Genomic DNA, 115343 nt, shown 5'->3' on the forward strand with positions numbered 1-115343 from the left:
AATATGACCTGAACCTGATCCAGACCGGCTAAAAGGTTTACAGGTGCGGCGGTAAAAGCCATCCCAGACTGAGCAGGCTGTCGGTATACGGCACCAGCAGAAAGTGGATTGCCAGATAGCCGATCAGCGACAGTACCACGGTAAACGGCAGTGCCATCCAAACCATCCGTCCGTATGAGAGACGAATCAGTGGTGCCAGGGCCGAGGTCAGCAGGAACAGGAACGCCGCCTGGCCATTCGGTGTGGCGACTGACGGCAGATTGGTACCGGTGTTGATCGCCACCGCCAGCAACTCAAACTGCCGGGCGTCAATCGCGCCACGATCAAAAGCATGACGCGCCTCATTGATATAAACCGATCCGACGAAGACGTTATCTGAAATGGACGAGAGCAGGCCGTTGAAGACGTAGAACCACTTAAGCTGGGCGTCGGGCTCCGTGCTGAGCACAAAGGTGACCAGCGGTGCAAACAGTTGCTGCTCAATGATCACCGCCACGATAGCAAAAAACACCGTCAGCAATGCGGTAAACGGCAGCGCTTCGGTGAACGCCTGACCAATCGCATGCTCATCGGTGATGCCGCACAGCGCCGTCGCCATAATAATCACCGATAGCCCAATCAGACCGACCTCTGCCAGATGAAACGCCAGCGCGACAATTAACCAGATGCCAATCGCCGCCTGAATCCACAGTTTCAGCTTCTCCTGGCGGGTACGCTGTGCAGCGTTCTGCTGTTCACTCTCTTCCAGCAGTTGACGCACGCTGGCGGGCAGGGTGGCACCATAGCCAAACCAGCGGAATTTTTCGACCAGCACGCTGGTGACGATGCCGAAGATCAGTACCGGGACCGTTACCGGCGCCATCCGCAGAAAGAACTGGACGAAGTCCCAGCTGGCGGCATGGGCAATAATCAGGTTTTGCGGTTCTCCCACCATGGTCATCACGCCACCCAGTGCGGTACCGACGCCCGCCTGCATCATCAGGCTGCGCAGAAAGGCCCGGAACTGTTCCAGCGTCTCACGCTGCGCCAGCGGATGATGCTGATATTGCGGATCCGAGGCGATACGGTGATAGATCTCATAAAAGCTGACGGCCACGCTGATCACCACGGCCAGTACCGTCAGTGCGTCAAGGAAGGCGGAAAGAAAGGCGGCGGCCAGACAGAACGTCACGCCGAGCAGCACTTTTGAGCGGATGGACAGCAGCAGGTGGGTAAAGACAAACAGCAGCAGCTGCTTCATAAAGAAGATGCCCGCCACCATAAAGATCAGCAGCAACAGCACTTCCAGATTATTTGCCAGCTCGGTTTTGACCTGATCGGCGCTGGCCATGCCGATAATTATCGCCTCAACCGCCAGCAGGCCGCCTGGCAACAGCGGATGGCATTTAAGCGCCATGCCGAGGGTAAAAATAAATTCCGCTACCAGCAACCAGCCGGCGGCAAACGGGCTGACAAACGCATAAATCAACGGATTCACGATCAGGAAAACCAGCATTAATGCTTTATACCAGTCGGGCGACTGGCCGAGAAAATTCCGTTTTAACGCCTGCCCATATGTCATATCCATCGGAATAAGTATCCTGTTGTTGTGTATGGATTTCTGCCGCAAAGAATAATCCTTAGCGGGGCCTGGCGCAAATTAGCACGGTTCCACCGTGAGTCAGCCCTGAAAATTGGCTCTGCGTCCGGTTTAAATAGTTGCGCAGGCTATATCCGCTATAGGGCGTCTGGTATGATGAGTGCCCATCACAATTAAGAAAGCAACGAGAACACACTGCTATGGTAATTAAGGCTCAGAGCCCAGCGGGATTTGCTGAAGAGTATATTATTGAAAGCATCTGGAACAGCCGCTTTCCGCCAGGGTCGATTCTTCCTGCTGAACGTGAGCTTTCTGAATTGATTGGGGTAACACGTACCACCCTGCGTGAAGTGCTACAGCGCCTGGCGCGTGATGGCTGGCTGACCATTCAGCACGGTAAACCGACCCGGGTCAATGACTTCTGGGAAACCTCCGGACTGAATATTCTGGAAACCCTGGCGCGTCTCGATCACGACAGCGTGCCGGTGTTGATCGATAACCTGCTGTCGGTTCGCACCAATATATCGTCAATTTTTATCAGTCGTGCCCTGCGTCATCATCCGGAAAAAGCGCGTGAAGTGCTGGAAACCGTCGCCAGTGCCGACGACCAGGCGGATGCCTATACCGAACTCGACTACCGGATATTCCGCGGTCTGGCGTTTGCCTCCGGCAACCCCATCTACGGCTTGATCCTGAATGGGCTGAAAGGGCTCTATACCCGGGTAGGACGTCACTACTTCTCCAACCCGGAAGCGCGTCAGGTGGCGCGTGATTTCTACCTCTCGCTGCTGGCGCTGTGCGATAAAGAACCGAGCCAGGATGAGATCGTGGATGCGGTGCGCAACTACGGCCGTCGCAGCGGTGAAATCTGGCACAGCATGCAAAAAAGCATGCCGGATGACCTCGGCAGTAAACGCTAAAAAAAACCGGACATCACGTCCGGTTTTTTATTCTCAGGTTACAGTGGTGAACCGCGTGGGGGATTGCGATCCAGCAGCTCAACGCTGCCATCTTCATTCTGTTGTTCAAGAATCACATCAAATCCCCACAGACGATGGACATGCTTCAGCACTTCGCGCCGGCTTTTATCCAGCGGGGTGCGACTCTGCGGCACATAGCGCAACGTCAGCGATCGATCGCCACGTAAGTCCACGTTATAAACCTGAATGTTAGGCTCCAGATTGCTCAGGTTGTACTGGGCCGACAGCTGCTGGCGAATCGCCCGGTAGCCCGCTTCATCGTGGATAGCCGCAATCTCAAGGTAATTATTGCGGTCATCATCCAGCACGGTAAACAGCCGGAAGTCACGCATCACTTTCGGCGACAGGAACTGGCTGATGAAGCTCTCATCCTTGAATTCACGCATCGCGAAGTGCAGGGTTTCCAGCCAGTCCGAACCGGCGATATCCGGGAACCAGTAGCGATCCTCTTCGGTCGGTGACTGACAGATACGTTTGATGTCCTGGAACATCGCAAACCCTAAGGCGTAAGGGTTGATGCCGTTGTACCACTGGCTATTGTACGGCGGCTGAAACACCACGTTAGTGTGGCTGTGCAGGAACTCCATCATGAAGCGTTCCGACACTTTGCCTTCGTCATACAGATGGTTAAGGATGGTGTAGTGCCAGAAGGTGGCCCAGCCTTCGTTCATCACCTGCGTCTGCTTTTGCGGATAGAAATACTGGCTCACCTTACGCACGATGCGCAGGATTTCACGCTGCCACGGCTCCAGCAACGGCGCGTTCTTTTCCATAAAGTAGAGCAGGTTCTCCTGCGGTTCAGACGGATAACGCGCTGCTTCAACCTGCACCGTCTCTTTTTCACGCCGTGGCAGAGTGCGCCACAGAGTATTTACCTGGCTTTGCAGATACTCTTCGCGGCTCTTCTGTCGCGCTTTCTCCTCCTGCAGCGAGATCTTCTGCGGCCGTTTATAACGGTCAACGCCGTAGTTCATCAGCGCGTGACAGGAGTCGAGCAGTCGTTCGACTTCCTCAACGCCGTAGCGCTCCTCGCAATCACTGATGTAATTTTTGGCAAATAGCAGGTAATCAACTATCGAACCAGCGTCGGTCCAGCTGCGGAACAGGTAGTTATTTTTGAAGAAAGAGTTATGACCGTAACAGGCGTGCGCCATCACCAGCGCCTGCATGGTCATGGTGTTCTCTTCCATCAGATAAGCGATGCAGGGATTGGAGTTGATTACAATCTCGTAGGCCAGACCCTGCTGACCATGCTTGTAGCGCTGTTCGGTTTCAATGAACTTCTTACCGAATGACCAGTGTGAATAATTGATCGGCATACCGACGCTGGAATAAGCGTCCATCATCTGCTCAGAGGTGATCACTTCGATTTGGTGCGGATAGGTATCGAGCCGGTAGAGTTTCGCCACGCGGTCGATCTCGGCTAAGTAGACATCGAGGAGTTCAAATGTCCAGTCTGGTCCGTCATTGAGTCGTTTGCTGTCCTTGATGGGATCGTCAAAGATTGTCGTCATAGCGCACCTCTTTTTTTGCAAACTGGCTGACCCGAAAGGCAACCCGTTCCGGTTATTTAAGGCTTCATCCTGAGAAAGGGAACCCGAAAAAAACTGAGCGAACACAACAATGATAGCCCACTGTCGCTTATCCGAAATGCGAACTCAAATGAATTCTTTGGCAGAAAATCATTCAGAGTGGATTGATGTGGAATTTAATAGCCTTTAACTCGACCATAAATTTAAAATCTGGAATATAATCCTGTTTATAAGCGGTTTGTATGGGGTTGAATGATTCTCCTGCCAAAAGCAGATTTAACTGGCTTCGTTGTCATTTATTTCTGAATTGGCCCGATAAGGCGGATAAATCTCTGTATTTTGCACGGCGATATGATTTTAGTTACCTGTTAAGTAAAAAAGATGTGAAATAGTTGCTGAAATTTCGGGGTGATATCTGCTGAGCGAATCCGCTGAATGTCGCCTGATGAACAGTGAATTATGCTTTTACATGCCGGGTGGGGGACATATGCACGTTGTGATTCTGGGAAGTGGTGTGGTGGGTGTAGCCAGCGCATGGTATCTGGCGCGGGCCGGACATCAGGTGACGGTGATTGATCGTCAGCCTGCCGCGGCGCTGGAGACCAGCGCGGGCAATGCCGGGCAGATTTCGCCAGGCTATGCGGCGCCCTGGGCGGCGCCGGGCGTGCCGTTGAAAGCGGTTAAATGGATGTTTCAGCGGCATGCACCGCTGGCGGTGCGGCTGGATGGCAGCAGCTTCCAGCTGGAATGGATGTGGCAGATGTTACGTAACTGCGATATCAACCACTATCAGCAGAATAAAAGCCGGATGGTACGGATTGCGGAATACAGCCGCGATTGCCTGAAAGCGCTGCGCGCCGAAACCGGTATCGCCTATGAAGGCCGGCAGGGCGGCACCCTGCAACTGTTCCGCACCCAACAGCAGTACGACAGCGCCAGCAAAGATATCGCGGTGCTACGCGAAGCGGGCGTGCCCTACGAATTGCTGGAAGCGCATCAGCTGGCGCGGGTTGAACCGGCGCTGGCGGCCACCCAGCATAAACTGACCGGCGGTTTACGCCTGCCGAATGATGAAACTGGCGACTGCCAGCTGTTTACCCAGCGGCTGGCAAAGATGGCAGAACAGGCCGGCGTGGTGTTCCGCTTCAATACCCCCATCGATCACCTGCTGCGCGACGGTAACCGCATCTACGGCGTGAAGTGCGGCGAGGAGATCATCAAAGCGGATCAGTATGTGGTAGCGCTGGGTTCCTACTCCACCGCGCTGCTGCGCAACGTGGTCGACATCCCGGTCTATCCGCTGAAAGGCTATTCGCTCACCATCCCGATTAAAAATCCGGATGCCGCCCCGGTCTCCACCATTCTCGACGAAACCTACAAAGTCGCGGTAACCCGCTTTGACGATCGTATCCGGGTTGGCGGCATGGCGGAAATCGTTGGTTTTAACACCAGACTGACCGAAGCACGGCGGGAAACGCTGGAGATGGTGGTCAGTGATCTCTATCCTGAAGGCGGTCATCTGGCGCAGGCCAGCTTCTGGACCGGATTGCGTCCCATGACGCCTGACGGTACGCCAATTGTCGGTGCGACCCCGGTGGCTAACCTCTGGCTCAACACCGGTCACGGGACACTGGGCTGGACGATGGCCTGCGGTTCAGGTCAGCTGCTGGCCGATCTGATTTCCGGCAAAAAACCGTCGATCGCCGCGGATGACTTATCGGTGTTTCGCTATTTACCCAGTTTCGTGGCGAGTGCTTCGCCACTGCGTAACGCCAACGCTACTCGTTAAGCTCTCAGGGAGAGGAAGGATGTCACGTCCGATTGTCGCTACCATTAATCAGCAGGCATTGCGGCATAACCTGGCGGTGGTTCGCCAGGCCGCGCCTGCGTCCCGCGTCTGGTCGGTGGTTAAGGCTAACGCTTACGGTCATGGTCTTGCCCGCGTCTGGGAAAGTCTGGCCACCACCGACGGTTTTGCCCTGCTTAATCTGGAAGAGGCGATTCTGCTGCGCGAGCAGGGCTGGAAAAAACCGATCCTGCTGCTGGAGGGATTTTTTCAGCCAGAGGATCTGCAGCTGATCGATCGCTATCGCCTGACCACCAGCGTGCACAGTAACTGGCAGATTAAAGCGCTGGCTAACGCGACGCTGTCGGCACCGGTTGATATCTATCTTAAGGTCAACAGCGGGATGAACCGGCTCGGTTTCCGGCCCGAACAGGTGAATGCAGCGTGGCAGAAACTGCGCGCACTTAACAACGTCGCTGAAATGACGCTGATGGCCCATTTCGCGGATGCGGAGAATCCCGACGGCATTATCGTTCCGCTGCAGCGGATTGAACAAGCGGCCGAGGGGCTGAACTGCCCGCGATCGCTGTCCAACTCTGCCTGTACCCTGTGGCACCCTGAAGCGCATTATGACTGGGTGCGGCCCGGCATTATTTTGTATGGCGCGTCACCGAGCGGCGACTGGCAGGATATTGCCAGCAGCGGTCTGGAACCGGTGATGACGCTGAGCAGTGAGATTATCGGCATTCAGCAGCTGCAGGCGGGTGATGGTGTTGGCTATGGCTACCGTTATCATGCCACCCAGGCGCAGCGGATTGGCGTAGTGGCCTGTGGCTATGCGGATGGCTATCCGCGCCATGCGCCTACCGGAACGCCGGTCAGCGTTGATGGGATCATGACTCAGGTGGTGGGTGCGGTATCAATGGACATGATCACCGTCGATCTGACCCCCTGTCCGCAGGCCGGAATCGGCTCGCGGGTTGAATTGTGGGGCGAACAGGTGAAAATCGATCAGGTGGCAAAAGCGGCCGGAACGGTAGGGTACGAACTGATGTGCGCACTGGCTCCCCGCGTTCCGGTTCAGCTAAGTTAAATTCAGGTCAGCGCGGTCACCCGGCCGCGCATCTTCCTGCTGCAGCGCCAGGCGATCAACGCCAGTATGGCACCCAGCAACATCATCAGGCTCAGTGACAGCTTCTCAGCCATCGGCAGCGCCACGATAATCAGGCTGCCTGCCGCACCGCCCGCCATCTGGATAAATCCCTGTAAGGCGGATGCCACCCCAGCCTGTTGCTGATACGGCTCCAGTGCATAGCTGGTGGCCGGACCGACGGTAAACGCCAGTCCCGCGACTGATACCGCCACCGGGAACATATACAGCGCCCAGTGAGTCTGCATCGATGCCGGGAACAGCATCATTCCTGCCAGCAACAGCAGCGCGCCCAGCAGCATAGTGACAAACCCCATTGCCAGACAGAAAGGCCGTCCCGCTTTGCGGATGGTTTTATTGACGAACACACTGACGAACATGATCCAGAAGCCGTTAGCGCCAAAGGCAAAGGAGAACTGAATCGGCGATAAGCCACCCTCGGTCATCAAAACCTGCGGAGCCAGCGAGACATAGGTCAGCACCATGCCCAGAGCGCCTGCATTGGCAAAGGCAAAGGCGAGGAAGCGTGGCTGACGCAGAATGGCGGCATACTGCGCAATCGGCAGGCCTTTGACCCGCAGAGTATCGGCCGGACGCGTTTCCGGCAGCCAGATAATCACCAGCAGCATGATCAGCGCGCCGTAGCCGCACAGGAACCAGAAGGGCGCGCGCCAGTCAAAGGCGCTGGCCAGCAGGCCACCCAGCAGCGGTGCCAGGGCTGGGACGATGTTTAACGCGCCATTCAGAAAGCCGTAGGCGCGTGCCGCATCATCACCGCTCAGACGGTCACGTACGCCGCTGAAGGCAACCACCGCACTACAACAGACGCCACAGCCCTGCACCAGACGGGCAATCAGGAACAGCGGAAACGAGGTGGCCGTGGCGGCGATGACGCTGCCTGCGATGTAAAGCGCCAGCCCCAGCAGGGCGATCGGCTTGCGACCGTAGTTATCCACCAGCGGACCGGTCACCAGTTGTCCCAGTCCCATCACCAGCAGAAACAGGGGAATGGTGGTCTGCACCAGATTGACCGGGGTATTCAGCCCTTCCGCAATCTGCGGCAGTGTGGGCAAATAGAGATCGATGCCTAAAGGTGCCAGCAGCACCAGGCTCAATAACAGTAGAGTAAATTTTTGCATAACGACCAGAGGGTAAACGTTCTGTTAAAAAACGAGCCGCAGAGGGTAATGATTCAGGGCGAAAAAAGATAGAGGGGAACGTGCGGAAGTTGCGATGCCTGCTGTAAACAGGCATCGCATAACAGGTTTAGTAAGCACCGTCACGGCGCAGTACCACCCCGGCGGTTTTGAACAGAATGGCGATATCGGTCCACAGCGCCCAGTTTTTGACATACCAGGAGTCAAAGTAGACGCGGGTATCATAATCAATGTCATTACGTCCGCTGACCTGCCACAAGCCGGTCATTCCGGGCTTCGCCATCAGATAGTAATCGACATCGCCAGCATAACGTTCCAGCTCCGCTTCAATCACCGGACGCGGCCCGACCAGACTCATCTCACCACGGATCACGTTCCACAGCTGCGGCAGCTCATCCAGACTGGTTTTACGCAGGAAGCCACCGATCTTTGTAATGCGCGGATCGTTCTTCAGTTTAAAGTCCTTATCCCACTCAATGCGCGCCGCTTCGCTGGTGGCCAGCAGATTCTCCAGCACTTCCTTCGAGTTGGTGACCATTGAACGGAACTTAAGGCATTTAAACTTCTTACCATCCTGGCCGACGCGCTCATGGCCGTAAATCGCGTTGCCGCCGTCGCGTTTCACCATGTAGCAGAGCAGGGCGAAAATCGGACCGAGAAACAGCAGCAGCATCGAAGCGACAATCAGGTCAAAGGCGCGCTTCAGGAACCGCGACGAGTATTTGGCCAGGTTGTTGCTGACCCGCAGGATCATCACTTCATGGCTGAAGATAAACGACATGTCGGTACCGTAGAGTGGCACACCGCGCAGGGTCGGGATCACTGAGACAGAGCGACAGTTCATCTTCGACAGGAACTTCAGCCAGCGGTCGCGCATCGGTTGCTGCTCATATTCCATCGCCACAATAAACTGCACGTTGTCGCGGTCGATAGTTTGCCAGTTGATATCTTTCCAGGTGATCACCGGCACGCCATTAACCGTTTGCTGCGCCGGTACGTCATCTACCGAGATAAATGCCTGCACGTTATAGCCGAGGATCTCCTCGCTCTGCAGCGCGGCGTAGGCTTCGGTGGCGTTACGGCCGGAACCAATAATAATGGTCTCTTTCTGCCACTGACCGGCTTTATTAATGGCGCGCTTAACCAACGCGCGCATTAACGGCAGCAGCAGCAGTGCGTACGTCCAGCTGAACACCCACACCATGCGGGAAAAATCCCACTTAGAGAAAGCAATCAGGGCGAGATCGAGCAGGGAGAAAACGAAAAGCGTCTTAACGATTTCTTTCAGCTCGAACCAAAAGGGTTTGCGATAGGTGTAGTGACGCAGGCGTACCCAGAACCAGCCGGTACACATGACGGACATAATAAACTGCGCGACAAAACGGTATTCAATTTGTTGCGGGGGAATAAAAGTATCCAGCTCTCCCCAAATACCCTGAATAGTGGCGGCCGATAAAAACAACGCCAGATTAAGTGCAATCAAATCAGAAAAACTCAGGGCGAACTTTACGATGATATTTTTACGCGTTCCGCTCCACGAGCGGCTCGGGTTATTCATTATCAATGTACTTGCCATAAAACCTGCTCTCTTTCTTAAGTAAAAGATGGCCTGACCAGAATCAAGTACGCGTTCAGGAGTGGGCTACTGAAAAAATTAAAAAATAATTTTCAGTCTGTTGCAGTCAGTACAGCCAAACGAAGCTGCGAAAAGAGTGACTGACAAAGCGTGATGTCACTCACGAAATATTGCAGCGTTGAGAAAGAGTATGCAGGAGTTATTTGACAGAGTTAATACGGAAAAAATCTGAAAACATCAAAATTGATTAAAGTTTTAAAAGGGTAACTGATTGTTCTGGCAGGATAAAATAAGAGAAGGGGCGGTTATAACCAAACTGTTTAAGACTATTTTTAGGAATTACCGCCAGATTGTCCGACTGGCGGTAAGGCAGGTAACTCAGGCTGGCTTCTTTAAAATCCAGCGGTCCTGCTGTTTATCGTAATGCCCGATTTGCAGATTAACCGGTTCGCCGTCGATCCAGGCCGGAACGCTGGTATCACGATCCCAGCCATCCAGTTGCGTAATTAAGCCGGGATTAGTGTCACAGGGGATACTGACGGTGTCGGGGTTCTCACTGTCAAGATCGGCATCCACAATCTCATAACGTCCAATTTTAACCACGTGTCCCATTCATTTCTCCCGTTTATGCTGGCTTGAACTATTAGCTTAGTGCATCAGCAGAAATTAACGTGGCTGAATGATTAGGATTATTCCTTCTCTTCAGCCGGACGCACACCAATCTTCACGATCCGGTTATCTTCTTTCTCGGCGACGGTCCAGGTCAGCTGATTCCATTCCACCTGGTCGCCCACCACCGGCGCGCCACCCAGCATGCTGAGCATCAGTTGTCCCAGCGATTGCTGGTCATTGGTCGCCTCGTCCAGTTCGAGGCCGTAGATTTGCGCCACATCCCGCAGACGGGCTTCTGCATCGAGGATGAAGTCACCAAAGAAGCGCTGATCGAGAGAGACCGGCGGCGACTGACTGAACATCTTGCCGAGCGCCGGCAGATCGCGTTCGCGGCCAATCACGCAGATTACATCGTTCTCTTTCAGGCGCGTCCCGCCGTTGGGGTGCATCAGCACATTGTCGCGGAACAGCGCCGCAATCCGGGTCTCACGCGGCATCTGCAAATCACGCAGCGCGGCACCGACACACCATTTATCGGCGCTGAGCTGATAAACAAACTGCTCCCACGGATTCTCCGGGTGAATATCCAGACCCACCCGGCTGATCGGCGAGGCGGTCGGCGGCACCACCACTTTGGCTTTTTTGGCGGCAAAGCCCAGCGAGGTGCCCTGCAGCATCAGCGACACCAGCACCACGAAGAAGGCAATATTGAAATAGAGCGAGGCGTTTTCCAATCCCGCCATCATCGGGAAGACCGCCAGGATAATCGGCACCGCACCGCGTAAGCCCACCCAGCTGATAAAGAAACGTTCGCGGGTAGTGAAACTGCGGAACGGCAGCAGGCCAATAAACACCGACAACGGACGTGCCACCAGAATCAGCCACAGCGACAGGATCATCGCCGGCACGGCGATATGCCACAGGTCAGACGGGGTAACCAGCAGACCAAGCACGATGAACATCCCGATCTGACTCAGCCAGGCCATGCCGTCGAAGGTCTGCAAAATACCGTGACGGTTACGGATTGGGCTGTTGCCCAGCAGAAAGCCGCACAGGTAGACCGCGAGGATGCCGCTGCCTTCTAATACCGTGGTCAGGGCGAAAACCAGAATGCCGCCACTCAACGCCAGCAGCGGATAGAGCCCGCCAGCCAGGCTGATGCGGTTGATCAACTGTTGCAGCGCCCAGCCGCCGCCCAAACCTAGCACAATACCCAGCCCGAACTGCTGCACCAGATGCACCAGGAACATCCAGTCGAGCCCGGTCTGACCCTGCTCAATCATCTCAATCAGGGTAATGGTCAGAAACACCGCCATCGGGTCGTTACTGCCGGATTCAATCTCAAGAGTGGAGCTGACGCGCTCATTGAGCCCCTTATCGCCCAGCAGCGAGAACACCGCCGCCGCATCGGTTGAACCGATAATCGCGCCAATCAGAAAACCCTGCATCATATCCAGATTAAACAGCCAGGCCGCCACCACGCCGGTTAAGCCGGCGGTAATCATTACGCCGATGGTCGCCAGCGACAGGGCGGGCCCCAACGCCACCTTAAACGAGCTGGCTTTGGTTCGCATGCCACCATCCAGCAGGATGATAGCCAGCGCCAGGTTGGAGATCAGATAAGCGGCGGGATAGTTATCAAAGGCGATACCGCCGATGCCATCAATCCCGGTCAGCATGCCGAGTGCCAGGAAGATAACCAGGATAGGAATGCCGAGGCGCGAGGAGAAAGAGCTGAGCAAAATGCTCGAGGCGACCAGCACGGAACCGATGATAAACAGACTGTAAACTATGGTGTGGTTCAAACCCGGGCTCCTGAGATATGGCGTTGAGTTGCATCAAATCATGACAAATGTCCATGCTATGTCTAAAAGATAATGTTTTATCAAGGAGTTGTCATGGTCAAAATGAAAATTATACGAATTGCTTATTGGCTTATGGAATCAGATTAATGTGAAGAATGAGGGAGTTGGCAGGCAAGGGGGAGAAAAACGACTGTTTTATCAGATTATTCAGCAGATAAAAAACAAGCCGGTGATAAGCCGGCTTGGATGATCAGGCTTCGGTCGCCTGTTTATGAAACAGAGAACGGAACACCGGATAGATATCTTCCGGTTCGCGAATATGCTCTATCGCGAAGTTGTCGAACATCGCCTGCAGATGCTCATACTCGCGCCACAAGGTCTGGTGGGCGCGACGGGTGATTTCGATATAACTGTAGTAACGCACCACGGGCAGGATATTCTTCGCCAGAATTTCGTGACAAAGCGGTGAATCATCGGCCCAGTTATCGCCATCGGACGCCTGCGCAGCGTAGATATTCCACTGCGCCGGGTCATAGCGATCCTTGACCACCTCATCCATCAGCTTCAGCGCGCTGGAAACGATGGTGCCACCGGTCTCCTGCGAGTAGAAGAACTCCTGTTCATCAACCTCTTTAGCCTGAGTGTGGTGACGGATATAGACCACATCGACATTCTTGTAGGTCCGGCTCAGGAACAGATAGAGCAAAATGTAGAAACGCTTGGCCATATCTTTAGTGGCCTGATCCATTGAACCCGAAACATCCATTAAGCAGAACATCACCGCCTGGCTGGAGGGCTCCGGACGCTTCTCAAAGTTTTTGTAGCGCAGGTCAAAGGTGTCGATAAACGGCACCCGCTCGATGCGTGCGCGCAGTTCAGCGATATCCTTGCGCAGACGCTCCTCTTCCAGCAGCTGGGCCGGTTCCGATTTCTCAACGATGCTGAGCGTCTCTTCCAGCTCGTGCAGCATGCGCCGTTTCCCTGCGGTCATCGCCGTACGGCGCGCCAGTGAATTTTGCAACGAGCGCACCACACTGATGTTGGCGGGCACCCCGTTAGAGGTGTAGCCGGCGCGGTGCGTTTTGTATTCATTCAGCTGACGATGCTGGTTACGACGCAGGTTGGGCAGCGCCAGATCTTCAAACAGCAGATCGAGATATTCATCCTTGGAAATCTGAAAGACGAATTCATCCTGTCCTTCGCCATCCTGACTGGCGTTGCCCTGACCACTGCCGCCGCCACCGCCGCCCTGCGGTCGCTCAATGCGATCATTCTGCACAAAATGGTCGTTTCCGGGATGCACGCGATGGCGATTGCCGCCGCGTCCCTGGTGGAAAATCGGCTCATTGATGTCATCAATAGGTATCGAAACAGATTCACCGCTGCTGACGTCGGTAACCGAGCGTTTATTGATGGCCTCGGAGATCGACTGCTTGATTTGCGACTTGTAACGGCGCAAGAAGCGCTGGCGGTTAACCGCGCTCTTGTTTTTACCGTTCAGCCGGCGATCGATGAAATAGGCCATAGTGTTCCCCCAAACTACATTGCAAGCAGGTCGGGCTAGCCCGACCTTTAGACGACCGGTATCGAAATACCGGTTTGCTTACTTTAATCAGGACGATTTACGCACACGCAAATACCATTCACACAGCAGGCGCACCTGTTTGCGGGTATAGCCTTTTTCCATCATGCGATCGACGAAATCATCATGTTTCTTCTGCTCATCGGTAGAGGTCTTGGTATTGAAGGAGATCACCGGCAGCAACTCTTCCGTATTCGAGAACATTTTCTTCTCGATCACGGTGCGTAATTTCTCGTAACTGGTCCAGTTCGGATTGCGACCGTTATTGTGTGCCCGGGCGCGCAGCACAAAGTTGACAATCTCGTTACGGAAATCTTTCGGGTTACTGATACCAGCAGGTTTCTCAATCTTCTCCAGCTCCGCATTCAGCGATTCACGATCGAACAGCTGACCGGTATCGGGATCGCGATACTCCTGATCCTGAATCCAGAAGTCGGCGTAGGTCACGTAGCGATCGAAGATGTTCTGACCATACTCGGAATAGGATTCCAGGTAAGCGGTCTGAATCTCTTTGCCAATGAACTCAGCGTATTTCGGGATCAGATAGCCTTTCAGGTGCTCCAGGTATTTTTCCGCCTGGTCCTGCGGGAACTGCTCACGTTCAATCTGCTGCTCCAGCACGTAAAACAGGTGCACCGGGTTGGCCGCCACTTCGGCATGGTCAAAGTTGAAGACGCGCGACAGGATCTTAAAGGCAAAACGGGTCGACAGACCGTTCATCCCTTCATCCACGCCAGCGTAGTCATGATACTCCTGCCACGATTTGGCTTTAGGATCGGTATCTTTCAGGCTTTCACCGTCATAAACCCGCATTTTGGAGTAGATGCTTGAGTTTTCCGGATCTTTCAGCCGCGACAGAATTGAGAAGCGAGCCAGGGTTTCCAGCGTGCCGGGTGCACAAGGCGAGGTGGCCAGCTCACTGTGATTCAGCAGTTTTTCATAAATTTTGATCTCTTCCGAGACCCGCAGGCAATAAGGCACTTTGACGATGTAAACACGGTCAAGGAACGCCTCATTGTTTTTGTTATTACGGAAGGTGACCCATTCTGATTCGTTAGAGTGCGCCAGAATGATGCCGTTAAACGGCAGGGCCGAAATACCCTCGGTACCGTTATAGTTACCTTCCTGGGTAGCGGTCAGTAAGGGATGCAGTACCTTAATCGGCGCCTTAAACATCTCGACGAATTCCATGATGCCCTGGTTAGCGCGGCACAGTGCGCCGGAGTAGCCGTAGGCATCAGGATCGTTTTGCGCGTGATTTTCCAGTTTACGGATGTCCACTTTACCCACCAGCGCCGAGATATCCTGGTTGTTCTCATCGCCAGGTTCGGTTTTGGCAATCGCCAGTTGTTCAAGAATCGATGGCCAGACCTTAACCACTTTAAAGCGTGAGATATCGCCACCGAAATCGTGCAGACGTTTGGCCGCCCACGGCGACATAATGGTACCGAGGTAGCGACGCGGCACGCCGTACTCTTTTTCAAGGATATGGGCATCTTCCTGCGGGTTGAACAGGCAGAGCGGATGGTCATTGACCGGGCTGCGTTCGCCATCGGCGCTCAGCACGTAGATCGGTACGCGCTGCATCAGCGATTTAAGCCGCTCAGCCAGCGAGGATTTACCGCCGCCGACCGGACCCAGCAGATAGAGGATCTGTTTCTTCTCTTCAAGTCCCTGAGCGGCATGTTTCAGGTAGGAGACGATTTGTTCAATCGCTTCCTCCATGCCGTAAAACTCCTCGAACGCCGGATAGCGTCCCATCACACGGTTGGAGAATATTCTGGAAAGGCGTGGCTCCTGAGCAGTGTCAACCATTACTGGCTCACCAATAGCCATTAACAGTCGCTCTGCAGCGTTGGCGTATGCACTGCGATCCTGCTTACAGATAGCAAGAAATTCCTGCAGTGTGAACTCTTCGTCCTTGGCAGCTTCATAACGCTGACGATAGTGATCGAATATATTCATAGCGATGCCCGTCCTTTCGTTTTTAGCACAGGTAAGGAGCGTAATTAGAGGCTCATGCAGCTCCCGGAAGATATTCTCTATTGAGTACAGCAACCCTTATGCCAACCTGATCGTTTTTATCGGGATACACAACTTTTATGGTTACTCTGCTCGTACAATATGTCTGGTCTTACTTCTAACTGTAGATGGCTTCTAAGAAATTTCCTCCATGGCTGTGGATAGGTGAGGGTGAGATCAACAACATAATCGGTTTGATGTAAGGCCGGTATGCGCCTCTGTTGACTTAACTTAACGTGATTTTAACCTTTAATGCCACTTTCAGCGGCTGGTCGCTTAAAGGAATTCGATATAAGTTAATCCAGTCGCAAAAAAACGTTAGACTTCATGTTTGATTGTTATATTTATGGAATGAATAAATTGTGAACCAATTCAAATTTAAGGCGCTTGTCGCACTTTTACCTTGTTATTTGCTCTCTGGCGGCGTTAACGCCGCACCGCTTTCTGTCGGTGCTTCAGTGATTTATGCCGAGTCCCCTTATCGTGGTGGTCAGGACCGTTATCTGCCGGTTCCGGTGATCAATTACGAAGGTGAAGACTTCTGGTTCCGCAGCCTGCAGGGCGGTTACTACCTGTGGAAAGATCCGCAGAACCAGCTGTCACTGACGGTGCTCGGTTCCCCGCAGGAGTACAAACCCAGCGACAACGATCTGGGCGATATGAAAGGGCTGGATAAACGTCGCATGACCCTGATGGCGGGTGCTACCTACCGTCATACTGCCGACTGGGGTATTGTTCGCACCGCCTTACTGGGTGACGTGCTGAACAACAGCAACGGTATGATCTGGGACTTAACCTACCTTTACCGTTTCGAAATGGGTGATTTCAGCCTGACGCCAGGTATTGGTGCGATGTGGAACAGTGCCAATCAAAACCGTTATTACTACGGTGTTTCCGGCCATGAAAGCGCCCGAACCGGCATCAGCCGCTACAATCCGGATGACAGCTGGTCACCTTATGTCGAGCTGAGCGCCAGCTATCAGATTTCGCCGGAGTGGAACGTTGGCGTCGTCGGTCGCTATACCCGCTTCGACAGCGAAATCAAAGACAGCCCGATGATTGATAAAAGCGGCCAGGCGACACTCTGGACCGGCGTCAGTTACACCTTCTGATAACGCACTAAGCGAGGGCATTTTATGCCCTCTGTTCTTTTATGGGGCCTCATAATGGGGCGGGAGAGCGGAATGCGTAACCTCATCAATTTTGCCGGCCATCACTCTCTGCCGGTGATCGGCCAGGGCAGCTGGTATATGGGCGAAAATCCGGCGCAGCGTGCAACCGAAGTCGCTGCGCTGCAGGCCGGACTGGCATGCGGTCTGCGCCTGATCGACACGGCGGAAATGTACGCTGACGGCGCTGCCGAACAGGTAGTGGGTGAAGCGCTGCAGGGGCGTCGTGACCAGGCACTGGTGGTGTCTAAAGTCTATCCGTGGAATGCCGGTGAGCAGGATGCTATCGGGGCCTGCGAGCGCAGCCTGCGCCGCCTGAGAACCGATTATCTCGATCTTTACCTGCTGCACTGGCGCGGTAACGTTCCGCTGGAAGAGACAATACGGGCGATGGAACGTCTGCAGCAGCAGGGTAAAATCCGCTACTGGGGCGTCTCTAATTTCGATACCGATGATATGGCTGAGCTGTGGGATGAAGCGGGTGGGGCGCAGTGCGCGACCAATCAGGTACTGTACCATCTTGGCTCACGCGGCATTGAATATGATCTGTTGCCAGCTTGCCAGCAGCGAAACCTGCCGATCATGGCTTATTGTCCGCTGGCACAGGCCGGACGACTACGCGATAGCCTGTTCAGCGATCCACAACTGACCCGGCTTGCACAGCAAAAGAGCATCAGCGTGGCGCAGCTACTGCTGGCGTGGGTAATCCGTCAGACTGGGGTTATCGCCATTCCCAAAGCCAGTTCTGTCGCCCATGTGCAGGAAAATGCTGCGGCGCTGGAGGTGGTTCTGACAGAGGACGATCTCAGCCTGATCAACCAGCGTTATCCGGCACCGCAGCACAAGTTGCCGCTCGACGTGGTTTAAGCCTTAACCGCCTCGCCGCTGACTTTTTTCTTCAGGCGGAAGGTGGTGGCCAGACGGGCCGGCTTTTCGCCTGCACTGCGCAGTGGCTTGTTGATACGGGCCGTCTCGACGCAAACCATGGTCTTGTAGCCCTCATTCGGCATATCGGCCATGCTGCAGGAGAGCTCAACCCCTGGATTCCACGTAACAACGTCACTGTGATGGTGATGATAGACTTCAATCTGCCGCTGAGCAGCCGGATCGTTGATCACTGAGCAGTCTTCGGCTGCGGTAAAGATGCGGTCAATCCGGCCCGGATAGCGCTGCTTACCGTCACTGCTGCCGATCTCACCCTGATTTACCTTGTCGATATAGCTGTTTCCCAGCCCTGACACTTCAACGCCGCTGATATCGCTGACGGTGAAATAACTGTGCAGCGCGGCGGTTGCTTCAAAGTCACCGTGCGCTTCCAGTTCGATCTCGCAATGCTGGCCGAGCCGGAAGCGGGCAATTAAGGTGAACTCATGCGGCCACAGCTTCAGCGTCTGAGCATTGCTTTCCAGCACCAGCGTCAGCATCACGCCATCTTCATTTTCATCATGCGCTGACAGCGTCCACGGCTGATTGCGAGCAAAGCCGTGCGCCGGTTCGCCTGCCGGGCCAAACCAGGGCCAGCAGATCGGTACGCCGCCGCGAATCGCTTTACCGGCCGCAAACTGGCTCTTGTCACTGAGCCACAGTACCGGTTGCTCACCGCTGGGCTGCCAGGCAATCAGATGGGCGCCCTGCAGTGTCAGAGCCGCACGTACTTTGGGATGACTGACGATAATCGCCGGCAGTTCTCCGACCTGACGCTGCGAGAGGTAAGGGGAGATCTGCGTCACCACCGGCAGAGAAAACAGTTTATCTTGCATGTTCGATTCCTTCCTGAGCGGATCAAAAAAAGGGCGACCGAAGTCGCCCTTATTCTCAATGATGTCTGGCTGCCTTATTTAGCAGAAACCAGCGCAATCAGGTCGAGAACTTTGTTTGAGTAGCCAGTTTCGTTGTCATACCAGGAAACCAGTTTCACAAAGTTGTCGTTCAGCGCGATACCGGCTTTAGCGTCAAACACTGAAGTCAGGATTTCGCCGTTGAAGTCAGTAGAAACCACGTCATCTTCAACATAGCCCAGCACGTCTTTCATCTCGCCTTCTGCAGCGGCTTTGATAGCAGCACAGATTTCTTTGTAAGAAGCCGCTTTTTCCAGACGTACAGTCAGGTCAACGACGGAGACGTTAGGGGTTGGTACGCGGAAAGCCATACCGGTCAGTTTGCCGTTCAGCTCTGGCAGAACTTTACCCACTGCTTTCGCTGCGCCAGTTGATGAAGGGATGATGTTCTGAGATGCGCCGCGGCCGCCGCGCCAGTCTTTGTGAGACGGGCCATCAACGGTTTTCTGGGTAGCGGTAGTTGCGTGAACAGTGGTCATCAGACCTTCAACGATACCAAACTTGTCGTTGATCACTTTTGCCAGTGGAGCCAGGCAGTTAGTGGTGCACGATGCGTTAGAAACGATATCCTGACCCTGGTATTTGTCGAAGTTTGCACCACGAACAAACATTGGGGTGTCATCTTTCGATGGACCAGTCAGAACAACTTTCTTCGCGCCTGCAGTGATGTGTTTACGTGCAGTTTCATCGGTCAGGAAAATACCGGTTGCTTCAGCAACAACGTCAACGCCGACTTCGTCCCACTTCAGGTTAGCCGGATCTCTCTCAGAGGTAACACGGATTTTCTTGCCGTTAACAACCAGCGCGCCGTCCTGAACTTCTACGGTGCCGTCGAAACGACCGTGAGTAGAGTCATACTTCAGCATGTACGCCATGTAATCGGCGTCCAGCAGGTCGTTGATTGCAACGATTTCGATGTCAGAACGCTGTTGAGCAGCACGGAAAACGATGCGACCGATACGGCCAAAACCGTTGATACCTACTTTGATAGTCATATATTCCACCAGCTATTTGTTAGTGAATAAAAGGTTGCCTGTAAAATTACAAAAACCTTACCAGGCGTCAAGCGGAATCGTGTCAATTGTTGCGACAGGTCAATTCGCCTGAAAGGAATTATTCGATGCGCAATCGCTTGCGGACCGCCAATGATATCGCGCTTCGTTTAATCAATCGCCGAATATATAGGGATGCTCCGGATAAAAGGTGATCGAAGTCACAAATCCGGGTTGCAGACGTCGGACTGAAAGGGTGAGCACGAAAAAAGACCCGCCTTATGTTGATCATTTGTTAGAATAGTAGTCGAAATTTTCAGAATGGCACCTTCCGGAATCTTAAAAATGGCTAAAGACACCGCACCCGAAGCAAAAATTGCGCAGCTGACAGAAATGCAGCGTTATGTGACCCAGCATCGCGGAACGGAGCCGCCTTACAGTGGCGCACTGCTGCACAACAAACAGGAAGGCATTTACCACTGTCTGGTCTGTAACGCGCCGCTGTTTCTGTCTGAGACCAAGTATGATTCAGGTTGTGGCTGGCCGAGCTTTTACCAGCCGGTGAGCGACGACGCGATTCGTTATATTGAAGATGATTCACACGGCATGCAGCGCATTGAGATTCGCTGTGGTCAATGTGACGCACATCTGGGACACGTCTTCCCTGATGGCCCGCAGCCGACCGGAGAACGCTATTGCGTCAACTCCGCCTCACTGAATTTTACTGACGAGCAGGGCGAACAGACCAAAGGATAATGGCGATGAAGCAGCAACTTGAAGCGATGCTCGCCGCAATGACGCCGGAAGTCTATCAGCGACTGGCGACGGCGGTAGAGATTGGGAAATGGCCGGATGGCGTAGCGCTAACGCAGGAACAGCGCGACAACTGCCTGCAGCTGGTGATGCTGTGGCAGGCGCGGCATAACGACAGCCCGCAGCACATGACGATTGGCAAAGACGGTGAGATGGTCACGAAGTCGAAAAAGCAGCTTAAAGAAGAGTTAGGCATCGACTCAGACGTGACCCGCCTCAACCTGCACTGAGTGAGCCACCTTCACCGTCAACGGTTGACCCGCCTTTACCGGCAAAAAAAAGCTGGCTTAGCGCCAGCTTTTTTCATATCAGCACCGCGCCCTGGGCGGTCATTTGCGCGAAAGCGATCTCGCTGTCCTCGGGATTCAGGTTCACGCCGCGACAGCCTTCTTTGACCACCTCAACGTGATAGCCCAGCTCGAGCGCGTCCAGCACGCTGTATTTCACGCAGTAGTCGGTCGCCAGTCCCAGCACCACCAGATGCGTGATCTCGCGTTCGCGTAACCAGCTGTCGAGTTCGGTTTTGCGGCGATGGCCGTTATCGAAGAAGGCGCTGTAGCTGTCAACATCCTGGTCCTGACCCTTATGGAACACCGCATCAAACAGCGAACGCTCGAGGCCAGGATGGAAATCGGCCCCCTGGCTTCCCTGAATGCCGTGATCCGGCCACCAGATCTGCGCCAGACCGTTTAATTCGCCGAGGGTGTACACCGGTTCGCCGGAGACCGAGGCGAAACTGCCATGGTCAGCCGGATGCCAGTCCTGCAGCGCGACCACCGGTTCACCGTTCTGGATGAAGGTGCGCGCATAGCGGTTGGCGACCTCAACAGTCTGGTCGCCTTCATGGACGGCCATTGGGCCGCCCGGACAAAAATCATTCTGGATATCAATAATGATCAGTGCGCGTTTCATTACAAGTCGCTCCGTCTCAATCTTCTGTCAGTTCACCGCGCAAATTTTGCTGCATTTTGCTGCGTATTTCATCGGCGGAGAGGTTCTGGCTGAGTAAGAAGTGCAGCTTAGTCAGCGCTGCCTCAACGGTCAGATCAAAACCGCTGATGACGCCAGCATGTTCCAGCGCGTTGCCGGTGGCGTAGCCGCCCATATTGACCTTGCCCGAAATGCATTGGGTCAGATTGACCACCACGATACCGCGCTCGCTCGCCTGCTGGAGTTCTGCCAGGAACTCCGCATTCTGCGGCGCGTTGCCGACACCGTAAGAGCGCAGGATCAGCGCTTTTACCGGCTGACGCAGGAAGTTGCGTACCACATCGGCCGAGATGCCTGGATAGATGGTCACCACGCCAATCGGCTGGGGCGTAATAGTGTGCACAATCAGTGCACCCTTGCCTTGCGGTGCAGGCGGGGTATTCAGGCGGCGAATATGAATACCGGCTTCCAGCAGCGCGGAGAGGTTAGGCGAAGCGAAAGCATTAAAGCCATCGGCATGCGCTTTGGTGGTCCGGTTGCCGCGGTAGAGCGTATTGTTGAAGAACAGCGACACTTCGCTGATCGGATAATTGGCCGCGACATACAGCGAGTTCAATAAGTTTTGCTGCCCATCTGAACGTAGCTCCGCCAGCGGAATCTGCGACCCGGTGACGATAACCGGTTTAGCCAGATTCTCCAGCATGAAGGAGAGGGCCGACGCGGTAAACGCCATGGTATCGGTGCCATGCAGAATCACAAAACCATCATAGTGATCATAATTCTGCCGGATATCCTCTGCGATTGACTGCCAGTCCTGCGGCGTCATATCGGACGAGTCGATCAGCGGCTGATACTCATGAATGGTGAAATCGGGCATCTCGGGACGGTGGAATTCAGGCATGTTAGCCAGCTGCTGCTGCAGATGGCCGGAAATCGGAATGTATCCCTGTGCCGATCGCTGCATACCAATGGTACCGCCAGTGTAGGCTACGTAGATGTTTTTCTTTTGCATTAGAGAACTCAGACTTGCCGTAAAACGCGCAGTATAAGGGGAAAGGCGGGGAAAAGCAGCCCGACCATCGGCCGGGCTGCGAGGTTTATCGCACAGTTTAACGCACGTCGCCGCAGTTCAGGCAGAAGGCGTAACGGTTTTGCGGATCGTTAAGATGATCAAACAGACCGGGTTGGGCTTTCATCGCGCTCATCACATCCAGCATCGGCGCAGGCAGCCAGGCCTTGAGCGGATTCGGCAGCACCGCGCGTACCGAGGCGTTGACCTGGTTCAGCATCATATCAAGGAAGCTCGGGTCATCCTGATACCAGCTCAGCTGCGGTTTGCTGACTTTTGCCAGCTCACCGGCTTTCTTAACCGCATCGTCAAAGTCACCCAGTGCATCGACCAGCCCATTGGCTTTGGCATCGCTACCGGTCCAGACGTGGCCCTGCGCGATGGCGTCAATCTGCTCCGGCGTCTTGTTGCGTGACTTCGCCACCAGACCCACAAAGTTGTGATAACCATTTTCGATGGTCAGCTGCATCAGCTGCTGAACTTCGGTTGGCAGCGCTTTGGTGGTGGAGATATCAGCCAGCGGCGAGGTGGCCACACCGTCGGTGTGCACACCAATCGCATCCAGACTGTTTTCCAGCGTATTGATCACGCCAAAAATACCGATAGAGCCGGTCAGGGTGCTTGGGTTAGCCACGATGTAGTTGGCTGGGGTCGAAATCCAGTAGCCGCCGGATGCCGCCATGCCGCCCATCGATACCACAATCGGCTTACCGGCAGCATGCGCCGCCGCCAGCTCTTCGCGAATCGCTTCAGAGGCGGTCACGCTGCCGCCTGGGCTGTTAACCCGCAGGATAATGGCTTTGATTTTCGGATCGAGACGCGCATCGCGAATCTGTGCGGCGGTGGTATCGCCACCGACGTTGCCTGGCGTCTCTTCACCGTCCATGATCGCGCCGCTGGCGAGCACCACAGCAATGTTGCCATCCTGCGCCGAGGCCGGTTTAACCGCGTAGTCGTAGATGCTGACGCTGCGATAATCATTACTCTGCTTATCAAGGCCAAAGGTTTTCACCAGCTCCTGATCGGCGGCGGCACGGGAACCCAGCGCATCCACCAGCTTGTTATCCAGCGCGTACTGCGCAGTATCGCCTTTAACCGCATTCAGCCCGGCAATCACCGCCGCTGCACCCGGGAATAGCTGCTCTGGCGTAATCTGACGGTTCGCTGACACGGTATTCAGGTAGTTCTGCCACAGCTGACCCAACCAGCGGCTATCGGCGTCGCGGGCGGCAGGTGACATATCGTCACGCAGGAACGGCTCTACCGCAGATTTATAGGTCCCGACCCGGAACACATGGGAAGTGACTTTCAGTTTTTCCAGCAGGGTTTTGTAATACAGGCCGTTGGTGGCAAACCCGTGCAGATCGACCGTGCCCTGCGGCGACAGGTAGATTTTGCTGGCGTAGCTGGCGAGATAATATTGCGCCTGGCTGTAGCTGTCGCCCAGCGCATAGATCGGCTTGCCGCTGTCGCGGAATTCGCGCAGTGCTTTACCAACGTACTGCAGCGAAGGCTGATCGCCGCCGGCAAAGTCGCGTAAATCCAGCACCATGCCTTTAATGTTATTGTCCGTTTTGGCCTGACGAATCGCATCAACTACGTCAAACAACGAATTTTCCTGCAGCCGATCGCTGCTGGCCCCCAGCAACTGCCGGCCAATTTTGCTCAGCCGATTACTGACCGAAGGCTTATCGACCAGCACACCGCTGAGATCGACCCGCAGCGCACCTTGCTGCATCGGCGCTGAACTGCCGCCCGATCCGCTCACCTGCAGCCAGATCCCGACACCTACCACAATCAACAAAATCAGGAAAATATTCAGAATGAATTCCCTGATAAAATTTAATACCCGCCAGGTCCAGCGAAACAGACCTGCAATAATTCGCCACAATGTGCGCATCAGACTCTCCATATTCATGTAGCCGGAAGTGGCCGCCGCGCGTACCAGGCTTCCCCGACGAGCTCATCCTAAAGAGCAGCGTGCTAAAAGTCAGCAGGAATTCACCGCCGACTGTTACAAAAAATCTGACTGTGCCAGGATTACTGCAACATCAATGCGATCGGGAGAAAAAACATGGATGCACTGGAGTTACTGGTTAACCGTCGTTCGGCATCACGTCTGACCGACCCGGCGCCCGCCGGCGAGGCGCTGGAAAATATACTGCGTGCCGGTATGCGCGCACCGGATCACGGCACGCTGCAACCCTGGCGCTTTATTATTGTGGAAAATGAGGGCCGCGATCGGCTGAGTCAGCTGCTGGAGCAGGCAGCACGTGATAAGCAACTGGATGAGAAGGCGATCAACAAGGCCAGTCAGTCGCCGTTTCGCGCACCAATGATCATTACCGTGGTGGCATATTGTGAACCCCACCCGAAAGTGCCGCGCTGGGAGCAGATTGCTTCCGCCAGCTGCGCAGTGATGGCGATGCAGATGGCGGCAGCAGCGCAGGGCTATAATGGTATCTGGCGCAGCGGCCCGTGGACCGACGATCAGACGGTGCGCCAGGCATTCGGCTGCCGGGAACAGGATGCAATTGTCGGCTTCCTCTATTTAGGCACGCCGCAGCTGAAGTCCAGCACCACCGTGTTGCCGCCCGACACCGCGCCTTTCGTCAGTTACTTCTGACCCTTATCCTGAACCTGCCGGCAGGGCATCCTCTGGCCCTGCTTATTGAACGCTTCCTGTGCGAATGATCGCTATCCCGGTCCGTGACGCTTACGCCAGACGCCTTGCCAGGCTAACATAGCCGCCATATTTGCAGCCAACAGCGAACAACCGGTTATCACTGTTATTCCCTGATGTTAAGGATTACCTGATTCAATGCGTTTGTTTATTGCGGAAAAACCCAGTCTTGGGCGGGCCATTGCCGATGTGCTGCCAAAACCTCATCGACGCGGCGATGGATTTATCGCCTGCGGCAACGATCAGGTGGTGACCTGGTGTGTCGGGCATTTGCTGGAGCAGGCGCAACCCGACAGTTACGACAGCCGTTACGCGCGCTGGTCGTTAGCCGACCTGCCGATCGTTCCGCAAAAGTGGCAGCTTAAGCCGCGCCCGTCAGTCGCCAAACAGCTGAAAGTGGTAGAAGGATTGCTGGCCCAGGCCAGTGAGATCGTGCATGCCGGTGACCCCGATCGCGAAGGACAGTTGCTGGTCGATGAGGTGCTGGACTATCTCAACCTGCCAGCGGAAAAGCGCAGTCGGGTACAGCGCTGCCTGATCAACGATCTCAATCCACAGGCGGTGGATCGCGCGGTGAACCGCCTGCGGGAGAACCGGGAATTTATTCCGCTCTGTGTTTCAGCGCTGGCTCGCGCCCGTGCCGACTGGCTGTACGGCATCAATATGACCCGTGCCTGGACGCTGCTGGGGCGCAGTGCCGGCTACGATGGCGTGCTGTCAGTGGGTCGGGTGCAGACGCCGGTGCTCGGGCTGGTGGTGCGGCGCGATGAAGAGATAGAGAATTTCCTGCCGAAAGATTACTTCGAGGTAAAAGCCCACATCGTCACGCCGGATGAGGTGCGTTTCGTCGCCAGCTGGGTGCCGAGCGAAGCCTGTGAGCCGTGGCAGGATGAGGAGGGGCGTCTGCTGAAGCGGGCGCTGGCTGATCATGTGGTGGCGCGTATCACCGGCCAGCCAGCGGCGGTTACCGCCTACAGCGATAAACGGGAAAACGAAGGTGCACCGTTACCGTTCTCCTTATCCAGCCTGCAGATTGAGGCGGCGAAGCGTTACGGCCTGAGTGCACAAACGGTGCTGGATACCTGCCAGCGGCTGTATGAAACCCATAAGCTGATCACCTATCCACGTTCCGATAGCCGTTATCTGCCGGAAGAGCATTTCGCCGGCCGCCATGCGGTACTCAATGCCATTCAGGCCCATCAGCCGCAGCTGACGCCGCCGGCCGATTTTGACGCCGATCGCCGTAACCGCTGCTGGGATGACAAAAAGGTCGATGCGCACCATGCGATCATTCCGACTGCCCGCGCCGGTTCGGTGAAACTGAGTGAGAACGAGCAAAATATCTATGCGCTGGTGGCGCGCCAGTATCTGATGCAGTTCTGTCCGGATGCGGTGTTCCGCAAATGCGTGATAGAACTGGCGATCGCCGGCGGCAAATTCGTCGCCAAAGCGCGTTTCCTGGCAGAAGCGGGCTGGCGGGCACTGCTCGGTAACAAAGAGCGGGATGAAGAGAATGATGGTATGCCGCTGCCGGTGGTCGCCAAAGGCGATGAGCTGTTGTGTGAGCGCGGTGAGGTGCTGGCGAAGCAGACTCAGCCACCGCGTCCGTTTACGGACGCCACCATCCTTTCGGCGATGACCGGAATTGCCCGCTTCGTTCAGGATAAAGAATTAAAGAAAGTGCTGCGTGCGACCGATGGTTTAGGAACGGAAGCGACCCGCGCCGGCATTATCGAATTGCTGTTTCGTCGTGGCTTCCTGGTGAAAAAGGGCCGCTATATCCACTCAACTGAGGCCGGACGTGCCCTGATCCACTCGTTACCCGATCTGGCTGCACGCCCGGATATGACCGCGCAGTGGGAATCCACCCTGACCCGGATCAGTGAAAAGGCCTGCCGCTATGATGAGTTCATGCAGCCGCTGGTGCAGACCCTGACCGGACTGATTCATCAGGCGCGGCAACAGCCTGCGGTGCATGCCTTTCGGGGCTTACCGTCCACCGGACAAAAACGTCCGGTGCGCAAAACAAAGCGTAAAGTCAAGGAGACGGAATGAGACGTTTTTCATTATTAATGGTGCTGGCCCTGTCGCTGGCTGGCGGTGCCGCAGAGGCCAACAGCCGACATCAGCCGCCGCCGGACAGCGACAATGGTGTCAACACTGACGTGGTAGTCGACCTGCCGCCGGAAGTCTGGACCCAGGGACAACGGCGTCAGCCGGACTGTCTGCGCTGCTGTATTTTTGATAATCGTAACTACAGCGAAGGGGCGGTGGTGAAATCGGAAGGGGTGTTACTGCAATGCGCGCGTGATGAACACTCGCTGGGCACCAATAATCTGATCTGGAAAATAGTCAAATAGTCGTCGCGTGGCAGTCGGCCACGCGACCTTCAGTTAAAGCGCGTCGATCAGAAGCGGAAGGTGGACCAGATTGGCGCGTGATCCGACGGCTTTTCCATGCTGCGGATAGCATAATCAATGCCGCTCTCTACGCAGTGGGCCGCCAGGTTTTTACTCGCCAGAACCAGATCAATGCGTAAACCGCGGTTATCATCGAAACCCTTTGAGCGGTAGTCGAACCACGAAAAACGATCGGCGGTTTCAGGATTATGTTCACGCCAGGTGTCCACCAGTCCCCAGCCCAGCAGCCGATCCATCCACTCACGCTCTTCCGGCAGGAATGAACATTTGCCGGTACGCAGCCAGCGCTTGCGGCTCTCTTCACCAATCCCAATATCCAGATCGGTGCTGCTGATATTCATGTCGCCCATAATCAGCACCGGTTTGTCGGCGGGCAGATCGTCGGTCAGAAAACGTTGCAGATCGCGATAAAATTTCTCTTTGGCCGGAAACTTGGTCGGATGGTCACGGCTTTCACCCTGCGGAAAATAGCCGTTAATCACCGTGATGTCGCCAATCGGGCTGGGGATTTCGGCCATAATCAGGCGGCGTTGTGCATCGTCATCATCACCGGGAAAGCCACGGCGTACTGCTACCGGCTGTACCTTCGTCAGTAGCGCAACGCCGTAATGGCCTTTCTGACCATGATAAAAGACGTTGTAACCGAGCTTCGCCACCTCTTCCAGCGGGAACATGTCGTCATGGACTTTGGTTTCCTGCAGGCCGATGACGTCCGGACTATGTTGTTCGACCAGTGCCTGGAGCTGATGCGGACGGGCACGCAACCCATTGATGTTAAATGAAACAAATTTCATGGAATCGACCATTGTTCAGCGAGTAATAGGCTGGGATGGTAGCGATTTTTACTGAAAAAGTCATGACCGAAGCGTGGAAGATGATACGAGAGGGCAGGGACAGACCAACAGAGCAGGGGGAGATAAGCAGTAACAGCAGGTTAAAACAGGAGAGGGCGGCGGGAGAAGGATTATTCGGCGCGTTGCGCCTCACCCTTCGGGCCGCGCTGAAGCGCGTTGTCTCGCAAGGCTCGACCCGAACCTTAATCGAAGGTTCTCATCCCTCTCCCCGCAGAACAGGAAGTTTAGGTATTAGTTTGGGATTATGTGCGATATGCAAGATGGTGGTGGGAGAAGGATTATTCGGCGCGTTGCGCCTCACCCTTCGGGCCGCGCTGAAGCGCGTTGTCTCGCAAAGCCCGACCCGAACCTTAATCGAAGGTTCTCATCCCTCTCCCCGCAGAACAGGAAGTTTAGGTATTAGTTTGGGATTGTGTGCGATATGCAAGATGGTGGTGGGAGAAGGATTCGAACCTTCGAAGTCTGTGACGGCAGATTTACAGTCTGCTCCCTTTGGCCGCTCGGGAATCCCACCAGGGATTACGGTATGCTGGCAAAAAGACGATTCAGATGGTGGTGGGAGAAGGATTCGAACCTTCGAAGTCTGTGACGGCAGATTTACAGTCTGCTCCCTTTGGCCGCTCGGGAATCCCACCATGGCCTGAATCTTTATGTCTTAAAGCGGGGCGCATCATACCAAATGCGATAAGGGTGTAAAGCGCCCATCGGCAAAACAGCATCTGTTTGCCCACTTTTTGCCCGTAGCGCTGAATCCTCAGGCAATTCAGCCACTGGCGTGATTAAAGAATAATCGTTCGGTTACCGTAAACAAACACGCGCTGGCCCAGCACTTTGTACAGTGCGCGGCTTAACACGTTCTTTTCAACGTCACGACCGGCACGCATCATCTCTTCAGCGGTGTAGCTGTGATCGACATTGATGACGTCCTGCATAATGATTGGACCTTCGTCGAGGTTGTCATTTACGTAGTGCGCAGTTGCGCCGATAATTTTCACGCCGCGTTCATACGCCTGATGATAAGGACGGGCGCCAATAAAGGCTGGCAGGAACGAGTGGTGGATATTGATGATCTGGTTAGGGTAGCGCTGCACGAACGCCGGGGTCAGCACGCGCATATATTTCGCCAGCACCACATAGTCAGGCTGGTAACGATCGATCTCTTCAACCATCCGGCTATCGTGTTCTTCGCGCGTCAGGCCTTCATGGCTGACCAGCACGAAAGGAATATCGAAACGCTCAACCAGCGAACGCAGCGTGTCATGGTTGCCGATCACCGCGGCAATTTCCATATCCAGACCGCCAAAGGCGCTCTTCATCAGCAGATCGCCGAGGCAGTGTGCCTCTTTGGTCACCAGGATAACCACGCGGCGGCGGCCGGCGCTGTGCAGTTCACGGACTGAACCCTGAGGCAGGGCGCTATCGAGATCTGCAAGCAGGGTGTTGTCGTTAAAGATCCCTTCCAGCTCTGTGCGCATAAAAAAACGCCCGGTGCGATGATCAACAAACTCATTGTTTTGCACAATATTCAGCTCGTGCTTGTAGCAAATATTGGTGATTTTGGCGATCAGACCTTTTGCATCGGGACAAATGGTACGTAAAACTTTTCTTTGCATGGTTTGCGCTTGCATCTCAATCAGAGTCCTGTCAAAGCATTAGGGGTAGAACCGTTGCGGTTGCCTTTGGCTTAGCCACAACATTTTTTGTATTTTTTGTCGGAGCCGCAGGGGCACCGATCGTTACGGCCAATCTGGGGCGCCGTTCCGTCGACATAGTACCAGCGTTGATCCTCACGAAGAAAGCGTGAACACTCATGAATGGCCTGAATGGTCATTTTCTCGCGGTATCGCGCAAAAAAGGTGACGAAAGCTTCATTCTCATGGCTTCCATGATTACAACGAGTTACATTCAGGCTTAGCCATTCAGTGCCCTGAAAACTTTCAGATAAAAGCCCTGCCAGCGCGGGCTGACGTTTGGCAGGATGCCAGGTAGAAACCAGATAATCTGCGTTCTGCTGAACATAGGCGCAATAACGTGAACGCATAAGTTGTTCAGCTGTAACAGGAATTTGGGTACCCTTAAGAAAGGGCTCGCAACATACGCTATACTGCTCTCCGCTACAACATGGGCAGATGTCTGACACGTGATCTCCTGAAGGTGATGAGTCGATATAAACCAGCGCGCTATGTTAGCTGACCCTACGTTGTGACGCTATGTATTGACGGCAGGACCAGAAACAGATGAGAAAGGTAAAAATTGGATTGGCTCTGGGTTCTGGAGCGGCCAAAGGATGGGCGCATATCGGCGTAATTAAGGCGCTTGAGCACGCCGGAATTGAAGTCGATGTGGTGGCGGGATGTTCAGTCGGCGCGCTGGTCGGCTCGGCCTATGTTAATAACCGCTTGCCGCTGATGGAAAAGTGGGTCAGCGCGTTTCGTTACTGGGATGTGATTCGCCTGATGGATGTTTCGTGGCAGCGCGGGGGGTTATTGCGCGGCGAGCGGGTATTCAATCACGTCCGGCAGTTAATCCCCAATGACACCATTGAGACCTGCGGTAAACCCTTTGGCGTGGTCGCGACCAACCTCAGTACCGGCCGTGAACTGTGGCTGACCGAGGGCGATTTGCATCAGGCGGTGCGGGCATCCTGCAGTATGCCAGGTTTATTACCGCCCGTGGGCTACAATGGGTATTGGCTGGTGGATGGTGCCGTGGTCAATCCGGTGCCGATTTCATTAACGCGTGCCCTGGGCGCTGACATTGTTATCGCCGTAGACCTGCAGCACGACGCACATCTGATGCAGCAGGACCTGTTTTCCGTGACACCCCAGAACAGTGAAGAAGAAGCCGCCGCGGTGGCATTGAGCTGGAGCGGGAAGCTGCGACAGCGACTGGTGAATTTTAGCCAGCGTCGTGCGTCCCAGACACCGGGAGCGATGGAGATCATGACCACCTCTATCCAGGTGCTGGAAAATCGCCTGAAGCGAAATCGTATGGCAGGCGATCCGCCCGATGTCCTGATTCAGCCCGTTTGTCCGCAAATTTCGACGCTGGACTTTCACCGCGCTGAAGAGGCTATCGAGGCAGGCAAGGCCGCCGTTGAGAAGAAAATGGATGAACTGTTACCACTGGTCCGTGGCAGATAATCAGGTTGTTCATTCACAGATGTTACTTCGGGCAATTCTGAAAGGCGCAACTGCGTTTTATGAACCACTATTGAAATATCTGGTACGCAGGGGGAAAGAATGGAAAAACCACTAATCGGCAAAAAGATAGTCATTGTCGAAGATGAGGCTGTTTTCCGTTCGTTGCTGGACCAATTTTTGTTATCGATGGGTGCTGTGACGTTACAAGCGGAAGATGGTCTGGAAGCAATTGCACAATTACAACAGCATACTGTCGACCTGATAATTTGCGATCTGGAGATGCCGCGCATGAGCGGTATCCAGTTCGTTGAACATATTCGTACCCGTGGCAATGCGGTGCCGATTTTGATCATCTCGGCAACCGAAAACATGTCTGATATCGCCCACGTGCTGCGCCTCGGGGTGCAGGATGTGCTGCTGAAACCGCTGAAGAACTTTGAGCGCTTCCGTGAAGCGGTCTATGAGTGTCTCTATCCCTCAATGTTCACCTCTAAAGTGGAGGAGGATGAACAGCTGTTCCAGGACTGGGATGCGCTGGTGCGCGATCCGAAAGCGGCCGCCAAGTTGCTTAAGCAGCTTCAGCCGCCGGTGCAACAAACCATCGCCAATTGTCGGGTCAACTACCGCCAGCTCACCATGGCCGAGCAGCCTGGCCTGGTTCTGGATATTGCAGCCCTCTCAGATAAAGACCTGGCTTTCTACTGTCTGGACGTCACCCGGGCGGGCGACAATGGAGTACTGGCCGCGTTGCTGCTGCGTGCGCTGTTCAACGGCTTGCTGCAGGAGCAGTTGTCGGGACAGAAACAGCGCTTGCCGGAACTCAATGGCCTGCTCAGACAGGTCAATTTGCTGTTACGGCAGGCCAACCTGAGCGGTCAGTTCCCGTTACTGGTTGGTTATTATCACCGCGGTTTAAAAAATCTCATCCTGGTTTCAGCCGGTTTAAACGCCACGCTTCACGTTCATGCCCATCAGATTCAACTCAGCAACGGCGTGCCTCTGGGCACCATGGGAAGCACCCATCTTAATCAGATCAGTCAGCGTGCCGAAAACTGGCAATGCCACGTCTGGGGCGCAGGCGGACGCATTCGTCTGATGCTATCGGCTGAAGAATAAACAGCAAAAATTAATTTGATCTGGCGCTGGAGACAGGGCCAGAAGTTAGCTTTACACTTGGGTAATAGTCTTAATTTCGACGGTTTCAGTTCTTCCAGGATAAATCCGTTCGATACTAACTGATATACTCATTTCCGAATTTAAACCGACATATCAAGTATTAACTTGAACGGCCTATAAGAGAGGTATCTTAATGTCTGCCTATAAGTCCAAAGTAAAAAAAGCGGTAATCCCGGTAGCGGGTCTGGGTACGCGCATGCTCCCAGCCACTAAAGCGATTCCGAAAGAGATGTTACCGCTGGTTGATAAGCCGTTAATCCAGTATGTCGTTAACGAGTGTATTGCTGCCGGCATCAACGAAATTGTGCTGGTGACTCACTCTTCTAAAAACGCCATCGAAAACCACTTCGATACCAGCTTCGAACTGGAATCTATGCTGGAAAAACGTGTTAAGCGTCAGCTGCTGGATGAAATCCAGTCAATCTGCCCGCCACACGTCACCATCATGCAGGTTCGTCAGGGCATCGCTAAAGGCCTGGGCCACGCGGTTATGTGTGCACATCCATTAGTGGGTGATGAGCCAGTTGCCGTGATCCTGCCAGACGTGATCATCGACGAATACGAATCTAACCCAACCAAAGATAACCTGGCAGAAATGCTGAGCCGTTACGAAGAGTCTGGCCGCAGCCAGATCATGGTTGAGCCGGTTGCTGATGTGACGGCGTACGGTGTTGTAGATTGCCAGGGCGCAGAACTGAACCCAGGCGACAGCGCACCAATGGTTGGTGTGGTTGAGAAGCCAAAAGCGGCAGAAGCGCCATCTAACCTGGCCGTTGTTGGTCGTTATGTTCTTTCTGCTGATATCTGGCCACTGCTGGCGAAAACGCCTCCAGGTGCAGGCGGCGAAGTTCAGTTAACTGACTCTATCGCTATGCTGATGGAAAAAGAGACCGTTGAAGCTTATCACCTGAAAGGTGTGAGCCATGACTGCGGTAACAAACTGGGCTACATGCAGGCTTTCGTTGAGTACGGTGTTCGTCATCCGGTATTGGGCAAAGATTTTTCTGAATGGCTCGATGGCGCAGTTGGCAACAAAAAGTAATTCATAAACACAGGATAACTCGATGAAAGTCACTGTATTTGGTATCGGCTATGTCGGTCTGGTTCAGGCTGCGGTGTTGGCCGAAGTCGGACATGACGTTCTCTGCATTGATGTCGACGAAAAGAAAGTCGAAAATCTGAAAAAAGGCATCATTCCTATTTTCGAACCAGGTTTAACGCCGCTGGTAATGTCTAATTACGAAGCGGGTCGTCTGAAGTTCAGCACCGATGCTGAGCTGGGCGTAAACCATGGTGTTATGCAGTTTATTGCAGTCGGTACCCCCCCGGATGAAGACGGCTCTGCCGATCTGAAATATGTGACCGCTGTAGCGCGCACCATTGCGCAATACATGAACGATCACAAAGTGGTTATCGACAAATCAACCGTTCCGGTTGGCACAGCAGACAAAGTGCGTGCAGTGATGACGGAAGCGCTTAAAGCGCGTGACGCTAACATCACTTTCGATGTGGTCTCTAACCCTGAATTCCTCAAGGAAGGCGCGGCGGTTAACGACTGCATGCGTCCAGAGCGCATCGTTGTCGGCACCGATAACGACGAAGTGGTTGAACTGTTACGCGAGCTCTATGAGCCGTTTAACCGTAACCACGATCGTATGATCATGATGGATATCCGCAGCGCAGAGCTGACCAAGTATGCCGCAAACTGCATGCTGGCGACCAAAATCAGCTTTATGAACGAGATCTCCAATCTGGCTGAGCGTTTAGGCGCGGATATTGAAAAAGTACGCCAGGGTATCGGCTCCGATCCCCGCATTGGCTACCACTTCATCTATCCAGGCTGTGGCTATGGTGGTTCCTGCTTCCCGAAAGATGTGCAGGCGCTGATCCGTACCGCGGAGTCTATTGGCTATAAGCCTCGCCTGTTACAGGCGGTGGAAGATGTCAATGACAGCCAGAAGACCAAGCTGCCGACCTTCATTAAGCGTCATTTCGGCGACGATCTGAGCGGTAAGACCTTTGCCCTTTGGGGTCTGTCATTCAAGCCGAATACCGACGATATGCGTGAAGCCTCCAGCCGCGTGCTGATGGAAACGTTGTGGGAAGCCGGTGCTACTGTCCAGGCGTTTGACCCTGAAGCGATGGATGAAGCGCAGCGCATCTATGGTCACCGCAGCGATCTCAAGCTGATGGGAACCAAAGAGGCGGCACTGCAGGGCGCTGATGGCCTGGTCATTTGTACGGAATGGCAAAACTTCCGTGCACCTGACTTTGACGTCATCAAAAATGCACTGAAAGAACCCGTGATTTTTGATGGTCGTAACCTGTATGATCCAGAGCGTACCAGCAAACGCGGATTCGTTTATTATGCAATCGGCCGCGGAGCGTCTATTCAAATTGCATAATTAACGAGGGATTTATGAACTTTCTGGTCACCGGCGCCGCAGGCTTTATTGGTTTTCATGTTAGCCAACGTCTGCTGGCCGCCGGTCACCAGGTTGTCGGTATCGACAACCTGAATGATTATTATGACGTAAATCTTAAGCATGCCCGTCTGAACCTGATTAAACCCGATCCGGCTTTTACCTTTATTGAGATGGATCTGGCTGACCGTGACGCAATCGCGTCACTGTTTAAGCAACAGCAGTTCCAGCGCGTGATTCATTTAGGCGCCCAGGCGGGTGTTCGCTATTCAATAGATAATCCCCACGCCTACGCCGACGCTAATCTGATTGGTCACCTCAACATTCTTGAGGGCTGCCGTCATCATAAAATCGAACATCTGCTTTATGCATCTTCCAGTTCGGTTTATGGCCTGAATCGTAAAATGCCTTTCTCCACCGAAGATAGCGTTGACCATCCGGTTTCGTTATATGCGGCGACCAAGAAAGCTAACGAGTTAATGTCACATACTTACTCGCATCTTTACCAGCTGCCGACCACCGGACTGCGGTTCTTTACCGTTTATGGTCCATGGGGCCGGCCGGATATGGCATTATTCAAATTCACCCGTGCGATGATTGCAGGTGAAGCGATTGATGTTTATAACCAGGGCCAGATGAAACGCGACTTCACCTATATTGATGACATTGCGGAAGCGATTGTTCGTTTGCAGGATGTTATTCCGCAGGCGGATGAAAACTGGACGGTAGAAGCGGGATCGCCAGCCACCAGTTCTGCGCCTTATCGGGTTTATAATATTGGTAACAGTCAGCCGGTCACGCTGATCAACTATATCGAAGCCATCGAGAAAGCACTGGGTATTACGGCGGTTAAGAATCTGATGCCAATGCAACCGGGTGACGTGCTGGAAACCAGCGCCGACACCGAAGCCCTGTTTAAGGCGATCGGTTTTAAACCGCAAACCAGTGTGGAAGAGGGCGTTAAGCGCTTTGTTGACTGGTATCGGGACTTCTATCAGGTCTGATTAATAAAATAAAAAAGGAAGCGCAGGCTTCCTTTTTTTTGTTATCTCTAAGGGCAATCAGTAGTCAGTAGCGAAGCCCGACCCGTTATCAGAGTAGAAAGTCGTCTAACTGCTTACCTTGCTCTTCCAGTGCTTTTTTAATCACTGCCGGTGTGCGACCCTGACCAGTCCAGGTTCTGGTTTCGCCTTTTTCATCGACATACTTATATTTTGCCGGACGAACTGAACGGTTACCTTTCCCGGCGACTTTGGTGTCTGACAGGGAGCTCAGCAATTCATTCGGATCGATGCCGTCCGCCAGCAGCATTTCACGATACTGTTCCAGTTTACGTGCACGCTCGGCATTCTCTGCCTGGGTTAGTGACTCCTCTTCGCGGCGTTCTTTTACCACCACTTCAAGTTTTTCCAGCATCTCTTCCAGCGAGTCAATCGGATACTCTCTGGCCTGAGCACGCAGCGTACGGATATTATTAAGAACTTTTAGTGCTTCGCTCATTGTCCTGGTCTCTGAATAATAAAAAAGTTGTTTTGCCCGACAATAGTAGAGGTGGTAATAAATAACTTCAACACAAATTAATATTAAAGCGCGACGGCAAAATAAAAGAGAGTAAAAATTATCCTTCAGAAAAATTTACTTTTTCGCCGTTTAATGGCTATTTTTATGTCAGCTTTAAAAGACGTAAATTTAATACATTAATTACAGCAGTGAAAAAGGCAGGATGTTGTTGGGGGTAATATCCAGGCTACCCGCTCAGGCAGGCAAAGGATCGGCCTGAATTTTAGCTCACCCAGAGCGGCCAATGGCGATCATTATTCCGCGGCTACCCGCTCAGTTTTAGCAGCGCTTTGTGCTAATATGCGCGCCATTCCGTTAAGTCCTGATGAAGAACCCGCTGCTATGGCCCAACTCTATTTTTACTACTCTGCGATGAATGCGGGTAAATCCACCGCCTTACTGCAGTCCTCCTATAACTACCAGGAACGGGGAATGCGAACCCTGGTCTACACCGCTGAAATTGACGATCGCTTTGGCGCAGGCACCGTCAGCTCGCGTATTGGCCTCTCTTCGCCCGCCTTACTGTATAACGCTGAGACTGCGCTTTACCGCGATATCGCCGCAGAGCACGCGGCTCAGCCGATTCACTGCGTGCTGGTCGATGAGAGTCAGTTCCTGACCCGTGAGCAGGTGAAGGCCCTGTCAGACGTGGTGGACAACCTTGATATCCCGGTGCTTTGCTATGGCCTGAGAACCGACTTCCGTGGTGAGCTGTTTACCGGCAGTCAGTATCTGCTGGCGTGGGCTGACAAGCTGGTAGAGCTGAAGACCATCTGCCACTGTGGCCGCAAAGCCAGTATGGTGCTGCGGCTCGACAGCGAGGGAAAACCGTTCAGTGAAGGTGAGCAGGTGGTGATCGGTGGCAATGAACGCTATATCTCCGTGTGCCGCAAGCATTACAAGCAGGCAATAGAGCAGGGATCGCTGCAGGCGATTTACGGCGCGCAAACGCCGCTGAACTGACAGTGCTGTAACAGAAATAAAAAAACCCGCCGAGGCGGGTTTTTTGTTTGTCAGCCGATTAGACGTTTTTCGCTTTCTTCTCGACCTTAACACCTTTTACCGGTTGTTCAGCCACGGCTTCAGCGACGCTGGAGAAGGGTTCAACAAATTCGCGGCCATAGTAGGTGTCCAGCATGATTTGTTTCAGCTCAGCAATCAGCGGATAACGTGGGTTAGCGCCGGTACACTGGTCATCAAATGCATCATCTGCCAGCTTATCGACTTTCGCCAGGAAGTCAGCTTCTGCCACACCCGCTTCGCGGATAGAGGTTGGGATACCCAGTTGAGTTTTAATCTCTTCCAGCCACGCCAGCAGTTTTTCAATTTTCTGCGCGGTGCGGTCGCCCGGCGCCGTCAGGCCTAAGTGGTCTGCGACTTCTGCGTAGCGACGACGTGCCTGTGGACGGTCATACTGGCTGAACGCGGTCTGTTTAGTCGGGTTGTCGTTCGCGTTATAACGAATGACGTTGGCAATTAACAGTGAGTTAGCCAGGCCGTGTGGGATATGGAATTCCGATCCCAGTTTGTGCGCCATGGAGTGACAAACCCCAAGGAAGGCGTTGGCAAAGGCGATACCGGCGATGGTTGCCGCATTGTGCACGCGTTCACGCGCCACCGGATTTTTCGCACCTTCCGCGTAGCTGGCTGGCAGGTTCTCTTTCAGCAGTTTAAGTGCCTGCAGCGCCTGACCGTCAGAGTATTCGTTAGCCAGCACTGACACATAGGCTTCCAGCGCATGGGTCACCGCATCCAGGCCGCCAAAGGCGCACAGGGAGCGCGGCATATCCATCACCAGGTTAGCATCGACAATCGCCATATCCGGGGTTAACGCATAGTCTGCCAGTGGGTATTTCTGGCCGGTGGCATCGTCGGTAACCACCGCAAACGGCGTCACTTCTGAACCGGTACCGGAAGTGGTGGTGATTGCCACCATGCGAGCTTTGACGCCCATTTTCGGGAATTTGTAGATACGTTTACGGATATCCATAAAGCGTAACGCCAGCTCTTCAAAATGGGTCTCAGGATGTTCGTACATCACCCACATGATTTTCGCGGCATCCATCGGTGAACCACCGCCGAGGGCGATAATCACGTCAGGTTTGAAGCTGTTCATCTGCTCAGCGCCTTTACGCACGATGCTCAGCGTAGGGTCAGCTTCAACTTCAAAGAACACCTCTGTTTCAACGCCGTGTGCTTTCAGCACGCGGGTCACCTGGTCAGCATAACCGTTGTTAAACAGGAAGCGGTCAGTGACGATGAACGCACGTTTGGCGCCATCCGAAGCCACTTCTTCCAGTGCAATTGGCAGAGAACCGCGACGGAAGTAGATGGATTTAGGAAGTTTATGCCACAACATATTTTCAGCTCGCTTGGCGACAGTTTTGGTATTGATCAGGTGTTTCGGGCCAACGTTTTCAGAGATGGAGTTACCCCCCCATGAACCACAACCCAGCGTCAGAGAAGGCGCCAGTTTAAAGTTGTAGAGGTCACCGATACCGCCCTGTGAAGCCGGAGTATTGATCAGAATACGCGCGGTTTTCATTTTGTCGCCGAAGTAGTGAACGCGCTCGGTCTGGTTATCCTGGTCGGTATACAGGCAGGAGGTGTGTCCGATACCGCCCATCGCCACCAGTTTTTCCGCTTTATCGACGGCATCCTGGAAATCTTTTGCCCGATACATCGCGAGAGTCGGGGAGAGTTTTTCGTGAGCGAACGGCTCAGACTCATCCACCAGCTGCACTTCACCAATCAGAATTTTGGTGCTCGGAGGAACGGTGATGCCCGCCATCTCAGCAATTTTAAACGCTGGCTGACCAACAATCGCCGCATTCAGGCCACCATTTTTCAGAATGATATTCTGTACCGCGTTCAGCTCAGCGCCCTGCAGCATATAACCGCCATGGCTGGCAAAGCGTTCGCGCACTGCGTCATAAGCAGAATCCACCACAATCACTGACTGCTCAGAGGCACAAATCACGCCGTTATCGAAGGTTTTTGACATCAGGATAGACGCTACGGCGCGTTTAACGTCAGCCGTTTCATCAATCACTACCGGCGTATTACCGGCACCCACACCGATAGCAGGTTTACCTGAGCTGTAAGCGGCTTTCACCATGCCTGGTCCGCCGGTTGCCAGAATCAGGTTGATGTCAGGGTGATGCATTAACTGGTTAGACAGCTCAACCGAAGGCGCGTCAATCCAGCCGATAATATCTTTCGGCGCACCGGCTGCAATCGCTGCCTGCAGCACGATATCTGCCGCTTTGTTGGTGGCGTCTTTAGCACGTGGGTGTGGAGAGAAGATAATTCCGTTACGGGTTTTAAGACTGATCAGAGCTTTGAAGATGGCGGTAGAGGTTGGGTTGGTGGTCGGCACGATGCCGCAAATCAGGCCAATCGGTTCAGCGATAGTGATAGTACCGAAGGTGTCGTCGGTTGCCAGCACACCGCAGGTCTTTTCATCTTTGTAAGCGTTGTAGATATATTCAGAAGCAAAATGATTTTTGATCACTTTATCTTCGACGATGCCCATGCCGGATTCAGCAACGGCCATCTTAGCGAGAGGAATTCGGGCATCTGCGGCGGCAAGCGCGGCAGCACGGAAAATAGCGTCAACCTGTTGTTGGGAAAAGTTGGCGTATTCACGCTGGGCTTTTTTTACACGTTCGACCAGTGCATTAAGTTCAGCGACATTAGTAACGGCCATGGTGTTCTCCTGAAGGAAGTTAAACTTTTTTAGTAAACAATCCTGCGTCCTGAGTATAGTCCCGCCTGGCTGGCGCGTTGGATTGGGCCAGAACGCCCGGATTTTCAAATGTTTACTAAACTAGTCTGTTCTGGCATCAGCGTTATGTACCCTGATGCTGCTAATACTTCCGTTGCGAAAAGATTACCTGGTTTGAGGTAGGGCAATTTTGATACAGATCAATTTGAACGCAAGCTGACTCCTTTCAGCCGCACTTTTCGGCACCCGCTTGTCGAAACCGCTTACGCCTCTTAAGGCCAGGCTCATAGCGGCTAAAACCAGCTGCATTTTAATGTCTGGCGAAATGCGCTAAATCGGGCGCTGATCGGCAGAATAAATAGCTGTCCGCGCATCTGGCGTCAGGGCGCTTTTTCCCTTACATTAGGCGCGTTTTCCTCCCCTGTGGTACGGAGTCTGTCGTGAACCCTGCGCTGTTAGATTTATCAGGTTATATAAAATTTTTTGTCGGGCTTTTTGCGCTGGTCAATCCGGTAGGCATTATTCCGGTGTTTATCAGCATGACCCGCTATCAGGGGGCTGCTGAGCGTAATAAAACCAACCTGACGGCCAACCTCGCGGTCGCCATCATTCTGTGGACCTCACTGTTTCTCGGTGATGCGATTCTGCATATTTTCGGTATCTCTATCGACTCCTTCCGCATTGCCGGGGGAATTCTGGTAGTGACCATCGCCATGTCGATGATCAGCGGTAAGCTGGGCGAAGATAAGCAGAACAAACAGGAAAAATCAGAGACCGCGATTCGTGAAAGTGTCGGGGTGGTACCGCTGGCACTGCCGCTGATGGCCGGACCCGGTGCCATCAGTTCGACCATTGTCTGGAGCACGCGCTATCACAGCTGGGTCAATCTGCTGGGATTCAGCCTGGCGATTGCGCTTTTTGCCTTCTGCTGCTGGCTGTTGTTTCGGGCTGCACCTTTAATGGTGCGGGTGTTAGGCCAGACCGGTATTAACGTGATCACCCGTATTATGGGGCTGTTGCTGATGGCGCTGGGTATTGAGTTCGTGGTTACCGGAATGAAATCTATTTTCCCCGGTTTACTCAATTAAATTCCCCACTTAATTCAGGGGTCGAAGCGAAGTCGTGAATCATTATGGTGCAAAGCCCGAAAAAGCTGCACCATAAACATGCAATTATTCATCCCGCTTAATAGATTCAGCAGATTATCACTTTCATTACTGCTGGCCGGAATTTGCCGCTTGTTAGCCGCAGCAATGTCACAATTTTCACATGATAATCTGCTTTCTAATTCTCGCTTAGCCTGACAAATCGCGCCCCTGCTCCCAGCCGGCGCGCATTCATCGCGTCTGATGGCGTATCCCCGGTATAATTGCCAAAAAAGCGTTTTTATCCCTTCGGCAGAGCTGCAGAAAGTCTGTTTTTATCTAAAATCTCTATTTTTCATATCGATAAGATATTTTCAGGACAAAAATTAACACTTCCGCTGCCTGACTTCTCATGATAAAAGAGAATTAGTTAACATTTTAGCTATTTTGCTTTGGCACCCTTCCGCTGCTTCTGATAATTTTTGGCGCAACGTAAAATTTTTTCTCCGACAGCCCAAAGTGAGAACGCTTTTTGCTTAAGCCTATCGGGATACTTAATAAAAGGTTGGCGCTTTCGCATGACTGGGATGAAAAACTTGCAGCAACAACGGTGTAAAATTGCGTTATGTCTGTTAATCGCTTTTTCACCGGCCTATGGTGCCACGGTGCCAGCCGGGACGACGCTGGCGCCGATGCAGCAAATTGTTATTAATAACGGCTCAGAGGTGGCGTCGCTCGACCCACATAAAGTCGAAGGCGTGCCAGAATCGAATATTATTCTTAATCTGCTTGATGGGCTGGTTAACACCGATAACAGCGGCAAGGTGGTGCCTGGCGTGGCGGAGAGCTGGCAAAACCAGCAAGGGACTCAGTGGACCTTTACCCTGCGGAATGACGCAAAATGGAGCAACGGCGAACCGGTAACCGCCGATGATTTCGTCTATAGCTGGCGTCGACTGGCCGATCCCACGACGGCTTCTCCTTATTCCAGCTATCTGCAGGCTGCGCATTTCGCCAACATTGATGCCATTCTGGCCGGTAAAATGTCACCCGATCAGCTCGGTGTGAAGGCGCTGGATGCCCATCATCTGCAAATTACCCTGAGTGAACCGGTGCCTTATCTGGTCGCCATGCTGGCGCATACCGCGATGAAGCCGGTCTATGCCCCGGCGATCAAGCAGTGGGGCGAGGCCTGGACCCGTCCGGGTCACTATGTGGGCAACGGCGCGTATACGCTGAGCGACTGGGTGGTCAATGAAAAAATCGTACTGCAGCGCAATCCACACTACTGGGATAACAGCCATACGGTGATTGAGCAGGGCACTTTCCTGCCGATCGCCTCGGAAAACAGCGATATTAATCGCTATCGCAGCGGCGGTACGGACATTACCAACAGCGCAATCCCGCCAGAAATGTTCGGCAAACTGCGTCAGGAGTTGGGCGAGCAGGTCAAAGTCAGTCCGCTGCTTTGCACTTTCTATTATGAAATTAATAATAAAAAGCCGCCATTTACCGATGCGCGCGTTCGTGCTGCGATCAAGATGACCCTCGACCGTGAAGTCATTGCTAACAAGATCATGGGGCAGGGTCAGATTCCGGCCTACAGCCTGACGCCACCGTTTACCGCCGGGATCAATTTAACCCCACCGGCGTGGTTCAGACAGACACAGGCGCAGCGCAATCAGGCGGCGAAAAAGTTACTGGCAGAGGCCGGGTTTGATGACAGCCATCCGCTGACCTTCACGCTGCTCTACAACACCTCCGATCAGAATAAACGCCAGGCGATCGCTGCTGCCTCAATGTGGCAGAAAAACCTCGGCGCGAAGGTGACGTTACAGAATCAGGAGTGGAAAACTCTGCTGGAGACCCGTCATCAGGCGCAGTATGACGTGGTTCGCGCCACCTGGTGCGCGGATTACAACGAGCCGTCGACCTTTCTCAACATGCTGATCGGTAACGCCTCAATCAATACTGCCTTTTACCGCAGCCCGACGTTTGATCGCCTGATGTCGGAGACCCTGACCGCCAGCAGTGAAGCACAACGCGCCAGCCTCTATCAGCAGGCTGAAACACAACTCGACAAAGACTCACCAATTGTGCCAGTTTACTACCGCGTGAGTGTGCGCCTGGTGAAGCCCTGGGTTGGCGGCTTTACGGGTAAAGACCCGCAGGACATGACAGACCTGAAATACTATTTCATCAAACAACACTGAGCCGCGCGCTTACCTGGCGAGACAGTCGGGGAGCGCGCGTCCGTGCAGACCACAGTATGTGGTCACTATCCTCAGGTTAACCAGCCGGGGATCCCGAGACGGGGGACGCCGGGGCAGTCAATCGCCCCGGCGACGATAATAAAACTGGAGTGTAATAATGAACAACATCACGAAGAAAAGCCTGATTGCAGCGGGCGTGTTTGCTGCAGTCAGTGCCCTGGCAGGGAATGCAGTTCTGGCGGCTACAGTGCCAGCTGGCGTTGAGCTGGCAGCAAAACAGGAACTGGTACGCGGCAATGGCGATGAAGTACAGTCGCTCGATCCGCACAAAATTGAAGGCGTGCCGGAAGATAACGTGGCGCGCGATCTCTACGAAGGTCTGCTGGTCAGTGACAGCAATGGCCACCCGGTGCCGGGCGTAGCGGAAAGTTACGAAAACAAAGATTTCAAAGTGTGGACTTTCCACTTACGTAAGAATGCCAAATGGTCGAACGGCGAGCCGGTCACCGCACAGGACTTCGTCTACAGCTGGCAGCGTTTGGTGGATCCGAAAACCGCCTCACCTTACGCCAGCTATCCGCAGTATGGCCATATCCTGAATGTTGATGAGATCATCGCCGGCAAAAAACCGACCTCCGATCTGGGCGTGAAGGCGATTGATGACCATACGCTGGAAGTGACCCTGAGTGAGCCGGTTCCTTATTTCAACAAGCTGATGATCAACTCCGTGATGTCGCCGGTGTATAAGCCCGCGATTGAGAAGTTCGGCGATCAGTGGACTCAGCCACAGAACTGGGTCGGCAACGGCGCGTTTAAACTGGATGCGCACGTGATCAACGAACGCATCACGCTGGTGCGGAACCCGCAGTACTGGGATAACGCCAACACCATTCTGAACAAAGTGACCTTCCTGCCGATCAATTCAGAAGTCAGTGACGTTAACCGTTACTTCTCTGAGAACGGCAGCGACATGACCTACAACAACATGCCGATTGAGCTGTTCAAAAAGCTGCAGCGCGATAACGGCAAAGAACTGCACGTTGATCCCTATCTCTGCACCTATTACTACGAAATCAATAACCAGAAAGCGCCATTCACCGATCCTCGCGTGCGCGCCGCGCTGAAGCTCGGCCTGGATCGCGACATCATGGTGAATAAAGTGCTGGCCCAGGGTCAGATGCCAGCCTACAGCTTCACGCCGCCATCAACCGACGGTATGGAGATTCTGCCGCCAGACTGGTTCAAATGGACGCAGGAAAAACGTAATGAAGAGGCGAAGAAATTGCTGGCTGAAGCCGGTTATACCGCCGATAAACCGCTGACTTTCAACCTGCTGTATAACACTTCCGACCTGCACAAGAAGCTGGCTATTGCCGCCTCGTCGATCTGGAAGAAAAATATCGGGGTGAACATCAAGCTGGAAAACCAGGAGTGGAAAACCTTCCTTGATACGCGTCATCAGGGCAACTTCGACGTTTCGCGTGCCGCCTGGTGTGCTGACTATAACGAACCGACGTCTTTCCTGAACATCATGCTGTCGAACAGCAGCAGTAACACCTCGCACTATAAGAGCGAGGCATTCGATCAGGTACTGCGTGATGCAATCAAAGCGCCGGATGACAAAGCCCGTGCCGCCGACTACCAGCGTGCCGAGCAGATTCTGGATAAAGACAGCACCATCGTTCCGGTCTACTACTACGTTAACGCGCGTCTGGTGAAACCGTACGTCGGCGGTTACACCGGCAAAGATCCGCTGGATAAATCGCAGGATAAGAACTTCTACATCATTAAACACTAATAGCACACAGGCTATCGACAGCGGCGGCGCGTCTGCGCCGCCTTTACGTTTTATTTATTTGTTGTGAAGCAACAGCCTGGTAGGTACGGCAATGTTAAAATTCATCCTGCGTCGCTTGCTTGAAGCGCTCCCGACGCTGTTCGTCCTGATTACCATCTCCTTCTTTATGATGCGACTGGCACCCGGCAGTCCCTTTACCGGTGAGCGCACCCTGGCGCCGGAAGTCATGGCCAACATTGAGGCGAAATATCACCTCAACGATCCGATTGGTAAGCAGTATGTCGATTACCTGGTGCAGCTGGCGCACGGCGATTTCGGCCCCTCATTTAAATATAAAGATTATTCGGTTAACTATCTGGTTGGCCATGCGTTTCCGGTTTCAGCCAAACTCGGTCTGGCTGCCTTCGTGCTGGCGGTGGTACTGGGCGTTGCTGCCGGGGTCATCGCCGCGCTTAAACAGAACAGTCTGTGGGATTTCGCGGTGATGGGGGTGGCAATGACCGGCGTGGTGATACCGAGTTTCGTGGTGGCACCGTTGCTGGTTCTGGTGTTTGCCATCACGCTGAAATGGCTACCCGGCGGTGGCTGGAATGGCGGACAGTGGAACTACATGCTGCTGCCGATGGTGGCGCTCTCGCTGGCCTATATCGCCAGCATCGCACGTATCACCCGCGGATCGATGATTGAAGTAATGCACTCCAACTTTATCCGTACCGCCCGTGCCAAAGGGCTGCCGCTGCGCCGCATCGTGCTGCGCCACGCGCTGAAGCCGGCGCTGCTGCCGGTAATCTCCTATATGGGGCCGGCCTTTGTCGGCATCATCACCGGCTCAATGGTGATTGAGTCGATCTACGGCCTGCCGGGCATCGGTCAGCTGTTTGTTAACGGCGCACTGAACCGTGACTACTCGCTGGTAATGAGCCTGACCATTCTGGTGGGTTTGTTAACCATTCTGTTTAACGCGATTGTTGACGTGCTGTATGCCGTTATCGATCCGAAAATTCGTTACTGATTGCGGAGTTCGCCATGATGTTAAGTAAGAAAAACAGCGAAGCTCTGGATGCGTTCAGTGAGAAGCTGGAAGTGGAAGGGCGCAGTCTGTGGCAGGACGCCCGCCGTCGTTTTATTCATAACCGCGCGGCTTCAATCAGCCTGCTGGTACTGCTGCTGATTACGCTGTTTGTGATCGTTGCGCCGATGCTGTCGCAGTTCACCTATGACGATACCGACTGGGGCATGATGTCCTCTCCGCCGGACACGACCTCCGGCCACTGGTTTGGTACCGACTCGTCGGGACGCGATCTGCTGGTGAGGGTGGCAATTGGCGGCCGGATTTCACTGATGGTGGGTGTGGCATCCGCCTTGATCGCGGTAATCGTGGGGACCCTGTACGGTTCCGTTGCCGGTTACCTCGGCGGCAAAACCGACTCGGTGATGATGCGTATTCTGGAAATCCTCAACTCTTTTCCGTTTATGTTCTTCGTCATTCTGCTGGTGACCTTCTTTGGCCGTAATATCCTGCTGATCTTTGCCGCCATCGGCATGGTGTCGTGGCTGGATATGGCGCGTATCGTGCGTGGACAAACCCTGAGCCTGAAGCGCAAAGAGTTTATTGAAGCCGCCCACGTTGGCGGCGTCTCCACCTGGAAAATCGTGGTGCGCCACATCGTGCCGAACGTGCTGGGCGTGGTGGTGGTTTACGCCTCGTTGCTGGTACCCAGCATGATTCTGTTTGAATCCTTCCTGAGCTTCCTTGGGCTGGGAACGCAGGAACCGCTCAGCAGCTGGGGCGCGTTGCTCAGCGATGGGGCTAACTCAATGGAAGTGTCGCCGTGGTTGCTGCTCTATCCGGCGGGCTTTCTGGTGGTAACGCTGTTCTGTTTCAACTTTATCGGCGATGGCCTGCGTGATGCCCTCGACCCGAAAGATCGTTAAGGAGTTTCCCGATGACCATTCATGAATTCCAGCCAGCAATGGCGGCCCGCGCGGGAAGCGAACAGTTACTGCAGGTGAAGGATTTGCGCGTCACCTTCGGCACTCACGACGGCGATGTGACCGCCGTCAACGATCTTAACTTTTCGCTGCGCGCCGGTGAAACGCTGGGTATTGTCGGCGAATCCGGTTCCGGCAAATCACAGACCGCCTTCGCCCTGATGGGGCTGCTGGCTAAAAACGGCCGTATCGGCGGCTCGGCGCTGTTCAACGGCAAGGAGATCCTCAACCTGCCCGAGCACCAGCTTAACCGGCTGCGCGCCGAGCAGATTGCCATGATCTTCCAGGACCCGATGACCTCGCTCAACCCCTACATGCGGGTCGGTGAGCAATTAATGGAAGTGCTGAAGCTGCACAAGGGCATGAACAGCGCCCAGGCCTTCGAAGAGTCGGTCAGAATGCTGGACGCGGTGAAAATGCCAGAAGCACGCAAGCGGATGAGAATGTATCCGCATGAGTTCTCCGGCGGGATGCGTCAGCGTGTGATGATCGCCATGGCGCTGCTGTGCCGGCCAAAACTGCTGATTGCTGATGAGCCGACCACGGCGCTCGACGTGACGGTGCAGGCGCAGATTATGACGCTGCTCAACGATCTCAAACGCGAGTTCAACACCGCCATTATCATGATCACTCACGATCTAGGCGTCGTCGCCGGGATCTGCGACAAAGTGCTGGTGATGTACGCCGGACGTACCATGGAATATGGCCGCGCTCGTGACGTTTTCTATCAGCCGGCGCACCCGTATTCAATCGGCCTGCTGAATGCGGTGCCGCGTCTGGATGCTGAAGGCGAGAGTCTGACCACCATTCCCGGCAATCCGCCTAACCTGCTGCGTCTGCCGCCGGGCTGCCCGTTCCAGCCGCGTTGTCCACATGCGATGGATATCTGTGCCAAAGCGCCGCCGCTGGAACCGTTCGGGGATGGGCGTTTACGTGCCTGCTTTAAGCCGGTGGAGGAATTAATATGAGCGCCATAGCCGAAAAAAGAGTGTTACTGGAAATCGCCGACCTCAAGGTGCATTTCGATATCAAAGATGGCAAGCAGTGGTTCTGGCAGCCGTCAAAGACCCTGAAAGCGGTGGATGGCGTCAGCCTGCGCCTGTACGAAGGGGAGACGCTGGGCGTGGTCGGTGAATCGGGCTGCGGTAAATCGACGCTGGCGCGGGCGATTATCGGCCTGGTTAAAGCCACCGACGGTCGGGTGGCGTGGCTGGGCCGCGATCTGCTGGGGCAGAGCGAAGAGGAGTGGCGCAAGGCGCGCAGTGACATCCAGATGATCTTCCAGGACCCGCTGGCTTCGCTCAATCCGCGTATGACCATCGGCGATATCATTGCAGAGCCGTTGCGCACCTATCATCCGAAAATGGCGCGTCAGGAAGTCAAAGATCGCGTCAAAAATATGATGATGAAGGTCGGTCTGCTACCGAACCTGATCAACCGCTATCCGCATGAGTTTTCCGGCGGCCAGTGCCAGCGTATCGGTATCGCGCGTGCGCTGATCCTCGAGCCTAAGCTGATTATCTGTGATGAGCCGGTATCAGCTCTCGACGTATCGATCCAGGCGCAGGTGGTGAATCTGCTGCAGCAGTTGCAGCGCGAAATGGGGCTGTCGCTGATCTTTATCGCGCACGATCTGGCGGTAGTGAAACACATCTCCGATCGGGTGCTGGTGATGTATCTCGGTCATGCGGTCGAACTCGGCACCTACAGCGAGGTCTACAGCAATCCGCAGCATCCTTACACCAAAGCGCTGATGTCAGCGGTGCCGATTCCCGATCCGGATCTGGAAAAGAACAAGCAGATTCAGCTGCTGGAAGGGGAGTTGCCGTCTCCGATCAATCCGCCGTCAGGCTGCGTGTTTCGCACCCGCTGCCCGATTGCCGGACCGGAGTGCGCTAAAACCCGGCCGCTGCTGGAAGGCAGTTTCCGCCACGCGGTCTCCTGCCTCAAGGTCGACCCGTTATAATGCAAAACGCCGGGCAGTGGCCCGGCGTTTTTTATCGCTGCGACGGCTATTCACGCCACAGGATATGACACAGCTTGTGGTCTTTTTCACGGCACAGCAGTACGCGTGCAAAGACGTCGGTAATCGGTTCACCATCCGCTTCACCCAGTCCAATCACCACTTCCGCGAAAAAGTCAGGATTCAGATCGAAATCAACATGTTCCTGCCAGTCATCAGAAGGATCGAACAGCTCAGCGCCGCCACGTTCTTCGAACTGCAGATTAAAAAGGATGATGTCTGCCGGATCGAGATTATCGCCTGCCAGCTCAAGAAAAATATCGTAAGCCTGTTCCAGCGTTTCGTCTTCAGTAAGGCGATTATTTAAATCCATGGTCTGTCCTGTCTGCCCTGCGGGCGTTTACACAATTTGGCTCGTTTTACAGTAAAGGGCTAAAGAAGTAAAACAGTCGTTCGACGATGCGTTGCCACCAGGCACGTTTTGACCAGCGCTTACCGTCCAGCAGGCGTGAGCGGGCAATATAGTCATCCTGCACGCAGGACAGATCGCTGCCAAATCCGGCATCGTCTACCACCAGTGTAATCTCAAAATTGAGCCACAGGCTGCGCATATCAAGATTTACCGTGCCGACCAGGCTGAGCTGTCCATCAACCAGAACGCTTTTGGTATGCAGCAGACCATCTTCAAACTGATAAATTTTAACGCCCGCCTCCAGTAGTTCACTGAAGAACGCCCGGCTGGCCCAGCCCACCAGCAGGGAATCGTTATGCCGAGGGACAATAATGCTGACATTCACGCCGCGCTGCGCCGCGGTGCAGATGGCATGCAGCAGATCGTCGCTTGGCACGAAGTAGGGCGTGGTCATGATCAGCTGTTCGCGAGCGGAATAGACCGCCGTCAGCAGCGCCTGATGGATCATATCCTCCGGGAAGCCAGGACCTGAGGCGATAACCTGCACCGTGTGCCCGCTCTCCTGCTCAAACGGCATGATATTGCGGTCGGGCGGTGGCGGCAGGATCCGTTTACCGGTTTCAATCTCCCAGTCGCAGCTGAAGACAATCCCCATTGCGGTGGCCACCGGGCCTTCCATCCGCGCCATCAGATCGATCCACTGCCCGACGCCCGCGTTCTGCTTGAAGAAGCGCGGATCTACCAGATTCATGCTGCCGGTGTAGGCAATATAGTTATCGATTAACACAATTTTGCGGTGCTGACGCAGGTCCATCCGGCGCAGGAATACGCGCAGCAGGCTGACCTGTAACGCTTCCACCACATCGATGCCGGCATTGCGCATCATGCCCACCCACGGACTGCGGAAAAAGGTGACGCTGCCAGCCGAGTCGAGCAGCAAACGGCAATGTACGCCGCGACGTGACGCCGCCATCAGCGACTCCGCCACTTCATCTGCCAGACCGCCAGGGTGCCAGATATAGAACACCATTTCGATATTGTGACGCGCCAGCTGGATGTCACGGATCAGCGCCTGCATCACATCATCCGAGCTGGTGAGCAGTTGCAGCTGGTTGCCTTTGACGCCAGCAATGCCCTGACGGTGATGACAAAGCTCGAACAGCGAGCGCGCAACGTCGCTGTGTTCGGTGGCAAAGATTTCACGGCACTGCTTCAGATCGTTCAGCCAGCGGGCCGTCGAGGGCCACATGGTGCGAGCGCGTTCGGCACGCCGTTTACCCAGGTGCAGTTCGCCAAAGGAGAGGTAGGCGATAATACCCACCAGCGGCAGAATATAGATAATCAGTAGCCAGGCCATCGCCGAGGTGACGGCGCGGCGCTTCATCAGTATTCGCAGGGTGACACCGGCGATCAGCAGCCAGTAGCCAAACAGCAGCATCCAACTGATCAGGGTGTAAAAAGTGGTCATTAAGTGGACATCCCGTTCGCGCTTTCGTCTGGCAAGTTTACGTGCTGTTGCGGGTCAGCGAAACCCCCTGACCTGAGCCATCTGTTCAGATCCGATTTGGCATTGGCGATAAGATCTTTATAATACGTGCGCGTGAATTCGATGTCAGAGAGGAAGTGATGAGACGAAGCAGAAATGAAGTGGCGCGCTGGAGAATGTTACGTCAGGTGCACCGCCGCCGTTCACGCTGGCTGGAAGGGCAGTCACGCCGTTATAAGCGTATCCACAGTATTCGCCATCAGCTGGCGCAGCAGCAGCGTCGCTCCATTCTGTTTATTACGCAACAGTTGTAATCGCCGTCGCTGACGGTTCAGGCGGGCAAGCGGGCAGCCGGCTGGGGAGAATCCCCGGCACCTTCCCGCCAGTCCGATGCCGGCTCAGGCTTCGAAAAAGCCCATCTCCGCCAGAAAGTGGCGCGCCTGCAGATGCTCCTGTTGCGACGCGCCGCGATCCTTCACTTCACACATCAGGCAATCTGTTGGGCTGCCCACACCCATCGGACGTCGGTAACCGGCGCGGTCATACCATTCAAAAGACCACTTATCTGTTTTGCGATGGTAATAAATGGTTAACCAGGCAGAGCAGTTTGCCGGGTAGCCGCTCAGCACTTCTGTTTTCGGATCGGCAATTCCCTGCACCCGGGATAACAGCTGATCGAAGAAAGTTGAGGCGCCCTGAATATTATAAGTTTTATGCATATTGAGCCTGCGACTGTGCTGTAGCGTCCATTCTGCGTGTCAGAGTGTAATAAAGAAGTCATAAATGTAGACAGCGATGCGCAATAATTCCTGTTCAGGCTAAAAAAAAATCTTTCAGCACGCGCTTTTATCACTGTCGGCGACGTCTCACGCGAGTCCCGTCAGGCGCTAATGGCGGGCTGGCGAAGCCTCTCGCAGCGATTACAGTTAATTCTGTACAACTTTACAATCACGCAAGTGACTGTTTGATGGCCATTTATTTCTTTGATTGCTGTTTCAATGTAAATAACAGCGTAAATACCTGTACAACCATCCCTAGGTTGTATAGCTTTACTGCATCGGTTGTAAAAATTAAACGAACTCTATGAGGGTTAACCATGCAAACCAACGTACGAATTCCGGCCTCCATTGCTGATATTTCTGCCTATCTCAACAGTGCCGCTCTGCCGTCGCAGCAGGCGATTCTGGGTTCAGTGGTAACCGAGATTATGCGTTCCGGACGCAGTCTCAATCGTAAGGCGATCTGTACCCGATTGATTAGCCGCTTGCAGGACGTCACCAGTGCGGAAGAAGAACAGCATTACCATGCGCTGATTGGCTTACTGCTGGATCGTAATTAATTCGCTGGTGAGTGCATGTGCGCTATAGCTGGCGTTGCCCGCGCGCTACCGCATCGCCGCAAATTGCCAGGGAAAATGCAGCCCGCCACCTTCTGATATCTGGCGAGCAAGCCAGGCTTCAGATACCGCGCAAGCGGGTGGAGCATATTGACAAGGCGTCAGCGTTTTTGTAGAAATTAGCCATCTTTCGTGATCGTTTTTCGTTGTCCAATCATTCATCTCTCACGGAAGATCGAAGCCCTGCCAGACCGGCAGGGCTTTTGTTTTTCCCCACGTCAATCCGCTCATGATCAATCCAGTAAATAGATGCCCGCAACAATCGCGCTGACAGACATGATATGCAGCAATTCGGTCATGACGGCCTCTCCTGTTGTGTTTAACGGTCCTTTCAGTCAAGAACAGGCTGGCTGATTGGTCAAAAAAATTTACATTTTTACCGACCAGTATGCGGTGGTGATGCCAGCTTTCTTAATTAATCCGCTGAAAATTAACTCTTCCTGACACTTGTCGCTGCGGTTATTGTTTAGCGATGCTAAGTGTTGCTGGGTGGGACACACTACGCCAGCGGATTGTTCAGACGCCTGTCAGCAGGCGTGAAAATTTACGCTGCGCTAAACCGGTAAGAATCACTGCGGATCGGGGAGCGGTGCATGCAGTTTTTAACAGCACCTCGGATTGCTGTTTTTCAGATCCGGCGATAAATTGATAAGAAATACCTTTGGGAGTCAGTCGATGAAGAAGAAATCAAACCGTGGCGTTATCGCCTTAGCCTGCTGTCTGCTGTTCACCTCGCCCGCGTTACTGGCCAATCCGGGTAACGGCAATGGTAACGGCAATGGTCATGGACATTCCGCCGATCATGGTGGCAAAGGCGAAGGCAAAAACGGCAAAGATCATTCGTCTAAGGGCAAAAAGAACAAGGGCGGCGATCCTCACCGGGCGGAGTCAGAGATCAGCTATGCGTTCGCACGCGATCTGGCCAGACAGCATGGGCTGACCGGTTATTCATCGCTGCCACCGGGTATTGCGAAAAATCTTGCGCGGGGTAAACCTTTGCCGCCCGGGATAGCCAAACGATCGGTGCCGCCTTCAATGCTGGACAACCTGCCGGATTATCCTGGTTATCAGTGGAAAATTGTCGGGGATAACCTGGTGCTGATTGCGCTCAGTACTGCGGTGGTGACGGCGATCATCAATAACGTCTTCGATTAAGCTAAGCGGGCGACACGAATCGAAAAAAACTGCCGGACTGAACTGCGCCCCAAAGGCTGGACACCCAACCGGGCAGGGTGCAGTTTTTTATTTTGAATTCGGCCGGCAAAGGGTTTAACCGGCCAGTCGCGCCTGCGCAGTCAGCAGCAGGGTTACGTTCACCAACTGCAGCGCCGCTGCCAGCACAACGCACATCACAATCAGCGGTTTTTTCTTACTCCAGCCGTGGACCCGCCATAAATAGAGCGCGGTCCCAATCAGCGCCACGATCGGCACCAGCAGCGCCAGAATCATCATTTGCATTGTTGCTTCATCCGAAAAACAAAAATGGCTTCTGTGCGCCGCACCGAAGCCATTTTTTTACCTGGTCCGCGCGATCAGAAAACGCGTTTAAACGGTTTCACGGCGACCTGTTTATAGACGCCAGCGGCAATATAGGGATCATCTTCTGCCCACGACTGCGCTGCTTCTAATGACGGGAACTCGGCAATCACGGTAGAACCGGTGAAACCCGCCACGCCCGGATCGTTGCTGTCGACAGCAGGCATCGGACCCGCAATGATCAGGCGTCCTTCTTCATGCAGTAGTTTCAGGCGAGCCAGATGAGCAGGGCGCACCGCGTTACGTTTTTCCAGTGAATCTGCGTTGTCTTCTGCATAAATGACGTAAAGCACTTGGGAGCTCCCATTAACTCTTCAGAATTTCGCAACACGTTAAGGGATTGCCGATCAGAGTGCAAATGAAACCTCTGACCACTGCAATGCTCAGCATAAAGGGCTAAAAAGCGCTTTTCTTTCGGCCGGATGGCGGGAGTTATTGAAACTGATTGCTATTTGCATTTAAAATCGGCTCTTCATTCAATGACTGCGACTGTTATGACCACGCTGACTATGCCATTACCAAAACGCACGCCTGTCTCCATGTTATTGTCTGTTGCTTTACATGGTGCCGTAATTGCCGGCATTCTTTATGCCTCATTCCATCAGGTGCTCGAAGTCCCTAAAGCGTCGCAGCCTATCAGCGTAACCATGGTCGCCCCTGAAATCCAGCCTGAGCCGGCGCCGGCAGTGGTTGAGCCGCCTGCCCCACAGCCTGAACCGCAGCCGGAACCTGAACCAGTACCAGAACCTCAGCCGGCCCCGGAACCCCCAAAGGCCGAGCCGGTGCCGATTCCTAAGCCGGAACCGAAGCCCAAACCTAAACCGAAGCCGGAACATAAGCGTGAGCAGCCTAAACGCGAAGTCAAACCGCGTCACGAGAGCAAGCCGCAGGCTAATCCGTTTAAGCAGGAGGCGCCCGCTACTCAGAACAAGCCGACCGCCGCGCCGAAGTCGACGCCAGCACCGAGTCAGACGGTCTCTAATGGGCCGAAAGCACTGAGCGTCAGCAAGCCAGGCTATCCACCGCGTGCACTGGCGCTACGTGTAGAAGGCCGGGTGAGAGTCAAATTTGATGTCGACAGCGAAGGGCGGGTGGATAACATCCAGATACTTTCCGCTGAGCCGCGTAATATGTTTGAACGCTCAGTTAAACAGGCGATGAAGCAGTGGCGTTACCAGAGTGGGCGTCCGGGGCAGGGCCTGACCATGAACATTGTGTTTAAGATCAGTGGCGGAGCCAGTATCGAATAGAAAGCTGGCGGTCAGGTAACAAGCTTGCCTGACCGCCAGGCGACCGGTTAATCGCTGGGTTGCTGATTGGCCCGTCCGGCAGGCAGCGGACGTGAATTACCGTCATTGTCGACCGCGACGTAGATAAATACCGCTTCGGTGGCACAGTACGTCTGCCCAATCGGCTCTGACGACACCTTCTTGATCCATACTTCGACATTGATGGTCATCGAACTGTTGCCGGTACGGATGCAGCGTGCATGACAACTGACCACATCGCCCACCGCCACCGGTTTCATAAATGACATGCCATCAACCCGCACCGTAACCACCCGGCCTTCGGCAATTTCTTTGGCCAGGATCGCACCGCCCATATCCATCTGAGACATCAGCCAGCCGCCAAAAATATCGCCGTTGGCGTTGGTGTCTGCTGGCATGGCTAACGTACGTAACACCATTTCGCCTTGCGGCAACTTATGTTTTTCGCCCATTGCTTTCATTCTTCTGCAGGTGATCGCTAAAAAAATGCCCGGCATAGCGGGCAGAGTGATTATTTTTGTTGTTGTTGCGGCATCTGTCGCCAGATATAGAGCCCGCTGATCAGGGTAAACAGTAAGGTGAGACCGGTCAGACCAAACACCTTAAAGTTAACCCAGAATGCCTGGGATAACCAAAAGGCAACATAGATATTTACCAGGCCGCAGATCAGGAAAAAGATCGCCCATGCGGTGTTCAGCCGACGCCAGACCGGGTCCGGCAGCTGTAACTCTTTGCCCAGCATGCTCTGGATCAGCGTTTGTTTCATAAACCACTGGCTGTAGAGCAGCGCCACGGCAAACAGGCTGTAAATCACCGTCACTTTCCACTTAATGAACTCATCGTTGTGGAATACCAGCGTCAGCGTGCCAAATACCGCCACCAGCACAAAGGTGAAAATCGTCATCTTTTCCAGTTTACGGTAGAGCACCCAGCTGACGACTAAGGCCAGACCGGTTGCGACAATCAACGCGCCAGAGGCAACAAAGATGTCGTACAGCTTGTAGAAGATGAAAAACACCACCAAAGGGAGAAAGTCGAGTAACTGCTTCATAGTCATTCCAGTCAGAGCTGAAGTGGGGACGGATGCGCCCGAAGGCGCATCAGCCATCAACGTAACAGCATATACAGCCGGTACAGATAGATAATTAACATGGCCGAAACCAGATTACCTGCAGCGGTAAAAATCACCGAGGAGACATTCATCGGCAGGACGGTTAGCGAGGAGAAAAACAGCATCACCACTACTTTCGCCAGCAGCCAGAGAATAATGGCTGGCGCGATCAGTTTCACGTTCTTCCAGGCCATCCGCATGCTGGCGCGCATCGCAGCGAACACGCCGATCTTCTCGCTAGCCAGCATCACCGGCGCCAGTGACAGCAGAATAGTCAGCAGAATACCGGGCACCACCAAAATCATAAAGCCGAGCTGCGCTACCAGCGTAATCAGGAAGGTCAGCAGTAACAGCTTCGGCAGTAACGGTGCTGCCGTACCAATGGCACGCAGCGCACTGACCCGCTGGCCAGAAGAGACCATCGGTATCAGACACAACATCCCGCCGAGCAACAGCGTATTGCCCACCAGCGCCGCGAAGGTGCCCGCCGCAGAGGCGCGCAGCAACACCTGCTGCTGTTCAGGTGACATATTCTGCACCATCTCAAATAATGAACTGGCACTGTCGTCGCCCTGCTGCAGGATCGCCATCTGATCGGCGCCTGGGGTCAGCACATGTACCAGCATTACGGTGATGAAAGCGGTCAACAGCGACATCAACAGTAAAGTAACCAGCTGATGGCGGGCAAAATTTCCAGTGTCACGGTATAACGAGCTTGCCGTGATAGACATGTACACTCCTTGGAGGAACCGGGTTAATTAACCCGGCGATTGTACATGTTCTGGCAGCTCGCGGGCACCCGCCGCGGCATAACTTTCTGTCATTACAGGTAAAGATGGGTGAAAAAGGGCGGGAAGACCGTAACGGGCGCGGGCGCGATCGCAGGCTTCATTGGCGATGCCTTCTTCACCCGACATCGCAAACTCCCGACAGGGCGTCGGGCGTTGTTCATAAATTCCACACGAGACACAGCCGCCAATCTCGCCCTGCAGGGCAACACAGCGGGGTGCGCGATCGTTAGTGCCGCGCATATTGCGCATCAACAGGCTTAGCGGCTCGGTTAATTCAGTCGGCACCGGACCGCCAGCATCATCGGCTTCAGCCCAGTAGAAAGAGACGCGGAAATGGGCGCAGCAGGCGCCACAGCTGACACAAGGATTTGAAGTTTCGCTCATTTGATCACCCGCCACTCCTGAGGCATCGAACCAAAATCAACAATCTGGATCAGCAAAATAAGCCGGGCAAAATATTTCGGCAAGGGGTATTTCTTAGCGCCCGCACCGGCCAAAATTGATCTACATCAACCCATTGTTTTTTAATTAAATTATTTCAGCCGGCCGGAGTGCAATTTTATGTAAATCACGTTAAATCTTTGCTAACAAAAAATTGATGACCTGAGTGTTTTTCCCTTTAGCAAAGGAGTGACGATGAAACTGGCAAAATGCGCAATGTTACTGGCTCTGGCTTTACCCCAACTGGCGATGGCTCATGAGGCGGGCGATTTTTTTATGCGCGCGGGCAGCGCCACGGTACGGCCGACGGAAGGTTCCGACAACGTGCTCGGCATGGGCGAGTTCAGCGCCAGTAACGATACCCAGCTTGGCCTGACCTTTACCTATATGGCGACGGATAATATCGGGGTTGAACTGCTGGCCGCCACGCCGTTCCGGCACAAAGTGGGGCTGGGTCCAACCGGCACGCTGGCAACGGTACGTCAGCTGCCGCCAACGCTGATGGCGCAATACTATTTCTTTGACAGCAAAAGCAAAGCGCGCCCGTATATCGGGGTCGGTATCAACTACACCACCTTTTACGACGCTGACTTCAACCAGACCGGCCGTGATGCAGGTCTCAGCGATCTGAGCGTAAAAGATTCCTGGGGCGTAGCGGGACAGGTCGGTCTGGATTACCAGATTAACCGCGACTGGATGCTGAATGCGTCAGTGTGGTACATGGATATTGATACTGAAGTGAAGTTCAAGGCAGCAGGCGAGCAGCAGAACATCAATATGCGCATCGATCCCTGGGTTTTCTTCTTCGGCGCGGGTTACCGCTTCTGATGAGAAAAAGGCCGCTGTTTAAGCGGCCTTTTTGCTAAGCACAGCAGCGATTACTTGATCTGCATATTGTTAACAACGGATTTCACGCCTGGCACGCTGCGCGTAACCTGCACCGCGCGATTAGCCATCTGTGGTGATGAGACAAAACCGCTCAGCTGAACTTTACCTTTAAAGGTTTCTACGTTGATTTCAGTCGATTTCAGCGAGTCATCTTTCAGCAGTTCACCTTTCACTTTGGTGGTCACCACGGTGTCGTCGATATAGCCACCGGTTCCTTCTTTAGTCGCGGTTGGCGCACAGGCGCTCAGTGTCAGCGCAACCACACCCGCCATCAACGCACCCGCCAGCAGTTTAAATAATTTCATTGCTTTCTCTCCCTGTCACAAATTGGATGCGACGTTACCGTAACGGCGCTCTGACATTGTGGTGCAGATTTTGCAAAAAGGGCAAATGGCGGGATGTAAAAAATGGAAAGAAATCATGCCTTATCACCTGATAAGGCATGCTGACAGAATTAACGGCTGGCGGCTTTGAGGCTGCTGACGAAGTTTTTCAGTTCGCGCAGCATCACGTCCGGTTCGGCGTGATTTTTTTCAATGATTCGCACAATGGCGGAGCCAGAGATAGCGCCGGCGGCACCGGCGGCGATTGCTTCCTTCACCTGCGACGCTTCAGAAATACCGAATCCCTGCAGCGGCGGGGCTGCGTTGTATTCACGTAGCTTTTCAATCAGATGCTGCAGCGGCAGGCTGGCACGGTTTTCAGCGCCGGTAACGCCGGCACGGGAGAGCAGGTAGGTATAACCGCGTCCGTGTGAGGCAATCTCCCGCAGCAGGGTATCACTGGCATTTGGCGGGCAGATGAAAATCGGCGCGATACCGTGACGCAGCGCCGCCTGACGGAACGGTGCTGACTCTTCCACCGGCACATCTGCCACCAGCACTGAATCGACACCGGCTTCGGCGCAACGCGCGTAAAACGCATCCACGCCGTTGGTGAACACCAGATTGGCATACATCAGTAAACCGATCGGCAAATCCGGGTATTTACGCCGGATGGTCGCCAGCATCTCAAAGCACTGGCTGATGTTGGTGCCCGCCGCAAAGGCGCGCAGCGTCGCGTTCTGAATGGTCGGGCCGTCGGCCAGCGGATCGGAGAAGGGGATGCCTAACTCCAGCGCATCGGCGCCGCCTTCCACCAGAGCGTCAATCACCTGTAATGAAAGTTCCGGCGATGGATCACCCAGCGTCACAAAAGGGACAAAAGCGCCTTCGTTACGGGCTGAGAGACGTTTAAACAGTTGATCGTAACGTTCCATCAGATTTCTCCCTGCGCAGTCAGAATGTCGTGAACGGTGAAAATATCTTTATCGCCCCGGCCAGAAAGGTTAACCACCACCAGTTGCTCTTTGTCCGGCTCGGCCTGAATCATCTTCAGGGCGTACGCCAGTGCATGTGATGATTCCAGTGCCGGAATAATACCTTCAGCGCGGCACAGTTGTTTGAAGGCTGCCAGCGCTTCGTTATCAGTAATCGAAACATACTCGGCGCGGCCAATGCTGTTCAGATGCGCATGCTGCGGTCCGACTGACGGAAAATCGAGGCCAGCAGAGATCGAGTAAGACTCTTCAATCTGACCCTCTTCGGTCTGCATCATCGGGGCTTTCATACCGAAGTAGATACCAACGCGGCCATGTTTCAGCGGCGCGCCATGCTCACCGGTTTCAATGCCGTGTCCCGCTGGCTCAACGCCAATCAGCTTAACGCTGCTTTCATCAATAAAGTCCGCGAACATGCCGATGGCGTTAGATCCTCCGCCGACGCAGGCGATAATGGCGTCCGGCAGGCGACCCTCTTTTTCCAGAATCTGCTTTTTGGTCTCTTCACCGATCATCCGCTGGAACTCACGTACGATGGTCGGGAATGGATGCGGGCCAGCGGCGGTACCCAGCATATAGTGAGCGGTTTCATAGCTGCCTGACCAGTCGCGCAGCGCCTCATTACAGGCATCCTTCAGCGTGGCTGAACCACTGTGTACCGGGATCACTTCAGCACCCATCAGACGCATACGGAATACGTTAGGAGACTGACGCTCAACGTCTTTAGCCCCCATATAGATGCGGCACTTCATTCCCAGCAGCGCGCAGGCCAGCGCGGAGGCGACACCGTGCTGGCCGGCACCGGTTTCTGCGATGATTTCATTCTTGCCCATACGTTTGGCAAGCAGCGCCTGGCCCAGCACCTGGTTCGTTTTGTGCGCGCCGCCGTGCAGCAGATCTTCGCGCTTCAGGTAGAGCCGGGTTTTGCTGCCTTTCGTCAGGTTCTTACACAGCGTCAGGGCGGTAGGACGGCCGGCATAGTTCTTCAGCAGGTCCATGAATTCCGCCTGAAACTCAGGATCTTTCTGTGCGTCGACAAACGCCTCTTCCAGCTGGCGCAGCGCTGGCATCAGGATCTGCGGAACATACATTCCGCCAAATTCGCCAAAGTAGGGGTTGAGTAACGTCATTTTTAGCTTCCTTTTTCGGGCCCGCCGTAGAGCAGGCCAGGCAAATCAGTAGGCGCGCAGTGTCTGGAACACCGCCGCGATTTTACGGGCATCTTTGATACCGGGCGCGCTTTCCACCCCTGAGTTGAAATCGAGACCGGCACAGCCCAGCTGCGCCGCTTCAACACAGTTATCCGCGCTCAGACCACCGGCCAGCAGCACGTCATTCAGCGTCTGGCCCTGTAACAGTGACCAGTCAAAGCGCTGACCGGTTCCGCCGTCGCCATTATCAAACACGTAACGATCAATGTGCGGCCAGTTGCGCGCCGGTAAGGCACCTTCAACGCGCAGCGCTTTCCAGATCTCAATGCTGGCGGGCAGGGCCGCGCGCAGTTCGCTGACGAAATCCGGGTCTTCATTGCCGTGCAGCTGGACGGCGGCCAGCGAAAGCGCGGTGGCTTTGGTGACAACGTCACTAATGGCGTTGTTGCGGAACACGCCAACGTAGCGCAATGGCGCGGCGTTGATCACCGTACGGGCGGCCTCAGTTTCGATGTGACGCGGCGAACCTTCAGCAAAAATCAGGCCGCCGTAGAGGGCACCGGCTTCATAGGCGGCACGCGCGTCTTCCGCGCGGGTCAGGCCACAGACTTTATTGGCACCCAGCGTCACCCGGCGCACCGCCGCGGTCAGGTCGGGTTCTTCCATCAGGGCGGAACCGATCAGGAAGCCATTGGCAAAGTGGCTGAGCTCACGAATATCTGCGTAGCTGTTGATGCCCGATTCGCTGATTACTGTGACGCCGTGCGACAGGCGCGGGGCCAGCTGGCGGGTGCGGTTAAGATCGATCGACAGATCGCGCAGATCGCGGTTATTAATCCCGACCACTTTGGCCTGCAGCGCAATGGCGCGCTCCAGCTCCTGCTCATTACTGACTTCGGTCAGGATGCCCATTTTCAGGCTGTGGGCGACGGCGGCCAGCTGACGATACTGCTCATCATCCAGCACTGACAGCATCAGCAGAATGGCGTCTGCCTGATAGTAACGCGCCAGATAGATCTGATACGGGTCGATGATAAAGTCTTTGCACAGCACCGGCTGGGTGATAGCGGCGCTGACGATCGGCAGAAAAGCGAAGTCGCCCTGAAAGTATTTTTCATCGGTCAGCACCGACACTGCCGAAGCGTAGTGCCGGTAAACACCGGCAATCGCGGCCGGATCAAAATCGGCGCGGATAATCCCTTTAGAGGGCGACGCTTTTTTACACTCGAGGATAAACGCGGTTCGCGCACCCTGGAGCGCATCATAAAAATGACGGCTGGCAGGCTCAATGCTGTTCTGAAAGGTAGAAAGAGGCTGCTGCTGCTGACGCGCTTCAACCCAAATCGCTTTGTCCTGCACAATTTTTTCTAACACGGTACCTTGCATGGTTATCCTCTTGCTGCCAGAGCGACCACGCGCTCGTAAGCCTGTCCACTGCGGATAGCGTTGAGCGCACGCTGTGCATTTTCACGCAGATCTTCATGACCGAATACTTTAAGCAGCATCGCCACATTGACGGCGACCGCTTCCTCATGGGCCTGCTGGCCATTACCCTGGAGTAAAGCCGTGAGAATGTCACGATTTTCTTCCGGCGTGCCGCCAGCCAGCGCTTCCTTAGGATGGAAGCCAAAACCGAAGTCTTCCGGCGACAGCTGATAGCGGGTGATTTCCCCGTCACGCAGCTCTGCCACATGGGTCACGTCGTGCAGCGCCACTTCATCCATCCCGCCGCCATGCACCACCGCTGCACGCTGATAGCCCAGCACTTTCAGGGTCTGCGCAATCGGCATCACCAGCTCCGGGCTGTAAACGCCAATCACCGCCAGCGGTGGACGTGCCGGGTTAATCAGCGGGCCCAGGACGTTAAACAGCGTCCGCGTTTTGAGCTGCTGGCGCACCGGCATCGCGTGGCGAAATCCGGTGTGATACTGCGGTGCAAACAGGAAGCAGACGTTGAGATCGTCCAGCGCCTGGCGTGCTTGCTGAGCCGGCATATCCAGATTGATGCCAAACGCCGCCAGCAGATCGGATGAACCGGACTTGCTGGAGACGCTGCGGTTGCCGTGCTTCGCCACTTTCAGGCCGCAGGTCGCCGCGACAAACGCACTGGCGGTTGAAATATTAATGCTGTTGCTGCCGTCACCGCCGGTTCCGACGATATCGGCAAAAGCGTAGTCGGGGCGCGGGAAGGGTTTGGCATCTTCCAGCAGCGCGGTTGCCGCACCGGCGATCTCTTCTGGCGTTTCGCCCCGGACTTTCATCGCAATCAGGGCTGCCGCCAGTTGGGTCGGCTCCAGCTGACCGGTAATAATCGCGCTGAACAGCTGATGACTCTCAGCCTGATTCAGCGTCTGCGCCTGGTAAAGTTTTTCCAGTGTCTGTTGCATAGTCATTCTCCCTGTTACTTCGCCAGCGCCCAGGCCAGCGTCTGCTCAAGCAGTCGCGCGCCCTGAGTAGTCAGGATGGATTCAGGATGGAACTGGAATCCGCATACCCGGTCAGTTTCGTGGCGAACCGCCATCACCATGCCGTTGTAGCTGGCATTGACGGTGAGTTCATCCGGCGTATTACTGCCGACCAGTGAGTGATAGCGTGCCACCGGCAGCGGGTTGCTCAGGCCGGCAAACATCGCCTCGCCATCGTGAACCACCGCGGAGGCTTTCCCGTGCAGGATCTCGCCAGCCTGACCGACATGACCGCCATATTCTTCAACAATTGCCTGATGGCCGAGGCAGATCCCGATAATCGGTAAACGGCCGCGCAGCGTCCGCAGCAGTTCAGGCATGCAGCCAGCCTCTTTCGGCGCGCCCGGACCTGGCGACAGCATCAGCACCGGATTCTCCATCTGCTGCAGGTGTTCAATTAACAGCGCCGCCGGCAGGTTGTTGCGGTAGATCACCACGTTGTGACCAAAAGTCCGCAGTTGGTCGACCAGGTTATAGGTAAATGAGTCGATGTTATCGAGCAGCAGAATATCGGCCATCAGAAGATCTCCTTGCAGTGATGGGCGGTTGCAATGGCGCGCAGCACGGCGCGGGCTTTATTGCGGCTCTCATCGGCTTCCGCCTGCGGATTCGAGTCCAGTACCACACCTGCACCCGCCTGAACGGTTGCTACCCCGTCTTCAACATAAGCAGAGCGGATGACGATGCAGGTATCCAGATCGCCATTGGCGGTGAAATAGCCGACCGCACCGCCGTAGCTGCCGCGGCGGGTACCTTCGGCCCCGGCGATCAGCTGCATGGCGCGTACTTTCGGTGCTCCGCTCAGGGTGCCCATGTTCATGCAGGCGCGATAGGCGTGCAGCACATCAAGATCGGCGCGCAGGGTGCCGACCACGCGAGACACCAGATGCATCACAAACGAGTAGCGATCAACCTTGGTCAGATCGGCGACGTAGCGGCTGCCCGGCACGCAGATACGTGCCAGATCGTTACGCGCCAGATCGACCAGCATCAGATGCTCCGCCAGCTCTTTATGATCAGTGCGCATCTCCAGTTCGATCCGGCTGTCCAGATCGCGGTCCAGCGAACCGTCCGCTTTACGACCGCGTGGACGGGTGCCAGCAATCGGGTAGATCTCAATCTGACGTGAGCTGGCGTCATACTTCAGCGAACTTTCTGGTGAGGCACCAAACAGCGCGAAATCCTGGTCCTGCATAAAAAACATATACGGGCTGGGATTGCTGTTTTTCAGCGTGTCGTAGGCGGCCAGCGGCGAAGGGCATGGCAGTGAAAAACGCCGTGAAGGCACCACCTGGAAGATTTCGCCGATGCGAATCGCCTGCTGCATGGTGCGCACCACCTCGCAATATTCTTCATCGCTCTGGCTGGTGGTCAGCGTCATCTGCTCAACCGTCTGAACCGGCAGCGCCGGAGCCGGCTGCAGCATCTGGCCATGCAGTTGCTCAATCCGGCGTTGCAGACGCTGGAATTCATTGGTCGACGGGCAGAACAGGCTGGCCTGCAGCCGCGCGCTGCGGGTCTGGTGATCGATCACCAGCAGCGTTTCCGCCAGATAAAAACAGTAGTCCGGGCAGCGCTGCTGATTCTCCAGCGGCGGCAGGGTTTCGAAGCCCGCCACCAGATCGTAAGCAAACAGGCCGCCTAACAGCACGGCTTCACGCTCATCGGCTGGCGAATTGACCAACTGGGGAATCAGACGCAGCGCGTCAAACACCGACAGCGCCTGCAGACGTGAATCTTCATCCTGCGGGCCGCTGCTCTGCGGGAAAGTCAGCTCGCGGCCATCGGGACGCACCTGATTATCGACGGAGCCGGGCAAAGCCGCGTCCAGCAGCGGCAGCAGCGCGCGGCCATTTTCTGACAGCGCCTGAATGGTCACCCGATTATCCAGCGCGCTGATACGCAGTGCGCTGTCGACAATCAGCAGGCTTTTGAGGTTCTTTTTGCTGTCGATATCGGCAGATTCAAGCAGCAGGGTTGCCGGGCGTGCGCCGCATAACTGATGAAACACTGCGGCCGGATCTTCGCGATAAGGTGCGTTGCCGGTAATCAACTTCACTGTAGGTTTCGCATTTGGCATGATGATTTCTCTGAATTTCGCTCAAAAAAAAGCCCGCTCGGTGGCGGGCTCAGGTATCTGCACAGCGTTTACGCAAGATGTGCACGACCACGTCGCCCGTGTTCGGGAACATCGCGCCACCAACCGTTAAAATGCGTGATTACAACAGCCATGATTGAATACCCGTTACGTGTGAACTTGTGTACTAGTTAACGGGTTCAGGGCGGAAATGTCAATACACTTTTTCACCGGCGGCTAAAATCGTTATCATGCTGGCCGGTTTAGTTTCCAGCAGGAGTTCTCTTGAGCGATATCGCCCGTTTCCCGGTTTATGATTTACACAGCCACACGCGGGCCTCGGATGGCTTTCTGACGCCGGCCGCGCTGGTACAGCGTGCGGTTGAGATGCGCGTAGGCGTACTGGCGATTACCGATCACGATAGCGTCGCTGGCGTGGATGAAGCCCGGCAAACGGCTATCGATCAGGCTTTGCCGATCAAAGTGCTGGCGGGCGTTGAGGTTTCCACCCTGTGGGAAAACCATGAAATTCATATCGTGGGATTAAATATCGATATCCGCCATCCGACCCTGGTCAGTTTTCTCGCCGGACAGCATGCCTGTCGGCAGGCGCGGGCGGAACAGATCGCCGAGCGGCTGGAGAAAGCCCGTATCCCGGGTGCGCTGGCGGGTGCGATGCGGCTGGCCGATGGCGGAGTGATCACCCGGGGCCACTTTGCCCGCTTCCTGATGGAGCAGGGCAAGGCGGATAATATGGCGCAGGTATTCAAAAATTATCTGGCGCGTGGCAAAACCGGCTACGTCCCGCCACAATGGTGTACAATTGAACAAGCTATTGATGCGATTCATCATTCTGGCGGTTGCGCGGTGCTGGCGCATCCCGGACGCTACGGCTTATCAGCGAAGTGGCTAAAGCGGCTGGTGGCCCATTTCCGCGAAGTCGGCGGTGATGCCATGGAGGTTGCACAGTGCCAGCAGGCGCCGAATGAGCGCACGCAGCTGGCGCAATACGCCAGAGACAATGCGCTGGCCGCATCACAAGGTTCTGATTTTCATCAACCCTGCCCGTGGATTGAACTGGGCCGCAAACTGTGGCTGCCCGCGGCGGTTGAGCCGGTATGGGAACGCTTCCCGGAACTGGCTCCCGGCGATTCAGGCACGGAAAGGTGACACGAGGTTTCTATGAGTCAATTGTTTCACATCCACCCGGATAACCCGCAACCCCGTCTGATTAACCAGGCGGTGGATTACCTTAATAAAGGCAGCGTGATCGTCTATCCGACCGATTCCGGCTATGCGCTGGGCTGCCGGCTGGAAGAGAAGGGCGCGATGGAGCGTATCTGCCGCATTCGTCAGTTGGATGGGCACCATAACTTCACCCTGATGTGTCGGGATCTCTCTGAGCTATCCGTCTATTCTCAGGTAGGAAATTCAGCCTTTCGTTTGCTGAAAAATAACACCCCGGGTAACTACACTTTTATTCTCAAGGCGACCAAAGAGGTTCCGCGTCGTCTGATGAATGACAAGCGGAAAACCATCGGGCTGCGCGTGCCGTCTAATCCGGTGGCGCTGGCACTGCTGGAGGCGCTGAATCAGCCGATGATGTCGACCTCGCTGATCCTGCCGGGTAACGACTTCACCGAGTCCGATCCGGAAGAGATCCAGCACAGCATTGGTAAGCTGGTTGATCTGATTATTGACGGCGGGACGCTGGGGCAACAGCCGACCACGGTGGTCGATCTGACCACCGATTCGCCGGAAATTGTGCGCGAAGGCGTGGGCGATACCCGCCCGTTCCTGTAACCAGAGCGGATCAGGCACCGCGTGTCGGTGTCTGCGCCAGATTTGCCTGCAACCAGTTCTTAAACTGGCCGTAGGGAATATAAAGTGAAACATCTTTCAGAATCACTTTTCCATTACGGCCATTTTTAATTGCGTCAGAATAGCCAACAATAACGCCACCCAGCGTTTCATCGCTGTTATACACTCCGCCGCCCGACATTCCCTGCACTACGCCAGCATTAGATGCCATTGCCATGCAGGGACTTTTATTCCAGCCATTACGAATAGTGGTGCGGGCTAAATTAACCCCAGAGGATTCAACCGGCAGCGCGGAAATAAAACTGTAGCCGTACATTTTAACCGGATCGCCAATATCGCTACTGCGGAATTGGGCTAATGTTTTGGCATCGTTCTTATGGTAGATAATCGCCAGATCGCAATAAGGATGATAAGACTTCACACGTTGCACGGCGGTTTTCGCGACGTGGGCGGCGGTCAGACTGTATTCAGGCGTCAGAGGGATACTGGTGCCGAGGGTACCGAGACCGAGGATCGTCGGAATGCCGGTCACGCTCATATCAACGTGCTGCATTGCGGTACGACTGTACTCGGTATGGCCCACGGAACACCCGGTCAACGCCAGCGCGGCAAGCGCTGGGCACAGAAAGCGGTTTCTCATGTTGGTATTCTTTTTCAGGCATGTCGTGAAAATCCCTGGTGAAGACTTCTGACATGCAATCAAGGTTCATCACTGAACCGTATTAACGCAACAACTCCGGATGCGCCGGTTTATTGGATTAATGTAAAAACACTATTTTTGTTAATGAATCTTTAAAGTTTTATTTTTCTACGCGCGCCGATTTTAACTGCGGGCACTGCGTTTATTGGTGCTTCAGCGTCAGAGTTTACACCCATCATTGTTATGCACAATTAATTAAAACTAATATTAAGAAAATATCCTGAAAAATAAGGTGATAAACAAATCTGCGATGGGGTTACGCTACAAATTTTTATTTAACACATGGCTTATGGTGGATAAAATCAACTCATCAGAACTTTATTCTGGGCTGGAACGTAAAGGTAGATGAAATACGGCAGGATGAAAGCAGCGGAAGTGTAAGGTACCGTGAATATTTTTCCGGCTGACAGATTGCTTCGGCGGAGGGCACAGTTCAGAAAATTTAAATCCCGCTGACTATAAAGTTTTTGGAAATTGCGTTTTATTCAGCATCTTTGTTAATTATATCGCCCACGATGCACTCGCCAGTTTGCCCGACTTAACGGCGGAAAAAGTCAGCCAGACCGGCTATCCTTAAATTGACTCTGTTAACCACAAAGCGCGTTACATCAGGGGTAAATGTCTGTATAATGGGCCAAACTTTTTAAGTTAACCTATTGATTTAAAAAGATTTCCCACCCTACCGTGACGCCTGGGAAGGCGACAAAGAGGAAGCTCAATGAGCGAGAAGTTACAGAAAGTCTTAGCGCGTGCCGGTCATGGCTCGCGTCGTGAAATCGAATCTATGATTGCCGCCGGCCGTGTCAGCGTCGATGGCAAAATTGCCACCCTCGGCGACCGCGTCGAAAGCAGCAAATCCCTGAAAATCCGTATTGATGGCCATCTGGTCTCCATCGCTGAGTCTGCGGCGGAAGTCTGCCGGGTGCTGGCCTATTACAAACCGGAAGGCGAGCTGTGTACGCGTAGCGACCCGGAAGGACGCCCAACGGTATTTGACCGACTGCCACGCCTGCGTGGATCGCGCTGGATTGCGGTGGGTCGTCTGGATGTAAATACCTGCGGCCTGATGCTGTTCACCACCGACGGTGAACTGGCGAACCGTTTAATGCATCCGAGCCGTGAAGTAGAACGTGAATATGCAGTGCGCGTATTTGGTCAGGTTGACGATGACAAAATTCGTCAACTGAGCAAGGGCGTGCAGCTGGAGGATGGCCCGGCCGCCTTTAAAACCCTGCGTTTCGGCGGCGGTGAAGGGATCAACCAGTGGTACAACGTGACCCTGACCGAAGGCCGTAACCGTGAAGTGCGTCGTTTATGGGAAGCTGTCGGTGTACAGGTGAGTCGTCTGATGCGCGTGCGCTACGGTGATATTACCCTGCCGAAAGGGCTGCCTCGCGGTGGCTGGACCGAACTGGATCTGCCGGCGGTTAACTACCTGCGCAACCTGGTCGGCATGGATGACGAGACGGTGACCAAACTGGTGGTGGAGAAAGATCGCCGCCGTACCAAAGCGAACCAGATCCGTCGTGCGGTGAAGCGCCACAGTAAAGTGAGCAGCACCCCACGTCGTAATCCGGGCAGCAAACGCAACTCCGGCTAATCACGCTACCCTCGCTAAAAACGCAGCCCCGGGCTGCGTTTTTTTTTGCCTACCAGTCAATTCCCTGCTGTGCCTGAATGCCGGCATCAAACGCATGCTTCACCGGCCGCATCTCGGTAACAGTATCAGCCATCTCCAGCAAGCTGCGGTGACAACCACGACCGGTGACGATCACGCTTTGCCGGGCCGGACGCTGACGCAGAGCGTCAACCAGCTCCTCCAGCGGCAGATAATCCATGCTGATCATGTAAGTGATCTCATCCAGCACCACCAAATCCAGCGTCTCATCAGCCAGCATCCGTCTGGCGTGCTGCCAGACCGCCAGACAGGCCGCGGTATCCGTTTCCCGGTTCTGCGTCTCCCAGGTGAAACCGGTGGCCATCACCTGAAACTCAACGCCGTGTTGTTCGAGCAGGTTACGCTCGCCGTTCGGCCAGTCGCCTTTAATAAACTGAATAGCGCCCGCACGTTTACCGTGACCACAGGCGCGCAGGGCGGTGCCAAAGGCGGCGGTTGTTTTGCCTTTGCCGTTGCCGGTAAACACCATCAGGATGCCGCGTACCTCGTTGGCCGCGGCGATGCGCGCATCGACCTGCTCTTTTAACCGTTGCTGGCGTTGTTGATGGCGATCGTCGGCCATTATTCTGCCGCTCCCGGTTTCCTGCCTGGCTGAGCATCGAAACTGATACCGGTTTTACGTCGGCTGTCGTCGCCCATTAAATAGAGGTAGAGCGGCATCAAATCAGCGGGGGTTTTCAGTTTATTCGCATCTTCCTGCGGAAACGCGCTGGCACGCATTTTAGTGCGGGTGCCGCCAGGGTTAATGCAGTTAACCCGCAGCGCATGATTTTTGTACTCGTCAGCCAGCACCTGCATCATGCCTTCAGTGGCAAACTTGGAGACCGCATAGGCTCCCCAGCCGGCACGGCCCGTGCGGCCGACGCTCGAGGTGGTAAACACCAGCGAACCCGATTCCGACTTCAGCAGCAGCGGTAACAGCGCCTGCGTCAGATAAAAAGTGGCATCGAGATTGATTTTCATCACCTGCTGCCAGATCTGCGGATCCAGTTCCGCCAGCGGCACAATCTCACCGAGAATGCCGGCGTTGTGCAGCACACCATCCAGGTGAGAAAACTGCTGCGCCAGTTGGTGTGCCAGCTGTTGACAGCGTTCAGGCGTGGCCTCGGCCAGGTCAAACACCAGCGGGTGGGCAGGGCGTTTGTTAAGTTGATTAATGGTCTGTCCGACCTGTTGCAGCTTGTCAGCATTCCGTCCCAGCAGGATCACTTCGGCGCCATAGCGGGCGTAGGTCAGCGCCGCTTCACGCCCAATCCCCTCTGACGCGCCGGTGACCAGGATGATGCGATGATTAAGCAGATCGCTTTTCGGTTGATAATGCACGGTGGGATCCTCCAGCGAAAACAGCATGATTCCGCTTTATGCCTGAAATTGCGAATCGGCGCAATCGTCAACCGGCGCATTCTGTGCCAGCTGCTGGCATTTCAGGCGACGCATGGGGGCAAAACGGCTAAACTAGCCCATTGTCTCTAATTCTCTGTTTACTAAGGCGACACAATGGATCTTCTTTCGAGTTATGGACTGTTTTTAGCAAAAGTGGTGACGCTGGTGGTGGCGATTGCTGCAATTGTGCTGATTGTGATGAATGCCGCGTTGCGCAAACGAGGTCAGAGCGGTCAGCTGCGACTGACGCATCTGGGTGATGACTATCAACAGATGAAAGAGGACCTGCAGCTGGCGAAGATGAAACCGCAGGCGCAAAAAGTGTGGCTGAAAAATCATAAAAAATCGGAGAAGCTCAAAGCGAAGGCGGAAAAGCGGGCCGCGAAGCAGGGCGAAAGCGAAGTGAATAAACCGACGCTTTACGTGCTGGACTTTAAAGGCAGCATGGATGCCAGTGAAGTCACCTCGCTGCGTGAAGAAGTGTCGGCGGTGCTGGCCGTAACCCAGCCGGGCGATGAAGTGCTGTTACGGCTTGAAAGTCCTGGCGGCGTGGTACATGGCTACGGCCTGGCCGCATCGCAGTTGCAGCGCCTGCGCGATCACGGTCTGCAGATCACCGCTGCGGTGGATAAAGTGGCGGCCAGCGGCGGCTATATGATGGCGTGCGTGGCCGATCGTATCGTGGCGGCACCGTTTTCGATTATCGGCTCGATTGGGGTGGTGGCGCAGATCCCCAACTTTAATCGCCTGCTGAAGCGCAACGATATCGACGTGGAATTACATACTGCCGGCCAGTACAAGCGTACCCTGACCCTGTTTGGCGAAAACACCGATGAGGGACGGGAAAAGTTTCAGGAAGATCTGAATGAAACCCATCTGCTGTTTAAGCAGTTCGTTCATCAGATGCGTCCTTCTCTCGACATCGATAAAGTGGCGACTGGCGAACACTGGTATGGTCGCCAGGCGCTGGATCTCGGACTGATTGATGAAGTCGGCACCAGCGACGATCTGATTATCCGTCAGATGGATCGGTTCAACGTGCTGGGCGTGCATTACGCCCGTCGTCGTAAGATGATTGACCGTATGACACACAGTGCCGGGTCGGTTGCCGAGCGCCTGCTGCTTAAGCTCTGGCAGCGCGGCGAAAAGCCGCTGCTTTAATCGCTGACACAACATGACCCGACCCGGCCCTGTGCCGGGTTTTTTTATTCCAGGTGGTAAAGCGGTGACAACACCACGGCAAGATGTTTGAACACGTTGAACACCGTGGTGGTTCTGGCGGTGGGCAACTCATCTGCATCAAGGAAAAACGGGCCGCGAAACACCAGCACGTCACCTTGCTGAATCACCTCATCCGCCTGCATACCGGCAAAATAATCGTCATGCTGTTTGATTAACGCATTGGCTTTTTCCAGCAATTCCTGGCGTGAAATAGGTTGGGTTAATGTCTTCATTGTTTGCTCCTTTTTTGACAGCACCATAATCCTTTCTATATTACTTGCGTGTCGTATTGTGTGACAAATCGGCGTAACGGCGGAAAAATTGGCGGAAATTTAACCTGAGTGCTAATTAAGTTGCGTAACAGATTTTATCAGGTAGAGTGTGGGCGATTCCGATTTCAGGGATTTTGCACCGGGATGTGTGATTATTTCAGATGGAAAAAGCGCTTTTTATCATGCAGTTGCATATCGCCACGTCGTCTGATCTGAGATTGACCCCTCCGCCTTGAAATGTTAAACAGGCGCAGCAATATTGAACCCGATGGGTTTTTGGGCATCCAATCCTCTCCCGTTAAGCAGGATGTTTTCATTAGGTAAAGGTAAATATGGGTAAAGCACTCGTTATTGTTGAGTCCCCGGCAAAGGCCAAAACAATCAATAAATACCTCGGCAGTGACTACGTGGTTAAATCCAGCGTCGGTCATATCCGGGATCTGCCGACCAGTGGTTCAACCGCCAAGAAAAGTGCTGACGCCTCGACAGATAAAAAAGTCAAAAAAGTCAAAAAAGATGAGAAAGCAGCACTTGTCAGCCGGATGGGCGTTGACCCTTATCACGGCTGGGAAGCGGACTATCAAATTCTGCCTGGCAAAGAAAAAGTGGTTGCCGAACTTAAGGCGTTAGCCGCCAGCGCTGACCACATCTATCTCGCAACCGACCTTGACCGCGAAGGGGAAGCCATTGCCTGGCACCTGCGGGAAGTGATCGGTGGCGACGATAAGCGTTTCAGCCGGGTGGTGTTTAACGAAATCACCAAAAATGCGATTCGTCAGGCGTTTGAAAAGCCGGGCGAACTGAATATCGATCGGGTTAATGCTCAGCAGGCGCGCCGCTTTATGGACCGCGTGGTGGGCTACATGGTGTCACCGCTGCTGTGGAAGAAAATCGCCCGTGGCCTTTCCGCCGGACGCGTGCAGTCGGTTGCCGTGCGGCTGGTGGTGGAGCGTGAGCGCGAGATTAAAGCGTTCGTGCCGGAAGAATACTGGGAAGTTAACGCCGCGCTGACCACGCCGAAAGGCGACGAACTGTCGATGGACGTCACCCACAAAGGGGATAAGGCGTTCCGGCCGGTCAATCGTGACGAGACCTATGCCGCCGTTGCACTGCTGGAAAAAGCGCGCTACGAGATTGTCGATCGCGAAGATAAGCCGACCAGCAGCAAACCGGGCGCGCCTTATATCACCTCGACGTTGCAGCAGGCCGCCAGTACCCGTCTCGGCTTTGGCGTGAAGAAAACCATGATGATGGCGCAGCGCTTGTACGAAGCCGGCCACATTACCTATATGCGTACCGACTCGACCAACCTGAGTCAGGATGCGGTCGCCATGGCACGTGGCTATATCGAAAGTCAATTCGGTAAAAAATACCTGCCTGAATCGGCCAACACTTACGCCAGCAAAGAAAATTCGCAGGAAGCGCACGAAGCGATTCGTCCTTCTGATGTGGAAGTGGTGGCGGAACAGTTAAAAGATATGGAAGCGGATGCGCAGAAACTTTATCAGCTGATCTGGCGCCAGTTTGTCGCCTGTCAGATGATGCCAGCGCAGTACGACTCCAGCACCATTACCGCCACCGCAGGTGAATTTAAGCTCAAGGCGAAAGGCCGTACGCTGCGCTTCGACGGCTGGACTAAAGTGATGCCGGCGCTGCGTAAGAATGATGAAGATCGTACCTTACCTGCGGTCAGCGTAGGTGATGTGCTGGATCTGCAACAGCTGCTGCCCGGCCAGCACTTCACCAAGCCACCGGCGCGCTTCAGCGAAGCTTCACTGGTACGTGAGCTGGAAAAACGCGGTATTGGCCGTCCATCGACCTACGCTGCCATTACCTCGACCATTCAGGATCGCGGTTATGTGCGGGTTGAGAACCGCCGTTTCTATGCGGAAAAAATGGGTGAAATTGTTACCGATCGGCTGGAAGAGAACTTCCGTGAGCTGATGAACTACGATTTTACCGCGCATATGGAAAACAGCCTCGATCAGGTGGCTAACAACCAGGCGCAGTGGAAAGCGGTGCTGGATAACTTCTTCAGTGACTTTACTCAGCAGCTTGAGCGGGCAGAGAAAGATCCTGAAGAGGGCGGCATGCAGCCTAACCAGATGGTGCTGACCTCGATTGACTGCCCGACCTGTGGCCGCAAAATGGGGATTCGTACCGCCAGTACCGGGGTGTTCCTCGGTTGTTCTGGCTATGCGTTACCGCCAAAAGAGCGTTGCAAACAGACCATCAACCTGATTCCGGAAAATGAAGTTCTGAATATTCTGGAAGGGGATGATGCTGAAACCAACGCTCTGCGCGCCCGTCGTCGTTGCCAGAAGTGTGGCACCGCGATGGACAGCTATCTGATCGATAACGAACGTAAGCTGCACGTCTGTGGTAACAACCCGGAATGCGACGGCTACGAAATCGAACAGGGTGAGTTCCGCATCAAAGGCTATGACGGCCCGGTGGTTGAGTGCGAGAAATGTGGTTCCGAGATGCACCTGAAAATGGGTCGCTTCGGCAAGTACATGGCCTGTACCAACGAAGAGTGTAAAAACACCCGTAAGATTCTGCGTAACGGTGAAGTGGCACCGCCGAAAGAAGATCCGGTCCCGCTGCCTGAACTGGCGTGCGAGAAGTCGGATGCCTATTTCGTGCTGCGCGACGGCGCTGCCGGGGTCTTCCTGGCGGCTAATACCTTCCCGAAATCGCGCGAAACCCGTGCGCCGCTGGTGGAAGAGTTACAGCGCTTCAGTGACCGTCTGCCAGAGAAGCTGAAGTACCTGGCCGAGGCACCGGCTACCGATCCGGAAGGCAATAAGACGCTGGTCCGTTTCAGCCGCAAAACCAAACAGCAGTACGTCTCCTCTGAAAAAGAGGGCAAAGCGACCGGCTGGTCCGCCTTCTACATTGATGGCAAATGGCAGGAAGCGAAGAAGTAATCCTATCTGGCCAGCGCTCGCTGGCCTTTTTCTGAGCCTTATATCAATCCGTTCTACATTCACACTTAAAATGATATAGTGGTTATAGCATTTCCGACCTTTCCTGATGCATGGCTTTTCTTCACCCTGTTAAGGCGACAATACGTCAACCGGGGATGCGACTCTGTAACTTACCGGGATGGAATAGATATGAAATTACAGCAGTTGCGCTATATCGTCGAAGTGGTTAATCACAACCTTAATGTCTCTTCGACGGCGGAAGGACTTTACACCTCGCAGCCTGGCATCAGTAAACAGGTCCGGATGCTGGAAGATGAGCTGGGGGTACAGATTTTTGCCCGCAGCGGTAAACACCTGACTCAGGTGACGCCAGCCGGTGAAGAGATTATCCGCATTGCGCGTGAAGTGCTTTCCAAAGTAGATGCGATTAAATCCGTCGCCGGTGAACACACCTGGCCGGACAAAGGGTCACTGTATGTGGCAACCACCCATACTCAGGCGCGCTATGCACTGCCAGGCGTAATTAAAGGCTTCATTGAGCGCTATCCGCGGGTATCGCTGCATATGCATCAGGGATCGCCGACGCAGATTGCCGAAGCGGTATCCAAAGGCAATGCGGACTTCGCGATTGCAACCGAAGCACTGCATCTGTACGACGATTTGATCATGTTGCCGTGCTACCACTGGAACCGGGCGATTGTGGTGACGGCTGACCATCCGCTGGCCGGAAAAGGGCAGGTGACGATAGAAGAGCTGGCTGAATACCCGCTGGTGACCTACACCTTTGGCTTTACCGGGCGGTCAGAGCTTGATACCGCATTTAACCGTGCCGGCTTAACGCCACGCATTGTTTTCACCGCCACCGACGCTGACGTTATCAAAACTTACGTAAGATTAGGTCTTGGCGTCGGGGTTATTGCCAGCATGGCGGTCGATCCGGTCTCAGATCCTGACCTGATTCGTATCGAAGCGGCGGACATTTTCACCAACAGTACCACCAAGATCGGCTTCCGTCGCAGCACCTTCCTGCGCAGCTATATGTATGATTTTATCCAACGTTTTGCGCCGCACCTGACGCGTGATGTGGTTGATACCGCCGTGGCATTGCGTTCGAACGAAGATATTGAGGCAATGTTTAAGGACATCAAACTGCCGTTTAAATGAGTCAGATACTCATTAATGATTTAAAGGCTGCCGCTGGCGGCCTTTTTTATTGCCAGATGTTAGCGCCAGATGAGACTCAAAAGTTTTTATTATTTTTTTGTAAATGAAACATCGATCACATGTTTTCGGTTTGGTCTTTCTTAAATGCGAATTACTACACATTTTTTACCTTGCCGCTTTGCGGGACGCCAGGAATATTCCCATACTCCAGTTAAGACCTGATGAAAAGCCCGCTGATATCAGGTTCTTTAATCCGCTCTTTAGTTTTGAATGGTCCTAAACGTAAATTAACTCAAATTTACAATGTGATCGTTTAATTAAAAGTTTGTTCCGCGGTTAATGATTTCTTACGTGATTAGGCCTTATTGATTAATAGCGTTAATCGTTTTACTCAATAAAAATAACTGGATTTTTGGCCTTAACGCGTTTAGGATTCGTCCTAAATCTTAATCGTTGTTATCAATCATTTTGTTGAGAGTGATTATCAAAAACTATGAATACACGACTGACTGTACAACCGGGCTTCCCGGCAAAAAGCACCAAGGTTGAGCGCACTGGCAACACCCGCCGCAAAGCCTGGCTGACCGTATTCGCTGCCTCAGCGCTGTTCTGGGTAGTTGTTGCATTAATGATCTGGCGTATCTGGGGCTAAAGCCATGTGGGCAAACACACTCAGCCATAAACGTTCTTTGACTGCGCGTCAGCACAAGCCCGCTTCCTGTAAAGGAAAAGAGCCGCTTGCAAAGGACGAAAAAGTGTCTATCCCCGATTCCTGGGATTTGAGTGATAACCAGCGACACTTTATCGAGTCGTTCCTGGACCCTAAAACTAAATAACGCTGTTTGCTGTACCGTTTATTATTCTTACTGCTCTTTGCTCTTCTTTCCGGTTTCTCCGGCGGGCACGTTAAAAGCCCAACTCCACACTCAGTAACACAAACGGGTTTCATCGTTAGTGGGTGATCGCAGGCCTTTGTACGCCAAATTCAGGCGAAGGAGTGAACTAAAATGAATATCATAAAAATGTCCTGGCTTAGCGCATATGCCTTTTGCTTTGCGTTCTGGTCTGCGGCGGTGTGGATCACGCTCTGATTTGAATTAAATCACCTCTTTCTGATGCCTCGTCTCCGGACGGGGCATTTTCGTTTCGGCCGATTGTAGCAATTTGTGTTGTAATCAAAACGTTAACGAATTTGTGGTCTATCTTTAACATAAACCTTTAACTCTCTGAGGTTTAAAGACCACGATTATAAAGGAGGAGCTATGTCGTCTACCCTACGCGAGCAGAGTCAGGAAATACTGCAGGTCGACAATAAAAATTATCACATCTTCAGTCTTCCCCACGCTGCTCAACACCTCGGTAACATTGATCGCTTACCCAAATCCCTGAAAGTTTTGCTGGAAAATCTGCTGCGCTGGCAGGATGGCGATTCCGTGACCGCGGAAGATATCCAGGCGCTGGTTGACTGGCAAAAAGATGCGCATGCCGATCGGGAAATCGCCTACCGTCCTGCACGAGTATTAATGCAGGACTTTACCGGTGTGCCGGCGGTGGTCGATCTGGCGGCAATGCGTGAAGCCGTCAACCGGCTGGGCGGCGATGTCGCGAAGGTAAATCCCTTGTCGCCGGTTGATCTGGTGATTGACCACTCGGTCACCGTTGACCATTTCGGTGATGATGACGCGTTTGAAGAGAACGTCCGGCTGGAGATGGAACGTAACCACGAACGTTACGTCTTTTTGCGCTGGGGCCAGAAAGCCTTCGATAAATTCCGCGTGGTTCCGCCTGGCACCGGTATCTGCCACCAGGTCAACCTGGAGTATCTTGGCAAAGCGATCTGGCACGAAACCCTGAACGGGGAAGAGTATGCCTGGCCCGACACGCTGGTCGGCACCGATTCACATACCACCATGATTAATGCGCTCGGCGTGTTGGGGTGGGGCGTGGGCGGCATTGAAGCGGAAGCGGCGATGCTCGGCCAGCCGGTATCAATGCTGATTCCGGATGTCGTGGGCTTTAAACTCACCGGCAAATTACGCCCGGGCATCACCGCCACCGATCTGGTGCTGACAGTTACCCAGATGCTGCGTAAGCACGGCGTGGTAGGGAAATTCGTGGAGTTCTATGGCGACGGACTGGCCGATCTCCCGCTGGCTGACCGGGCAACCATTGCGAATATGGCGCCTGAATATGGCGCAACCTGTGGCTTCTTCCCGGTTGATGAAGTGACTCTGAGTTATATGACGCTCACCGGGCGTGAAGCTGAACAGGTGGCGCTGGTTGAGGCCTACGCCAAAGCGCAAGGCCTGTGGCGCAATCCGGGCGATGAGCCACGTTTTACCAGTACTCTGGCGCTGGATATGAACGATGTGGAGTCGAGCCTGGCCGGGCCTAAACGTCCGCAGGACCGGGTATCACTCGGTGACGTCCCCGCCGCCTTTGACGCCAGTAATGAACTAGAGGTCAACCACGCTCAGAAACCCCATAAAGCGGTCGACTATACCGACAGCAATACCGGACTGACCCACACGCTGACCGATGGCGCAGTGGTGATCAGCGCCATTACCTCTTGTACTAATACCTCCAACCCCAGCGTACTGATGGCCGCTGGGTTACTGGCGAAAAAAGCGGTTGAGCGGGGCCTGAAACGACAGCCCTGGGTGAAAGCTTCGCTGGCACCGGGATCAAAGGTGGTGTCTGATTATCTGGCCGTGGCGCAGCTGACCTCTTATCTCGACCAATTGGGCTTTAATCTGGTCGGCTACGGCTGCACCACCTGTATCGGCAACTCCGGGCCGCTGAAAGATGAGATTGAATCGGCGATTAAGCAGGGCGATCTGACGGTCGGCGCCGTGCTCTCAGGTAACCGAAATTTTGAAGGCCGTATCCATCCGCTGATCAAAACCAACTGGCTGGCATCGCCGCCGCTGGTGGTCGCTTATGCGCTGGCGGGTAATATGAAGATCAACCTGCAGACCGATCCACTTGGGCACGATCGTAGCGGCCAGCCGGTCTATCTGAAAGATATCTGGCCATCGCCAGAAGAGATCTCCACTGCGGTGCAGCAGGTCACCAGCGACATGTTCCACAAAGAGTACGCCGAAGTGTTTGACGGCACGCCAGAATGGCAGCAGATCAAGGTGAGTGAAGCCGCGACCTACGACTGGGATGAAGGCTCAACCTACATCCGGCTGTCGCCGTTCTTTGATGATATGGAGAAAGAACCTAAGCCGGTGCAGGATATTCGTGGCGCGCGGGTGCTGGCGATGCTGGGCGACTCGGTCACCACCGACCACATCTCCCCGGCTGGCAGTATCAAGGCTGAAAGTCCGGCGGGGCGTTATCTGCTGGCGCACGGGGTAGAGCGCAACGACTTCAACTCTTACGGTTCCCGTCGCGGTAACCATGAAGTGATGATGCGCGGTACCTTTGCCAATATCCGTATTCGCAATGAGATGGTGCCCGGCGTAGAAGGCGGGTATACCCGTCACTATCCGAGTGGCGAGCAACTGGCTATTTACGACGCGGCGATGAAGTATCAGGCGGAAGGCGTGCCGCTGGCGGTCATCGCCGGTAAAGAGTATGGATCGGGATCGAGTCGCGACTGGGCGGCGAAGGGACCACGCCTGCAGGGCGTGCGGGTGGTGATTGCCGAATCATTTGAACGTATTCACCGTTCGAATCTGATTGGCATGGGGATACTGCCACTGGAGTTCCCGCAGGGCGTAAGCCGTAAAACGCTGGGGCTGACCGGGGAAGAGCGCATTGACGTAGAGAACCTGAGCGCGCTGACGCCAGGCTGTACGGTGAAAGTGACGCTGACCCGCGCTGATGGCAGTAAAGAGGAGCTGGATACCCGCTGCCGCATCGATACCGGCAACGAGCTGACCTATTACCGTAACGACGGCATCCTGCACTACGTGATCCGTAACATGCTGGACTAAGTGATCCGTAACATGCTGGACTAACAAAAAAGCCGGGGAAACCCGGCTTTTTAATTTAAGACTTCGGCAGTATATGCCCCATCTTTTCCGCTTTAGTGTCCAGATAGTGCGCGTTCTTGGGATTGCGACCCACTACCAGCGGCACCCGCTCAACAATGTTAATCCCCGCCTCGCTGAGGATCTCCACTTTACGTGGATTATTCGTCAGCAGACGCACTTCATTTACGCCGAGCAATTTAAACATATCAGCGCACAGCGTGAAGTCGCGTTCATCGGCGGCAAAACCGAGTTGATGGTTGGCTTCAACCGTGTCGTAGCCCTTATCCTGCAACGCATAGGCGCGGATCTTATTCAGCAGGCCGATGTTGCGTCCTTCCTGGCGGTGATAGAGCAACGCGCCGCGACCCTCTTCAGCGATGGCATTCAACGCCGCTTCCAGCTGGAAGCCACAGTCGCAGCGCAGGCTGAATAGCGCATCACCGGTCAGGCATTCGGAATGAACGCGCGCCAGCACCGGCTCGTTGTCATTAATATCGCCAAAGACCAGAGCAACGTGGTCATGTCCGGTTGCCAATTCTTCGAAACCGACCATCAGGAAATCTCCCCATGGCGTGGGCAGTTTGGCTTCTGCCACCCGTTTAAGCTGCATGTGACTCTCCAGAACCTTCAGAGGATGCACTATCATCATGATAGCGCACAGGCCAGTGTGGCCTGACAAACGTGCGATATTGTGCCACAACCCAGCGGCGCGCTGGTAATCTGTCAGAACAATTGGTGTGATAAAGCACAATTATCTAATCAAAAGCGGTTATGTTATTCTTTTTTAAGCTAAAGTTATGCTGTTTTCGCTGTTTGTCGTCGATATAAGGGAAAAGGATGTATAAAATTTCGCGTCGTACCACCTTCGGGATGTTACTGCTGTTAATTATGCCGATCGGTGTCTGGTTATCAGGCTGGCAATGGCAACCGGGTGAAAGCAACGCGATGTTGAAAGGCCTGTTCTGGATGACTGAAACGGTGACCAATCCGTGGGGAATTGTGACCAGCGTGCTGTTGAGCGCATGGGTGTTATGGTGCCTGCGTTTCCGCCTCAAACCGGCCATCCTGTTGTTGTTGATCATGAACGCCACCATCCTGGCCGGACAGTACACCAAATCTTTCATTAAAGAGCAGGTGCAGGAGCCGCGTCCGTATGTGATCTGGCTGGAACAGCACCACGGTCTTGACGACAAAGCGTTTTATCAACTGAAGCGCAAGCAGCGCGGCGAAATGGTCACCGCGTTAATTGCGGATGAGACCCGGATACCCGGCTGGCTGAAGCGCCACTGGGCCTTCGAAACCGGTTTCGCCTTTCCTTCGGGTCATACCATGTTTGCCGCCAGCTGGGCCTTGCTGGCGATCGGGTTGCTGTGGCCGCGTCGCCATTACAAAACGGTAGTGATTGTTTTTCTCTGGGCGATGGGCGTTATGGCCAGTCGTCTGCTGCTTGGCATGCACTGGCCGCGCGATCTGGCGATGGCTACCGTGCTGTCGTGGCTGCTGGTTACCGTCGCGACCTGGCTGGCCCAGCGCGTCTGTGGTCCACTCAGCCTGCCGCCGGCGGAGCAAAAAGAGGTGGCGCAGCGGGAACCCTGATTGTAATTCGCCATAAAGTCCCCATATTATTGATCGGGCTGGCGTAAAAGCGGGCCGTCCGATGCTGCTGGGAGCAGCATTTTTGCTGGAGTTTTGGCATAATTCTACCTGACAACCTCACAACAGGATGCACTGTGAAATATTTGCTGATTTTTTTAGTGGTATTGGTCATTTTCATCATCTCCGTCACGCTAGGCGCGCATAACGACCAGGTTATTACCTTCAACTACCTGCTGGCGCAGGGTGAGTTCAGCATTTCGACCTTACTGGCAACCCTGTTTGGTGCAGGTTTCGTGCTCGGCTGGGTGATCTGCGGTCTGTTCTGGTTACGCACCCGCGTTTCGCTGGCCAATGCCAATCGAAAAATTAAGCGTATGCAGACGCAGCTTGAGCAGAGCACCGTGGTAGCGACAACGCCATCTTCACCGGCTGGCCGGGAATAAACATCGATGCTTGAGCTGCTGTTTCTGTTACTGCCGGTTGCGGCTGCGTATGGCTGGTATATGGGCCGCCGCAGTGCGCAACAGGACAAGCAACAGGAAGCTAACCGTCTGTCACGCGAATATGTCGCTGGCGTAAACTTCCTGCTCTCCAATCAGCAGGATAAAGCGGTCGACCTGTTTCTCGATATGCTGAAAGAGGACAGCGGCACCGTCGAGGCGCACCTGACGCTGGGCAACCTGTTTCGCTCGCGTGGTGAAGTCGATCGCGCCATCCGCATCCATCAGGCGTTAATGGAAAGTGCCTCCCTCAGTTATGAACAGCGACTGCTGGCGATCCAGCAGCTGGGACGCGACTACATGGCGGCCGGGCTGTATGACCGCGCAGAGGATATGTTTAAGCAGCTGACGGATGAAACCGATTTCCGCATCGGCGCGCTGCAGCAGCTGTTGCTGATCCATCAGGCGACCAGCGACTGGCAGCAGGCGATTGAAGTGGCAGAGCGGCTGGTCAAGCTGGGCAAAGATAAGCAGAAAGGCGAAATCGCTCATTTTTATTGCGAACTGGCGCTTCAGGCGATGAGCAGCGACGACCTGGATCGCGCCATGAGCCTGCTGAAGAAAGGGGAGGCGGCCGACCGTCAGAGCGCGCGCGTCTCGATTATGATGGGCCGTATTCTGATGGAGAAAGGCGACTACGCCAAAGCCGTCGGTCACCTGCAGCGGGTACTGGATCAGGACAAAGAGCTGGTGAGTGAGACGCTGTCGATGCTCGAAACCTGCTTCCAGCGGCTCAATCAACCTGAAGCCTGGGCAGAGTTCCTGCAACGCTGCGTCGAAGAGAATACCGGTGCCGCAGCCGAACTCTATCTGTCAGATATTCTTGAACAGCAGCAGGGGCCGGAAGCGGCGCAGAACTACATTAACCGCCAACTCCAGCGCCACCCGACCATGCGGGTATTCCATCGCCTGATGGATTTCCACCTGCACGAAGCGGAAGATGGCCGCGCCAAAGAGAGCCTGATGGTGCTGCGCGACATGGTCGGCGAACAGATTCGTACTAAACCGCGCTATCGCTGCCAGAAGTGTGGCTTTACTGCCCATGCACTCTACTGGCATTGCCCATCGTGCCGCACCTGGTCATCGGTTAAGCCGATTCGGGGCCTTGACGGCCAGTAATTACCGCGCCTTACAGTGCGCTGCCAACCTGTTTAATAGTTACAACATACTAAAGGATATTCACTGAACCCCAATGCGGCAACGGTGCGCGCAACGTCAGGCAGGCGGAGAATGGCGATTGTGATGACCCGAGGCCGCAGGTAGAATGCTTGCCGTTTGTCTATCGCGCCCGCGGGTGCCAACTGCAGAGGAAATGACATGCCTTCACCCCACACCGTGACCGCTTCGCCGATTCTGGTGGCGCTTGATTATCACGACATCAACAGCGCGCTGCGCTTTGTCGATCAGATCGATCCGCGCAGCTGCCGGCTGAAAGTGGGCAAAGAGATGTTCACGCTGTTTGGCCCCTCGCTGGTCACCACGTTGCAGCAGCGCGGATTTGAGGTGTTTCTCGATCTTAAATTCCACGACATTCCCAACACCACCGCGCATGCTGTGGCCGCCGCTGCCGATTTGGGCGTATGGATGGTCAATGTCCACGCCAGCGGTGGGGCACGCATGATGAACGCCGCACGTGAAGCGCTGCTACCCTATGGTAAAGAGGCACCGCTGCTGATTGCCGTCACGGTATTGACCAGCATGGATGAAGAGGATTTGAGAGGGCTGGGCATCACGCTCTCGCCAGCCGAACAGGCTGAGCGACTGGCGAAACTGACGCGCGAATGCGGCCTTGATGGTGTGGTCTGTTCAGCGCAGGAGGCGGTCCGCTTCAAACAGGTGATCGGTCAGGATTTTGCCCTGGTCACGCCGGGTATTCGTCCGGCAGGCAGCGATGCCGGCGATCAGCGTCGTATTATGACGCCCCTGCAGGCTAAACAGGCCGGCGTGGATTATATGGTGATCGGCCGTCCGATTACCCAATCTGCCGATCCGGCAGCGGCACTGCAGGCCATTCTGCAAAGCCTGGAGGAGAAGTAATGGCAAATGATAATCCACTGGTTTATTCAACCGACAGCGGCCGCATCACGCAGCCGGAGCAAAAGGCTGAACGGCCAAAAGGTGATGGGATTGTCCGCATTCAGCGCCAGACCAGTGGCCGTAAAGGCAAAGGCGTCTGCCTGATCAGCGGTATCGATATGGATGATGCCGGATTAACGCAACTGGCGGCTGAGCTGAAAAAGAAGTGCGGCTGTGGCGGCTCGCTGAAAGAGGGCGTTATTGAGATTCAGGGCGACAAACGCGACCTGCTGAAAACGCTGCTGGAAGCCAAAGGAATGAAAGTTAAACTGGCGGGCGGCTGAATAAAAAAATCGGGCTACAGAAGTAGCCCGATTGACAGGTAGATGCTTAGCGTAGCCGATTATTATTTTAATACGGTCATTAATGGACCTGATGACCGATAATACCACCTACAGCAGCGCCGCCGACCGTGCCGAGCGCGCTTCCGTTGGTCAGTACTGAACCACCAATCGCACCCGCACCCGCGCCAATCGCGGTGTTACGGTCACGTTTAGACCAGTTAGAACAGCCGCTTAACGCGACAACTAATGTGGTAGCCAGTACAGCAGCGGTGATTCGTTTCATTGTAATTGTCATAACTTCTCCTTTAATGTGCTCACAGAGGCAACACCTTAAGTATAGCTCCGATATTTCCTCAACCCGCTTGTGCGCCCATTATTGCCGCTTCCCTGTCGGCATCGAAACAGGCTTCACCATCGACACACTGTCTGTAGCGGGTGAGTGACAACGCCAGCCCATCAGGACCACGCGTTGCCTGAGAGAATTCTATGCATTCTGCGCCAATTACGAAGATAGACAATTCTGAAATCACGACACATTTTTGCATTCACAGCCATTTCCCTCTGCGTTTATAGCCATTTGCTCCATAACCTTTTCGCGCCGTAATCCGCAGAATTTAAGGACAATTGTCCGCAGGAGAAAAGGCATGCTGGAACAGCTAAAACAACAGGTTCTGGACGCGAATCTGGATCTACCTAAATACAACCTGGTGACCTTCACCTGGGGAAATGTCAGCGCGGTAGACCGCGAACAGGGCTTACTGGTGATCAAACCGTCCGGCGTGCGTTATGAAGAGATGACACGCGACGATATGGTGGTGGTTGAACTGGCCAGCGGCAAGGTGGTGGAAGGCGATAAACGTCCCTCATCTGATACCGCCACTCACCGTGCTCTCTATCTGGCGTGGCCGGAGGTCGGCGGTATTGTCCATACCCATTCGCGGCATGCGACCATCTGGGCGCAGGCAGGTCGAGCGATTCCCGCCTGGGGTACCACCCATGCCGATGACTTCTACGGCGAGATCCCCTGTACCCGCGCGATGCGCGATGAAGAGATCCAGCAGCAGTATGAGTGGAATACCGGTGAAGTGATTATTGAAACCTTCGCCCAGCGGGGCCTGTCACCTTCAGCGATACCGGCGGTGCTGGTCAATTCGCACGGACCTTTTGCCTGGGGTAAAGATGCACATGCGGCGGTACACAGTGCGGTGGTGCTGGAAGAGGTGGCCTACATGGGGCTGTTCAGCCAGCAGCTGACGGCAAATCTGCCACCGATCCAGCAAACCCTGCTGGACCTGCACTACTTACGTAAGCATGGCGACAATGCCTGGTACGGTCAGAAATAATCGTCGGGACGCCAGCAGCGTCCCGTTTTTTTGTTCCCGCCACAACTGGTATGGCGATCGTGATCATACTTATCAAAACAATCGATCAATAAAAATAAAACGCTGTTTCATTTTATCGTGGCGATCACTGTTTTCGTTACGCCCAGTCACTATTTTGCTTGCATCGCCTTCGGGCACTTTTCGCAGCTCCCACTGGCATAGCAAAGGTGACATTAATATGCATATCAAACGTGCAATAGACAAAATCCCTGGCGGCATGATGTTAATTCCGCTGTTTATCGGCGCGCTCTGTCATACCTTCTCTCCCGGTGCCGGGAAATACTTTGGCTCTTTCACCAACGGCTTAATGACCGGTACCGTACCGATTCTGGCGGTGTGGTTTTTCTGTATGGGGGCGTCGATCAAGCTGAGCGCCACCGGCACGGTGTTACGCAAGTCCGGCACGCTGGTGCTGACCAAAATTGCTGTGGCGTGGGTAGTCGCGGCCATTGCGTCACGGGTAATGCCGGAAAACGGGGTTGAAGTCGGTATGTTTGCCGGTTTATCCACCCTGGCGCTGGTGGCGGCAATGGATATGACCAACGGCGGACTTTACGCGTCGATCATGCAGCAATACGGTTCGAAAGAGGAATCAGGCGCCTTTGTGCTGATGTCGCTTGAATCCGGTCCGCTGATGACCATGGTGATTCTCGGGACGGCAGGAATTGCTTCATTCGAGCCGCATGTGTTTGTCGGAGCAGTGCTGCCGTTTGTGGTGGGATTTGCATTAGGGAACCTTGATCCTGAACTGCGTGAATTCTTCGGTAAAGCAGTGCATACCCTGATCCCGTTCTTCGCGTTTGCGCTGGGTAATACCATCAATCTGGCGGTGATTGCCGAAACCGGCCTGCTGGGCATTATGCTGGGCGTGGCGGTGATCATCATTACCGGCATCCCGCTGATTCTCGCCGATCGACTGATCGGCGGCGGTGACGGCACGGCGGGCGTGGCCGCGTCCAGTACCGCCGGGGCAGCGGTAGCGACGCCGGTGCTGATTGCGGAAATGCTGCCGCAGTTTAAAGCGGTTGCGCCGGCGGCAACCGCACTGGTGGCGACCTCGGTGATCGTCACTTCGGTACTGGTGCCAATCATTACCGCACTCTATTCAAAACGCGTTAAGCGTATGCATGTCGCCATCGATCAACGCGCTGCCATTAAGTAACCCGCCTAATCAATCCCCGACAGCTCTGTCGGGGATCACTCTGGATTTTGTGTTGTAAATCAATCTCTCATTTGGTCTGGACTCACTCTGCATTACGCTGATGTGGCGTATTAAGCGCATCAAATATAAACAGAGGATGAGACAATGACAGTTATTAACCAAGCAACGTGCAGATTATTTACCGAAGTCGGCAACACCACCCAGTTAGTCGCCTATTACGAGGAAGGACGACGCACCATGTGGATGATGCTGCGCGCTCAGCCGCGTCCCAGCTTCAACCACGAACTGATTGAGGAGATCATGAACCTGAGCTATGCCGCGCAGCGTTCCGGCCTGCCAATCGATTTCTGGGTGACGGGCTCGCTGGTTCCACAGATGTTTAACGCCGGAGGCGATCTGCGCTTCTTTGTTGAGTGCATCCGTAATAACCGGCGCGAAGCACTGCGGGCTTATGCCCGGGCCTGTGTTGACTGTATCCATTCAGCAGCACGCGGTTTTGACACCGGCGCGGTCACGCTGGCGATGATTGAGGGCAGTGCGCTGGGCGGTGGCTTTGAAGCTGCGCTGGCGCACCACTTTATTCTGGCGCAGAACAACGCGCGGATGGGCTTCCCGGAAATTGCCTTTAACCTGTTCCCGGGAATGGGCGGTTATTCGCTGGTGGCACGTCGTGCCGGCATGAAGCTGGCCGAAGAGCTGATCTGTGAAGGGGAGTCGCACAGCGCGGAATGGTACGAAACACGCGGTCTGGTGGATAAAGTATTTCAGCCTGGTGACAGCTATCGCGCCACCCGAACCTTTATCGATACCTTACGTCCGAAACTCAACGGCGTGCGGGCAATGCTGAAAGCGCGTCAGCGCGTGCTGCAATTGTCACGCGCTGAGCTGATGGACATTACCGAAGATTGGGTTGATTACGCCTTTACCATTGAACCCAAAGACATTGCTTATATGGAACGTCTGGTACAGTTACAAAACCGCCACAGCGCATCACTGCGTAAAGCGGGCTAGTAATTAACAGCGTTAAACGCGGGCAGGATGCTTAGCCAGCCAATGCCCAAATTGCTCCGCGGGCATTGGTTTTGCGTAGAGATAACCCTGACGCCCGTCAACACCACTTTTAAGGATAAATTTCTCTTCATCCTGGGTTTCAATACCCTCGGCAATCACCTGCAGGTCAAGCGCCTTGGCGACGGCGACGATGGCACGCACCAGCGATTGTGAAACCGGCTGCTTATTGATATTACGGATAAAACTTTGATCGAGCTTAATGGCGTTAATCGGGACCCGCGCCAGTTGTGACAGCGAAGAGTAGCCGGTACCAAAGTCATCGAGATGCACCTGAGCCCCCAAATCCTGAAACTGCTTCATCAGCTTCAGCGCTTCGGTCTCATTTTCGATCAGGCAACTTTCGGTCAGTTCAATATCGATCGGGCAATCGGTCAGACCGGCCTCGGTCAGCGCCTGTTTCAAATCGCTGTAGATACTTTGATCGATCAGCTGGCGGGCAGAGACGTTGACTGCCACCCGCAGATACACGCCGTCCTGACGCCAGGCGATAATCTGCTTCAGCACGTTAAGCATCACCCAGCGACCCAGCGGCACAATCAGCCCAGACTCTTCGGCGTAGGGAATAAAATCGCCCGGCGAGACCATCCCGCGCTCCGGTGAAATCCAGCGCACCAGCGCTTCGGCGCTGCGCACGTTGCCGTCACTGTCGATTTTCGGCTGGTAGTGGACAATGAGGTGATCCAGCTCCAGCGCTTTACGCAGGTTAGTGTCGAGCCACAGATACTCAAACACCCGCTGATTCATCTCAGCCGCAAACACACAAAATTTGCCGCGGCCGTTCTCTTTAGCATGGTACATCGCGGTGTCGGCGTTGCGGATCAGGCTCTCGCGATCCTCGCCATGCATCGGGGCGAGGGCGATACCGATCGAGCAGCCGCTGTAGACTTCAATCAGCCCAATGCGGAACGGCTGACGCAGTCGCTCGAGGATGCGGGAAGACATCGCCTCCAGCGCCGCCTGGCTGGTGTGTTCTGCCAGCACCACAAATTCATCACCGCCCAGGCGACCCAGCGTCTGATCTTTGCCGAGGCAGCTCAGGATCGCCAGCGACACAGCCTGCAACAGCTGATCGCCAAACATATGACCGTAGGCGTCATTCACTTTCTTGAAATTATCGAGATCGAGATAGACCACGCCGGTCTCATCGCCGCCAGCTTGCTCCAGCGCCTGACTCATTTGCTGATGAATCGCGTTACGATTGGGTAATCCGGTCACCGTATCGGTGTTGGCCAGCACCCGCAGGCGTTCCTGGGCGCGACGCTCCTCGGTTATGTCCGTGCCTGAACAGATGAGGAAAATTTCATTTTTGCCACTGCCGCTGTGAACGAACTTATTACGAAACAAGAACAGTCGCTGGCCTTTTCTGGTTTTCACCCAGCGCTCGACCTCATAGGAGTTACCATCCCGGAAGAAGCCGGCAATGTTACGTCGCGAGGCCGCAGCTTCCTGTTTGGTCATAAACAGCTGAAAGACATTCTGGCCAATCACCTCATGTTCGTTCAGACCGGTATATTCTTCACTCAGGCGGTTAAAACGCTGGATGTTGCCACGCTGGTCAAGAATGACGATCACCGAATTGGCTTCCGAAACCACCTGTTCGGCGAATGAAAGCCCTAATGTCAAATCACGGGCAACCGCGGCGGTATCGCCCCAGGCAGAGGCGGTTCCGGCCCACGAAGATTGGTTAACTTTGCGGCCGACCAGATGCAACGGTACCGCAACACCCTGCAACGGCAGCGTCAGATTAATACTTGAGGTGATGACCGGCATGGCCCGTATCATCGCAGCCTGGCCGGGGGTTAGCGGCAGGGCTATATTGGTTAGTGACGACTCATCTTCGGCAAAATTCAGCGCATCGCTGTCCGCGGTCAGACGCCAATGAGGGCTGGTTGTACCAAACAAGGTGTACAACAACGTTTGCCCTTGTTCATCGGTCATGGAAACTTCCTCCGGGGAGTGCTCTGCAGGCGTTATCTCATTATTTTAGCAACAGTATTCATCATCCGACGTTAGCACAAGGTACAAACCAAATATATTTTGCTATCAAGATATGAATGGCACAAAAAAGCCCCACTTCCGTGGGGCTTATTACGTTCATCAGCAGGGACATTTTCCGAGCTTACCGGCCTGGCTGGGGAAGCGGGCATCCAGACAGTAGCGGTGGAAATCACGCTCATTCATCGGCGTCTGTTCAGGGTGATGCAGTCGCATATGCTGCAGGTATGTTTGATAATCCTGCACCCCGACCATTAAGCGAAAGCACTGTTGCAGCCCTCGCCACAGGCTCCGCCAGCGAAAGGGCACCGCATCGCGGGCCGTAACAAACTGGCAGCGATGGATCTGCCACTCGCCCTGCGGACGACGCACCGGATGAATCGCATCAGACATGACGCACCTCCTTATTACGCAGCGCAACCGTCGATTCATGCGTGGTCGGCAGGTTACTGCGCAATGCCTTGCGGATAACAAAGAAGGCGGCAATCAGCATCGTCACCGCCACCAGCATAAAGAAGCCGCACAGAGCCGCATTGATCTGATTGCTGAAGACGATGGTCTGCATATCGGCCACGGTTTTCGCCGGGGCAATCAATACGCCTTCATCCAGCCCTTTTCGGAACTTACTGGCCTGCGCCAGAAAGCCGATTGACGGTTTTTCATGGAAGATTTTCTGCCAGCCGGCGGTCATTGAGGTAATGAACAGCCAGAGGGTTGGCAGGATGGTGACCCAGGCGTAGCGTTGTTTTTTCATTTTGAACAACACCACGGTACCGAGGATCAGCGCCATTGAGGCCAGCATCTGGTTTCCGATACCAAACAGCGGCCACAGGGTGTTAATGCCGCCCAGCGGATCGACCACGCCCTGATAGACAAAGAAGCCCCAGCCCGCCACCGCGACCGTGGTACCGGCCATGTTGCCGAGCCAGGAGCGGTTATTCGCCAGTGAAGGCACCACGGTGCCGACCAGATCCTGCACCATAAAACGGCAGGCGCGGGTACCGGCATCGACGGCAGTCAGGATAAACAGCGCTTCAAACAGGATGGCGAAGTGGTACCAGAACGCCATCATCGCCCGGCTGTTGAAAATGTCGGTAATGATGTGTGCCATCCCGACGGCAAAGGTTGGTGCACCACCGGCACGTGAGAGGATAGAGCCTTCCCCCACGTCGCGGGCAATGCCGCTCAGCATCTCTGGCGTCACCACAAAGCCCCAGCCGTTGATCACCTGCGAGGCGCTCTCAACGGTGGTGCCAATCAGCGCAGCCGGTGAGTTCATGGCGAAATAGACGCCGGGGTCCAGCACCGAGGCGCAAATCAGCGCCATGATCGCCACGAATGACTCCATCAGCATCGCTCCGTAACCAATGAAGCGGATATGGCTTTCACGCTCCACCAGTTTCGGCGTGGTGCCGCTCGACACCAGCGCATGAAAGCCGGAGATGGCACCACATGCAATCGTGATAAACAGGAACGGGAACATTGCGCCGGAGAAGACCGGGCCGCTGCCGTCGATAAATTTGGTCACCGCTGGCATTTTCATCTCTGGCATGGCAAACACGATGCCAATCGCCAGTCCGGCAATGACGCCAATTTTAAGGAAGGTAGACAGGTAATCACGCGGGGCCAGCAGCAGCCAGACCGGCAGGACCGAGGCAATGAAGCCGTAAATCACCAGTACCCAGGTGAGCGAAGTGCCTTTCAGGGTGAAAAACGGTCCCCAGTAAGGATGCTGCGCCACGTCACCGCCATAGATGATCGCCGCCATCATCAGCACAAAACCGATCAGCGACACTTCAGCGATTTTTCCGGGGCGGATAAAGCGCATATAAACGCCCATAAACAGCGCGATAGGAATGGTGGCGGCGATGGTAAACAGGCCCCAGGGGCTGTTGGCTAACGCCTTGACCACCACCAGCGCCAGCGCCGAAAGAATGATGATCATCACGCCGAGCGCGCCAAGCATGGTGACCACACCGGCAAAGGCACCCAGTTCCTGACGGGCCATTTCTCCCAGCGAGCGGCCATCGCGGCGGGTGGAAATAAACAGGATCAGGAAGTCCTGTACCGCACCCGCCAGCATCACCCCGACCAGAATCCAGATGGTGCCGGGCAGGAACCCCATTTGTGCCGCCAGGATCGGCCCGACCAGCGGACCGGCACCGGCAATGGCCGCGAAGTGGTGACCAAACAGCACCCACTTGTTGGTCGGCACATAATCGAGACCGTCATTCAGCCGCTCGGCGGGCGTCAGACGGCGGTCATCCAGTTCAAAAATATTGCGGGCAATAAACAGGCTGTAAAAGCGATAGGCGATGCTGTAGCAGGCAACCGCCGCAATCACCAGCCAGACTGCGTTGACGTGTTCGCCGCGGCTGAGTGCCAGCATAGCGAAAGCGCCCGCGCCGATTAACGCCACCACTAACCAGATCGCGCCGGTTTTGACGTTTTTCATGACTAACTCCTTGTGAGGATCGAGAGAGATGCGATCGAAAACAACGAGTCAAACTTAATGTAATGGAATGTAAGTGAAAGTTAATCGAGGAAGAAGTGTGAAGCGGGGTACAAATTTAACATTTTTGCAAAGCAGAGGCGGTGGGAAGTGACGGGATAACCAGCGTTATCCCGTCAGATTTCAGACTTAAACGGCGGGGCGAGCTACTACGCTACGGGTTTCCATCCGGACTTCCGCGATGGTCACGTCGATAACGTCAGTGACGCGGTAAACCACTTCGCCTTTGATCTGCACGGTGCCATTTTCCTGGCTGCAGACCAGTTCATCACGTACCGCGTGGATGAACGGGGCCGGGATAAACGCGACCGCACCGAACTCCAGCAGGCGTACCCGCATGCCGCCGCGCGACACGTCGATGATCTCGGCGCTGAAACGACGGTCGGTAGCCGCGAACGGTGCCAGATAGCGGGCATAGAGCCAGTCACCAACATCGCGCTCGGCCATGCGGTTAAGGCGACGACGTTCACTCATGGTGACGGTCAGCGCCTCATCCGGACGGGCGATCTGCTCGCCGCGAATGATCGCCTTCAGCAGACGATGGTTGATCATATCGCCAAACTTACGGATCGGTGAGGTCCAGGTGGCGTAGGCTTCAAGGCCGAGGCCAAAATGCGGGCCCGGTTCGGTGCTGATCTCAGCAAAGGTCTGGAAGCGACGGATGCGGCTGTCGAGGAACTGCGTCGGCTGGGCATCCAGCTCGCGGCGCAGCACGCGGAAACCTTCCAGCGTGGTAATCGCCTGCGCATCCACGCTGATACCGTGGTTCGCCAGCACGGCGGCTGCCTGTTCGGCGTTAGTGCTATCGAAACCGGCATGAACGTTATAGATACCAAACCCGAGCGTGTCACGCAGCACTTTAGCCGCGCAGACGTTAGCCAGAATCATCGACTCTTCAACGATACGGTTGGCGATACGGCGAGGTTCAGCCACGATCTCCAGCACTTCGCCTTTCTCACCCAGCAGGAAGCGGTAGTCAGGACGATCTTTGAATACCAGTGCATGGGTCTGACGCCATTCACTGCGTGCCAGACAGAGACGGTGCAGCAGGCGGATTTGCTCAGCAATTGCCTCGCTTTCCGGCTGCCACTCACCGCTGTTTTCCAGCCAGTCAGAAACGTCGTCGTAGGCCAGTTTAGCTTTGGACTCGATCCAGGCAGCAAAGAACTGCGGATCATCAGTCAGGCTGCCATCCGCAGCGACCGTGACGCGGCAGGCCAGCGCCGGACGGCGCGCATGCGGACGCAGCGAGCAGACGTCATCAGAAAGCTGACGCGGCAGCATCGGAATATTAAAGCCCGGCAGATAGTTGGTGAAGGCACGCTGCGCCGCCAGTTTATCCAGCTGGCTGCCTTCCGCCACGTAGGCGGTGGGATCGGCGATAGCCACGGTCAGGCGCAGCGCGCCATCTTCCAGCGCTTCAACGTAGAGCGCATCATCCATATCTTCGGTGCTGGCGCTGTCGATGGTGACGAAATCCAGCGCGGTCAGATCTTCACGCGTCAGGTTTTCATCCAGCATTTCGCCAAAGCTGACATCAGGCGCTTCACGCTCAAGGTTATGACGCGACAGCGTCACCCACCATGGCGCGAGGTGATCGTCAGCTTTGACAATGAAATCGGTCAGTTCGGCATAAAAACCGCGATCGCCTTTCAGCGGGTGGCGGCGCATCTCCGCCACTGCCCAGTCGCCATTTTCAAACTCATGCGTCAGTCCACGCACCGGACGGCACTGAATGGCGTCCTTCAGCAGTGGATGATCCGGCACGATGGAGAGGCGATCGTCTTTTTTCTGTACCCGGCCAACAAAGCGGCTCAGGAACGGCTCAACCAGCGTTTCTGGCTCAGCGCTTTCACGATCTTTATCGCTGTTGATCACGGCGACGATACGGTCACCGTGCATCACTTTTTTCATCTGCGGCGGCGGGATGAAGTAGCTTTTTTGTGCATCGACTTCCAGGAAGCCGAAGCCTTTTTCGGTGCCTTTAACAACGCCTTCAGCGCGAGGCGTTTGCGAGTGGAGCTTCTCTTTCAGCTGCGCGAGCAGCGGGTTATCCTGGAACATAATTTTTACGTTTCGTGGCCTGATTGCGGCTGACAGTTTTACGCGAATCGACGCCGCGCGGCAAGGCAAAAAGCCGGACAGGCCGGCTTTTTAGGGGTGGAGACCTGACCGCGATCAGGCGATGCGTTGGTCGGCCAGCGCCGACGACAGTTCAAGTTTAACCGGCACCGATTTCGAGGTCGGCGTACCGCTGCCATCGCCAAAGCTGTTCAGCGGCACCAGCGGGTTAGTTTCCGGATAGTAAGCTGCCAGATTACCGCGCGGAATATTGTACGGCACCAGTTTGAATCCGCTGACGCGGCGGGTGATGCCATCATTCCACAGGGTTTCAATATCGACATTCTGGCCTTCCGTGAAGCCTAAATCCGCCATGTCGTCCGGGTTGATAAACACCACTTCACGCTGACCAAACACGCCACGATAACGGTCATCAAGGCCGTAAATGGTGGTGTTGTACTGATCGTGTGAACGCAGGGTCTGCAGGGTGAATGGCACTTCCTGATCCAGATTCGGGAACAGCGAGGCCGGCAGAGCCGCGGCGCTGAACTCGGCTTTGCCACTGGCGGTATTGAAACGCAGTTCCGCTGCCGCATTACCGAGGTAGAAGCCGCCCGGGATATCGCATTTAGCGTTAAAGTCAGCAAAGCCTGGAATGGTGGCCGCGATGTGTTCGCGGATCAGGTTGTAATCGCCTGCCAGCTCCAGCCATTTCACTTTCTCATCACCCAGCACCGCATGGGCGATACCGGCCACAATCGCAGTTTCAGAACGCTGAGTCTCTGCCAGCGGAATACCAATCCCTTCAGAGGCGTGCACCATACTGAATGAATCTTCCACCGTGATGAACTGGTTGCCGGTGGCCTGACGGTCGCGCTCGGTACGGCCCAGCGTCGGCAGGATCAGCCCTTCGTGACCCGGCACCAGATGGCTACGGTTCAGTTTGGTGCTGATGTGAACCGTCAGTCCACAGCGTGACAGCGCTTCTTCAGTACGCGGCGAGTCCGGCGCAGCGGCGGCCAGGTTGCCTCCCAGCGCGATCAGCACTTTTACTTCATCACGCAGCATCGCATTCAGCGCTTCAACGGTGTTATGGCCATGCGCGCGTGGCGGTTCAAAGTTGAAGTGGTTACCCAGCGCATCAAGAAACGCCTGAGACGGCTTCTCATCAATCCCCATGGTGCGGTTGCCCTGCACGTTACTGTGACCACGAACCGGACACAGGCCTGCGCCTTTTTTGCCCAGCTGGCCGAACAGCAGCTGCAGGTTAGTGATTTCACGCACCGTATCAACCGAATGCTTATGCTGGGTAATGCCCATCGCCCAGGTGCAAATCACCCGGTCGGCACTCTGATAAATCGCCGCCGCTTCGCGGATTTGTGCCTGGGTCAGCCCCGACTGCGCCACAATCTGCATCCAGTCGGTGTGATCAACCGCCTCAATATAGGCTTCGATGCCGTTGGTTTTGGCATTGATAAAGGTCTGATCGAACAGGCCGCTTTCACCGGCGGCCAGCCGGGCGCGATGGGTCTCCAGCAGGCATTTCACCATGCCGCGCACCGCGGCCATATCGCCACCGAGGTTAGGCTGGTAGTAAGAAGAGCTGATGGTACCTGCCATTGAGGTCACCACTTCCAGCGGTTTTTGCGGGTCGGCAAAACGTTCCAGACCGCGCTCACGCAGGGTATTAAAGGTGACAATTTTCGCGCCGTGATCGGCGGCATGACGCAGGCTGTGCAGCATGCGCGGATGGTTAGTGCCGGGGTTCTGACCGAAGACGAAAATGGCATCCGCATGGTCAAAATCATCCAGACGAATGGTGCCTTTGCCCACGCCGATACTGCGCTTCAGGCCGGTCCCGCTCGCTTCATGGCACATATTAGAGCAGTCAGGGAAGTTGTTGGTGCCCATCAGGCGGCCAAACAGCTGATAGAGCCACGACGCTTCATTACTGGCGCGACCGGAAGTGTAGAGCTCCATCTGGTCCGGGTTGTCCATCGCCTTAATGTGACGGGCGATCAGCGCAAACGCATCATCCCAGCTAATCGGCTCATAGTGGTCGGTTTCGGCGTTGTAGCGCAGCGGATGGGTCAGACGACCCTGATATTCAAGAAAATAGTCGCTCTGGGTATAGAGCGCGGTGACGCTGTGACGGGCAAAGAATTCACTATCGACCACCCGGCGGGTCGCTTCCCAGGTCACCGCTTTGGCGCCGTTTTCGCAGAAGCTGAAGGTGCTTTTATTGTCATCACCCCAGGCGCAGCCCGGACAGTCAAAACCGCGAGCTTTATTCATGCGCATCAGGTTGCGCATATTTTTCAGGGCCGCTTTGCTGTCAAGAACGAAACGCGTGGTGGCTTCCAGTGAACCCCAGCCGCCCGCAGCCGCGCGATAGGGTTTGATTTGGCGTTTAAATTTCATATTGAGTGCAGGCTTTTTTATAGTAGGAAGTATTGTAGATAGTTTGTTATCAGGTTATGGCCTGATGGTGAAGGGGAGTGTGCAATTATCATCAAACCTTGTCTAATTGATTGACTTAATGGTGCGATAGCTGCTGTTTATCATGCATCGGCCAGAATTGTGATGCTGGTCAAATTTTACCCGCTTGTAACCTGCCGATAACGGGAGTTCTTATCACAACGCGCTAATACTTGCTGTTCATAACAGAAGAGGGCGCGACTCGATGAAACAGCTGACCAGCCAGATTCATGCGTTCGGCAAAGCGTTAATGATGCCAATCTCGGTGATCGCCGCGGCGGGGATCTTTCTCGGGCTGGCGGCAGCAATGCAAAACCCGGCAGTCACCGGCGATGCCTTTGCACAGATGCAGGTGCCACAGTTAATTATCGGCTTTATTCGTAAGGTGGCGGGGGCGTTGTTCGCGAACCTGCCGGTGTTCTTTGCGGTTGCCAGCGCCATCGGACTGGCTAAAGCGGAAAAGCCGACCGCCGCCTTTGCCGCCGTTATCGGCTATATCGCCATGAACGTCGGCATTAACGCCACGCTGGCGGCCAAAGGCATCACGGCGGCCACCACCACGCCGCAGGCGTTACAGCAGGCCGGCCTGGACCAGACCACTGCCATGATGACCTCAGCGGAATATATCGAGATGCTGGGCGTCTTCACCTACAACATGAGCGTGCTGGGCGGGGTGATTGCCGGGCTGGCGACGGTAGCGCTGCATAATCGCTTCTATACCCAGCAGCTGCCGACCGCGATCAGTTTCTTCGGCGGGCGACGCTTTGTGCCAATCGTCACCGTGGTCTGTCTGCCGCTGATTGGAGTGCTGCTGGCAATGATCTGGCCGACCATCGGCAACGGCATTGCGTGGATTGGCCAGATGATCGGCAAAAGCGGCCAGTACGGCGCTTTTCTGCTCGGGGCGTTTGAACGCATCCTGATCCCCACCGGCCTGCACCATATCCTCAATGAAACCGTGCGCTTTACGCCGATTGGCGGTATGGCGATTGTTGACGGACAGACCATCGTTGGCGCGCTGAATATCTTCAACAGTTCACTGACCCACCCGGGGCTGATCCCGGACGATACGCTGCGCACCGCCACCCAGTTTCTGGCGCAGGGCAAAATTCCGGTGATGATGTTTGGTCTGCCGGCGGCCGCGCTGGCGATCTATCACACTGCGCGGCCTGAGCATAAGCAGCGGGTGAAGGCGCTGGTGCTGGCCGGGGCGTTAACCTCGTTTACTACCGGGATCACCGAACCGCTGGAGTTCTGTTTTATCTTCGTTTCGCCGGTGCTTTATCTGCTGCACGCGTTTCTTACCGGGCTGTCGTTTATGCTGATGTCGATGCTGCATCTGATGATCGGCAACGTGCAGGGCGGCATCATCGATCTGGTGGTATTCGGCGTGCTGGGCGGTGCGAAAACCCACTGGTGGTGGACGCTGGCGCTGGGAGTGATTTATGCGCCTGTCTACTATTACGCCTTCCGCCTGGTGATCACCCGGATGAACGTTGAAACGCCGGGACGGGAAACGGATGATGAGAAACCGCAGCAGGTGTCGGGTGACGAACGCACCCAGGTGATCATCAGCGGGCTGGGCGGACAGGCCAATATCGAGGATGTCGATTGCTGCTTTACCCGGCTGCGGGTGCGGGTAAAAGATATGAAAGAGGTGGTCGATCAAACCCTGATGAGCACCGGTGCCAACGGCGTAAACCGCGTCAGCGACAACGACGTGCAGGTGATTTATGGCCCGCAGGTGGAGAAAATCGCCAATCAGGTGAAGATGGCGCTCGGCGTGGCGTAGCGAACCCACGCCGATCAACCGCTTATAGCCCGATCTGATCGGGCTGTAACGCGCTGTTTATGTTTGTAATTACCCGATTACCGTCTGGCTTATTGTAACTAAAAAAAGCCGCGCCCTAATGGGGGGCAATTTCTGGCCGATATATCTCTTCATTCGTTCATTATCCGGAAGTTGCTATGTCACTCAAAAAATCCTCCCTGCTGATCTTTTCTTTTCTGCTGGCGCTGTTTCTCACCAGCGTAGCCATCAGTACCTGGCTACTGATTCAGAGCAATCAGTCGTTAAATGCGGTCAATAAAGAGATCCGCGTGGTGCTGTCGGTCATCGATCCGATTAACCACAGCCGGACGCTGCGCGTGCGTCTGATGGAATACATGAAAGCGATTGAGGGCAGCGAGGCGAATAATCCGGCCACCTTAGAGAGCGTACGGGTCGTTGCCGGCAAAGCCGATGCTGCCTTTGAAGCCTACATGAATGCGCCGCGCCTGCCGGGTGAAGACGCAGAGGCCGATGCCTATCGCCAGGCGTATCTGGCTTACCGCCAGCAGGGACTTCAGCCATTGATTGACGCCGCCGAAGCGCACGATCAGCTGCGGTTTAAAAACCAGATCGCCAACGTGGTGCGGCTGGACCGCCAGTATGAAATCATCCTTGATCGGGTACTGGCCCAGCACGAAGCCTATGCGAAGAAGCTCAATACCGATGCGCAAAGCCATTTCACCTCCGGGATCACCCTGCTGGCGATTTTTGGCGTCCTGTTCTTTGCCATCATCATGGCGATTTATCTGTTCATGAAGCGCTATGTGCTGTCGCCGCTCAACGATGCGCAGGCGCACTGTAAGCTGATAGCGGCCGGTGTTCTTGATAGCACGGTGCCGGTGAAAGCCGGTTCCCGCAGCGAGATCCAGCAGCTGATGGCCTCGCTGGAGCAGATGCGTAGCGCCCTGACCGCGATTATCCTGCAGGTCCGTGACTCTACCCGCTCGGTCTCTGGCGCGTCACAGGAGATCGCCGCCGGTAATATCGATCTGGCCTCGCGCACCGAACAACAGGCAGCGGCGCTGACTGAGACTGCCGCCAGCATGGAGCAGCTGGGTGCCACGGTAAAACAGAACACCGAAAACGTGTTTGAAGCCTGCCGCCTGACCAGTGAAGCGGTCAAAAATGCCGAAAGCGGTGAGAAAGTGTCGCAGGAAGTGGTGGTATCGATGGAGCTGATTAATGCCAGCTCGAAGAAGATTGAAGAGATCACTACCGTGATCGACAGCATCGCTTTCCAGACCAACATTCTGGCGCTGAATGCGGCGGTTGAAGCGGCCAGAGCCGGTGAACAGGGGCGCGGTTTTGCGGTGGTGGCCGGCGAGGTGCGTAATCTGGCCCAGCGCAGCGCCGTGGCGGCGAAAGAAATAGAAACGCTGATCGCTGAATCGGTGGCGATTATTCATGCCGGTTCCGATCAGGTCAGCCGCACCGGTGATGCCATGAGCGCCATCATCTCCTCGGTCAGCCGGGTTAATCAGCTGATGGAGCACATCTCCACCGCATCAGACGAACAGAGTCGCGGCATCGGACAGATCGAACAGGCGGTGACTGAGATGGACAGCGTGACGCAGCAGAACGCCGCGCTGGTGCAGGAGTCTGCCGCTGCCTCGGCTTCGCTTGAAGAGCAGGTGCGCTATCTGACACAGTCGGTTTCCACCTTCCGTCTGTCAGCCAGCTAACCGGCAGAGCCGTGCTGGATGCAGGACGGCACTGGCGCGGCGATACTATCGCGGTGGTACTTTAGCAGCGGTTGTATGGCGGCGGTAATCGGACGGCGGCAAGCGAACGACAGATTCTGGCGGTTAGCTGACGCGGCGCAGGGCAAATCTGTTTTGTCTGAATCGGTAACTTGTTTGCGATGAAAAATCAGCGGATTATAACCGCAATATTGACCCGGATTTGTAGGTTCCATGCTGATTACCACCGAGGATGCACGCAGCCACAGCGCCGATAGCCGACTGGCCTGCACCCTGGCCGCGGCCGCAGGCGCGCTGAATACCGCCGCGTTTGAGATTGTCGGCTTTTTCTCCGCCAACATGACCGGCAACGTCTCATCACTGTCCGATCATCTGGCAAAAGCCAACCTCAGCGCGGGGCTGTTTTTTCTGTCGGTCGTTTGCCTGTTTATTACCGGTTCGCTGGTCTCAACGCTGGTAATTAATTCAGGCCGCCGCCGCAATATTCGCACTATCTACGCGTTTGTCATTCTGGCCGAAGGCTTAGCGCTGGTTTTTCTCGGCGTGGCCGAATGCTTTTTCACGCCACTCTCGCCGGGCGTAGTGCTGATCATGAGCCTGAGTTTTTTGATGGGTTTGCAAAATGCAGTGGTAACGCGGATCTCAAATGCCCGGGTGCGCACCACGCACGTTTCCGGAACGGCGACCGATATCGGTATCGAACTGGCGATGCTGTATGAGGTGTTACGGCGCAAAGTCTCACCGAAAGAGGCGCCGCTGTATCTGGATCGTCTGCGGCTGCATGGCCTGACGCTGCTCTCATTCCTCGCGGGCGGCGTGGCAGGCATATGGCTGTATAAGTGGCTGGGCTATGGTTTCTTACTGCCGGTCGGGTTCGGATTAATGGCTCTGGCGCTGAAGGCGATATTCAGGCCGGCAGCGGCCCGGAAAGGCGCGGTGTAACCGGCGGATTCCTCGCCAGTGCTGATGAGAAATGCCATGCTGAATGCACATTGCGGTTAACAATAAAACGCCGGATGGCGCTAAAATTAACCGTCATAAACGGGCTTAAGCCCGCAATCATAAAAAACATCGTTGATTCAACTTCAACCTGCTGACGGGTCATTAACATCGACATCAAACAATTAATTTACCTGTGTAATCTCGAACGCGAACGCCATTTTGGCCGGGCCGCCGAAGCCAGTTTTGTCACCCAGCCGACCCTTTCGATGCGCCTGAAAAATCTGGAGCGTGAACTGGGCCTGTCGCTGATTAATCGCAGCAATAACTTTGCCGGTTTTACGCCGGAAGGCGATCGGGTACTGGCCTGGGCGCGGGAAATCGTCTCGGTTTACCAGGGACTAAAGCTGGAAGTGGAGTCGCTGAAACATGGGGTCAATGGCACCCTGCGAGTCGGGGTGGTGCCACAGTGCAGCGTGGCGTTGCCGCTGTTGCTAAAGGCGGTGCAGGCGCGTTATCCGCAGCTTGATTACCGGATCGCGGTGCTGAGCGCCGACCAGCTGCTGGAAGCGCTTAACAGCCACACCGTGGATGTAGGCATTGGCTTTTTTGAGATGGCTACGCTGCGCGAACTCCATTTTCAGACGGCAATGCTGGCCGATCGTGGGGTTGAGGCGATCTTCCATCCCGATCATTTTCCCGATCTGATCTCTGGTGAGCCGCTCACGCTCAGTGAACTGGCGCAGCAGCCGCTCTGTCTGGCCGAACAGACGCGTTACTTTCGCCGCTATCTCGACATGGCGTTTCGCGAAGCGTCGCTGGTACCGCGGGTGATTGTCGAAAGTGCCTCGGTGATGCAGCTGATGCAGTGCGCGCAGGTTGGGCTGGGATTGCTGGTTTCACCGGTCGGCCATTTGCTGCCTGCTTCCCTGCAGGGATTACAGCAGCGGCCGATTACGCTGCCGCCGATGGCGCGCGAAGCGGCGCTGGTGATTGCCGAACCGGGACGCGCAACCCCTCTGGCGCAGCATTTTTTCGACGAAGCGCGCGGCCAGTTACCGGTTTAAGTCGCTTACTGCGCCTCGCCCAACGCATAACAGAGACGGCTGTTCCAGTTACCGATCGCCACCGACTGAATCAGATCAAACAGGGCATCGGCTGACCAGCCAGCCTCCGCCAGCGGTTGCAGATGCGCGGCGCTGAACCGCTCCGGCGCACGAGTTAGCTGGGCAGCCAGGGCGATAATTTGCCGCTGAATCTCAGGCGCTTCCGCCTCATCCACGCCCGCTATTAACGCGTCGACGCATGACAGTTGCTGGAAAACCCAGCGACTGCCGAGGATACGCGCAGCGGTCGCTTCGGCCAGCGGCTGACCAGCAGACAGCTGCTGACGCAGCATTACCCAGCCATACAATACCGGGGCATCATGCGCCAGCAACCACACCGCATCCTGCATGCCGGCCAGCGCCTGACTGCGGGTCACCGCTGCCAGCTGTTCGGCACTGGCGTAGCGCAACTCCAGCGGTTTCAGCGCCGGACGCCAGACGGTTGGTTTGCCAAAGCCCGCCGCATCCGCATCCGGCGGCGGCGTGGTGCCGGGCAGCCAGCGTACCGGCTGGGCCTGCAGCGCCTGCAGTCCGGCGACTACCCGCGCCTGATAGCTGACAAAGCCGATCAGCTGATTGAGCGTCACGATGTCCGGCTCGGTCAGCCCCACCGCATCAAGCGCGGTAATCGCACTGGCGGTAATCAGCTCAGGCTGCATCGCCAGCTGACGGGCATACTGGGTAATCTGAGTCAGACGGTTATTGCTTTCCCGAGACGAATCTGGCCCCGGCAGGGGATTGAGGCGCGCCGAATAGTGATTACACAGGCGCTGAACGCCTGCCACTTGCGCGACGGTCAGGGCGGTACTCAGGCGATCGTAAAGGGTCAGCGTGTGGGTCAGCGACGTCACGACGCGGTCAGGGAACAGCAGCTGCGCCAGATCGCGCGCCGCCAGCAAGGCGGGCTGATTAGCACGTAACAGTGACGGCAGCGTCAGCTGATCGCTGACACATCCCAGCAGAAAACGGTCATCGATATCGGCGGCTTCAGGGACCAGCGGAGCGGCCTGCGAAGTACGTGGACTGGTCTGGCTCTCGTAAAACCAGTGGTTATGGCCCGGATAGCGGCGTTGTTCCATGATCAATCCTTTTGCAAAATTCTGGTTCGGCATGCAGGCGGCAGAATCTGAAAAAATGCATAAACCGAAGGGCAGACGTATCGTCGCCGAAGGCCAGGCCTGGGCAAAAGAATGATCGGTGATAATTAATAGCGTTACGGTATAACGACAGGAAAATCAGGCAGGAAGGGGCGAGAGGCAGCAAAGAAGAGGGCGAGTCAGACTCGCCCTTGAGAACTTATTTCAGTTCCAGTTCATTCATTGCGGCGATGCTGAAGCCGCCATCAACGTGAACGATTTCACCGGTGATGCCGCCCGCCAGATCGGAGCAAAGGAAGGCGGCTGAGTTGCCGACATCTTCAATGGTCACGGTACGACGAATCGGGGTAACCGCTTCGCAGTGTGCCAGCATCTTACGGAAGTCTTTAATGCCTGATGCCGCCAGCGTACGGATTGGACCGGCAGAAACGGCGTTCACACGGACGCCTTCCGGACCCATCGCATTGGCCATATAACGCACGTTAGCTTCCAGCGATGCTTTCGCCAGACCCATCACGTTATAGTTCGGGATCGCGCGCTCAGCACCCAGGTAAGAGAGGGTCAGCAGCGCAGAGTGTGGATTCAGCATCGCACGGCACTCTTTGGCCATCGCAACGAAGCTGTAGGCACTGATGTCATGCGCGATTTTGAAGCCTTCGCGGGTTACGGCATTCACGTAATCACCATCCAGCTGGTCGCCAGGGGCGAAACCGATGGAGTGAACGAAACCGTCAAATTTCGGCCAGGTTTTTGCCAGTTCAGTGAACAGGGATTTGATGCTCTCATCTTCGGCCACGTCACATGGCAGAACGATCTCTGAACCCAAATCTTTAGCAAACTCTTCCACACGACCTTTTAATTTGTCGTTCTGGTAGGTGAAAGCCAGTTCTGCGCCCTGTTTGTGCATCGCCTGTGCAATACCGTAGGCGATGGAAAGTTTACTGGCAACGCCAGTAATCAGAATGCGCTTACCGGAAAGAAAACCCATAGCTGTAATCCTTATGGTCATTGTAGTTGGCGGCCGCATTGTTTAAAAAGTAGGCGACCGACGTTAATCGACGTGCGGATTCTAGCACGTCTGTCAGAGATCAGGTAAATCAGCCCGCAATTTCCGGGATATGCAGCAATAATCAGTGCTCACGCCGCCAGGCTTCGGCGGTTAACGCCTCACCAAAGTGGCTGCTGATCAGCCGTCGGGTCAGATCATGCAGCGGGGAGGCCAGCACATCGGCGGTGCCGCCACGCTCCACCACTTCACCCTGATGCATCACCAGCACCTGATCGCTGATGTGCTTCATCATGCCAAGATGCTGGGTAACATAAATGTAGGCAATGCCGTGTTTCTCCTGCAGCTCGAGCATCAGATTAACCAGCTGGGAGCGCATGGTCATGTCGAGCGAGGCCAGCGCCTCATCCGCCACAATCACTTTCGGTTGCAGGATCAGCGCACGCGCCAGACCGAGGCGCTGTTTCTGACCGGGGGCCAGCATATGCGGATAATAGCCAGCGTGATCGCGTAACAGCCCGACCTGACGCAGCGTGGCGATAATGCGTTTTTCGCGCGCCTCTGCCGTCAGATCGGTATTGAGCCGCAGCGGAAAATCGAGGATCTGACTGACCCGCTGACGCGGATTAAGCGAGGTCGAAGGGTCCTGAAAAATCATCCGGATGCGCTGACTGCGATAGCCGTAATCGCCAAAGCTAAGCGGATGATCGTCAATCAGGATCTCACCTTCGGTCGGCGCGACCATGCCGCTGAGCATTTTTGCCAGCGTTGACTTGCCGGAGCCGTTTTCGCCAATAATCGCCAGCGTTTGCCGTTCGCGCAGGGTAAAGCTGACCGATTTTACCGCTTCAACGTGCTGACGACGAAACAGTCCGGTGCGATAGCGGAAGGTTTTACTCAGGTTGCGCACTTCCAGCAGGGTTTCCATCTTACTGGCTCTCCATGTTCAGCGGGAAATGGCAGGCATACAGGTGAGACTTGCCGCCCGCCAGCCGTGGCGTTTCGACGCATTTGCGCTGCGCATAGGGGCAGCGTGGCCCCAGCCGGCAGCCGATCGGCAAACTCTCCAGCGACGGGATCGCGCCCGACAGCGTGTTCAGCCGGCTTTTATGCGGCAGAGCGCGGCCAAAATCGGGCATGGCGCGGATCAGCGCCTGAGTATAAGGGTGATGCGGCGTGCTCATCAGATCGTCACTCTGGGCGGTCTCTACCGTCTGTCCGCAGTACATCACGTTAATCCGATTGGCCCATTGGCTCATGGTACGCAGGTCGTGACTGATCAGCAGAATCGTGGTGTTGTTATTCTGGTTGAGACGACTCAGCAGACGGAAAATCTGCGCCTGAGTGGTAGGTTCCATGGCGTTGGTCGGCTCATCGGCAATCAGCAGGCGCGGCTGATTCGCCAGCGCGATGGCGATCATCACTTTCTGGCATTCACCTTCAGTCAGCTCATAAGGAAAGCTGCGCATGATATCTTTGTGATCTTTGATGCCGACGCGATGCAGCAGTTCAATGGCACGGGTTTTGCGCCAGAACCAGAAGCGCTTCAGCCACGGGCCTTTATAGGTCCAGCGCGGGATCGCCTGCATCAGCTGACGGCCAATACTTTCTGACGGATCGAGACAGGACTGCGGCTCCTGAAAAATCATCGAGACGTTATGGCCGATAATGCGGCGGCGCTCGCGTGGTGACAGGCGCAGCAGATCGACATCATCAAAAACCATCCGGTCGGCGGTCACGCGCCAGTTATCTTTGGTCACGCCGCAAATCGCTTTTGCCACCAGGCTTTTGCCTGAACCTGACTCACCCACCAGGCCGCGAACTTCACCTTCGCTCAGGGTCAGATTAACGCGATCGACCGCTTTGACCGGCCCGTCGGCAGTCATAAATTCAATGGTGAGATTACGAATATCAAGTAACGGCATCTATTCCACTCCCGCTTCGACGGCGCGACGGAGGCCGTCACCGAGCAGGTTAACAATTAATACGCTGACCATCAGCGCTACGCCAGGCAGCATTACCGTCCACGGCGCGACATAGATCAGTTCAAGCGAATCACCCAGCATTGCACCCCATTCCGGCGAGGGCAGCTGTGCGCCCAGGTCGAGAAAGCCCAGCGCGGCAATGTCCAGAATCGCCATTGACAGAGCGCGGGTAATCTCACTGATTAATAATGGCAGAACGTTGGGCAGGATGGCGTAGCGCAGGATATTGCGGCTGCTGGCACCGTCCAGCCGCGCCGCGACTACATACTCTTTTTCCAGCTCATCATGCACCGCGCTGTAAATTTCGCGCACCAGTCGCGGCATCAGTGCCAGCCAGACCGCAAGCAGCGCGTGTTCCAGCCGTGGCCCGAGAAACGCCACCACGATGATTGCCAGCAGCAGTGACGGAATCGAGAGCAGCGTATCCAGCACGTGGTTCATCACCGCCGATCGCACGCCGTGGGTCATGCCGGCCAGAATACCCAGTACCAGCGCCCAGAATGTGGCAAACAGCGTCACCAGGATCGCCGAACCGACCGTCGGGCCAGCACCGCTCAACAGGCGGCTCAGCACATCGCGGCCCAAATCGTCGGTGCCGAGGAAGAAAGAAACATCGCCATAGCGAGACCACGACGGCGGCAGTAGCTGATAGCCGAGGAACTGCTGATCAATGCCGTAAGGCGCCATCAGCCCGCCAAAAATGCACAGCAGCAGCAACGCGCCGAAGCCGTACAGACCGACCATCGCCGGGGTATCGCCATAAAAATGGTGCCAGCTCTGACGAAAGGCGCTCGGCAGGCGTTTCTCGGCGTAGATATTATCGGAGGGCATACCATTCCTTATGTTTCAACGGATTCATCGCTGCGCCAATCACGTCGGAGATGACGTTGACCAGAATCACCAGCCCGCCAATCACCATCACGCCGGCTGAGATCGCCGCATAATCCTGCTGGCGAATCGCATTGATCAACCAGCGGCCAAGGCCGGGCCAGTTGAAGACCATTTCAGTGATCATCGCCAGCGTCAGCATGGTTGAAAATTGCAGGCCAAGACGCGGGATCACCGGCGGTAAGGCGTTGTGCAGCACGTGACGTCGGATCACCGTCAGCTGTGACAGTCCGCGGGTCGCGGCGGCTTTAACATAATTTTTTTCCATCACCTCGCTGGTGCTGTTGCGCAGCAGGCGGATCACTTCGGTGGTGGGTGCCATCGCCAGTACCAGCACCGGCAAAATCAGGTGAGTCAGGGCGCTGATAATCATCTCGTGCCGCCACGGTGAGCGGCTGAGCCAGGCGTCAATCAGCGCAAAGCCTGATACGTTCTGTACCGGATAGAGCAGATCGTGCCGCCCCGACACCGGTAGCCAGCCGAGCGTCAGCGAGAAAAACAGCGTGAGCAGCAGGGCCAGCCAGAAAATCGGCGCTGAAAAGCCGAGCAGCGCCAGCGCACTGATGGTCTTATCCTGCCATTTGTTGCGCATCACCCCGGCGCAGATGCCGAGCGGAATACCCACCAGCAGGGCAAACACAAACGCCAGAATGCACAGCTCCATGGTGGCGGGAAAAACTTCGCGCAGCTGCAGGCCAATTTCCTGTCCGTTGGTGCTGGAGACGCCAAAATCAAACTGCAGCATCCCTTTAAACCAGAACCACCAGGCGTCAGACAGGGCAGCACCTTCCAGCGGCGCGTTTGGGGTGAAATAGCTGAGGCTGAAGCTGACCAGCGACAGCAAAAACAGCGTAATCAGCAGCAGCAGCAGGCGGCGCAAAATATAGATGATCACTTACTTTTCCTCACCCTCTTCACGATAAACCCCGGCAAACGAGGCGTTGCCAAACGGACTCAGCACCAGGCCTTTTATGTCATGGCGAAACGCCTGCAGACGCAGCGACGACGCCAGCGGCAATACCGGCAGCTCCTGAGCCAGAATCTGCTGCGCTTTGTCGTAACTGTCGATGCGCCCCGACAGCTGCTGTGTCAGCAGAGCATTCTGCAATGTTTCATCAAAGGCCGGCGAGCACCAGTGCGCATAGTTGGTCTGGGAACGGATCGCCGCGCAGTTGAGCAGCGGACGAAAGAAGCTGTCCGGATCGTTGCTGTCGGTCGCCCAGCCCGCCAGGGTCAGGTCGTGATTCATCGACATCAGCTGCGCCTCCTGAAAACGTCCTTCGACCGGCACAATGGTCAGGCGGACGCCCACCTGGGCCAGATCGGCCTGCAATAATTCCGCGGTTTTAAGCGGGCTGGGATTCCACGACTGCGAGGCCGACGGCACGACCAGCCGCAGATGCAGGTCGGTCAGGCCCAGCGCTTCCAGCGCAGCGCGAGACTTTTCAGGATCGTATTCGGTCACCCGCGCGTCACTGTCATAAGCCCACGAGGCGCGCGGTAATATCGAGGCCGCAGTTTCGGCCGTGCCGTAGTAGATCGACTCCATCAGCCGCTCATTATTGATCGCCAGCGCCAGTGCATGCCGGACTTCAGGACGATCAAGCGGCGGCTTGCGGGTATTAAACGCCAGATAGGCGATATTCATCCCGGGTCGCAGCGTCATTCGCAGGCGCGGATCATCGCGCAAGATACTGAGCTGACTGGCAGCCGGATAAGCCAGCACGTCGCACTCGCCGGTCAGCAGTTTCGACAAACGGCCGGTGCCGCCGGCGCCTAAATCGATCACCGCCTGCTGCAGACGCGGCACGCCTTTCCAGTAATGCGGATTACGCGCCAGGCGGATGTACTGGCCGGTGCGATATTCACTCAGCTGGTAAGGGCCGGTGCCCACCGGCTGGCGATCCATCTCTTCCTGGCGGCCCTGAGCCGTCAGCTGATCGGCATACTCTTTAGACAGCACCGGCGCATAGTGGGTCGCCATATGCCAGAGAAAGGAGGCATCCGGGCTGTTCAGCCGGAATTCAACCGTGTTGTTATCCAGCTTTTTAACGCTCTGCACTGAATCGGCAAACTGCAGGCTATCGAAGTAGGGATAGTTGCCGCCGTTGACGTTATGCCACGGATGATGACGATCGAACATCCGGGCGAAGCTGAACACCACATCATCTGCGTTCAGAGCGCGTGTCGGTTTGAACTGATTAGTCTGCTGGAACTGCACGCCGCTGCGCAGGTGAAAACGATAGGTCGCGCCATTGTCACGCACTTCCCAACTGGCGGCCAGATCGGGCTTCAGACGGTAGGTGTAGGGATCGACATCCAGCAGGCGATCGTACAGTTGTGCCGCCAGGGTATCGACGGTTAACCCGCTGCTGACCATTTGAGGATTGAAGGTGGTCAGCGTGCCGCTGACGCAATAGACAAAGCCGGTCTGGCGAATATCACCGGCGGGGGCCGACCACGCAGGCGAACTCAACACGCTGAGGCTGAACAACAGCGAACATATTAGTTTTGACATAGAACTCAACGATTTTGAGGCATTAGACAGAGTGTATCGCAAAGCGGGCGTTGTCCCAAAATCTGCGACGCTGCCCGGCCTGATATTCATTCAGCCTGCGGCAGAAAAAACGTACAGAGAGTGTGGTAATGAGAAATATTCTCAATTAGCGCTTTACAGATGATAATAAGAATGATTATTATTCATCTGCACTTCGACGGTGGCTCTACCGAAGAAGAGCACGACATTGCTCACATTGCTTCCAGTATTGTTGCCCGCCTGATGGCGGGCTTTTTTTTGCCTGAAATGGTCAACGCGAAGCGGACGGCTGGCCTGATAAGCGCCTGAGACGGCAGGGGAAGGGCGAAGTCGATCCGCACGGTATCAGCTGATATCTTCACGCGCCTGAATACCGTGCTTTTTCATCATGGCGCGGAGCTGGTGGTAGGTAACGCCCAATAACCCCGCGGCGCGGCGCTGATTGTATCGTGCCTGTTGCAGGCTGGTTTCCACCAGCTCTCGTTCCTGCTGATTTTGCCACTGACGCAGATCGAGCGGCAGCGCCGGCAGGTCGCCCTCGGGCGCGGGACGGCTCACCGGCAGGGTATCGACCGGCTCAGGCCGGCGAGCGAACGGATTAATAATCACGTTATCCAGTGGCTGCTCGCTGCTGTTGTGACGATAAACCGACCGTTCCACCACATTCTTCAGCTCACGAACGTTGCCGGGCCAGTGGTAACTCAACAGCGTCTGCTGCGCCTGCGCGGTAAAGCCAGGGAACAACAGCAGGCCAAGTTCACGGCACATCTGGATAGCAAAATGCTCAGCCATCACCAGGATGTCGCTGCGACGTTCGCGCAGTGGCGGCAGCTGAACGACGTCAAACGCCAGACGATCAAGCAGGTCGGCGCGGAATTTTCCGGCGGCCGCCAGGGCAGGCAGATCTTCGTTGGTGGCGCAGACCAGCCGCACATTAACCTGCAACGAGTGATTACCGCCGACGCGCTCCAGCTGCCCATATTCGATTACCCGCAGCAATTTTTCCTGAACCAGCATCGGTGCCGTCGCCAGCTCATCAAGAAACAGCGTGCCGCCATCCGCCCGTTCAAAGCGGCCCAGATGTCGCTTCTGAGCGCCGGTAAAGGCCCCGGCTTCATGGCCGAACAGCTCAGAGTCGAGCAGATTTTCATTCAGCGCGGCGCAGTTCAGCGAGATAAACGGCCCCTGCCAGCGGTCAGAAAGATAGTGTAAGCGGCTGGCGATCAGCTCTTTACCGGTACCGCGCTCGCCAATTACTAATACCGGCTTTTCCAGCGGAGCCAGCTTCGACACCTGCTCCAGCACTTCAAGAAAATTATTGGACTCACCGAGAAGGTTGTCGTTGTTTCCAGCCATGATGAATTTCGCCACCCCTTAATCATTTTGACTATATTAGAACAAGCCAAAAGGGCTGTAAAATTTAAAAATTGATAATAATCAAATAATTATAAAATTGGCACGCATCTTGTATTAGCCATACAGCGCAACACGCCATGACACATTTAAAGAGGAACATCATTATGGGTATTTTTTCTCGTTTCGCCGACATCGTAAATGCCAACATCAATTCGCTGCTGGAGCGTGCGGAAGATCCGCAGAAACTGGTCCGTTTGATGATTCAGGAAATGGAAGACACCTTAGTTGAAGTCCGCTCAACCTCTGCACGGGCGCTGGCTGAAAAGAAACAGCTGACACGCCGGATTGAGCAGGCAGAGATTCAGCAGGCCGAATGGCAGGAAAAAGCCGAGCTGGCACTGCGTAAAGATAAAGACGATTTAGCCCGCTCAGCGCTGATCGAAAAACAGAAACTGACTGACCTGATCGCCGCCCTGAAACAGGAAGTGAGCCAGGTAGAAGAGACGCTGGAACGCATGAAAGGCGAAATCAGCGAGCTGGAGAAAAAACTGAGCGAAACGCGGGCGCGTCAGCAGGCGTTAACGCTGCGTCATCAGGCGGCTTCCTCTTCACGTGACGTTCGTCGTCAGCTGGACAGCGGTAAAATTGATGAAGCGATGGCGCGTTTTGAATCGTTTGAACGTCGCATCGATCACATGGAAGCGGAAGCGGAAAGTCACGGTTTTGGCAAACCTAAAACGCTGGATCAGCAGTTCACCGATCTGAAAGCGGATGATGAAATCAGCCAGCAACTGAATGCGCTGAAAGCCAAAATGAACCGCAGTGAATAATTATCGACGTTGCGATGAGTGATTAAGGAGAGTCAATGAGCGCACTTTTTCTTGCCATACCGCTAACGATCTTCGTGTTATTTGTGGCACCGATCTGGCTATGGCTGCATTACAGCAACAAACGCAACGGCGGTTCGGAACTGTCGCAAAGCGAAATCCAGCGCCTGCAGCGTGTTGCTCAGGACGCGCAGCGGATGCGCGAACGCATTGATGCGCTGGAGGCGATTCTGGACGCAGAACACCCTAACTGGAGGCAACCATGATCAATGGCCGCAAGTTATGGCGTAAGCCTGACGAAGGAAAACTGATGGGCGTCTGTGCAGGTCTGGCGGAGTATCTCGATATTCCGGTGCGGCTACTGCGCGTCATCATGGTGCTGTCACTGTTTTTTGGCCTGTTTATGTTTACCGTGGTCGCCTATTTCGTGCTGGGATTTGTACTGGATGTTAAACCGGCCAATGCCGCTGACAACCCACGTCAGCCCAGCGCCAGCGAACTGCTGGACCAGTTAGAAAGCGCACTGCAGCGTGATGAACGCAGCGTGCGCGATGTGGAACGCTACGTCACGTCTGAAACCTTTAGCGTGCGCAGCCGCTTCCGCCAGCTTTAATCCTTATCATACCGGGCCTGTAACAGGCCCTTTCGCTGACCCTTCGGAGGTGTCGATGTCCTTCTCGCGATCCACTGCTTTTCGCCACCGCGCGGCACCCGCGTTGAAGTCGGCGGCTAAATTCATCATTATTAACGCTGTCACTTACGGCCCTGCTGGCGTCACCGGCTGGGCGGTAAAATCGGTAGCACGCCGTCCGTTGCGTCTTTTACTGGCGATGGCGCTGGAGCCGTTGCTGAAACGCGTTATGAATCGCGCGGCGTCGCGCTTCATCAGGGAGAAAGATGAAAAGACTGCAAACTGAATTTGTCGCGTTAATGAACCGCGGCGTTGACCGGCACCTGCGCTTAGCGGTTACCGGCCTAAGCCGCAGCGGAAAAACCGCGTTTATCACCTCGCTGGTTAATCAACTTCTGACGGTCCACAGCGGCGCACGTTTGCCGCTGTTTTCCGTGGTGCGGGATGAGCGCCTGCTCGGGGTAAAGCGGGTACCGCAGCGCGATATGGGAACGGCGCGCTTTACCTACGATGAAGGGCTGGCACAGCTCTACAGCACGCCACCTGCCTGGCCGACACCGACCCGTGGCGTCAGTGAGATGCGGCTGGCGCTGCGCTATCGCCCCAATGCATCGCTGCTGCGACATCTGAAAGAGACCGCCACGCTCTATCTGGAGATCGTGGATTATCCCGGCGAATGGCTGCTCGATCTGCCGATGCTGGCGCAGGATTACCTTGCCTGGTCGCGGCAGATGAACGGGCTGCTGCAGGGCGATCGCGCAGAGTGGGCGACGCCGTGGCGCACCCTCTGTCAGCAACTCGACCCGCTCGCGCCCGCCGATGAAAACCGGTTGGCGGAAATTGCCGCAGCCTGGACCGATTATCTGCACCGCTGTAAGGCTGAAGGATTGCATTTCATCCAGCCGGGCCGGTTTGTCCTGCCTGGCGACATGGCGGGCGCACCGGCGCTGCAGTTTTTCCCGTGGCCGGTTACCGACGATCTGCAGCTCAGCAAACTCGCTCAGGCCGACAAAGGCAGCAACTTCAGCATGCTGCAGCAGCGGTTTAACTACTACTGCCAGCACGTGGTGAAAGGCTTCTATAAAAATCATTTCCTGCGCTTCGATCGCCAGATTGTACTGGTCGATTGCCTGCAGCCGCTCAACAGCGGACCACAAGCCTTCAATGATATGCGGCTGGCGCTGACGCAGCTGATGCAAAGCT

The 115343-nt window shown here is 55.0% G+C and carries 106 protein-coding genes, 2 tRNA genes, 2 other RNA genes, 1 pseudogene and 1 other annotated feature (1 of these 112 cut by a window edge); of the genes and pseudogenes, 55 read left to right on the top strand and 56 right to left on the bottom strand.

Annotated features, from left to right (window positions below):
- Positions 1 to 37: 37 nt before the first annotated feature.
- Positions 38 to 1567 (bottom strand): sodium/proton antiporter NhaB, encoded by a 1530-nt coding sequence (nhaB, locus tag ABIB18_RS03760; RefSeq protein ID WP_354473693.1) that lies wholly within the window; start codon positions 1565 to 1567, stop codon positions 38 to 40.
- A 212-nt stretch (positions 1568 to 1779) separates the two neighbouring features.
- On the opposite strand from nhaB, the gene fadR reads away from it, so the two are divergent.
- Positions 1780 to 2499 carry a fatty acid metabolism transcriptional regulator FadR gene (gene fadR / locus ABIB18_RS03765; protein WP_031374614.1) on the top strand — a complete coding sequence of 240 codons (720 nt, stop codon included), beginning with the start codon at positions 1780 to 1782 and terminating at the stop codon, positions 2497 to 2499.
- A 38-nt stretch (positions 2500 to 2537) separates the two neighbouring features.
- Here the strand turns inward: fadR and ABIB18_RS03770 are convergent, their stop codons facing one another.
- Entirely contained in the window at positions 2538 to 4073 is a 1536-nt protein-coding gene (locus ABIB18_RS03770; protein WP_031374613.1) for a SpoVR family protein, read from the bottom strand.
- A gap of 487 nt (positions 4074 to 4560) precedes the next feature.
- Here ABIB18_RS03770 and ABIB18_RS03775 point away from each other — a divergent pair, with 487 nt between their 5' ends.
- On the top strand, positions 4561 to 5880 hold the full coding sequence (locus ABIB18_RS03775) for a D-amino acid dehydrogenase (protein WP_354473836.1): 1320 nt from the start codon (positions 4561 to 4563) through the stop codon (positions 5878 to 5880).
- Between the two features lie 19 nt (positions 5881 to 5899).
- Positions 5900 to 6970 (top strand): catabolic alanine racemase DadX, encoded by a 1071-nt coding sequence (dadX, locus tag ABIB18_RS03780; protein WP_031374611.1) that lies wholly within the window; start codon positions 5900 to 5902, stop codon positions 6968 to 6970.
- Positions 6971 to 6972: 2 nt separating this feature from the next.
- Here the strand turns inward: dadX and ABIB18_RS03785 are convergent, their stop codons facing one another.
- The 6 genes from ABIB18_RS03785 to yeaG form a co-directional block, all read right to left on the bottom strand.
- The gene (locus ABIB18_RS03785; RefSeq protein WP_316552875.1) at positions 6973 to 8166 is read right to left on the bottom strand and encodes a multidrug effflux MFS transporter; all 1194 of its coding nucleotides are present in this window, start codon (positions 8164 to 8166) and stop codon (positions 6973 to 6975) included.
- A gap of 127 nt (positions 8167 to 8293) precedes the next feature.
- A complete protein-coding gene (wbaP, locus tag ABIB18_RS03790) occupies positions 8294 to 9760 on the bottom strand; it encodes an undecaprenyl-phosphate galactose phosphotransferase WbaP (RefSeq protein ID WP_031374609.1) in 1467 nt (488 codons plus the stop codon).
- Between the two features lie 378 nt (positions 9761 to 10138).
- The gene (locus ABIB18_RS03795; RefSeq protein WP_069728546.1) at positions 10139 to 10372 is read right to left on the bottom strand and encodes a DUF1480 family protein; all 234 of its coding nucleotides are present in this window, start codon (positions 10370 to 10372) and stop codon (positions 10139 to 10141) included.
- A gap of 77 nt (positions 10373 to 10449) precedes the next feature.
- Positions 10450 to 12177 (bottom strand): potassium/proton antiporter, encoded by a 1728-nt coding sequence (locus tag ABIB18_RS03800; RefSeq protein WP_031374607.1) that lies wholly within the window; start codon positions 12175 to 12177, stop codon positions 10450 to 10452.
- Positions 12178 to 12427: 250 nt separating this feature from the next.
- A complete protein-coding gene (locus tag ABIB18_RS03805; RefSeq protein WP_089561432.1) occupies positions 12428 to 13702 on the bottom strand; it encodes a YeaH/YhbH family protein in 1275 nt (424 codons plus the stop codon).
- Between the two features lie 87 nt (positions 13703 to 13789).
- Positions 13790 to 15724: a protein kinase YeaG gene (gene yeaG, locus ABIB18_RS03810; protein ID WP_031374605.1), complete on the bottom strand. Its 1935-nt coding sequence runs from the start codon at positions 15722 to 15724 to the stop codon at positions 13790 to 13792.
- A 419-nt stretch (positions 15725 to 16143) separates the two neighbouring features.
- Between yeaG and ABIB18_RS03815 the strand changes: the two genes are divergently transcribed.
- Positions 16144 to 16893 carry a MipA/OmpV family protein gene (locus tag ABIB18_RS03815; protein ID WP_031374604.1) on the top strand — a complete coding sequence of 250 codons (750 nt, stop codon included), beginning with the start codon at positions 16144 to 16146 and terminating at the stop codon, positions 16891 to 16893.
- A 72-nt stretch (positions 16894 to 16965) separates the two neighbouring features.
- Positions 16966 to 17817, top strand: a complete 852-nt coding sequence (locus ABIB18_RS03820) for an aldo/keto reductase (RefSeq protein WP_354473694.1) — start codon at positions 16966 to 16968, stop codon at positions 17815 to 17817.
- Here ABIB18_RS03820 and ABIB18_RS03825 read toward each other — a convergent pair.
- The gene (locus tag ABIB18_RS03825; protein ID WP_069728543.1) at positions 17814 to 18710 is read right to left on the bottom strand and encodes a D-hexose-6-phosphate mutarotase; all 897 of its coding nucleotides are present in this window, start codon (positions 18708 to 18710) and stop codon (positions 17814 to 17816) included. The genes ABIB18_RS03820 and ABIB18_RS03825 overlap by 4 nt on opposite strands.
- Positions 18711 to 18784: 74 nt before the next feature.
- The gene (gene gapA, locus ABIB18_RS03830; RefSeq protein ID WP_069728542.1) at positions 18785 to 19783 is read right to left on the bottom strand and encodes a glyceraldehyde-3-phosphate dehydrogenase; all 999 of its coding nucleotides are present in this window, start codon (positions 19781 to 19783) and stop codon (positions 18785 to 18787) included.
- Positions 19784 to 20125: 342 nt separating this feature from the next.
- Between gapA and msrB the strand changes: the two genes are divergently transcribed.
- Together msrB and ABIB18_RS03840 are read left to right on the top strand one after the other, a co-directional pair.
- Positions 20126 to 20536, top strand: a complete 411-nt coding sequence (gene msrB / locus ABIB18_RS03835) for a peptide-methionine (R)-S-oxide reductase MsrB (RefSeq protein ID WP_031374600.1) — start codon at positions 20126 to 20128, stop codon at positions 20534 to 20536.
- Between the two features lie 5 nt (positions 20537 to 20541).
- Positions 20542 to 20823: a YeaC family protein gene (locus ABIB18_RS03840; RefSeq protein ID WP_354473695.1), complete on the top strand. Its 282-nt coding sequence runs from the start codon at positions 20542 to 20544 to the stop codon at positions 20821 to 20823.
- A 73-nt stretch (positions 20824 to 20896) separates the two neighbouring features.
- Here ABIB18_RS03840 and pncA read toward each other — a convergent pair whose 3' ends face one another.
- From pncA to sppA, 3 genes are all read right to left on the bottom strand, one after another.
- Entirely contained in the window at positions 20897 to 21505 is a 609-nt protein-coding gene (pncA, locus tag ABIB18_RS03845) for a bifunctional nicotinamidase/pyrazinamidase (RefSeq protein ID WP_031374598.1), read from the bottom strand.
- A 16-nt stretch (positions 21506 to 21521) separates the two neighbouring features.
- Complete coding sequence (gene ansA / locus ABIB18_RS03850; protein ID WP_354473696.1) at positions 21522 to 22535, bottom strand: asparaginase; 1014 nt, start codon at positions 22533 to 22535, stop codon at positions 21522 to 21524.
- 97 nt (positions 22536 to 22632) lie between these two features.
- A complete protein-coding gene (gene sppA, locus ABIB18_RS03855; protein WP_354473697.1) occupies positions 22633 to 24492 on the bottom strand; it encodes a signal peptide peptidase SppA in 1860 nt (619 codons plus the stop codon).
- Between the two features lie 174 nt (positions 24493 to 24666).
- Here sppA and ABIB18_RS03860 point away from each other — a divergent pair, with 174 nt between their 5' ends.
- From ABIB18_RS03860 to ABIB18_RS03870, 3 genes are all read left to right on the top strand, one after another.
- The gene (locus ABIB18_RS03860) at positions 24667 to 25218 is read left to right on the top strand and encodes an NAD(P)H nitroreductase (RefSeq protein WP_031374596.1); all 552 of its coding nucleotides are present in this window, start codon (positions 24667 to 24669) and stop codon (positions 25216 to 25218) included.
- A 195-nt stretch (positions 25219 to 25413) separates the two neighbouring features.
- Positions 25414 to 27330: a DNA topoisomerase III gene (locus ABIB18_RS03865; RefSeq protein ID WP_069728541.1), complete on the top strand. Its 1917-nt coding sequence runs from the start codon at positions 25414 to 25416 to the stop codon at positions 27328 to 27330.
- Positions 27327 to 27635 (top strand): YnjH family protein, encoded by a 309-nt coding sequence (locus ABIB18_RS03870; RefSeq protein ID WP_031374595.1) that lies wholly within the window; start codon positions 27327 to 27329, stop codon positions 27633 to 27635. The genes ABIB18_RS03865 and ABIB18_RS03870 overlap by 4 nt, the downstream gene beginning before the upstream one ends.
- Positions 27636 to 27682: 47 nt before the next feature.
- Here ABIB18_RS03870 and xthA read toward each other — a convergent pair whose 3' ends face one another.
- The 7 genes from xthA to ABIB18_RS03905 all read right to left on the bottom strand — a co-directional run bounded on the left by xthA (position 27683) and on the right by ABIB18_RS03905 (position 30689).
- Entirely contained in the window at positions 27683 to 28489 is an 807-nt protein-coding gene (gene xthA, locus ABIB18_RS03875) for an exodeoxyribonuclease III (protein WP_354473698.1), read from the bottom strand.
- A 153-nt stretch (positions 28490 to 28642) separates the two neighbouring features.
- Positions 28643 to 28770: non-coding RNA, RtT sRNA (locus ABIB18_RS03880), on the bottom strand.
- 40 nt (positions 28771 to 28810) lie between these two features.
- Positions 28811 to 28938: non-coding RNA, RtT sRNA (locus tag ABIB18_RS03885), on the bottom strand.
- Positions 28939 to 28978: 40 nt separating this feature from the next.
- A tRNA-Tyr gene (locus tag ABIB18_RS03890) sits at positions 28979 to 29063 on the bottom strand.
- Positions 29064 to 29099: 36 nt separating this feature from the next.
- Positions 29100 to 29184, bottom strand: a tRNA-Tyr gene (locus ABIB18_RS03895).
- Between the two features lie 144 nt (positions 29185 to 29328).
- Complete coding sequence (gene purU / locus ABIB18_RS03900; protein WP_031374594.1) at positions 29329 to 30177, bottom strand: formyltetrahydrofolate deformylase; 849 nt, start codon at positions 30175 to 30177, stop codon at positions 29329 to 29331.
- 56 nt (positions 30178 to 30233) lie between these two features.
- A complete protein-coding gene (locus ABIB18_RS03905) occupies positions 30234 to 30689 on the bottom strand; it encodes a YchJ family protein (RefSeq protein WP_031374593.1) in 456 nt (151 codons plus the stop codon).
- A gap of 97 nt (positions 30690 to 30786) precedes the next feature.
- Here ABIB18_RS03905 and rssA point away from each other — a divergent pair, with 97 nt between their 5' ends.
- From rssA to ABIB18_RS03930, 5 genes are all read left to right on the top strand, one after another.
- Positions 30787 to 31692: a patatin-like phospholipase RssA gene (rssA, locus tag ABIB18_RS03910; protein WP_031374592.1), complete on the top strand. Its 906-nt coding sequence runs from the start codon at positions 30787 to 30789 to the stop codon at positions 31690 to 31692.
- A 99-nt stretch (positions 31693 to 31791) separates the two neighbouring features.
- Positions 31792 to 32808, top strand: a complete 1017-nt coding sequence (gene rssB, locus ABIB18_RS03915; RefSeq protein WP_354473699.1) for a two-component system response regulator RssB — start codon at positions 31792 to 31794, stop codon at positions 32806 to 32808.
- Between the two features lie 193 nt (positions 32809 to 33001).
- Positions 33002 to 33910: a UTP--glucose-1-phosphate uridylyltransferase GalU gene (gene galU, locus ABIB18_RS03920; RefSeq protein WP_031374590.1), complete on the top strand. Its 909-nt coding sequence runs from the start codon at positions 33002 to 33004 to the stop codon at positions 33908 to 33910.
- Between the two features lie 22 nt (positions 33911 to 33932).
- Entirely contained in the window at positions 33933 to 35273 is a 1341-nt protein-coding gene (locus ABIB18_RS03925; RefSeq protein WP_031374589.1) for a UDP-glucose dehydrogenase family protein, read from the top strand.
- Positions 35274 to 35287: 14 nt separating this feature from the next.
- Positions 35288 to 36295 (top strand): NAD-dependent epimerase, encoded by a 1008-nt coding sequence (locus ABIB18_RS03930; protein ID WP_354473700.1) that lies wholly within the window; start codon positions 35288 to 35290, stop codon positions 36293 to 36295.
- An 88-nt stretch (positions 36296 to 36383) separates the two neighbouring features.
- On the opposite strand, the gene hns is transcribed toward ABIB18_RS03930, so the two are convergent.
- Positions 36384 to 36791, bottom strand: a complete 408-nt coding sequence (gene hns / locus ABIB18_RS03935) for a histone-like nucleoid-structuring protein H-NS (protein WP_031374587.1) — start codon at positions 36789 to 36791, stop codon at positions 36384 to 36386.
- Between the two features lie 402 nt (positions 36792 to 37193).
- On the opposite strand from hns, the gene tdk reads away from it, so the two are divergent.
- Positions 37194 to 37814 (top strand): thymidine kinase, encoded by a 621-nt coding sequence (tdk, locus tag ABIB18_RS03940; RefSeq protein WP_031374586.1) that lies wholly within the window; start codon positions 37194 to 37196, stop codon positions 37812 to 37814.
- 58 nt (positions 37815 to 37872) lie between these two features.
- On the opposite strand, the gene adhE is transcribed toward tdk, so the two are convergent.
- Positions 37873 to 40560 carry a bifunctional acetaldehyde-CoA/alcohol dehydrogenase gene (adhE, locus tag ABIB18_RS03945; protein ID WP_031374585.1) on the bottom strand — a complete coding sequence of 896 codons (2688 nt, stop codon included), beginning with the start codon at positions 40558 to 40560 and terminating at the stop codon, positions 37873 to 37875.
- A gap of 458 nt (positions 40561 to 41018) precedes the next feature.
- Between adhE and ABIB18_RS03950 the strand changes: the two genes are divergently transcribed.
- The 7 genes from ABIB18_RS03950 (at position 41019) to oppF (ending at position 49632) form a co-directional block, all read left to right on the top strand.
- Positions 41019 to 41666: a YchE family NAAT transporter gene (locus ABIB18_RS03950; RefSeq protein WP_031374584.1), complete on the top strand. Its 648-nt coding sequence runs from the start codon at positions 41019 to 41021 to the stop codon at positions 41664 to 41666.
- 584 nt (positions 41667 to 42250) lie between these two features.
- Entirely contained in the window at positions 42251 to 43876 is a 1626-nt protein-coding gene (locus ABIB18_RS03955) for an ABC transporter substrate-binding protein (RefSeq protein WP_354473701.1), read from the top strand.
- A 157-nt stretch (positions 43877 to 44033) separates the two neighbouring features.
- Complete coding sequence (oppA, locus tag ABIB18_RS03960; protein ID WP_354473702.1) at positions 44034 to 45674, top strand: oligopeptide ABC transporter substrate-binding protein OppA; 1641 nt, start codon at positions 44034 to 44036, stop codon at positions 45672 to 45674.
- A 91-nt stretch (positions 45675 to 45765) separates the two neighbouring features.
- A complete protein-coding gene (oppB, locus tag ABIB18_RS03965) occupies positions 45766 to 46686 on the top strand; it encodes an oligopeptide ABC transporter permease OppB (protein WP_031374581.1) in 921 nt (306 codons plus the stop codon).
- A gap of 14 nt (positions 46687 to 46700) precedes the next feature.
- Positions 46701 to 47609, top strand: a complete 909-nt coding sequence (oppC, locus tag ABIB18_RS03970) for an oligopeptide ABC transporter permease OppC (RefSeq protein ID WP_031374580.1) — start codon at positions 46701 to 46703, stop codon at positions 47607 to 47609.
- Positions 47610 to 47620: 11 nt separating this feature from the next.
- A complete protein-coding gene (locus ABIB18_RS03975; protein WP_046288285.1) occupies positions 47621 to 48634 on the top strand; it encodes an ABC transporter ATP-binding protein in 1014 nt (337 codons plus the stop codon).
- Positions 48631 to 49632 carry a murein tripeptide/oligopeptide ABC transporter ATP binding protein OppF gene (gene oppF, locus ABIB18_RS03980; RefSeq protein ID WP_069728535.1) on the top strand — a complete coding sequence of 334 codons (1002 nt, stop codon included), beginning with the start codon at positions 48631 to 48633 and terminating at the stop codon, positions 49630 to 49632. Before ABIB18_RS03975 ends, oppF begins: the two co-directional genes overlap by 4 nt.
- 46 nt (positions 49633 to 49678) lie before the next feature.
- On the opposite strand, the gene ABIB18_RS03985 is transcribed toward oppF, so the two are convergent.
- Positions 49679 to 50002 carry an HI1450 family dsDNA-mimic protein gene (locus tag ABIB18_RS03985; protein WP_031374578.1) on the bottom strand — a complete coding sequence of 108 codons (324 nt, stop codon included), beginning with the start codon at positions 50000 to 50002 and terminating at the stop codon, positions 49679 to 49681.
- A 46-nt stretch (positions 50003 to 50048) separates the two neighbouring features.
- Positions 50049 to 51509 (bottom strand): cardiolipin synthase, encoded by a 1461-nt coding sequence (gene cls, locus ABIB18_RS03990; protein WP_031374577.1) that lies wholly within the window; start codon positions 51507 to 51509, stop codon positions 50049 to 50051.
- Positions 51510 to 51667: 158 nt separating this feature from the next.
- Here cls and ABIB18_RS03995 point away from each other — a divergent pair, with 158 nt between their 5' ends.
- Complete coding sequence (locus ABIB18_RS03995; RefSeq protein ID WP_089561442.1) at positions 51668 to 51841, top strand: YciY family protein; 174 nt, start codon at positions 51668 to 51670, stop codon at positions 51839 to 51841.
- A gap of 84 nt (positions 51842 to 51925) precedes the next feature.
- Here ABIB18_RS03995 and ABIB18_RS04000 read toward each other — a convergent pair whose 3' ends face one another.
- Positions 51926 to 52246 carry a hypothetical protein gene (locus ABIB18_RS04000; protein ID WP_354473703.1) on the bottom strand — a complete coding sequence of 107 codons (321 nt, stop codon included), beginning with the start codon at positions 52244 to 52246 and terminating at the stop codon, positions 51926 to 51928.
- Positions 52247 to 52623: 377 nt separating this feature from the next.
- Here ABIB18_RS04000 and ycgZ point away from each other — a divergent pair, with 377 nt between their 5' ends.
- Both ycgZ and ABIB18_RS04010 read left to right on the top strand, forming a co-directional pair.
- Positions 52624 to 52866, top strand: coding sequence for a regulatory protein YcgZ (gene ycgZ, locus ABIB18_RS04005; RefSeq protein WP_031374575.1), 243 nt, complete (start codon positions 52624 to 52626; stop codon positions 52864 to 52866).
- A 732-nt stretch (positions 52867 to 53598) separates the two neighbouring features.
- Entirely contained in the window at positions 53599 to 54078 is a 480-nt protein-coding gene (locus ABIB18_RS04010; RefSeq protein WP_316552898.1) for an anti-virulence regulator CigR family protein, read from the top strand.
- 114 nt (positions 54079 to 54192) lie between these two features.
- On the opposite strand, the gene ABIB18_RS04015 is transcribed toward ABIB18_RS04010, so the two are convergent.
- Positions 54193 to 54381: a hypothetical protein gene (locus tag ABIB18_RS04015; protein WP_354473704.1), complete on the bottom strand. Its 189-nt coding sequence runs from the start codon at positions 54379 to 54381 to the stop codon at positions 54193 to 54195.
- Between the two features lie 74 nt (positions 54382 to 54455).
- Entirely contained in the window at positions 54456 to 54752 is a 297-nt protein-coding gene (locus ABIB18_RS04020; RefSeq protein WP_031374572.1) for a YciI family protein, read from the bottom strand.
- Positions 54753 to 54953: 201 nt separating this feature from the next.
- On the opposite strand from ABIB18_RS04020, the gene tonB reads away from it, so the two are divergent.
- Positions 54954 to 55709 carry a TonB system transport protein TonB gene (gene tonB, locus ABIB18_RS04025; protein ID WP_354473705.1) on the top strand — a complete coding sequence of 252 codons (756 nt, stop codon included), beginning with the start codon at positions 54954 to 54956 and terminating at the stop codon, positions 55707 to 55709.
- Between the two features lie 47 nt (positions 55710 to 55756).
- Here the strand turns inward: tonB and yciA are convergent, their stop codons facing one another.
- From yciA to ABIB18_RS04045, 4 genes are read right to left on the bottom strand one after another with little or no spacing between them, the layout of a single operon-like run.
- On the bottom strand, positions 55757 to 56179 hold the full coding sequence (yciA, locus tag ABIB18_RS04030) for an acyl-CoA thioester hydrolase YciA (RefSeq protein ID WP_031374571.1): 423 nt from the start codon (positions 56177 to 56179) through the stop codon (positions 55757 to 55759).
- A 59-nt stretch (positions 56180 to 56238) separates the two neighbouring features.
- Entirely contained in the window at positions 56239 to 56778 is a 540-nt protein-coding gene (locus tag ABIB18_RS04035; RefSeq protein WP_031374570.1) for a septation protein A, read from the bottom strand.
- A 56-nt stretch (positions 56779 to 56834) separates the two neighbouring features.
- The gene (locus ABIB18_RS04040; RefSeq protein WP_031374569.1) at positions 56835 to 57569 is read right to left on the bottom strand and encodes a YciC family protein; all 735 of its coding nucleotides are present in this window, start codon (positions 57567 to 57569) and stop codon (positions 56835 to 56837) included.
- A gap of 27 nt (positions 57570 to 57596) precedes the next feature.
- Complete coding sequence (locus ABIB18_RS04045) at positions 57597 to 58013, bottom strand: YkgJ family cysteine cluster protein (RefSeq protein WP_031374568.1); 417 nt, start codon at positions 58011 to 58013, stop codon at positions 57597 to 57599.
- Positions 58014 to 58265: 252 nt separating this feature from the next.
- Between ABIB18_RS04045 and ompW the strand changes: the two genes are divergently transcribed.
- Positions 58266 to 58898: an outer membrane protein OmpW gene (gene ompW / locus ABIB18_RS04050; RefSeq protein WP_031374567.1), complete on the top strand. Its 633-nt coding sequence runs from the start codon at positions 58266 to 58268 to the stop codon at positions 58896 to 58898.
- Between the two features lie 50 nt (positions 58899 to 58948).
- Here ompW and ABIB18_RS04055 read toward each other — a convergent pair whose 3' ends face one another.
- From ABIB18_RS04055 to ABIB18_RS04080, 6 genes and pseudogenes are all read right to left on the bottom strand, one after another.
- Positions 58949 to 59263 (bottom strand): BON domain-containing protein, encoded by a 315-nt coding sequence (locus ABIB18_RS04055; protein WP_031374566.1) that lies wholly within the window; start codon positions 59261 to 59263, stop codon positions 58949 to 58951.
- 149 nt (positions 59264 to 59412) lie between these two features.
- Entirely contained in the window at positions 59413 to 60216 is an 804-nt protein-coding gene (trpA, locus tag ABIB18_RS04060; protein ID WP_031374565.1) for a tryptophan synthase subunit alpha, read from the bottom strand.
- Positions 60216 to 61406: a tryptophan synthase subunit beta gene (gene trpB, locus ABIB18_RS04065; protein ID WP_031374564.1), complete on the bottom strand. Its 1191-nt coding sequence runs from the start codon at positions 61404 to 61406 to the stop codon at positions 60216 to 60218. Before trpB ends, trpA begins: the two co-directional genes overlap by 1 nt.
- A 45-nt stretch (positions 61407 to 61451) precedes the next feature.
- Complete coding sequence (gene trpCF, locus ABIB18_RS04070) at positions 61452 to 62813, bottom strand: bifunctional indole-3-glycerol-phosphate synthase TrpC/phosphoribosylanthranilate isomerase TrpF (RefSeq protein WP_031374563.1); 1362 nt, start codon at positions 62811 to 62813, stop codon at positions 61452 to 61454.
- Between the two features lie 2 nt (positions 62814 to 62815).
- A pseudogene (gene trpD, locus ABIB18_RS04075) lies at positions 62816 to 64410 on the bottom strand (bifunctional anthranilate synthase glutamate amidotransferase component TrpG/anthranilate phosphoribosyltransferase TrpD).
- A complete protein-coding gene (locus tag ABIB18_RS04080) occupies positions 64410 to 65972 on the bottom strand; it encodes an anthranilate synthase component 1 (RefSeq protein ID WP_031374562.1) in 1563 nt (520 codons plus the stop codon). The pseudogene trpD and the gene ABIB18_RS04080 overlap by 1 nt, the downstream one beginning before the upstream one ends.
- 23 nt (positions 65973 to 65995) lie before the next feature.
- Positions 65996 to 66100: a sequence feature (Trp leader region), on the bottom strand.
- A 154-nt stretch (positions 66101 to 66254) separates the two neighbouring features.
- On the opposite strand from ABIB18_RS04080, the gene rnm reads away from it, so the two are divergent.
- Entirely contained in the window at positions 66255 to 67139 is an 885-nt protein-coding gene (gene rnm / locus ABIB18_RS04085) for an RNase RNM (RefSeq protein ID WP_031374561.1), read from the top strand.
- Positions 67140 to 67151: 12 nt separating this feature from the next.
- The gene (locus tag ABIB18_RS04090; RefSeq protein ID WP_031374560.1) at positions 67152 to 67772 is read left to right on the top strand and encodes an L-threonylcarbamoyladenylate synthase; all 621 of its coding nucleotides are present in this window, start codon (positions 67152 to 67154) and stop codon (positions 67770 to 67772) included.
- Positions 67773 to 67782: 10 nt separating this feature from the next.
- Here ABIB18_RS04090 and ABIB18_RS04095 read toward each other — a convergent pair whose 3' ends face one another.
- The gene (locus ABIB18_RS04095; protein WP_031374559.1) at positions 67783 to 68430 is read right to left on the bottom strand and encodes a serine protease; all 648 of its coding nucleotides are present in this window, start codon (positions 68428 to 68430) and stop codon (positions 67783 to 67785) included.
- A 778-nt stretch (positions 68431 to 69208) separates the two neighbouring features.
- Here ABIB18_RS04095 and rluB point away from each other — a divergent pair.
- A complete protein-coding gene (gene rluB / locus ABIB18_RS04100) occupies positions 69209 to 70090 on the top strand; it encodes a 23S rRNA pseudouridine(2605) synthase RluB (RefSeq protein ID WP_031374558.1) in 882 nt (293 codons plus the stop codon).
- A 49-nt stretch (positions 70091 to 70139) separates the two neighbouring features.
- On the opposite strand, the gene cobO is transcribed toward rluB, so the two are convergent.
- Together cobO and ABIB18_RS04110 are read right to left on the bottom strand one after the other, a co-directional pair.
- The gene (gene cobO, locus ABIB18_RS04105; protein ID WP_031374557.1) at positions 70140 to 70730 is read right to left on the bottom strand and encodes a cob(I)yrinic acid a,c-diamide adenosyltransferase; all 591 of its coding nucleotides are present in this window, start codon (positions 70728 to 70730) and stop codon (positions 70140 to 70142) included.
- Complete coding sequence (locus ABIB18_RS04110; RefSeq protein ID WP_031374556.1) at positions 70730 to 71491, bottom strand: YciK family oxidoreductase; 762 nt, start codon at positions 71489 to 71491, stop codon at positions 70730 to 70732. The genes cobO and ABIB18_RS04110 overlap by 1 nt, the downstream gene beginning before the upstream one ends.
- A 174-nt stretch (positions 71492 to 71665) precedes the next feature.
- Between ABIB18_RS04110 and sohB the strand changes: the two genes are divergently transcribed.
- The gene (gene sohB, locus ABIB18_RS04115; RefSeq protein ID WP_031374555.1) at positions 71666 to 72712 is read left to right on the top strand and encodes a protease SohB; all 1047 of its coding nucleotides are present in this window, start codon (positions 71666 to 71668) and stop codon (positions 72710 to 72712) included.
- Between the two features lie 44 nt (positions 72713 to 72756).
- Here sohB and ABIB18_RS04120 read toward each other — a convergent pair whose 3' ends face one another.
- Positions 72757 to 73005: a DUF2498 family protein gene (locus tag ABIB18_RS04120; RefSeq protein ID WP_031374554.1), complete on the bottom strand. Its 249-nt coding sequence runs from the start codon at positions 73003 to 73005 to the stop codon at positions 72757 to 72759.
- A 371-nt stretch (positions 73006 to 73376) separates the two neighbouring features.
- On the opposite strand from ABIB18_RS04120, the gene topA reads away from it, so the two are divergent.
- From topA to acnA, 5 genes are all read left to right on the top strand, one after another.
- On the top strand, positions 73377 to 75974 hold the full coding sequence (gene topA, locus ABIB18_RS04125; protein ID WP_031374553.1) for a type I DNA topoisomerase: 2598 nt from the start codon (positions 73377 to 73379) through the stop codon (positions 75972 to 75974).
- A gap of 189 nt (positions 75975 to 76163) precedes the next feature.
- The gene (gene cysB / locus ABIB18_RS04130) at positions 76164 to 77138 is read left to right on the top strand and encodes an HTH-type transcriptional regulator CysB (RefSeq protein ID WP_009089966.1); all 975 of its coding nucleotides are present in this window, start codon (positions 76164 to 76166) and stop codon (positions 77136 to 77138) included.
- A gap of 493 nt (positions 77139 to 77631) precedes the next feature.
- A complete protein-coding gene (locus ABIB18_RS04135) occupies positions 77632 to 77790 on the top strand; it encodes a YmiA family putative membrane protein (protein ID WP_071778593.1) in 159 nt (52 codons plus the stop codon).
- Between the two features lie 4 nt (positions 77791 to 77794).
- A complete protein-coding gene (locus tag ABIB18_RS23765; RefSeq protein WP_072050978.1) occupies positions 77795 to 77974 on the top strand; it encodes a YciX family protein in 180 nt (59 codons plus the stop codon).
- A 426-nt stretch (positions 77975 to 78400) separates the two neighbouring features.
- Positions 78401 to 81082, top strand: a complete 2682-nt coding sequence (gene acnA, locus ABIB18_RS04140; RefSeq protein ID WP_089561447.1) for an aconitate hydratase AcnA — start codon at positions 78401 to 78403, stop codon at positions 81080 to 81082.
- 55 nt (positions 81083 to 81137) lie between these two features.
- On the opposite strand, the gene ribA is transcribed toward acnA, so the two are convergent.
- The gene (ribA, locus tag ABIB18_RS04145) at positions 81138 to 81731 is read right to left on the bottom strand and encodes a GTP cyclohydrolase II (protein ID WP_031374552.1); all 594 of its coding nucleotides are present in this window, start codon (positions 81729 to 81731) and stop codon (positions 81138 to 81140) included.
- 227 nt (positions 81732 to 81958) lie between these two features.
- Here ribA and pgpB point away from each other — a divergent pair, with 227 nt between their 5' ends.
- The 5 genes from pgpB to yciH all read left to right on the top strand — a co-directional run bounded on the left by pgpB (position 81959) and on the right by yciH (position 85577).
- Positions 81959 to 82717 (top strand): phosphatidylglycerophosphatase B, encoded by a 759-nt coding sequence (gene pgpB, locus ABIB18_RS04150; protein WP_031374551.1) that lies wholly within the window; start codon positions 81959 to 81961, stop codon positions 82715 to 82717.
- A 134-nt stretch (positions 82718 to 82851) separates the two neighbouring features.
- Positions 82852 to 83160 (top strand): LapA family protein, encoded by a 309-nt coding sequence (locus tag ABIB18_RS04155; protein ID WP_031374550.1) that lies wholly within the window; start codon positions 82852 to 82854, stop codon positions 83158 to 83160.
- A gap of 6 nt (positions 83161 to 83166) precedes the next feature.
- Complete coding sequence (lapB, locus tag ABIB18_RS04160) at positions 83167 to 84336, top strand: lipopolysaccharide assembly protein LapB (RefSeq protein WP_031374549.1); 1170 nt, start codon at positions 83167 to 83169, stop codon at positions 84334 to 84336.
- A gap of 198 nt (positions 84337 to 84534) precedes the next feature.
- Positions 84535 to 85254 (top strand): orotidine-5'-phosphate decarboxylase, encoded by a 720-nt coding sequence (pyrF, locus tag ABIB18_RS04165; protein WP_031374548.1) that lies wholly within the window; start codon positions 84535 to 84537, stop codon positions 85252 to 85254.
- The gene (gene yciH, locus ABIB18_RS04170; protein WP_031374547.1) at positions 85254 to 85577 is read left to right on the top strand and encodes a stress response translation initiation inhibitor YciH; all 324 of its coding nucleotides are present in this window, start codon (positions 85254 to 85256) and stop codon (positions 85575 to 85577) included. Before pyrF ends, yciH begins: the two co-directional genes overlap by 1 nt.
- 79 nt (positions 85578 to 85656) lie before the next feature.
- On the opposite strand, the gene osmB is transcribed toward yciH, so the two are convergent.
- Positions 85657 to 85872 (bottom strand): osmotically-inducible lipoprotein OsmB, encoded by a 216-nt coding sequence (gene osmB, locus ABIB18_RS04175; protein WP_031374546.1) that lies wholly within the window; start codon positions 85870 to 85872, stop codon positions 85657 to 85659.
- A gap of 349 nt (positions 85873 to 86221) precedes the next feature.
- Between osmB and araD the strand changes: the two genes are divergently transcribed.
- The 3 genes from araD (at position 86222) to ABIB18_RS04190 (ending at position 89132) form a co-directional block, all read left to right on the top strand.
- Positions 86222 to 86920, top strand: coding sequence for an L-ribulose-5-phosphate 4-epimerase (gene araD / locus ABIB18_RS04180; RefSeq protein WP_031374545.1), 699 nt, complete (start codon positions 86222 to 86224; stop codon positions 86918 to 86920).
- Positions 86921 to 87137: 217 nt separating this feature from the next.
- Entirely contained in the window at positions 87138 to 88121 is a 984-nt protein-coding gene (gene kdgT / locus ABIB18_RS04185) for a 2-keto-3-deoxygluconate transporter (protein ID WP_031374544.1), read from the top strand.
- Between the two features lie 144 nt (positions 88122 to 88265).
- Positions 88266 to 89132, top strand: a complete 867-nt coding sequence (locus ABIB18_RS04190) for a crotonase/enoyl-CoA hydratase family protein (protein ID WP_031374543.1) — start codon at positions 88266 to 88268, stop codon at positions 89130 to 89132.
- A gap of 12 nt (positions 89133 to 89144) precedes the next feature.
- Here the strand turns inward: ABIB18_RS04190 and pdeR are convergent, their stop codons facing one another.
- The 5 genes from pdeR to ABIB18_RS04215 form a co-directional block, all read right to left on the bottom strand.
- Positions 89145 to 91130, bottom strand: a complete 1986-nt coding sequence (gene pdeR, locus ABIB18_RS04195) for a cyclic di-GMP phosphodiesterase (protein WP_031374542.1) — start codon at positions 91128 to 91130, stop codon at positions 89145 to 89147.
- Positions 91131 to 91289: 159 nt separating this feature from the next.
- Positions 91290 to 91580 (bottom strand): YbdD/YjiX family protein, encoded by a 291-nt coding sequence (locus ABIB18_RS04200; protein WP_159223484.1) that lies wholly within the window; start codon positions 91578 to 91580, stop codon positions 91290 to 91292.
- The gene (locus ABIB18_RS04205; protein ID WP_354473706.1) at positions 91573 to 93642 is read right to left on the bottom strand and encodes a carbon starvation CstA family protein; all 2070 of its coding nucleotides are present in this window, start codon (positions 93640 to 93642) and stop codon (positions 91573 to 91575) included. The genes ABIB18_RS04200 and ABIB18_RS04205 overlap by 8 nt, the downstream gene beginning before the upstream one ends.
- Before the next feature lie 186 nt (positions 93643 to 93828).
- The gene (locus ABIB18_RS04210; protein ID WP_089561452.1) at positions 93829 to 95763 is read right to left on the bottom strand and encodes an exoribonuclease II; all 1935 of its coding nucleotides are present in this window, start codon (positions 95761 to 95763) and stop codon (positions 93829 to 93831) included.
- Positions 95764 to 95877: 114 nt separating this feature from the next.
- The gene (locus ABIB18_RS04215) at positions 95878 to 98181 is read right to left on the bottom strand and encodes an FdhF/YdeP family oxidoreductase (RefSeq protein ID WP_354473707.1); all 2304 of its coding nucleotides are present in this window, start codon (positions 98179 to 98181) and stop codon (positions 95878 to 95880) included.
- Between the two features lie 262 nt (positions 98182 to 98443).
- On the opposite strand from ABIB18_RS04215, the gene ABIB18_RS04220 reads away from it, so the two are divergent.
- The 4 genes from ABIB18_RS04220 to ABIB18_RS04235 all read left to right on the top strand — a co-directional run bounded on the left by ABIB18_RS04220 (position 98444) and on the right by ABIB18_RS04235 (position 103775).
- Positions 98444 to 100030, top strand: a complete 1587-nt coding sequence (locus ABIB18_RS04220) for a PTS transporter subunit EIIC (protein ID WP_046288290.1) — start codon at positions 98444 to 98446, stop codon at positions 100028 to 100030.
- A gap of 176 nt (positions 100031 to 100206) precedes the next feature.
- Positions 100207 to 101751 carry a methyl-accepting chemotaxis protein gene (locus ABIB18_RS04225; protein ID WP_031374538.1) on the top strand — a complete coding sequence of 515 codons (1545 nt, stop codon included), beginning with the start codon at positions 100207 to 100209 and terminating at the stop codon, positions 101749 to 101751.
- Between the two features lie 231 nt (positions 101752 to 101982).
- A complete protein-coding gene (locus tag ABIB18_RS04230) occupies positions 101983 to 102711 on the top strand; it encodes a YoaK family protein (protein WP_069728519.1) in 729 nt (242 codons plus the stop codon).
- A 167-nt stretch (positions 102712 to 102878) separates the two neighbouring features.
- A complete protein-coding gene (locus ABIB18_RS04235; protein ID WP_046288294.1) occupies positions 102879 to 103775 on the top strand; it encodes a LysR family transcriptional regulator in 897 nt (298 codons plus the stop codon).
- A gap of 5 nt (positions 103776 to 103780) precedes the next feature.
- On the opposite strand, the gene ABIB18_RS04240 is transcribed toward ABIB18_RS04235, so the two are convergent.
- The 7 genes from ABIB18_RS04240 to sapA all read right to left on the bottom strand — a co-directional run bounded on the left by ABIB18_RS04240 (position 103781) and on the right by sapA (position 111308).
- Positions 103781 to 104893, bottom strand: coding sequence for a CMD domain-containing protein (locus ABIB18_RS04240; protein ID WP_354473708.1), 1113 nt, complete (start codon positions 104891 to 104893; stop codon positions 103781 to 103783).
- A 217-nt stretch (positions 104894 to 105110) separates the two neighbouring features.
- Positions 105111 to 105899 (bottom strand): enoyl-ACP reductase FabI, encoded by a 789-nt coding sequence (gene fabI, locus ABIB18_RS04245; RefSeq protein WP_031377776.1) that lies wholly within the window; start codon positions 105897 to 105899, stop codon positions 105111 to 105113.
- Positions 105900 to 106041: 142 nt separating this feature from the next.
- Positions 106042 to 106845 carry a putrescine export ABC transporter ATP-binding protein SapF gene (gene sapF, locus ABIB18_RS04250; RefSeq protein WP_031377775.1) on the bottom strand — a complete coding sequence of 268 codons (804 nt, stop codon included), beginning with the start codon at positions 106843 to 106845 and terminating at the stop codon, positions 106042 to 106044.
- Between the two features lies 1 nt (position 106846).
- Complete coding sequence (gene sapD / locus ABIB18_RS04255; protein WP_031377774.1) at positions 106847 to 107842, bottom strand: putrescine export ABC transporter ATP-binding protein SapD; 996 nt, start codon at positions 107840 to 107842, stop codon at positions 106847 to 106849.
- Positions 107843 to 108733 (bottom strand): putrescine export ABC transporter permease SapC, encoded by an 891-nt coding sequence (gene sapC / locus ABIB18_RS04260; protein WP_031377773.1) that lies wholly within the window; start codon positions 108731 to 108733, stop codon positions 107843 to 107845.
- Complete coding sequence (sapB, locus tag ABIB18_RS04265) at positions 108720 to 109685, bottom strand: putrescine export ABC transporter permease SapB (RefSeq protein ID WP_031377772.1); 966 nt, start codon at positions 109683 to 109685, stop codon at positions 108720 to 108722. The genes sapC and sapB overlap by 14 nt, the downstream gene beginning before the upstream one ends.
- Positions 109686 to 111308: an ABC transporter substrate-binding protein SapA gene (gene sapA / locus ABIB18_RS04270; protein ID WP_354473709.1), complete on the bottom strand. Its 1623-nt coding sequence runs from the start codon at positions 111306 to 111308 to the stop codon at positions 109686 to 109688. It abuts the gene before it with no gap.
- A gap of 171 nt (positions 111309 to 111479) precedes the next feature.
- Between sapA and ABIB18_RS04275 the strand changes: the two genes are divergently transcribed.
- A complete protein-coding gene (locus ABIB18_RS04275) occupies positions 111480 to 111635 on the top strand; it encodes a hypothetical protein (RefSeq protein ID WP_162287699.1) in 156 nt (51 codons plus the stop codon).
- Between the two features lie 36 nt (positions 111636 to 111671).
- On the opposite strand, the gene pspF is transcribed toward ABIB18_RS04275, so the two are convergent.
- Positions 111672 to 112682, bottom strand: a complete 1011-nt coding sequence (gene pspF, locus ABIB18_RS04280; protein ID WP_046288526.1) for a phage shock protein operon transcriptional activator — start codon at positions 112680 to 112682, stop codon at positions 111672 to 111674.
- A gap of 164 nt (positions 112683 to 112846) precedes the next feature.
- On the opposite strand from pspF, the gene pspA reads away from it, so the two are divergent.
- The 5 genes in view from pspA to ABIB18_RS04305 are tightly spaced (at most 55 nt apart) and all read left to right on the top strand, a layout consistent with a single transcriptional unit that may run on beyond the window.
- Positions 112847 to 113512: a phage shock protein PspA gene (pspA, locus tag ABIB18_RS04285; protein WP_069728377.1), complete on the top strand. Its 666-nt coding sequence runs from the start codon at positions 112847 to 112849 to the stop codon at positions 113510 to 113512.
- A 35-nt stretch (positions 113513 to 113547) separates the two neighbouring features.
- On the top strand, positions 113548 to 113775 hold the full coding sequence (gene pspB / locus ABIB18_RS04290) for an envelope stress response membrane protein PspB (protein WP_031377770.1): 228 nt from the start codon (positions 113548 to 113550) through the stop codon (positions 113773 to 113775).
- Entirely contained in the window at positions 113772 to 114122 is a 351-nt protein-coding gene (gene pspC / locus ABIB18_RS04295) for an envelope stress response membrane protein PspC (RefSeq protein ID WP_031377769.1), read from the top strand. Before pspB ends, pspC begins: the two co-directional genes overlap by 4 nt.
- A 55-nt stretch (positions 114123 to 114177) precedes the next feature.
- On the top strand, positions 114178 to 114426 hold the full coding sequence (gene pspD / locus ABIB18_RS04300; protein WP_031377768.1) for a phage shock protein PspD: 249 nt from the start codon (positions 114178 to 114180) through the stop codon (positions 114424 to 114426).
- On the top strand, positions 114407 to 115343 hold the 5' portion of the coding sequence (locus tag ABIB18_RS04305) for a YcjX family GTP-binding protein (RefSeq protein WP_069728375.1). The gene runs 461 nt beyond the window's last position; 937 of the gene's 1398 nt are visible here — the first part of the coding sequence; the start codon lies at positions 114407 to 114409; its stop codon lies beyond the right edge, outside the window. The genes pspD and ABIB18_RS04305 overlap by 20 nt, the downstream gene beginning before the upstream one ends.

This window comes from Pantoea sp. UYEF8 (assembly GCF_040546285.1).
GTDB lineage: Bacteria > Pseudomonadota > Gammaproteobacteria > Enterobacterales > Enterobacteriaceae > Pantoea > Pantoea brenneri.

Coding starts and splice junctions, on each gene's coding strand:
- rssA (WP_031374592.1), top strand. CDS start 30,787: ATGAGAAAGGTAAAAATTGGATTGGCTCTGGGTTCTGGAGCGGCCAAA.
- pspF (WP_046288526.1), bottom strand. CDS start 112,682: ATGGCTGGAAACAACGACAACCTTCTCGGTGAGTCCAATAATTTTCTT.
- sapA (WP_354473709.1), bottom strand. CDS start 111,308: ATGTCAAAACTAATATGTTCGCTGTTGTTCAGCCTCAGCGTGTTGAGT.
- ABIB18_RS04205 (WP_354473706.1), bottom strand. CDS start 93,642: ATGAAAAACGTCAAAACCGGCGCGATCTGGTTAGTGGTGGCGTTAATC.
- ABIB18_RS03805 (WP_089561432.1), bottom strand. CDS start 13,702: ATGGCCTATTTCATCGATCGCCGGCTGAACGGTAAAAACAAGAGCGCG.
- sapD (WP_031377774.1), bottom strand. CDS start 107,842: ATGCCGTTACTTGATATTCGTAATCTCACCATTGAATTTATGACTGCC.
- ABIB18_RS04200 (WP_159223484.1), bottom strand. CDS start 91,580: ATGTCTGATGCGATTCATCCGGTGCGTCGTCCGCAGGGCGAGTGGCAG.
- oppB (WP_031374581.1), top strand. CDS start 45,766: ATGTTAAAATTCATCCTGCGTCGCTTGCTTGAAGCGCTCCCGACGCTG.
- ABIB18_RS04210 (WP_089561452.1), bottom strand. CDS start 95,763: ATGTTCCAGGATAACCCGCTGCTCGCGCAGCTGAAAGAGAAGCTCCAC.
- tdk (WP_031374586.1), top strand. CDS start 37,194: ATGGCCCAACTCTATTTTTACTACTCTGCGATGAATGCGGGTAAATCC.
- ABIB18_RS04190 (WP_031374543.1), top strand. CDS start 88,266: ATGACAGTTATTAACCAAGCAACGTGCAGATTATTTACCGAAGTCGGC.
- araD (WP_031374545.1), top strand. CDS start 86,222: ATGCTGGAACAGCTAAAACAACAGGTTCTGGACGCGAATCTGGATCTA.
- fadR (WP_031374614.1), top strand. CDS start 1,780: ATGGTAATTAAGGCTCAGAGCCCAGCGGGATTTGCTGAAGAGTATATT.
- cobO (WP_031374557.1), bottom strand. CDS start 70,730: ATGGCCGACGATCGCCATCAACAACGCCAGCAACGGTTAAAAGAGCAG.
- pspD (WP_031377768.1), top strand. CDS start 114,178: ATGTCCTTCTCGCGATCCACTGCTTTTCGCCACCGCGCGGCACCCGCG.
- ABIB18_RS03825 (WP_069728543.1), bottom strand. CDS start 18,710: ATGCAAGATAAACTGTTTTCTCTGCCGGTGGTGACGCAGATCTCCCCT.
- lapB (WP_031374549.1), top strand. CDS start 83,167: ATGCTTGAGCTGCTGTTTCTGTTACTGCCGGTTGCGGCTGCGTATGGC.
- sapC (WP_031377773.1), bottom strand. CDS start 108,733: ATGCCCTCCGATAATATCTACGCCGAGAAACGCCTGCCGAGCGCCTTT.
- ABIB18_RS03865 (WP_069728541.1), top strand. CDS start 25,414: ATGCGTTTGTTTATTGCGGAAAAACCCAGTCTTGGGCGGGCCATTGCC.
- sapF (WP_031377775.1), bottom strand. CDS start 106,845: ATGGAAACCCTGCTGGAAGTGCGCAACCTGAGTAAAACCTTCCGCTAT.
- ABIB18_RS04080 (WP_031374562.1), bottom strand. CDS start 65,972: ATGCCAAATGCGAAACCTACAGTGAAGTTGATTACCGGCAACGCACCT.
- ABIB18_RS04230 (WP_069728519.1), top strand. CDS start 101,983: ATGCTGATTACCACCGAGGATGCACGCAGCCACAGCGCCGATAGCCGA.
- ABIB18_RS03860 (WP_031374596.1), top strand. CDS start 24,667: ATGGATGCACTGGAGTTACTGGTTAACCGTCGTTCGGCATCACGTCTG.
- ansA (WP_354473696.1), bottom strand. CDS start 22,535: ATGCAAAAGAAAAACATCTACGTAGCCTACACTGGCGGTACCATTGGT.
- ABIB18_RS04225 (WP_031374538.1), top strand. CDS start 100,207: ATGTCACTCAAAAAATCCTCCCTGCTGATCTTTTCTTTTCTGCTGGCG.
- hns (WP_031374587.1), bottom strand. CDS start 36,791: ATGAGCGAAGCACTAAAAGTTCTTAATAATATCCGTACGCTGCGTGCT.
- sohB (WP_031374555.1), top strand. CDS start 71,666: ATGGATCTTCTTTCGAGTTATGGACTGTTTTTAGCAAAAGTGGTGACG.
- ABIB18_RS03975 (WP_046288285.1), top strand. CDS start 47,621: ATGACCATTCATGAATTCCAGCCAGCAATGGCGGCCCGCGCGGGAAGC.
- ABIB18_RS03925 (WP_031374589.1), top strand. CDS start 33,933: ATGAAAGTCACTGTATTTGGTATCGGCTATGTCGGTCTGGTTCAGGCT.
- ABIB18_RS03930 (WP_354473700.1), top strand. CDS start 35,288: ATGAACTTTCTGGTCACCGGCGCCGCAGGCTTTATTGGTTTTCATGTT.
- ABIB18_RS04010 (WP_316552898.1), top strand. CDS start 53,599: ATGAAGAAGAAATCAAACCGTGGCGTTATCGCCTTAGCCTGCTGTCTG.
- ABIB18_RS04095 (WP_031374559.1), bottom strand. CDS start 68,430: ATGAGAAACCGCTTTCTGTGCCCAGCGCTTGCCGCGCTGGCGTTGACC.
- ABIB18_RS04275 (WP_162287699.1), top strand. CDS start 111,480: ATGATTATTATTCATCTGCACTTCGACGGTGGCTCTACCGAAGAAGAG.
- fabI (WP_031377776.1), bottom strand. CDS start 105,899: ATGGGTTTTCTTTCCGGTAAGCGCATTCTGATTACTGGCGTTGCCAGT.
- wbaP (WP_031374609.1), bottom strand. CDS start 9,760: ATGGCAAGTACATTGATAATGAATAACCCGAGCCGCTCGTGGAGCGGA.
- ABIB18_RS04035 (WP_031374570.1), bottom strand. CDS start 56,778: ATGAAGCAGTTACTCGACTTTCTCCCTTTGGTGGTGTTTTTCATCTTC.
- ABIB18_RS03870 (WP_031374595.1), top strand. CDS start 27,327: ATGAGACGTTTTTCATTATTAATGGTGCTGGCCCTGTCGCTGGCTGGC.
- ABIB18_RS04220 (WP_046288290.1), top strand. CDS start 98,444: ATGAAACAGCTGACCAGCCAGATTCATGCGTTCGGCAAAGCGTTAATG.
- xthA (WP_354473698.1), bottom strand. CDS start 28,489: ATGAAATTTGTTTCATTTAACATCAATGGGTTGCGTGCCCGTCCGCAT.
- cls (WP_031374577.1), bottom strand. CDS start 51,509: ATGACCACTTTTTACACCCTGATCAGTTGGATGCTGCTGTTTGGCTAC.
- ABIB18_RS04240 (WP_354473708.1), bottom strand. CDS start 104,893: ATGGAACAACGCCGCTATCCGGGCCATAACCACTGGTTTTACGAGAGC.
- purU (WP_031374594.1), bottom strand. CDS start 30,177: ATGCAAGCGCAAACCATGCAAAGAAAAGTTTTACGTACCATTTGTCCC.
- pncA (WP_031374598.1), bottom strand. CDS start 21,505: ATGAAACGCGCACTGATCATTATTGATATCCAGAATGATTTTTGTCCG.
- ABIB18_RS03995 (WP_089561442.1), top strand. CDS start 51,668: ATGAGACGAAGCAGAAATGAAGTGGCGCGCTGGAGAATGTTACGTCAG.
- topA (WP_031374553.1), top strand. CDS start 73,377: ATGGGTAAAGCACTCGTTATTGTTGAGTCCCCGGCAAAGGCCAAAACA.
- cysB (WP_009089966.1), top strand. CDS start 76,164: ATGAAATTACAGCAGTTGCGCTATATCGTCGAAGTGGTTAATCACAAC.
- oppF (WP_069728535.1), top strand. CDS start 48,631: ATGAGCGCCATAGCCGAAAAAAGAGTGTTACTGGAAATCGCCGACCTC.
- yciA (WP_031374571.1), bottom strand. CDS start 56,179: ATGGGCGAAAAACATAAGTTGCCGCAAGGCGAAATGGTGTTACGTACG.
- ABIB18_RS03795 (WP_069728546.1), bottom strand. CDS start 10,372: ATGGGACACGTGGTTAAAATTGGACGTTATGAGATTGTGGATGCCGAT.
- pdeR (WP_031374542.1), bottom strand. CDS start 91,130: ATGACCGATGAACAAGGGCAAACGTTGTTGTACACCTTGTTTGGTACA.
- ABIB18_RS04015 (WP_354473704.1), bottom strand. CDS start 54,381: ATGCAAATGATGATTCTGGCGCTGCTGGTGCCGATCGTGGCGCTGATT.
- pspC (WP_031377769.1), top strand. CDS start 113,772: ATGATCAATGGCCGCAAGTTATGGCGTAAGCCTGACGAAGGAAAACTG.
- pspB (WP_031377770.1), top strand. CDS start 113,548: ATGAGCGCACTTTTTCTTGCCATACCGCTAACGATCTTCGTGTTATTT.
- ABIB18_RS04215 (WP_354473707.1), bottom strand. CDS start 98,181: ATGAAATTTAAACGCCAAATCAAACCCTATCGCGCGGCTGCGGGCGGC.
- ycgZ (WP_031374575.1), top strand. CDS start 52,624: ATGCAAACCAACGTACGAATTCCGGCCTCCATTGCTGATATTTCTGCC.
- ABIB18_RS03840 (WP_354473695.1), top strand. CDS start 20,542: ATGAAGCAGCAACTTGAAGCGATGCTCGCCGCAATGACGCCGGAAGTC.
- galU (WP_031374590.1), top strand. CDS start 33,002: ATGTCTGCCTATAAGTCCAAAGTAAAAAAAGCGGTAATCCCGGTAGCG.
- gapA (WP_069728542.1), bottom strand. CDS start 19,783: ATGACTATCAAAGTAGGTATCAACGGTTTTGGCCGTATCGGTCGCATC.
- tonB (WP_354473705.1), top strand. CDS start 54,954: ATGACCACGCTGACTATGCCATTACCAAAACGCACGCCTGTCTCCATG.
- ABIB18_RS04040 (WP_031374569.1), bottom strand. CDS start 57,569: ATGTCTATCACGGCAAGCTCGTTATACCGTGACACTGGAAATTTTGCC.
- ABIB18_RS03785 (WP_316552875.1), bottom strand. CDS start 8,166: ATGCAAAAATTTACTCTACTGTTATTGAGCCTGGTGCTGCTGGCACCT.
- ABIB18_RS03775 (WP_354473836.1), top strand. CDS start 4,561: ATGCCGGGTGGGGGACATATGCACGTTGTGATTCTGGGAAGTGGTGTG.
- oppA (WP_354473702.1), top strand. CDS start 44,034: ATGAACAACATCACGAAGAAAAGCCTGATTGCAGCGGGCGTGTTTGCT.
- pyrF (WP_031374548.1), top strand. CDS start 84,535: ATGCCTTCACCCCACACCGTGACCGCTTCGCCGATTCTGGTGGCGCTT.
- ABIB18_RS23765 (WP_072050978.1), top strand. CDS start 77,795: ATGTGGGCAAACACACTCAGCCATAAACGTTCTTTGACTGCGCGTCAG.
- kdgT (WP_031374544.1), top strand. CDS start 87,138: ATGCATATCAAACGTGCAATAGACAAAATCCCTGGCGGCATGATGTTA.
- osmB (WP_031374546.1), bottom strand. CDS start 85,872: ATGACAATTACAATGAAACGAATCACCGCTGCTGTACTGGCTACCACA.
- adhE (WP_031374585.1), bottom strand. CDS start 40,560: ATGGCCGTTACTAATGTCGCTGAACTTAATGCACTGGTCGAACGTGTA.
- ABIB18_RS04135 (WP_071778593.1), top strand. CDS start 77,632: ATGAATACACGACTGACTGTACAACCGGGCTTCCCGGCAAAAAGCACC.
- ompW (WP_031374567.1), top strand. CDS start 58,266: ATGAAACTGGCAAAATGCGCAATGTTACTGGCTCTGGCTTTACCCCAA.
- yeaG (WP_031374605.1), bottom strand. CDS start 15,724: ATGAATATATTCGATCACTATCGTCAGCGTTATGAAGCTGCCAAGGAC.
- ABIB18_RS04055 (WP_031374566.1), bottom strand. CDS start 59,263: ATGAAATTATTTAAACTGCTGGCGGGTGCGTTGATGGCGGGTGTGGTT.
- sppA (WP_354473697.1), bottom strand. CDS start 24,492: ATGCGCACATTGTGGCGAATTATTGCAGGTCTGTTTCGCTGGACCTGG.
- ABIB18_RS03770 (WP_031374613.1), bottom strand. CDS start 4,073: ATGACGACAATCTTTGACGATCCCATCAAGGACAGCAAACGACTCAAT.
- ribA (WP_031374552.1), bottom strand. CDS start 81,731: ATGCAGCTTAAACGGGTGGCAGAAGCCAAACTGCCCACGCCATGGGGA.
- rssB (WP_354473699.1), top strand. CDS start 31,792: ATGGAAAAACCACTAATCGGCAAAAAGATAGTCATTGTCGAAGATGAG.
- pgpB (WP_031374551.1), top strand. CDS start 81,959: ATGTATAAAATTTCGCGTCGTACCACCTTCGGGATGTTACTGCTGTTA.
- msrB (WP_031374600.1), top strand. CDS start 20,126: ATGGCTAAAGACACCGCACCCGAAGCAAAAATTGCGCAGCTGACAGAA.
- ABIB18_RS03955 (WP_354473701.1), top strand. CDS start 42,251: ATGAAAAACTTGCAGCAACAACGGTGTAAAATTGCGTTATGTCTGTTA.
- ABIB18_RS03820 (WP_354473694.1), top strand. CDS start 16,966: ATGCGTAACCTCATCAATTTTGCCGGCCATCACTCTCTGCCGGTGATC.
- ABIB18_RS04090 (WP_031374560.1), top strand. CDS start 67,152: ATGAGTCAATTGTTTCACATCCACCCGGATAACCCGCAACCCCGTCTG.
- trpCF (WP_031374563.1), bottom strand. CDS start 62,813: ATGCAAGGTACCGTGTTAGAAAAAATTGTGCAGGACAAAGCGATTTGG.
- dadX (WP_031374611.1), top strand. CDS start 5,900: ATGTCACGTCCGATTGTCGCTACCATTAATCAGCAGGCATTGCGGCAT.
- trpB (WP_031374564.1), bottom strand. CDS start 61,406: ATGACGTTACTCAACCCCTACTTTGGCGAATTTGGCGGAATGTATGTT.
- ABIB18_RS04000 (WP_354473703.1), bottom strand. CDS start 52,246: ATGCATAAAACTTATAATATTCAGGGCGCCTCAACTTTCTTCGATCAG.
- ABIB18_RS03985 (WP_031374578.1), bottom strand. CDS start 50,002: ATGGATTTAAATAATCGCCTTACTGAAGACGAAACGCTGGAACAGGCT.
- nhaB (WP_354473693.1), bottom strand. CDS start 1,567: ATGGATATGACATATGGGCAGGCGTTAAAACGGAATTTTCTCGGCCAG.
- acnA (WP_089561447.1), top strand. CDS start 78,401: ATGTCGTCTACCCTACGCGAGCAGAGTCAGGAAATACTGCAGGTCGAC.
- pspA (WP_069728377.1), top strand. CDS start 112,847: ATGGGTATTTTTTCTCGTTTCGCCGACATCGTAAATGCCAACATCAAT.
- oppC (WP_031374580.1), top strand. CDS start 46,701: ATGATGTTAAGTAAGAAAAACAGCGAAGCTCTGGATGCGTTCAGTGAG.
- yciH (WP_031374547.1), top strand. CDS start 85,254: ATGGCAAATGATAATCCACTGGTTTATTCAACCGACAGCGGCCGCATC.
- ABIB18_RS04120 (WP_031374554.1), bottom strand. CDS start 73,005: ATGAAGACATTAACCCAACCTATTTCACGCCAGGAATTGCTGGAAAAA.
- rluB (WP_031374558.1), top strand. CDS start 69,209: ATGAGCGAGAAGTTACAGAAAGTCTTAGCGCGTGCCGGTCATGGCTCG.
- ABIB18_RS04045 (WP_031374568.1), bottom strand. CDS start 58,013: ATGAGCGAAACTTCAAATCCTTGTGTCAGCTGTGGCGCCTGCTGCGCC.
- trpA (WP_031374565.1), bottom strand. CDS start 60,216: ATGGAACGTTACGATCAACTGTTTAAACGTCTCTCAGCCCGTAACGAA.